Genomic DNA, 111097 nt, shown 5'->3' with positions numbered 1-111097 from the left:
TCAGCCTGGCGGTGCGCCAGGGTGAGGTGACCTGCATCCTGGGTGACAATGGGGCCGGCAAGTCGACGCTCATCAGCATCATCGCCGGGCTGATCGGGCACGATCAGGGAACCTATGCGGTGGACGGAAAGTCCATGCATTTCTCCTCGCCGCGCCAGGCGCTGGATCTCGGCATTTCCGCCGTCTACCAGACGCTGGCCCTGGTGCCGCTGCTGTCGGTCTGGCGCAATTTCTATCTCGGCTCCGAAATCCTCAAGGGCGCCGGCCCGTTCCGGCGGCTTGACGTGAAGACGATGCAGGAGACAGCAGGGCGCGAGCTTCAACGCATGGGCATCAATATTCCTGATCTGGACCAGCCGGTCGGCACACTGTCAGGCGGGCAGCGGCAGGTTGTCGCCATTGCCCGCGCGGTCCATTTCGGTGCCCGCGTGCTCATTCTGGATGAGCCGACGGCCGCCCTCGGCGTCACCCAATCCGGCCTCGTGCTGCGCTATATCGCGACCGCCGCGCGCGAGCAGGGCATCGGCGTCATCTTCATCACCCATAATCCGCATCACGCCTATATGGTCGGCGACCATTTCATGGTGCTGGCGCGCGGGGAGGTGGAGCTGGATACGCCACGCTCCGACCTCAGCCTGGAAGATCTCATGTTCCACATGGCGGGCGGCGCCGGCCTCAACGCCTTGCAGCACGAACTGCACCGCGGCGAACCCAAGGCAGCATAATGAAAATCGGTGTCGTTTCAGATTCTCTCGGCCATCTGCCCTTCGAGCAGATGCTGGATACTGCGGCCTCGCTCGGCATCGCGGGGGTTGAAATCAATGCGGCGAACTGGACGGCCGCGCCGCATCTGGATCTCGCGGCCACCCTTGCGAGTGGCGAGAAGCAGAAGACGTTGCGCCAAGCCGTCTCCTCACGCGGGCTGGAGCTGATCGCGCTGAACGCCAATGGCAATCAGCTGCATCCGACCGAGGGGGAGCGGCAGTCGGCTGCTCTGCACGATACGATCCGCCTGGCCGGCGCTCTCGGCCTGGATAAGGTCGTGCTGATGTCGGGCCTGCCGGCCGGCGGACCCGGCGACCAGACGCCCAATTGGATCATCTCCTCCTGGCCGCTGGAGACGCAGCAGATCCTGACATGGCAGTGGGAAGAGAAGCTGCTGCCCTATTGGCATGATCTGGCGCGCTTCGCGCAGGCCGAAGGCGTGACCAAGCTCTGCGTCGAAATCCACGGCAATCAGCTGGTCTATAACGTGCCGGGGCTGCTGCGGCTGCGCCGGGAGATTGGCCCCGTCGTCGGCGCCAATCTGGACCCCAGCCATTTGATGTGGATGGGGGCCGATCCGCTGGCAGCGGTCGATGCGCTGGGTGAGGCGATCTATCACTGCCACGCCAAGGACACCTATCTCAACAAGCCTCGCCAGGCGTTAACGAGCCTTCTGGAAAACGGCTCGCTGACCGATATCGCAGCCCGCTCCTGGAGCTATATCACCTTGGGCTATGGCCACCCGGAAGGCTGGTGGCGGGATTTCTGCTACCGGCTGCGTCTGGCGGGCTATGACGGCTGGCTGTCGATCGAGCATGAGGATCTCATCCTCTCCCGCGTCGAAGGCCTGCGCCGCTCGGTCGATCTGCTGCGCGCCGCCGCACCGGAAGAGAAAAGCGATTACACGCTGCAGGATTTCTGACGCGTAAGCCTCTGATTTGCCGATCGTGCGATGGCCGGATTAACGTCCAGTCCGACCACGTATCGATTGCCTTTCCGGCACGGATCAGGGGCCACGTCTTTAATGAAACACCTCTCTTTCAACCTTGTGCTGGAACTCGCCGTGAATATCCTCGCCCCCTGGGCGGTTTATTCGTGGCTCGCGCCGCATTATGGGGATACGACCGCGCTGATCGGCTCGGCTGTGCCGCCGCTGCTGTGGAGCCTGGTCGAACTCATCCGCGTCCGCCGGCTGGACGCGGTCAGCATGGTGGTTCTGGCCGGCATTCTGCTCACTGTGGCGGCCACCGCCTTCGGCGGCAGCCCGAAACTGCTGCAACTGCGTGAAAATGCGGTGACGGGTCTGGTGGGCCTGGTCTTTCTCGCCTCTCTCGGGCTGCGCCGGCCGCTCATCTATCATCTGGCTGCTGCGACCTTCGCGCGCCAGGGTGCGGAGTCCTCCGACAAGCTTGCGGCCTTTGTGGCCACGCCCCGGGGCGAAAGCTTTTTCCGGCACCTCACCATCCTCTGGGGTGCGGGCCTGGTTGTGCAGACGGCGGTGATGATCTGGCTGGTCTACGTCTGGCCGATCGGCCTCTACCTGCTGCTGTCACCCTTCATCGGCTACGGCATCCTCGGCCTTCTGTTCGCCGGCACCTTCTGGTACCGCCGCAGCATAAGGACGATCTAGCGCAATCAGAGCCTGCGGCTTGTCCAGGCACCCCAGAACAGGCTGCTGAAGAAGCGCAAGGGCGGCGCGAACCCGGCATCCTGCAGCAGGCCGGCCACCGCCTGTTCGGAATCCGGCGGATCGGCGCCCTGCAGAATGCGGCCCAGTTTGGCCTGAACCTCCGCGGGGCTCGCGCCCTGCATGCGCCAGCGTTCGCCCCAGGCGGCCAGCAGCAGAGGCTGGCTGGCATAGGAATAGTGGTTGCAGGCCAGGATGAAGGGCGCGCCGGCCGGCAGGTGCGCGGCGATATCGGCCAGAATGGCGCGCTTGGCGGCGTCCCCCGGCAGATGGTGCAGGACGCCGATGAGCGTTGCCGCATCAAAGATTTCGTTCTGTGGCAAATCGCCGATGGTGCCAAGAACCGGCGTTGTCCGGCCTGACAATCCTGCACGCGCAACGCGGTCCATGGCGAGGTCCAGCATCGCCGGCGCGGGGTCTACGGCCGTGAAGTGCCAGACGGGCTCGAGCGCGCCGGCGGTAAGGATTTCATTCGCTGTGCCGCCGGCGCCCGCCACCAGAATGCGTGCAGACCGGCCGCTGCCGAGGGACGCCGCAAGCAGGCAGGCGGCCAGTTCGTGACAGGCTTCGTAACCCGCCAGCGCGATGCGGCTCTGGCGTTCGTATTCCTCGGCCCGGCTGCCATCGAATTTGGCCGCTGCCTGCGCTGCTGTCGTCATGGTGATGGTCTCGTGCCTGATGCCGGGGCTGGGCCGCCGATTGCGATACGGCCACGTTATGCCATCATCCCGATCACCTTTGGGGGCGCTGGCATGATTGAGAATCCGCAGATCGCTCAGAAATATGATCGGCTGACCGCCTTTCTGCACGCCTATGAGCTGCGGGTTGCGGTGTTGGACGCGACCGCGACCGATGCAGAGCTTGTCATCGCCTATGACGCGGCCACGGATGTCGCCTGCCATCTCACGCTCTCGATGCAGGGCGCCGAAGCTTTGGGTGGTGCGCAGACCATTGCTGCCCGGGTGAGTTTCGGCGGTGCGGTCAACCCGCTGCTGGCGGCTTTGCCGGATCGGCTCTCCCTCCCGCTCGACGACGAACCCGCGTTGCGCGCCGTGGCCGAGCTGTTTGTCGCGGAAGCCCGTCAGCCCTCTTGCGGCGGGATGACGGTGCAATCCCGCCTGGGCGAGGTCATCGTCGTGCTGGCCATTCGCCGTGCCATTGCGCGGGGCGGCGTCGGGCCCGGACTGCTGGCGGGGCTCGCGCATCCGACGCTGCATCGCAGTCTTGTTGCCATGCATGACGATCCCCGCCGGGCCTGGACAGTGGCGGAACTGGCGGCTCTGGCCGGGATGTCGCGCGGACATTTCATCACGCGGTTCCGCGCGGTCGTAGGGCAGACACCGACCGCCTATCTGACCGGCTGGCGCCTGACCCTGGGGCAGCAGGCTTTGCGGTCGGAGGCCAGCGTCAAGGCTGTCGCCTTTCGTACCGGCTTCGGCAGTGCGGCCGCCTTCTCCCGCGCCTTTTCCCGCCAGTTCGGCTATGCGCCGAAGACGGTACGGGAGCGGGCTTTATAGATTCTCCTTCGCCATCATCATGTGGACGCCCTTGTTGCCGTCCACCGTCTGCGTCACGCGCAGATCGCCGATCAGGGAACACAGCATATAGGCCTGGTTGCGGGAGAGGTTGCTGCGGCGACAGATATGATCGACCATTTCCCGCACGGCCTGCTTGGCGGCGTCGTCCAGATCCTCGTCGAGGCCGATCGAAATAAGATGCGTCGCGCTTTCCGCGAAGGGGCGTTCGATCTTCATGTCGCGGCGGACCGTCAGACGGAATTTGCCCGTAAGCGCGGTTTCCAGCGCAGTGATGCAAACCTCGCCGTCTCCCTGCACGCCATGGCCGTCACCCGCCATGAAAAGCGCGCCTTCGTTGAAGACCGGCAGATAGAGAGTCGTGCCGGGTTTCAGCTCCTTATTGTCCATATTGCCGCCGAAGGCGCGGGGCTGGATGGTGCTGACCTCTCCCCAGGCGGCGGGCGGCGCGACTGCCATGATGCCGAAGAAGGGATCGAGCGGCAGCTCCTTGCCCCAGGGCAGGGTCATGACCTGCCGCTCATGGTCGATCCTGGGATGGATCGTCTCATAGTCGAATTCCTCCGGCAGGGTGCCGAGCAGCGGCAGGATGCTGACGAAGCCAAAATCGATGCAGGGCTTGGCCTCTAGAATGTCGATCTGCAGCGTGTCGCCCGGCATGGCGCCACGCACGAAGACGGGTCCTGTGAGGAAATGCCCGCTTTCGCGCGGGTGGGCGGCGACGCCCTGGCGCCAGATCTCCGGCACATCGGCGGCCACGGGCGGAAAGGCGGAGGCGCCCCCCGCAGGGAGCGATGAGAGGCGGACGGTATCGCCGGACTCAATCGTCACAATGGGTGGAAAGGCTGCCGACATGACGCTGCGGATCATCGTCTCCGGCGTGAAGGGGATTTCGTGATGCTGCGCCATGGCGTGACTGTCCCAAATGTACGGATGCCATCGAACCGTCTCAAAGCCCGGTCACGCAACCCAGAAAGACGCTGTGCGAGAGAAATATATCGCCCAGCCTCGGGATCGCGGAGATGTGGCGTGAAGAAATCCGCACTTTTGAAACGACTCTGTTATGGTGGCAGATCGCCACCTGAAATCGGGACGAAGAGGCCCGAAGGTGGTTAAGCCTACATCAAGACAGGAGGAAAACCATGTCGATAGAAAGGATTCTTAGAGGAAAGGGCCGTGAGGTCGCGACGGCCAAGGGCACGCATAGCCTGGAAGAGGTGAGCAAGCTGCTGGCGGAGTGGCGGGTCGGCGCCCTGCCGGTCATGGATGGGCAGACGCTGGCCGGCATTGTCAGCGAGCGCGATGTGGTGCGGGCGCTGTCGGTGCATGGCGCCGCCGCGCTGACCCTGCCGGTCTCCTCGGTCATGACGCGTGCGGTGCGCACCATCACGCGTCAGACCTTGGTCGAGGAGGCCATGGCCATCATGACCCAAGGGCGCTTTCGCCACCTGCCCGTGATAGAGGACGACCGGCTGGTCGGCATCATCAGCATCGGCGACGTCGTGAAGGCCAGGCTGGATGCGCAGCAGATGGAAGTCGAGGAGCTGAAATCCTACGTCGCCGGCGCGGTCTGACAAGACTCCGCCGACGCCGTGACACGCGTTAGAAAGCCGCGATGCCGGTAATGGCGCGGCCAAGGATCAGGGCATGCACGTCATGCGTGCCCTCATAGGTATTCACGCTCTCCAGATTGGCGGCGTGACGCATGATATGGAATTCCGCGGAAATGCCGTTTCCGCCGTGCATATCGCGCGCGGTGCGGGCGATTTCCAGCGCCTTGCCGCAATTGTTGCGCTTGACGATGGAAATGGCTTCGGGGGCCAGGCGGCCTTCGTCGAACAGCCGGCCGACGCGGAGGGCGGCCTGCAGGCCGAGGGCGATTTCGGTCTCCATATCCGCGAGCTTCTTCTGCACCAACTGGGTCGCGGCGAGGGGACGGCCGAACTGCTTGCGGTCCAGCGTATATTGGCGCGCCGCATGGAAGCAGAACTCGGCAGCCCCCATGGTGCCCCAGGCGATGCCATAGCGCGCGCGGTTGAGGCAGCCGAAGGGGCCCTTGATGCCCGAAACGCCGGGCAGCAGGTTCTCCTCCGGCACGATCACCTCATCCATGACGATCTCGCCGGTCACGGAAGCCCGCAGGCTGAGCTTGTTCTCGATCTTGGGGGTGGTCAGCCCCTTCATGCCACGCTCCAGAATGAAGCCGCGGATGGCGCCGTCATGGGCGTCGGACTTGGCCCAGACCACCATGACATCGGCGATCGGACTATTGCTGATCCACATCTTGGCGCCGGAGAGGCTGTAGCCATCGGCCACCTTCACGGCGCGCGTGCGCATGCCGCTGGGGTCGGACCCCGCATCCGGTTCGGTGAGGCCGAAGCAGCCTATTAACGTCCCGGTCGCCAAACCGGGCAGATACTTCCGGCGTTGCGCCTCGGAGCCATAGGCATGGATCGGATACATCACCAGCGAGGACTGCACGCTCATGGCCGAGCGATAGCCGCTGTCCACGCGCTCAACCTCCCGCGCGACGAGGCCGTAGGAGACGTAGCCGAGGCCGGCGCCGCCATATTCCTCCGGGATGGTGGGGCCGAGCAGGCCGAGCGCCCCCATCTCCTCCATCAGCCTGCGGTCGAAATTTTCCGTCATATAGGCATCCGTGATGCCGGGCTGGAGCCGGCTTTGCGCGAAGTCGCGCGCCGTGTCGCGGACCATGCGCTCCTCCTCGGTCAGCTGGTCGTCGAGACGGAAAGGGTCGGCCCAGTCAAAATCCGGCTTGGCAGTGCGCTCATGCGCCATGGTCGCGTCCTCGGTCAGTATCGCCCCCTGATACCGGGGGATCGGTCATGAAATCGTAGTGGCGATGGGGCGCGCGGGCAACGATGCGAGCATTCCATCGGCGCGCGTTCGTGTTAGAGTGTTTTTTGCACCTGCGAAGGGATACATAGCGCGTGTTGGCATATGACTTCCTCGTCATCGGCAGCGGCCCATCCGGCCGCCGTGCCGCCATTCAGGCTGCCAAACTGGGCTATTCGGTCCTGGTCATCGAAAAGGGCCGGCGGGTGGGGGGCGTGTCTGTCCATACCGGCACCATTCCGTCCAAAACCATGCGTGAGACCGTCCTCAACCTGACCGGCTACCGGGAGCGCGGCTTTTACGGCCGCGCCTACCGGGTAAAAAAGGATATCGAGGCTGAGGACCTGATGTCGCGTCTGCATAAGACGCTGGACCACGAGGTCGATATTCTGGAGCATCAGTTCGCCCGCAACTCGGTCAAGACCATGGCCGGCAAGGCGCGCTTCGTCGATCCGCATACGGTGGAAGTGACGGCCGAGCATGGCGAGATCAATCTCGTCCGCGGCGAAAAGATCCTCATCGCGGTCGGCACCCGGCCTTACCGGCCGCCGGAAATCCCCTTCGACGGGGAGCATATCGTCGACAGTGACGAGATCGTCGACCTGAAAAAACTGCCGCGCAGCCTGACGGTTGTCGGCGCCGGCGTGATCGGTGTCGAATACGCGACGATCTTCAGCGCGCTCGACGTCGCCGTGACCCTGGTCGAGAGCCGCAGCACCTTTCTGGACTTCATCGACCACGAGATCATCGAGGATTTCATCCATCAGTTGCGTGACCGCAACATGGCGATCCGCTTCGGCTCCAAGGTCGCCTCCATCACCATGGAAGACGGCTGGCCGACGACGATTCTGGAAAGCGGACGGCGGGTGCGCAGCCAGATGCTGCTCTATTGCGCGGGCCGGGTGGGCGCGACCGACAGTATCAATATCGCGGCAGCCGGTCTGACGGCAGATGATCGCGGACGTTTGCTTGTCAATCCGCAGACCCTGCAGACGGAGGTGCCGCATATCTATGCGGCGGGTGATGCGATCGGTTTCCCGAGCCTCGCCTCGACGTCAATGGAACAGGGGCGCATCGCCGCATGCCATGCCTTCCACATGCCGCTGCCGCCGGCACCCGAATTCTTCCCCTATGGCATTTATGCCGTGCCGGAGATTTCGACCGTCGGCATGAGCGAGGAGGAGGTGCAGCGCCGTGCCATTCCCTATGAATGCGGCATCGCCCGCTTCCGCGAGACGTCGCGCGGTCATATCATGGGTCTGGAGACGGGGATCTTGAAGATGATCTTCTCCATCCGTACCCATCGCCTGCTCGGCGTGCATATCGTGGGTGAGGGCGCGACCGAGCTGATCCATATCGGTCAGGCGGTACTGAACCTGAAGGGCAAGCTCGAATATTTCATCGAAAATACCTTCAACTATCCGACGCTGGCCGAGGCCTACAAGATCGCCGCCCTCGACGCCTATAACCGGCTGTCCAAGGGTATCACGGCCGCGGCCCCGGTGGCGTCCGACGCCGAGACCAGCAAGGCGGCCGAATAGTCTAGACGGGGGCCTCCCCCGTCGCCAGAAACGCAAGGATAGCGTCCGCGCCGCGTTCACCGGCGGGTGTCGCGGTCATCGAAAAGGTCAGATCCCGCCGGGCAAGCTGTGCAGCCCTGAACGTGTCGGGTGCCGCCTGTGCGCGGTCGAGTGCCGCGGGCAAGGCGTCCAGGCTGCGAATAACCTCCCCCAGCGACCAATGGCCGAAATCGGGGGAGGCGGCGCGGTCTTCCCCGCCCGTATTGAAGAAGATCGCCGGGCGTGGTTGCGCGATCCACTCATAGATCTGGCTTGATACATCACCCAGATAGATGTCTGCGGCGCGGATATAGCTCATGTCGACGGAACGTCGGCTGCCGGTATCGATGCGGATGCGCGGATGCTGGCGCAGGGCTTTCGGCAGCCGGCCAGGCCAGCCCAGGCGTTTATGAATCGGCGTGATATGAACGGCCCTTTTGAACAGCATTGTATGCGGCGCGAAGATGAGATTGAAGCGGTCCTGAGCCGCAAACCAATTCAGCACATCGCGTCCGAACGGATACCAGGAGGAGATATGCGGATTGAAATGTGGGTTGTAGACGATGGTCGGCAGGTCATTGGCAAAAAAGCGCTCAACCGGCTGAGCGAGCGCGATATCGAATTTCGGATAGCCGATGATGATGTAACGGTCCTCGGCAATCAGTCCGCTGGCCAGCATGCGGTCGCGCACCTTCTCTCCCGATAGCAAGACCAAATCGAAATGACGCGTCGTGCGGCGAAAGCCGGCGGCGCCGTCACCTGCGCCATGCGGGATATAGATCAGTTTCGGTGTGGTGACCCCGAAGCGCGTGCGTAGCAGCGTGGTCGTCGTTTCCGGTACCACGATCGCGTCGAAACTGCTCAGAAAAGCTGCGTGTTCGCGCAGGATGGCGATGCGCTTGAACGGCGCAATCGGCCGCAACAGGCTGTCCGCCATGCGGCTTGGCCAGCGCAGCGTAAGGTCGTGGAACGTGACTGGGCGACCGGGGCTGATCAGGCTTGCGGCCGTCTCCCGCTGGTCTGGGCTGGTGGTCAGGATATGCACGTCCATACCCCGCGCGGCGAGAGCGGAGGCCACCGGGATTGTATGCGGGATCTGGTGGACAGCGTCGTGATTGTAGAGAAACGCGATCTTCATGCGGCGGGGGCGAGCCTGTGTCTGACGATATGATAAAGTCGCGACGTTTTGGCGGAGAGCGAAGCATCCAGCCGTTTCACGTCCAGCAGCGTCATTTCGCCGATCGCCGACAGCGTGTGCAGACCGTCCGTCATGGGGGACATCCAGGACGGCGCCCGCAAGCCGTCGCGGTCTGTGGCGGAGAAGCGGCCTTCATCGAGGCGGGAAATATCGAGCAGGCGGATGGCGGCGCCATAGGTATTTCTGCAATCCTGTACCGGTAAGATGATTGATCCACCCTGGAGTATCGGCGTGCCGCCCGGCCGGGCGCTTGCAATGTCAATACGAACCGGGTTGCGGGGATGCAGATGCCATGGTCCGGTCAGCCGGTCCGCGAAGGCGACATGCAGATGGCTCTGCTTTGCCCGCTTGGCATGAGACGGCGCATAGAACAGCCACCAGCGCCCCTGCCAGAAGCAAGGCGTCGCATCGATGGCCGCACCGTCAAGCGGGATGTGGCACACGGCTTCCCATTGGTCAGGGAATTGCTTCGCCCGGTAGAGCGTCAGCGTGCCGGACTGAAAGGCTTCCGGCAGCATCCAGGTTTCACCCTCCGCCTCGAAGACGAAAGGATAGGAGAGGTGCCAGGGCTCCCGCAGCACCGTGCGGCTGTCGAGCAGCGTCAGTCGTTCATCATAGATCAGAAGATCGATATAGCCGTGACGGTCGCGATAGTCGAAAGCCTCGGCGAAGACATACAGCCTGTTGTCGCGCCACAGGCCGAAGGGATCGGCACGGAAGGATTGCCCCGGCATCGCCGGCGCCCAGGTGACGCGCGCCTCATCCAGCCCCTGCGCCAGGATCGTCGGCAGCGGCTGATCGATGATCGCGATACGCCAAAGATCCATGGGCCGCAGCATTCAGTCCGGCATCCTTCCTTTTGGCCCGTCATCCTGGCGGCAAACGGCGGATCAGCGTGATCGGCGGCGGCCCATGGCTGGGGTGGGGCCTGCGCATGCGCCGCTCGATGCGAATGATTGACATTCGTGATAGAGCACGTCCAGAAAATCGATAGGGCTTTCCGTGCCATGCAAATGGCGCAGAGGCCTTTTGCAATGGAGGCAAGATCTTGTCGAGCGAAGAGGACGTGATTGCGACGATCGTCGCGGTGATTCGGACCCAGGAGGGCGTGACCGCCGAAATGGCGGACGCCGTAACGCCACAGACGAATATTCTGCGCGATCTCAACCTTGATTCCATCGCGGTGATGGATTTCATCATGGAGCTTGAGACCGCCTTCGATACCGTCATTCCCCTTGATACCGTCGCCGAAATCGCGACGGTCGGCGATCTCGCGCGCGCGATTACGGTCGAGCAGGCGCGGGCCGCCGCCTGAGATGCTTGGAAAATACGCGCATCTCGCGCAGTCCCTCTCGGGCCTGCGTGACGCTGGGATCAACCCCTTTGCGGTCGCCTTCGATGAGATCCTGTCCCCGACCTCGGCCCGCCTGAACGGCCAGACGGTCGTACTGCTGGGCACCAACAATTATCTCGGCCTGACCTTCGACGAGAGCTGCATCGCAAGCGCGGTCGCCGCGCTCGAAACCGAGGGCACGGGCACCACCGGTTCGCGCATCGCCAATGGCACCTATGGCGCTCATGTCACGCTGGAAAAGCGGGTGGCGTCCTTCCTTGGCCGGCGCGATGCGATGGTTTTCACAACCGGCTACCAGGCCAATCTCGGCATTATGGCGGCGCTGGCGGGGCGGGATGACCACCTGCTACTGGATGCCGACAGCCATGCCAGCATCTATGACGGCTCGCGCCTGGCGGAGGCGCAGGTGACGCGCTTCCGGCATAACGACCCGGATGATCTCTATCGCCGCCTGCGCTATCTGGCCGACAAGCCCGGCGACAAGCTGATCGTCGTCGAAGGCATCTACAGCATGCTGGGCGATGTGGCGCCGCTGAAGGAATTCGCCGCGGTGAAGCGCGAGACCGGGGCCTATCTTCTGGTCGATGAGGCACATTCGCTGGGCGTGCTCGGCGAAAACGGCCGCGGACTGCAGGAAGTGGCGGGGGTCGAGGCCGATGTCGATTTCGTCGTCGGCACCTTCAGCAAAAGCCTGGGCAGCATCGGCGGCTTCTGTGCCTCTGATATGGAGGGATTCGATGTGCTGCGCGTCGCCTCCCGCGCCTATATGTTCACGGCCTCGATGCCGCCCTCTATCGCGGCGAGCGTGACCCAGGCTTTCGACGTGATGGCGGCCCGGCCGGAGCTGCGCCAGGCGCTGACGCGCAATGCGGACGCGCTCTATGGCGGTCTGAGCAAGGCGGGCTTCCGTCTTGGGCCTACGCCAAGCCCGATCGTCTCCGTCCGGCTGAGCAAGCCCGAAATCGCCGTCGCCTTCTGGAATAAGCTTCTGGCGCGCGGGCTTTACGTCAATCTGGCGCTGCCGCCGGCAACGCCGGCGCGCGAATCGCTGCTGCGCACCAGTGTCAGCGCCGCTCATAGTGCGGCCGATATCCGTTTCGCGGTGGAGGCCATCACCGCCGTCGGCGAGGAGCTTGGCATCATCGGGGAGGCGGTCGCGGCAGCGGCTTCCGCCGCCGATTAGACCCTAAACCTTAGCGCAGCGCGCCCATTCGCCGCAGCCGCGACAGGATCAAGGGTGCGGCCAGGATCGGGTGGCGGCGCTGCCAGGGCGAGAGGTCCAGCCGGATGCCGCTGTGGCGCTGGAGCTTCCAGAGCAGATAATCGGCGCCGCCGGCGAAGGTGAAAGCCGCTTTCGTGAGCCGCAGCAGGTTGAGCGGCTTGCCGCAAAGCCGACGGAGAGCCCAGCCGCCCAGGGGTGGCGCCGTCTTTGCCACGTCCGATCCGGCCGCGAACAGGGCGTCAAACCAGATGGCATTGGTCTCATACAGCACGTGCGGCTGGTTCGCGCTTTCCGGTCGCAGCTCTGCCCGATAGGTCTGGGCGAATAATCCTTCCCAGAGCGCCGCGGGGCGATCGGCCGCGGGGGTCAGCCAGCGTCCCCAGGCGAGCGCGGTATCGGCCGCCTGAACCAGCAGGGTGACGACCCGGCGGCGTGCCGCCGCATCCCGCGTATAGAGCAGCGACGCAGGCTGCGAGAAGCGGGTCCAGATCGTGGTGTCGAGCGAGCCCGCCCGCACGCGCCGGGCGAATTGCCGGACCGAGAGCATGGCGACCTTGGCGCGCAATCCGTCCTGACCGATGGCAGGCGCCATCAGCATGACATTGGGCGGCAGGGCGGCATTCAAAGCCGCGGTCAGCGCCCGGCCATGAAAGGCGCGGTGACGGTCATAGAGCACGTAGAGATCAATGAGACCGGAGAGATCGCCGGTGCGGCGGCAGGAGCCATAGAACAGAATGGCGGAGACGGCGGCCCCGTGACGGGCGAGTATCTGCCGCACCAGCCCGCCCAGTGCGGCCGGGGCCGGACGGTCCAGCTCCGCCGCGATCAGTCTTTCCAGCGTCGGCACGGGGCCGGCTGTCACGGGGCGACGATCGTGATGCTGGCGGCGGTCGATAACAGCACGCCACCGGGGCGCGGCTCAAAAGCCTCACCATCCAGAATGAACGGCTGAGTGAGCCGCAGGCGCAGGCTGTTGCCGCGGCCGGAGCGATAGCCGCTGCGCAGCATCCAGGGCTTCGGCCGCCGCATCAGCATATTGGTGAGGGCAGCGGTGAGGCGGCGGGGCGAGGCGTCGATATCCAGCCAGCGGATGCCGCCCTGTCCCTTGCCCCAGAAGGGCCAGAGACCGAGCATGAGACTGTCGAGCGTCGTCGCCATGACCAGCATGCGCTTGCCATCGACGGCCGGGCGATCGCCTATCGTGACGGTCATCGGCCAGCCCTGCTTGATGGCAGGGTTGCGGCCCGTGATAGCGCGCAGCATCGTCAGCAGAACGGTGACGGCAACCTCGGCGCCATGGCGCAGGCCGCTGCGATGGACGGCGGCGTTGGCGACGCGTTTGACCTCGGTGAAGGCCGCCGCACCGAACAGGAAGCCGAAGACCGGAGCGCGGGAGGGTTCCTCCGGCCAGGAGACTTTGAGAAGCGGGCAGGTTTTGCGGTGCAATTGGTTTGTAGCCGCCGCGGCGAGGAGCTTTTCGAGTGCTGCGCTGTCGCTGCCCGCACTGCCCAGCACGCGCGCGGCAAGATTGGTGTTGCCGGCGGACAGAATAGCGATGTCCGGCATCGCGCCGCGATAGGATTGGGGCATGGCGCTGACGACGTCCCGCAAGGTGCCGTCGCCACCGCTGACGATCAGCAGCGTCACGCCGTCATCTGCGAAGCGGGTGAGCGTTTCCTGCAGTTCCGCCAGGCCGTCCGGCGAGGCGGCTTGAACCGCGGGGTAGCGTGCCAGGACCGCAGCAAAATCAGCGGGCTTCGTCTTGTTGGCGTGGCTGCGCGGGTTGATAATCAACCCAATCCGCTTGGGTGCCGGCGTGGAAGAGGTTATCTGACCCAATGCAATTCAGCCTTGCCCACCTGTCCGATCTGCATCTGCCGCCCCCGGTGGAGGCGATGTCGATGCGGGATCGAAACCTGAAAAGCCTTCTTGCCAAACTGTCCTGGCACAGAAAGCGCAAACGCATTCACACATGGCGCCCATCCGCGGCTTTGCTGGCCGACATCGCGGAGCAGGCGCCTGATCATATTGCCCTGACAGGAGACATCACGAATTTCGGCCATGTTTCCGAATTCGTAGCGGCGAGACGCTATCTCCAACAGATGGGAGAACCGCGTGATCTGTCGGTTATTCCCGGCAATCATGATCGGACAGTTCCGTTGCCATGGCAAGACAGTCTTGGTCAATGGCAGGACTGGATGCGCAGTGATGCGAAGCCCGCCGCCAGGGGCGAAGGGGAGTTTCCTTTTCTGAGACGCCGCGGTGACGTGGCGATTATTGGCGTCAGCTCGGCTATTGCCACGCCCATCTTTCAGGCCTGGGGCGAAATCGGCACGGCGCAGATGCAAAAACTGGCCGATCTGCTGGCGGAGACCGGCCGCGAGGGTCTGTTTCGCGTGGTGCTTATTCATCATCCGCCGACCCTGGGGCATGGCGGCGAGCGCAAGGCGCTGCGTGACCGGGCAGCGTTCGGCGCGGTGCTGGCGCAGTACGGCGCCGAACTGGTACTCTCCGGCCATCATCACGTCACGCGGCTGGACGGATTGCCGGGGCCGGCGGGGCCTATTCCGTCCTTCGGCGTGCCGGCGGCCTTGGCCAGCCAGGCGCGGCCGGAATGGGCGGCCTGGCATCTGCATCGCATCGAGACGGCAGAGAAGGGCTGGCAGCTCACAACCCTGCTGCGCCGTTACAATTCGGCACATAATCTATTCGAACCGGCTGGTGAATGGCGCTTTGCGCTCGCCCGTCAGGAATGCAGCGCGATGGTAATGTGAGTATCGCCTGGTCCCGCCGCGAAGGACGCGGCATGCAGGCCGGGCGGGGCGAGGATGATGCGCGGGTTGTCCGAAAACCCGTAATCCTCTGCCGGCAGGCCGACCATGGTTCTGTCAAAGCGGTGGTTGTTGTTGGCGTCGTCGTAGATGGCGACGGCATAGGTGCCGGGTGCTGAGAGGGCGAAGCAGCCGGTGACGGTATTGGCGGTCACCGGCACCCGGATGAGGCCGATTTTGCCCTTATGCGCCAGGAACTTGGTGGGATCGTCGCCATAGAGCGTGAAGGTGATATTGCCGCCGCCATGGCGAATATTGGTGACAGTCATGAGAAGCCGCGTCGCCGATTGAGAGACGCCCGCCGCGGTGCAAGGAGCGCCCGACTGCGTGGCCGCGAAAGCTGGAAAAGCGCCGGAAAACCCCAGCGTCAGCAGGGCAAATCCGGCCAAGAGCCAGCATTTGGGCAGAACGGTCATCGGTATCGGGCCAGTGCGCGCAGACTCATGGCAGAGATCAGTCGGCCTCATGATATTGCGAAGCAATAGCGCCGTGGCTCATAACTGTCAGCCTGTCCGTGCATGATCGCGGGCGGGCTCGCGGCTGAGGCTTTTTTCTGCAAGAACACGAGGATCATCGCACAGGCGCCCCGAGGCTGCCTGGTGGCGCCTGACGAACGAAACGGTAGAGATCTTTGGGTTTTTCTGTCCGCACGGTTTTTGCGCGGCCTCCCCGCACGCTGGAACGCTATCTTCTGTCGCTCTGCGCCCGCCCTTTCGCGGCGACGCTACTTGTGGTGCTGCCCGCCCTTCTGCTGGAACGCCTGCTGAGGCTGTTCGATCTTCTGGCCGATCAGGACGTCCCTGCCCAGTTTGTCGGCCGGATGCTGCTGGACCTGGTGCCGCAATATCTGGGTCTGGCACTGCCGGCCGCCCTTTTCCTTGGCATCTACTTCGTCATCGCCCGAATGAGTGCGGATAACGAGCTGGAGGCGATGCAGAATGCCGGCCTCTCCATGGCCTGGATCAGCCGCCCCTTCTTCATCCTGGGGCTCATCCTCGCGGTCGGCGCCTATGGACTCTACGGCTATGCTCAGCCCCTGGCGCGCTATGCCTATCGCGCGGCCTTCTGGGCTGCGACCGAAAGCGGCTGGAATGCCACGATCCCGCCCGGACAGATTATCCATGTCTCGAAAAACCTGATTGTCACGGCGGACGAGGTCGATCGCAGCACCGGTGAACTCCGCCATGTGCTCGCTTTCCAGCGCAAGGCGGACGGCACGGAAGAGGTCACCACCGGCACGTCGGGCACGGTCTCTCTGGCCGACCGCGGCGCCGATATTCTGCTGACCCTGGACAATGGCCGGCGGCTGGACCTTAAGCCCAATGGCACGGTCGCGACCGAGACGTCGGATACCTCCGCCATGGAGCGGCCCTTCGTCCTGCCGCTGCGGGCCTTTCGCGGACGCGGCAGCGATGAGCGCGAGATGACGACGGGTGAGCTGTGGTCGGCGCGCTTCCAGGCGCATCCGCCACAGCCGCTGCGCCGCCTCAATGGTGAACTCTACAGCCGCATCATCCGCTCCATCTCCATGGCCGTGCTGCCCCTGATGGCGGTCTCCATCGGCATCTCCGCCAAGCGTGCAAAGCGCCAATACGGCATTCTGGTGGGGTTCCTGATCCTCATCCTCTACGATCACGCGATTCAGCTGACGGCGGCGCTGGGCACGGCGGGGCTGATCGATCCGCGCGCGCCGCTCGGCGCGGTTTTCGCGGCTTTCACGGCCTTCTGCGGCTGGATGTTCTATCGCGCCTCCCGCCATACCAGCGAAGGGCCGCTCGACCCGCTGTTTGCCGCAATCGAAGACCTTTCCGATCGCCTGCGCCGCGGGCTCAGTCGCCTGGCGGCCGGCGTGCGGCGGAAGCAGCTCACGCCATGATCCGCGTCTATCTGACAAAGCAGCTGCTGGGCCGCATGGGTGCAGCCCTGATCGGCCTGACCGCGCTGATGCAGATACTGGATCTGCTGGAGAATGCCGGCACCATCTTCGCGCATGGCGGCTTTCTGGACATTCTGCATTTCATCGTGCTGCGGCTGCCGGCGATCGTCACCGAGATGCTGCCGCTCTCCGTGCTCATCGGCGCGCTGCTGACCTTCCGGCGGTTGGCCGCTGATCTGGAGGTCACGACGTTGCGTGGTGCGGGCATGAGCCTGTGGCAGATGGTGGGCGCGCTGATGCCCGCCTGCCTGGTCATCTGCCTGATACAGTTTGGGTTGCAGAACGAGCTGGCGCCGCGGGCTGACCGGGCTTTCGCGACCTGGTGGGCCGCGACCATGCCGCCCAGCACCGGCACCCCGCCGCCGCGCCTGTGGCTGCGCGCGGGCAGCGACGTGGCGGCGGTCGACAGCGTCGCGACCGACGGGCGCAGCCTGCAGGGTGTCATGGTCCTGGAGCGCGACCCGGATGGCCTGATCCGGGCACGGCTGGACGCGCCGCTGGCGACCTATGGGCAGGACGGCTGGGTATTGCATGATGTGCGCGTCACCCGGCCCGGAGCGGCCGGCGTGCACAGCGCGGCGACGGCGCCCTGGCACCTGGGACCCACGCCCGCCAATATGCAGGCGCTGGCCTGGCCGACCGCCAGCGTCAGTCTGGACCGGATTGTCGCGGTCCTGCACGGACGCTGGTCGGGATCGCAGGGGCTTGGCTATTACCGCACAGAATTGCAGGCGGCCTTCGCCTCGTTGCTCGGCCCGATCATCATGCTGCTGCTGGCGGCCCCGGTGCTGCTCGCGCCGCCGCGCGCGGGCGGCAATGGCAGGGTGACCGCCATCAGCCTGACCCTTGGCCTGGGCTATGTCGCCTGCGCCGGGCTTTTGAACGCCTTCGGGCAATCCGGCACGCTGCCGCCCTGGCTGGCCGGCTGGATGGCGGCCGTCTTCTTTCTCACCTTCGCGTGCCTGCGCCTGGCCCAGTCCGATGACAGCGAAGCATGACATTTATTCTAAACGCCGCATCCAATATCCTTGACAGCCTCGTGGTTCAGGCTGTCTTGCGATGCTGGAGGAGAGATTGACCATGCCGCCTACACGCTTTGGTGATATCGACATCCTGCCCGTCACCGGGCCGGCTCTCCTCAAGCGTTTTATCCGCCTGGCCGACCGCATCATGGCGGACGATCCTAACTACATCCCGCCGCTCCATTCCGAACGGCAGGCGGCGCTGACGCCGAAAGGCAATCCCTTCTTCGGCCATGCCGATGCGGCCTTCTGGCTCGCCCGCCGGAATGGCGAGGATGTCGGCCGCATATCGGCTCAGATCGACCATTTGGCGACGCCCGACCCCGAAGCACCGGTCGGCAATTTCGGCATGCTGGTCGCGATCGACGATGCGGCGGTCTTTACGGCCCTGCTGGCGACCGCCGAAGCCTGGCTGGCGGAACGCGGCATCAAGCGCGCACAAGGCCCGTTCAATCTCTCGATCAATGAGGAAACGGGCCTGCTGATCGATGGGTTCGATACACCGCCGATGCTGATGATGCCGCATGACGCGCCCTATGCCGCAACCCATCTCGATGCCGCCGGCTATGGCAAGATCCGCGATCTTTACGCCTATCTCTGCGATACGACGGCCGCGCTGCCGCCGCGCGCGGCGGCCATGGTGGCGCGGGGATTGCCCCGCAATGTTACCTTGCGTCCCATGCGGTTCAAGACATTGAAGCAGGATATCGCGTCCCTCGTTGCGATCTACAACGATGCCTGGGCGACGCATTGGGGGTTTGTGCCCATCACCGAGGCCGAGGTCGATCACATGGCGAAAGCCATGAAGCCCTTGCTGCACGAGCGGCTGATCTGGTTTGCCGATGTGGACGGGGAGCCGGCGGCTTTCGGATTGTGCCTGCCGGACCTCAATGCTGCGATCCGCGACCTGGCCGGCAGTCTGATGCCGCTGGGCTGGGCCAAGCTGCTGTGGCGGCTCAAGGTTTCTGGCGTGCCGACGGCGCGCGTGCCTCTGATGGGCGTGCGCAAGCGCTATGCCGACGGCCTGCTGGGCCGGCTGCTGGCGCTGCATGTCGTCGAATCCCTGCGCCGGGAGGCGCTGGCGCGGGGCATCAAGGCGGTCGAAATGTCCTGGATTCTGGAAGACAATCTGCCGATGCGCCATCTGGCGGAGGCGGTCGGCGGACGCGTGTACAAGACCTATCGGGTCTATGAGAAAACATTGGCGGCATGACGGGCACGGCCAAACTCACGGCCCTGATCCTGGCCGGCAGCCGCGATGGTGCGGCCGATCCGCTGGCGATCGCGGGTCACGTCTCACACAAGGCGCTGCTGCCTGTGGACGGCACGCCCATGGTGCTGCGGGTGATCCGCGCGCTGCAGCAGAGCCCGGCCATCGGCCGGATTGTCGTGATCTGCGAGCGGATCGATCTGCTAGACGATGTGCCCGAGACGGCTGGCGTCGCGATGCGGCGGGCCGCGGCGTCGCCCAGTGCGAGCGTGGCCCAGGCGCTCGCCGAATTCGGCACGCCGCTGCTGGTGACGACGGCCGATCATGCGCTGCTGACGCCCGCCATTATCTCTTCCTTCCTGTCCCTGGCGCCGTCCGGGGCCGATGCTGTGGCCGCCGTGGCCCGGTCAGAGATTGTTTGCGCGGATTACCCCGATACGCGCCGGACATGGCTGCGCCTGCGCGACGGTCTGTACAGCGGATGCAATCTCTTTCTTCTGCAGCACGAAAAAGCCCGTCTTGCTGTCATTTTTTGGCGCAAGCTGGAGGCGCATCGCAAACATCCATGGACCATGGCCCGGCTCATCGGCCTGGCCGCGCTCGTCGGTTATGCGTTCAAAACCTTGACATTGGATAAGGCAACTAGGCTTCTTAGCCGGCGTTGCGGTGCCGAACTTGCCGTGATTACTCTTCCTTTCGCGGATGCGGCGGTCGACGTCGACAAGCCCGCGGACCTCTATCTTGTCGAGAGGACTTTGGCCGCGCGCCGCGCAGCCTGAGTTTTTTTATGTCAAACTTAGCTTAGTCCTGGATCACCGAATTTGGATCTCCATCTTTCGACTGGACCGACTCCCACGCGCAGCGGCCTCGCTTTGCGTGCTGGTGATTTCAGGACTTTGCCCGAAGCGCTGGATTATGCGGCCGAAGGCCTGACGGGCCTGAACTTCTATTCCGCGCACGGTGAACTCAGCGAGGCTTTGAGTTATCGCAGCCTGCGTCATGATGCGCTGGATCTCGCCTATCGGCTGACCGGACTTGGCCTAGTGCGTGGCGACAGTGTTGCGATCATTGCCGAAACAAGTGCAAATTTCGTGCGCGCCTTTTTCGCCTGCCAATATGCGGGACTGGTGCCTGTCCCGATGCCGCTGCCCTTCGCCTTCGGTGGGCGCGAGACCTATATCACCCATATCGAGCGGCTGGCGGATGAGGCCGAGGTGCGTGCCCTTTTTGCCCCCGAAGCGCTGATTTCCTGGCTGGCACCGATGGCCGCGGCGCGGGGCATGCGCCTGTGCGGCACCGTCGCCGACCTCGCGTCCATGCCTATCCGGGATGCCGCACTGCCCGAAATTACGCCCGAGGATACCGCCTATCTGCAGTTCTCCTCCGGCAGCACGCGCTTTCCGAAAGGCGTCGTCATCCAGCAGAAGGCGCTGATGGCCAATGCCGCCGGCATTCTGACCCAGGGCATGGAAATCGGCCCGCATGACCGCGCCGTATCCTGGCTGCCGCTGTATCACGATATGGGACTGGTCGGCTTTCTGCTCAGCCCCCTGGCGGGGCAGGTGACGGTCGACCTGCTCGCGACCCAGGATTTCGCGCGCCGGCCGCGCCTGTGGCTGTCACTGATGTCCCGCAACCGGGCGACCATCTCCTACGCCCCGAGCTTCGGCTACGATCTTTGCACGCGCCGCCAGCGCACCATCGACCGCGACAATCTCGACCTGTCGACCTGGCGTATCGCGGGGATCGGCGGCGACATGATCCGCCCGGCTGTGCTCTCCCAATTCGCGGAGACCTTCGCCGGTTGCGGTTTCCAGCCGCAGGCCTTTCTGCCCAGCTACGGCATGGCGGAAGCGACGCTCGCGATTAGCTTTGCCCCCGTCGGCCAAGGCATTGTGACCGAGACCATCGACCTTGACCGGCTGGAGCAGGACGGGCTGGCCATGCCGCCGCAGCAGCCCGGTTGCCGGTCGCGCAGCGTGGTCCATTGTGGCCTGCCGCTGCAGGGCCATGCCGTGGAAGTGCGCGGCCGTGACGGCGCCGTGCTGGGCGACCGCCACATCGGGCGCGTCTTCGCGCGTGGCCCGAGCATCATGCAGGAATATAAGGGCCGCCCGGTGGAAACGCTGGAGAGCCTGAGCGCTGACGGTTGGCTGGAGACGGGCGATCTTGGCTACCGCATCGGGGAGACGCTGGTGATTACCGGCCGTGCCAAGGACCTGATCATCATCAATGGCCGCAATATCTGGCCGCAGGATCTGGAATGGACGGTGGAACGCGCCGTGCCACAGGTCCGCACCGGTGACTGCGCCGCTTTCTCGATCGAAGAGAATGGCGGCGAGGTTCTGGTAGTGGCGGTGGAGGCGCGGGGTCTGGCGGATGCCACCGCCGGTACGCGGCTGATCGAGGATGTGCGCGGCGCACTCGTCACCCATCATGGCGTCGATAGCCGCGTCGTGCTGGTACCGCCGGGCAGCCTGCCCTATACGTCCTCGGGCAAGCTCAGCCGGGCCAGGACCCGGCAGAGCTATCTGACCTCGGCCCTGCCGACCGTCGCCGCGATGGCGGCATGACGCTTCCGGTCGCGGCCCTGACGGGCGGGACCGGTTTCCTTGGCCGCTACATCGCCCAGGCCTTCGCCGCTGCCGGCTGGCGCATTCGCCTGCTGACGCGGGGCGCCCCCGTCCATCCCATGCTCGACCCCCTGCCGCTGGACCTCGTCCTCGGCAATCTCAATGACAGCCGGTCACTGGCCCGTCTGGTGGCTGGCGCCGATGTCGTCATTCACGCCGCGGGCCTCGTCAAAGCCCGCAACCGGGCCGAGTTTCTGGCCGTCAACCGCGATGGCGCGGCCCGTGTTGCGGCAGTCGTGGCCCAGGCACCGCAATCCCCCCGGCTGGTCATGATCTCCTCGCTTGCCGCCCGCGCGCCGGCGCTGTCGCTTTATGCCGAGAGCAAGCGGGCAGGGGAGGAGGCAGCGCGCGGCCTGTTGGATGCGGGCCGCTGCATCATCCTGCGCCCCTCCGCCATTTACGGTCCCTGGGACCCCGAGGGGCTTGCTATGCGGCGACTGGCCGCTGGCCACTTTGCGCCCGCCATTGCCGCCCCGGAGCCGCGGATTGCGATGATTCATGCCCGCGATGCGGCGGCGGCGGTCCTCGCGGTCGCGACAGCGGCCGAGGCGCGGGGCTGCTACGACATCTCGGATGCGCGGCAGGACGGCTACGGCTGGCGGGAGCTGCTGGCGGTCATTGGCGCATCGCTCGGCCGCACACCACGCCCGGTGACGGTGCCGGACGCGGTCCTGCTGGCGGCGGGCGCTGTCGGCGACGGGGTGGCGGCTTTGTCTGGCCAGCCCGCGATCTTCGGCCGCGGCAAGGTACGGGAAATTCTGCAGCGGGATTGGCGCATCGATCCCGCGCTGCGGATTCCGCCGGATATTTGGCAGCCGCGGATCGATCTTGCGGGCGGCATGCGGGAAACCGCCGCCTGGTGGCTCAGCGCCGCATGAAATCCAGGATGGCGTCGGCGGCGCGGATGGTCGCGCCCTGACGCTGGCCGAGAGAGGCCGCGGCCAGTTCTTCCTGCTTCGCGCGGTAGAGTGGATGGCGGGCTGGGGCGGCGCGGATGGCGGCCATCAGGTCCCGCGGATCATCCACGACATCGCCCAGCTGCCAATGGGCGAAATTGGGGTCGCCCTGCCAATCCACGCCATGGGCATTGAGAAAAATACAGGGGCGGGGCCTTGCGAGGAATTCATAGACCTGGCTGCTGACATCGCCGACATAGATATCGGCGGCATTCGTATAGGTCATATCGAGCAGCCGGTCGGAACCGGTATCGATCAGGAGATGATCGGTACTGCGTGATTCCCAGGACGCGCGGCGCCGGGCGTCCTGACGGCGGAACATCTTCACATGCGGCGCCACGATGAGATTGAACGCATCCTGTGCCGCGAAATCCTCCAGCATAGGGACGATGAATTTCGGCCATGAGGTGAGCTTCGGCGCCTTATGCGCGTTGTAGAGCACGACCGGCCGCGCATCCTTGAAGAGCGGCACATGCATCTTCTGCAATTTTGCGCAGACATCGAATTTGACCGCGCCGACCATGGCATAACCGTCGCCCGATATCAGCCTGTCATCCAGCATGCGCTTGGCGATCTTCGGCCCCGCGACGAGAACAAAATCGAATGCCGTGGTGTGGTAGGTGAAGCCGCGTGCGCGATCCCCGAAACCATGCGGCAGCAGGATGAGCTTCGGGTGCGTGATGCCCAGGCGCCGCGCGAAACAGACCGTATCTTCAACGGCGAAGATTGCGTCAAAGGAATCAAGGTCTGCGCGATTGTCCCACATGACCAGCATCTTGAACATGCCGAAGCGGCGCAGCGCGCTTTGCAGCAGGCGCGTCAGCCAGGAGCGGCGCAGCCGCCGGGTGGGCATTGGCGTTGCACCATAGGCCTGCCTGATGCGCTCAAGGTGACGGGACGATTGCGGATCGTTGTAGTAGCTCACGACCTGAACGCCCGGGCGTCCTGCCAGCTCCAGCGCGATGGACGCGCCGTGATAGCATTGATAAGCCTCGGCAATGTAGAGGAAGGCGATGTTCATCTTGGGTTCTGTCTACAAACTCGCCGGCCTGCCTGGCAACGGACGCTGATGGCGCAGCAGTGGCGCGAGGGCTCGCTGGGCAAGGTTTTCGCCAATCTCGGCTGGCTGCTGGCTGGCAAAGGGGTGGGCGCCGTTCTCAGCCTCGTCTACCTGGCACTCGCTGCCCGCACGCTGGGGCCGCGCGGCTTCGGTGAGTTCACGCTCGTCGTGGGCGGCGCGCAGGCGGTTTCGTCCTTCGTAAGCTTCCAGACCTGGCAGATCGTGGTGCGTTATGGCCTGCCGCATCTGAAAGCGGAACGCGCCCAGGCGGTGGCGCGCCTGGCCAGCTTCTGCCTCGTGCTTGACCTGGGTGGCGCCGCGGTGGGCTGCGTCGTCGCCTGCATTGCGGTCTGGCTGCTGGGGGACTGGCTGGGCTGGCCCGCGGGACTGTCCTGGGCCGGGCTGGGCTTTACCTTCGTCATTTTGCTGACGGTCCGCTCCACCGCCGTCGGTATCCTGCGTCTGCATGACCGGTTCGGCGTCGGTGCGAGCGCGGATGCCGTGACGCCCATCACTCGCTTCGTGGGCGCCTTGGCGGTGGTCGCGATCGGTGCCTCTATCATGGGCTTCCTCGCGGTCTGGACGGCGGGTGAAATCCTGACTGCCGCGGCCTATTGGATCGCCGTTGCACGCACGACGCCGGGGGCGATCGCCAGGCCCAGCCGGCGCCGGCTGCGCCTGGCCGTTCTGGAGAATGCTGGCATCTGGCGATTTTCCTGGGCGACCAATCTCAACACCACGCTCGATGCCGGGGCGAAGCAGGCGGTCGTTCTGCTGGTAGGTCTGGCGGCCGGGCCGGTGGGCGCCGGGCAATATCGCCTGGCCTCGCAGCTGACCCAGGCGCTGGCGCGGATTTCCGACATGGCATCGCGTGCCATCTTCTCCGAACTTGCCCGCAGCCATGCGGCCGGCGGGCATGAGGATTTTCGCCGGCTGCTGTGGCGGTCAGTTGGACTGGCCGCGGCCGCGGGCGCCGTCATCATGCTTATTCTGGTGATCGCGGGAAAACCTATCCTGAGTCTCATTGGCGGACCCGGCTACCGCGATGTCTATCCGCTGCTGGTCGTGCTGGGGCTCGCGGCTGCCTGCGACCTCGCGAGCGCCATTTTCGAGCCGGCGCTGATCGCGATGGGGAGGCCAGCGCTGGTGCTTGGCGCTCGCATTCTTGCCTGTATCAGCCTGTTTGCGCTGCTTGCGGTCTTCCTGCCGCGCTGGGGCACGGGCGGCGCGGCAGAGGCCGTGCTTGCCTCATCCGCCTTCGCGCTGGTGCTGTTCGGCGGTGCCGCCTGGCGCGCGATCCGGGCTGTCCGCTAGCCGCGGATGGCGCTGATCGTGAAGCTGCAGGTGGTCTCGTTATTGTCATAGGCGCTCCCGAGCTTCTTTGGCGATTGTGCCGCGGTTTCGGTCGCCGTCAGATTATTCCCGGCAATGTGGCCGGTGATCTGCACCCGCCCACTGCCATCCTGCATGGCCAGATTGCCGCTGCCATCGACCTGGCCCGACAGGTGATGGTGATGCGTCCAGGCCTGGCCATGTTTCACGTGAATGATGATGCTCTTTTGGCTGTGGCTACAGCCTGCAATGGCCATCTCAGGCGCGCCGACACCTGAATAGACGCCGTCATAGGCGCCTATGCTGTCGGCCAGAGCGGGACGCGGGCGTGCGGCCGGGACAGTCACCGCGGCAGCGATGGCCAGGGTCAGCAGCGCACGGTACAGAGGATGATGGGTCATGGCTTGTCCCTATTCTCAAAAGCGGCCTTTGAAGCGGCGGGGGATCGGCAGCAGGCTGCGGCCGTGGATGCCGAGGTCGATCTTGTAACTGTCTTGCTCGCGGCCCTGCTGACTGTCGATCGTCTTCTGCAGCAGCGCGCTGAGTGGCGGCGTGGCCGTATCAAGATCGGCGCCATCGGCCTTGGGCAGATTGGCGACATCGCGGACCAGGCGCAGCCAGGACTGGTCGGGCTGGCGCTGATGCTGCCCGGCATCCGCATTCGCCCAGGGCATGGCGCGGGTGCGGGCCAGGCGCGCGAGACCGCGCGCCTCGTCGAAATAGCGCAGGTGAAACAGATAGAGCCGATCGAGCGCGAGCGGCGCGTCGACACTGTGGAAACCCGGGACCCAGCGCACCGGCTCGCGAATGAAAACGGGTTTGCAGAGCGCCGAATTGAACCAGGTCCAGCTGCGCTGCTCGCTGATGGGGCGCGCGATGTCGATCGCTGGTTCCTCTGCCGCCAGATGCCAGACCTCCAGCCCGATCGCATGCATCACGGGTCCGCGCATGGCGCGCGCGGCATCCGTCAGATGGCGGTGGTAGCGCGGGTCCGCCACCAGAATTTCGTCCACATCGGTGTAGACCACGCAATCATAACGGGTCAGAAGCTCTGACGCGAAATCTGACACGAGCTTTGATCGCCAGTCATCATCCTGCGGACTGCGAGGCAGCCGGACGATATTGACGGCACCGAGGTTTTCCGTTGTTCCATCATCAGACCCGTGATCGATGACGTAGCAGTTCTCAGCCCCGACCTGCGCGCCATAGTGGCGGCACCACAGACCCATGTAATCGGGCTCGTTATAGACCATCGTCACTGCGGCGAGCTTCACCGGCATTGGTCTCCGTCTGTTGGGGACAGGCGTTCAGGCCAGGTCAGGGAAACTTTGCGACAAGCGGCCGCCCTGGCGCAGCGGGGCGATGCGGCGGGCGAGGCCGGTTGCGTCATCCGTTTCCAGATAGACGCCGCAGATGGTGGCGGGACCATCCGCCGGCTGCAACCGCTCCCCCGGCATCTTGCGCCAGAAGCGCTCGGCGGCACCTGCCTTTGCCATGCCGATGACGCTGTCGTAGGAGCCGCACATGCCGGCATCCGTCATATAGCCGGTGCCCTTCTCCAGGATCTGGTGATCGGCGGTCGGCACATGGGTATGTGTGCCGACGACGAGGGAGAGGCGGCCATCGAAACTATGGGCGAAGGCCTCCTTCTCGCTGGTCGCCTCGCCATGAAAATCGACCACGGCGGCCTGCAGGCTGGCGCCGAGCTTGTGGCGGCTGAGCAATTCCTCGGTCGCGCGGAAGGGGCAGTCGAGCGCCTCCATGAACAGCCGGCCCATGGCATTGACGATCAGCGCGCGGCGGCCATCGGCGAGCGTCAGAATGACGCTGCCGGCGCCGGGGGTGCCGGCGGGAAAGTTGAGCGGCCGGATGACCCGCTTTTCGGTCGCGAAGAAGGGGATGATTTCGCGCCGGTCCCAGGCATGGTTGCCGAGCGTCACGACGTCCGCCCCGGCATCGAACAGCGCGCGCGCCATTTCGGGCGCCAGGCCAAAGCCGTGGGACGCATTCTCGCCATTGACGATGACGAGGTCGAGCTGCAGCCGCGCCCGAAAGTCCGGCAGGGCGGCGGCCACCGCATCACGTCCGCCGCGGCCGACGATGTCACCCAGAAACAGAATACGCATGAAGCCCCTTCTACAGCCCGACCGCAGGCGGCAAAGCAAAGTCCCGAAAGCCGGTCTCGGTCACGATGGCATGGAGCTTCTGGTCGAAGGGGCCGGTCGGCACAAGCGGCATCTCCTGTGCGGCAAAGGCGCAGCCGATGCGGAGCGCGCCGGGGAGGCCTGCCAGACTGCGATCATAGAAGCCGCCGCCATAGCCCAGGCGGTTGCCGTATGGGTCGAAAGCGAGCAGCGGCATCAGCAGAATGGCGGGCTGCACCTCCGGCCCTTCGGGATGGCTGGTGCCGAAACGTCCCTGGACGAGCGCCTGTCCCGGCTGCCAGCGGCGGAAAACGAGCGCCTCACCGCGCCGGCCGGTGACGGGAAGGCCGATGGGGTGACCCATTTCGGCGAGGGTGATGAGCAGCGGCCGAATGTCGATCTCATCGCCCATGGGCCAGAAGCCTGTCACGACGGCGCCGGCCGGCAGAGTGAGATGGGCCAGGAAATGCTGGGTGAGCTGGGCGCCCGCGGCGGGGTCGAGCCCGGCGCGGCGCAAAACGGCTGCTTTCCGCGCCGCCGCCTTGGCGGCAGTCAGCGCGTCATCCTCAGCCGGCGTGAGGGGAATGTGCGGAGCCGCCATGGCCGGTGGCGTGTTCATCCTCCTAGAGCCTGCTTGTGCAGGTGGGCACCAGATACCATGACCACGATCATGACAGCGCCAGTTCCCAAGGAGAATGCTTATCGGCCCCAGGGATGATTTACCTATCGAACCCAGCAGCCCCGCAACTCATACTTAGGCGCGTTCGAGAGCGTCTGCAATCTCTTCCGCCTGGGCGGCCAAGCGCTGCACCCTTGCGTCGAAGTCAGGGTCGATCACGTTTACATAGACGACCTCGGGTTCCGGGGCAGGACGTGCGGCGGCGGCAGAACTAGCGGGGGCTGCGGCCGGGGCCGGCACGGCCGCCATCTGCGCGCGGGCCTGGGCGGTGGCGAGTGCCGCTTCCTTGTCATGCAGGTCGTCGGCGAGGAGCAGGGAGGCGAGCAGCAGCAGGCGCGCCTCACCATGCTGGCCGATGGCCTTGACGCTGTCGATGCGGCGCTGGATCGTTTCCGCCATCGCTTCGAGATGGCTTTCCTGACCATCCTCGCAGCCGACGAGATAGTTGTAGCCGTTAACGCGTAGAGTCACCTGTGCCATGACGGCCTCCGTCCTGCTTGCTGTGGCCTGTCAGCCGGGATCAGGAATGGCGCTCGATGCCGAGGGCATTCCGCAAGCCGCCGATCAGATCGTCGAGCTTCGCGGCAATCTCCTGGCGGGGCGTGTCATCGACCGCGGCAAGGACGGGCGCGCCGTCATGACGATGGCCGTCGAGGGCCAAGGATTGGGCGTCTGCGGACGGGTCAGGGGCAGGAAGGGGACGAGGTTTGCCAACCTGTGCAGCTATTCTGTTCAGTGCTGCTTCCAGCCGGCCGAGCGCCGCGCTGGTGTCCTCGAATTCTGCCATGGGCCTCTAGTCTACCGTGTCTGAACCGTGCTTCGTCGCATCAGCACAGGTCAGGCGAATAACGTCAAGGATTTCGCGCATGCAGGCGGGTGCGCCGGCGGTCACTATTCACAGTCTTGACGAGGGCGACAGGGTGCTCCGCTGCCGACGACCTGTGACAATACTATCGGCGCCGGGAGCGGCCCTTTATGCGGGCGCAGGGTGGTGGCGCGCGGTAGTGGCAGAGCTTCAGGCGCGGCATCCGCAGGCGCCCTTCCTCGAGGTTCTGGACTGTGCCGATGCGCCGGGCCGGGCGGCGGAGGCGCTGCGTGCCGGCCAGCGGCGGATTCTGTTCCGCCCCGAAAGCGCTGCGCTTTTCGCCTCCGTCTCTGCCATGGCCGAGGCCTATGGCGCGGAAATCTGGACCGAGCGGCCGCCGTCACTTGACATGGCCATGCGCGGGGCGGAGCGGCAGCTGGCCGCCTGGCTTGCCGGACCCCGCACGTCGGGGTGACAAGAGAGGGGGTTTTCGCTAACTCCTGGGCCCGCTACGCCAGTGCCGGCTGAGTGCGCGGCCCGGCTGGGCGCGCGCTTCACGATGACTTCACCCCGCGGCGATCCTATCGATCCTCGCCTCACTTCGGGCCGCCCGATCATGTCCGGTGACATTCCCTGCCGCCTTTACCTCATCACGCCGGCGGCGCTTGATCCGATCGCCTTCCGCGATCTGCTGGCCTCGGCGCTGGATGCCGGCGATGTCGGCGCCGTGCAGCTGCGGCTGAAGGAGGCGAGCGACGACGACGTGCGCCGCGCAATCGACCTGCTGCGCCCCGTGGCGCAAAGCCGCGACGTCGCCTTTTTGCTGAATGACCGCCCCGATCTGGCGGTCGCCACCGGCTGCGACGGTGCCCATGTCGGCCAGGATGACACCAAGGCGCGGGACGCACGGCGCATCCTGGGGCCGGATCTGACACTCGGCGTCTCCTGCCATGGCAGCCGGGAGCTGGCCATGGCGGCGGGCGAAGACGGCGCGGATTACGTGGCTTTCGGTGCCTTCTATCCGACCGGGTCGAAGGCCGATGCGCCGGTCGAAGCCGAGATCGACGTGCTGGAATGGTGGCACGAGATCATGGAACTGCCCTCGGTCGCGATTGGCGGCATCACGGCCGCGAATTGCGCGCCGCTGGTGACCGCCGGGGCCGATTTCCTGGCCGTGATCAGTGCCGTCTGGTCGCATCCCGACGGCCCGGCGGCGGGAGTCCGCCAGATGAATGCGGCGATCGCAGCGGCGCCTCCTGCTCAGATATAAACACATCGTTATGGATTGCCGCTCATGGCCCCGCTGACCGCGCTGGCACTGCCCCTTCTGCGCCGCATGGAGGCGGAACGCGCCCACCGGCTGGCGATCCTGGCCATGCGGCTTGGCCTGGCGGCCGAGAACCGCAAGGCCGATCCAGCGCGGCTGATGACGAAGGTCGCGGGCATGAGCTTCACCAATCCGGTGGGGCTGGCGGCCGGCTTCGACAAGGATGCGGTGGCGCTGCGCTCGCTCATGCGCATGGGCTTCGGCTTTGTGGAGGTGGGGACGGTGACGCCCCGGAGGCAGGCGGGCAATCCGCAGCCGCGCCTGTTCCGCCTGACTGAGGATCAGGCGATCATCAATCGCATGGGCTTCAACAATAGCGGCATCGCGCCGTTCGAGCGGCAATTGGCCCGCCATCGCCGCATCGTCCCCGTCGGCGCCAATATCGGCGTCAACAAGGACGGCGCCGACCCCGAACGCGACTATCCTGACCTGCTGCGGCAGGTGGCCCCGATTTGCGATTATGTCGTGGTCAATGTCTCCTCGCCCAATACGCCGGGCCTGCGCGACCTGCAGGGCGAGGACCGGCTGGCCGGCATTCTGGCCGCCATGCGTGCGGCCGTGCCCGATGCCCCGCCGATCTTCGTCAAACTCGCCCCCGATCTGTCGGTGGACGGGCTGGAGGCGGTGATTGAGGTTGCGGTCAATGCTGGCATTGCGGGCCTGATTTTGACCAATACGACCATCGACCGGCCGGACAGCCTGCGCAGCCCGAATGCCGGCGAGACCGGCGGATTGTCCGGCCGGCCGCTATTGGCCCGCTCGACCGCCATGCTGGCCCGCGCCTCGCTCGCCGCGCGCGGAAGGCTGGCGCTGATCGGCGTGGGCGGCGTCGCGTCAGGCGCCGATGCGCTGGCCAAGATCCATGCCGGCGCCGATCTGGTGCAGGTCTATACCGCCTTCATCTACCAGGGGCCGAAGCTGATTGCGCGCATCAAGGCGGATCTGGACGTGGCGGTGAAATCGGCTGGTGTCAGAAGCATCGCCGAGCTGAAGGGGCTGCGCGCGGACGCGCTGGCGAAAGGGATTTGATGATGCGTCACCTGGAACACCTCGCCCCCCTCGCCGGTGATTATGACGGCTTCATTCTGGACCTGTGGGGCGTCATTCATGACGGGCAGAAGCTGCTGCCCCATTCCAAGGCGACGCTGGAGGCGTTGCGGGCACGGGGAAAGCGCATCGTCATGCTGTCCAATGCGCCGCGCCGGGCGGAGCTGGCGGTGAAGGGCCTGACCCGCCTGGGCATTCCGCCCGAGCTGTATGATGGCGTGATGACGAGCGGCGAAAGCGTGTGGCAGGCGCTGCATGATCGCGATGACCCCTGGTTCGCGCGGCTGGGCCGCCGCGTTTTCTTTCTTGGGCCGGCGCGGGATCTGCCGCTGATCGAAGGGCTGGACCTGGAACTGGCACTGACCCCGGCCGAGGCCGATTTCGTGCTCAATGTTGGCGCCGACGAGGCGATTACCGATCGCGCGCTGGAGCCGCATATACCGGCGCTGCAAGACTGCCGGGCGGCCGGGCTACCCATGGTCTGCGCCAATCCCGATCTGGTCATCGTGCGGGACGGCGAGCAGATTCTGTGCGCCGGCGTGCTGGCTGAGGAATATGCCCGCATGGGCGGCGAATTCCGCTGGCGCGGCAAGCCGAGCCCGGAAGTCTATGGCCCGGCGCTGGCGATACTGGGTGTGGCGCCCGGCCGCGTGCTGGCCGTGGGGGATGCGCTGCGCACTGATATTGCAGGCGCAACCGCCGTTGGCCTCGATTCCTGCTGGGTGCTGGACGGCATTCATGATCTGGCGGGGAAGCTGCCCGAGGCCGAGCAGGAAGCGGCGATGGCGGGTCTTGCACCGGTCGCGACCCTTCCTAGCTTCCGGTGGTGATGACATATTCCTTTCGCCTCACCCTTCTCGCCGCGGGGGTGCTGACCCCCATCCTCAGCCATCAGGCGCTGGCGCGCGCACCTGAGCCCCAGCCCCCTTCGGTGGTGTTCGGCGACCTGTACCGCGCCGTTGAACTGGCGCAAATCTTCCCGGATCAGAAAACCTTCGCGGATGCCATTCCGACCGAGGCGCCGGACAAGATCATGGCGGATTATGCGGCGGCGAAAGGAAAGCCCGGCTTCAAACTTTCCGATTTCGTGCATGCCCATTTCCGCGAACCGGTGCTGAAAACCGTCACCTATCAGCGCCGCCCCGGCGAGACCGTGTCCGACTATATCGGCGATCTGTGGACAGTGCTGCGGCGGGAGCCGGATGAGGTGGAATCCTATTCCTCCCTGCTGGCCCTGCCCGCGCCCTATATCGTGCCGGGCGGACGGTTCAGTGAAATCTATTACTGGGACACCTACTTCACCATGCTGGGGCTGGAGCAGGACGGGCAGGACAGACTGGCGCAGGACATGGTGCGCAATATCGCGTCCCTGATTACCCGCTACGGCCATATGCCCAACGGCAACCGGACCTATTATCTCGGCCGGTCGCAGCCGCCTTTCTTCTCGGCCATGGTCGATCTGCTGGCGCAGAAGGATGGCAACAGCGTCTACACAACCTATCTGCCCGCCATGCGCGCCGAATATGACTACTGGATGCAGGGCGCGGACAGTCTGAAGCCCGGCCAGGCGCAGGGTCATGCCGTGAAACTGGCCGATGGCACCGTGCTCAACCGCTTCTGGTCGGCCGCCGACACGCCGCGCGACGAGAGTTTTCGCGAAGATATCGAGACCGCCAAGACGTCCAAGGAACCGCGGGCAATATTGTATCGCAATCTGCGCGCGGGCGCGGAATCGGGCTGGGATTACAGCTCGCGCTGGTTCGCGGATGGCAAGACAATCGGCACCATCGATACGACCGACCTTCTGCCGGTCGATCTGAATGCCGAGCTGTTCCATCTCGAAAGCGATCTCGCCTATGCCTATCAGCTGGCGGGCAATACGGCGGAAGCAAAACTGTTTGCGGCGCGTGCGGCCCGGCGCGCGGCCGCCATTCAGACCCTGCTGTGGGATGCGAAGGCAGGCGACTTCTCAGACTATAACTGGCGCCGCCATCAGCTGACGCATGTGCTGTCGGCCGCGACCGTGGTGCCCCTGTTCTTCCATGTCGCGACGGACGCGGAAGGCAGGAGTGTGGCCAAAGTGGTGGAAGCGAAGCTGCTGGCGCCGGGCGGCATTCTGACCACGACCGACGCCACCGGTCAGCAATGGGATGCGCCGAACGGCTGGGCGCCGCTGCAATGGATGGCGGTGCAGGGTTTCCGGCGTTACGGCGATCCTGATCTCGCCAGGACCATCGCTGAGCGCTGGGAGAGCCGCGTCAACCAGGGTTTCGCCCGCGACGGCGTTCTGGTGGAGAAATACAACGTCGCCGCACCTGACGGCAGCAATGCGGGCGGCCATGGTGGCGAATACGCGCTGCAGGTGGGCTTCGGCTGGACCAACGGCGTGCAGGCGGCGCTGATGGCGGAATATCCGCTGGGCGAGACGAAGGCCGGGACGGGGAAGTAGCGGCGAGGGGGATGGGGAAGCGATCCTGAAATTGACTGATGTTGTCAAACAGAACGCCGATGCGCAGTGTTTATCGTGTCGGTATAATGGCAACCTGATGCGTTTGATACTGAAATGGCCGAACAGTATCGTGTCTCGACAACGCCATAGCAAAGAGAAACTTTTCTGGCTGTTTCATACCCTCTTGATACCGCTTCTAATTAACTCCAACTGTCCGACAGCATAGCGTTCGACAACAGCAACTGTCTCCTTACAGGCCAGCACCAGATCATCCGGTGGCGGTGTTTCCTCGTAATAGGTGCCGTGACATAGCGAGTTGATAAGAATACTTTTCAGAATCATGTTCTCTTCGCCTGCAAGGTGTTTCAAGAAGTCGGTCAGGCTGTCGGATTTATCCGGTCTGCAGAATCGGCCGACCGCTTCCAACACGGCGCGCACAGAATTGCCCGTCCGGTGACTCGGGTCTTTACCGTTCGCTACGTCATGAACATCGATCAGCTGCTCCTGGAAGGGAGCAATGTAATTGTTGAGCCTTACGAGACTATGCTTCGTTCCATCAGTATATAGCGCGAAGGCTGCGCTCTTCTCGACAACTCGATTTGTCAGGCAGATATTAAAGAAATAGCTGCTGTGGGTCAGCAGCAGCAATTCCGGCCTCCAGAAGTTTCTGCCATCGATCTTGCTTGGATTAACTGAAATTTCGCCTTGTTTGGACAGGCTCAAATGTTTAAGGACTTGCGCTATTGAAAATACAAAATCATACGACATCGACGTGACGGGATCATCAAAGACAAGAAACAGTTTCTTATAATCGCTCTGAGTTCGGATCTTCTTATGGATACAAGCTATGAAGTAGCAGAATCCAATCGCCGTTTTTTCACCGTCACTTAGGGTCCGATGCGGCCCGCGGGACATCTCTCGCCCTCCTCGCTTCAGTACGAAGGCCACCTTGTCAAAAATATATTTTTCAGCGAAAAATTCTTTTATTAAAATTTCGAAGGTCTCGGCAACGCGATTCCTTGCGTGTGTCGTAGGGTTCGATTTTTCAAGCTCTTTGGCTTCGCTCCGCCTCGCGGTAACTTCAGCCTGAAGCGCTCGAAGATTTTCGATGTCAGGCCAGTTTGTAATTGCGAACTCGCGTTCGAAAGCCGCGCACGCCTTACGCTGTGACGTCTTGCGCTCTTCATCGGCCTTCTCGATTGAACTAGTAAGCTCAGTAGATTTCCGGTTGTTTTGATCGACAATACTATTTAATGCATCAATGCGAGCTGCTAGCTCACTGGAAGGAAGCATATGCTTTGATGCAAGAGAAGCAGCCTTCTGCTCGATGACCGCTTTCAGTGCTTTTATCGCCTCACGAACGTTTTCCAGCTCACCTGCGCCATCGCTCACTTCTGTTTTCTTCTTCGATGGCACGTGCCGCTTCAATTCGTCGTAGCGAGATCTTTGCCGTGCGAGCGTAGTCTCTGTTTGGTCCAGTATTATCTCCTTTTGTCTGAGCTTCTTGAAAAAATCTCTTAACGATGATTTGTGCTTTTCTTCTTCATCGTCGAAATACTCGATGTAGAGATCTATTATGGCTTTCGGGCTATTGTCTGTAATCCCTTGTTCGCAGAATGGGCACTCGGTCAGATGATCGTCGCGTACGATCTTTACGCCTTCTTTATAGAAGCCGTGATGAGCGTCGATTTTCTTTTTGATTTCTGCTGAGACACTCGACGGGGAAGTTACTCGTTCAAGGAGCGCAGTTAGAGTTTGAAGATCAATGTCATCAATCGTAACAGACTCAACACTTCCTGGGTAAACAGGTTCCGCAGGAATCGCTCTCAGACTGTCCAGGTCCCTGATAATATCGGCAAGGTTCTGGCTTAGCGCTTCGGGACTGTCATAATAGTTCTCGAGAATTTTTTTGAGCGAGAGTGCTTTGTAATCCCTCAGCTGCTTGTTGATACTCGCTTTATCGTGTAACTCAGTCGTCTTTGCTGTATCAAATTTTATTTCGATTGTGGTGTAATTTTCATCTGCTTGTTTGCTTGCTTCCTCTATTGCTTTGTAAGCATCGCTAAGCATAATATTTTCTCTATCGAGAGCGATCTCGTTCTCGATCTGTCCGTTTAGTTCGTACTTGCGCTCCCGAAGCTCTTCCTGGACAAAGTCTTCTGAAAAAACGTGAAATATTGTGCTGCCGATCGTTGCGTTAACTTGATGATTCGCTTTTTGCAAGTCGAGCGAACCCATGATCGCTGTTCCGCGGGAGAAAGTGAATGAGCCTGCATCATTGCCGGACTCATCCGACACCAGACTGAAGGCAGCGTCCGAAATATCATACTGTTGGGCATATAGATCGAGATAGCGAAATGCACGGCACAGAAATGATTTGCCGGTGCCGTTTCTAGCAAACACTACGTTTTGATCGTGCTTTGTGAGTTCGCCCTCCAGATGAAATACGGGGCCCAGGTGTCGTGCTGAAAGCGTGAAGTTGGCCTTGGGAGAGGCATTCATTCTAAGTGATCCAGATCAAAGCGCTGCAGCAGCGATAATTCTCGTGATTATGCGCTTCTATGGCAGTGCAAATCACCTATTGAACTATATGAGGCAGGCTATCGTCCCGCAATAGCATGGAGTGGAGAAAACCCTGGCGGACATGGCTGCGTAAGCGAACGGGATTTCATGGGCTACCGACTTACTCTGAGTCGTTCTCGAGCTGTTGCTCAGGTTGCAACAAACGATTGTTTACTGAGGCAGATCGAAAGCGAGCACATGTCGCAGTTGGGCGCAAACCTCTTACACACAGCGGCGCAGAATGTTAGGTCCTGAGGTTGCTTTCTCAGCCGGCCTATGCCTCGGGTGGCTCCAAAGCCGCCTTGCCCTCCCCCCAACCCTCACGCATAAAACCCAGGGCGCTCGGGCTGGTCGACCGCGACGCGGGTGCCGCTGCGCCAGGCGGCGAGTGCGGCCTCCGTCACCAGCATGGTCCGATACCCGTCCCAGGCGCTGGCGCCCTCATTTGGCCGGTCAGTGAGGATGGAGATCACCCAGCGCTCAAACTGAATGCGATAGGCATCGGCGAAACGGGCGCGCCAATCACCCGGCACGACGATGCCGTCCCGCGCCGCCTGGCGGCGCGATGTGGGCGGCCCCGGCCGCAAGGACACCGTGCCGTCCTCGCAGACAAGCTCGGCCCGCACGTCATAGCCGTAGCGCGCATCGGTATAGACTTCGATATCGACAACGGCGCCCGAGGCGCTTTGCAGCACGATGAATTGCGGCTGCCGCCCCGGCGCGTGACGCGGCTCAGGCGGGCTGATCACCGTTGCCGAGACAATCTCCTCCCCCAGCACGAAGCGGGCGGCATCGAATTCATGGCCCGCGGAATTCGCGATGATGAGGTCCGAGGTGAGATAGCTGACCGAGCTTTCATTGCGATGCTGGCAGTGCATAAACAGTGCCGCACCGAGTGTCCCGGAGGTCAGTGTCTGCCGCATCTCGGCATAGCCCGGATCGAAGCGGCGCATATAGCCGACCTGCACCAGCCGGCGCCCGGCCGCTATTTCGGCACGGAGCAGGGCCTCACCCTCTGCCCGTTCGGCGGCCAGCGGCTTTTCGATCAGCACCGGCTTGCCGGCGGCAATCGCTTTCAGGCCAAGCGCTGCATGGGTGCCGTCCGGCGCGCAGACCAGAACCGCATCGACCTCGGGGTGACCGATCAAGGCATCAGCTTCGGCGACTGCGATGACATCGAGTTCGCGGGCGAGGCTGGCTGCCCGCGCGCCGTCAAAATCCTGCAGCGCCGTAAGCCTGGCGCCGGGGATGCCGCCCGCCAGTTTGCGCGCATGATCCGTGCCCATGACACCGGTGCCGATGACACCTATTCTGACCTCTCGCATCGGGGTCACGCCGAAAGGGTCATGGCGGCATCCGGCACCGGCATGGCACCCGCAACGGCACCCCAGACGGACTGGTCGTAATTGATGACAGCACCCGTCATCAGCCCTGCATCATCGGAGACCATGAAATTGACCGCCCGCGCCGCCTCGGCTGGGTCGATCAGACGGCCGAAGGGCATGTCGGCTGCGACACTCTGCAGCCAATCGGCGTCGCCACGCGCGGCGGCCTGCAGCGCAATCTCATGATCTGAGGCCATCCAGCCGAGATTGAGCTGATTGACGCGGATGCGGTTCTTCATCACCGCGAAGGCGGTATTGGCCGTGAGCGTGGCAAGCCCGCCCTTGGACGCGCAATAGGCGCTGATGAAGGGCTGGCCGGACAGCGCCGAGATGGAGCCGATATTGCAGATGGCCCCGGCAATGCCCTGGCGGATCATCTGGCGGATGGCGCTTTGCATGAGGAAAAAGGGGCCGCGCAGATTGGTCGCCATCATGCGGTCGAACAGTTCGGGAGAGGTATCCAGGATCGTGCCGCGATCGGTCAGCGCGCCGGCATTGACCAGCACATGCAGGGCGCCAAATTTCCTTTCCGTCTCCTCCACCGCGCCGCGGCAATCCTCGACGGACGCGAGATTCGCGCGCAGGAAGTGGGTGGGGCAGCCGGTTTCAGCCGCGATGCGCTGGGCCACGGCCTCACCCTTGTCGGCCGAGCGGCCGGTAATGACGAGGCCGGCGGCCCCGGCCGCGGCCAGGCGCTGGGCGATGGCTGCCCCCAATCCCTGCGTCGCTCCGGCGACGAGGCAGATCTTGCCGTCCATTTTGTTCATATCTTGGTCTTCGGGCGTTGCGCGGCGCCCGTTTATCCGGGCGCGTCTTGGTTTCCTGGGGCTTCGAGCATAGGCGGCCGTGGCGCGCGAGAAAGCTCAGAAATCCATCAAAAATCCATCAGAAACGGTGCAGGGGCCGCAGTGGTCTTGCGCGGTGAAACCGCCTAGAACCTCGCGCGTCTTTTGACCTTCGTCTTTCAAGCTGGAATGGCCGAGCCTGCATGATGCCTCTCCTTGCCGGCCCGCGGCGCCTGGCCCAGAAAATCCCCGTGGCGCTGTGGCTGGTGACGGCCGTCTGCTCGGCGCAGCTGGCCTCCTCGCTTTCCGTGCCGGTCATCCACCGCATCGGCAGCCCGGCGGCGACCTCGCTGCGTCTCATCTTCGGCGCGGTCTTTTTCCTCTCGGTTGCCCGACCGAAACTTTGGGCGATGGGCCGTGCGCGGTTGGGGGCTGCCGTCGTGCTGGGCCTCATCACCTGCGGCATGTCCTTCTTCTTTTTCGCGGCCGTGGGCCGGATTCCTATCGGCATGACGGTGTCGATCGAATTTCTGGGGCCGCTTGCGGTCGCACTCGCGGGCTCGCGCCGGCTGCTGGATCTGGTCTGGGTCGTCATGGCCGGGCTGGGCGTCTGGCTGCTGACGATGCAGGATCATGGCAGCGCCGATACCATCGGCCTGCTGTTTGCCGGGGCTTCGGCCGCCTGCTGGGGCGGTTATATTCTGATGACGCGGCGCGTCGGTAAGGTCTTCTCCGGCCTGCAGGGTTTGGCGCTGTCCATGGGCGTGGCCGCGCTCGCCGGCCTGCCCATCGGCGTCATCCCGCATTTTCAGGCGCTGAGTGTGACGGCGGTGGTGATCATGGGTCTCATCTCGCTGCTGTCGCCGATCCTCACCTTCGGGCTGGAAATGGCGTCGCTGCGGCGCATGGAGCCGCGGCATTTCGGCATCCTCATGAGTCTGGAGCCGGTGATGGCCGCGGTGATGGGGTTTCTCGTTCTCGGTCAGCGCTTGAGCATCGCCCAGCTGGCCGGCATGGCTTGCGTGACGCTGGCCAGTATCGGCACCATCGCGGCCCGTGCGAAAGAGGCGCCGCCCATCGCAGAAGGAGAGGCATGATGCCCGTAACCGGCCTGGACCCCTATGACCCGCAGAATATCTTCGCGAAGATCCTGCGCGGGGAGATTCCCAATAAGACGGTTTTTGAGGACGAGCATGTGCTCGCCTTCCATGACATCGCGCCCCAGGCACCGGTGCATGTGCTGGTGATCCCGAAGGGCGCTTACGTCTCAGCGCGGGATTTCGCGGCGCGTGCGTCAGACGCCGAGATGGCGGGCTTCTGGCGCGCGGTCGGGCGCGTGGCGGCCGAGCTGGGGTTGGAGCAGGCGGGCTACCGCCTGCTCACCAATCACGGCGTCAATGCCGGACAGGAAGTGCCGCATTTCCATGTCCATCTGTTCGGCGGCGGTCCGCTCGGCCGCATGATCCAGGCGGCCTGAACGGCAGGAGTGGGAGCGCCCTACGGCGCTTCCCAGGTCCCTTTATCGCCGGCCCGGAAGACGGCCTCGATCACCCGCATATTGGCGATCGCGTCTTCCAGCGGGAATTCGAGCGGGGTTCCGTCCAGAATGGCGCGGGAAACGGCGTCACCCTGCAGCGTGTATTGATCGGCAGGCCCGAAGGACTCGGTGACCGCCTCGACGCCGCCCAGCGCGCGGCCCTGATCGATCAGAATCTGCACCGGCTCATCGGGTGGCGCGTTGAAGGGGATCAGCACTTCGATCCGCGCCTTGGTGCCCAGCACCGTGACGCGCTGATGCGGCACCAGCTGGGTGGAGCAGGTGAAGGTGAGGTGGCCTTCGGGGAAGTGCAGCAGGGCGCTGGTCAGCCGGTCTGTGCCCATCGCGGGGTCGCGCTCGATGAGGGCGGCGACGCGCGTCGGTTCCGACCCCCAGATATAGCGGGCGGTGGCGATGGCGTAGCAGCCGATATCCATCAGGCCGCCGCCGCCGATGTCCGGCATGTTGCGGATATTGGTGGGGTCATCCAGGTAATAGCTGAAGGCGGTTTGGATGGCGGAGACGCGGCCCAGCCGGCCGTCCTGTACCAGCGCCAGCACGCGCTGCCACCAGGGCGCATAGCGGACCATGAAGGCTTCCGCGACGACCAGGCCCGTGCGGTCACGCGCGGCCAGCAGCGTCTCCGCTTCCCGCGTATCGAGGGCGATCGGCTTTTCACACAGAACATGCTTGCCGGCTTCAAGGGCCTTGATGCTCCAGGGCACATGCAGGTGATTGGGCAGCGGATTGTAGATCGCGTCGATCTCAGGGTCCGCGAGCAGCGCTTCGTAGCTGCCATAGGCGCGGGGGATGCCCAGCGCCGCCGCGGTCTGCTGCGCTGACGCCTGATCGCGCGACGCGATGCCGAGCACGCGGCTGACCTCACCCTTCTGCATCGCGGGGATGACTTTCTCCCGGCCGATCTTCGCCGTGCTCAGGATTCCCCAATTGACTGTCCGTGCCATCTTTCTCTCCCCGTGGCTGACCAGAGTGTGTCCGCCGGACTATCGGCCGAGAGGGCCGGGAAGGCCAGGGCTGGGATGGCCTGTAAGTACGATTTTATTTAGTGTATTACTGGTCAACCGCTCAAAAGCGCATTTATAATTCCTATTAAAGCACTCGACATTCGTGTTTACTTGAATATACGCTAGGTTCTGGCGTAATTGTGCTGGTCCTTGGGAGACGTGCTTCATGGCTGCACCCGGCGAATTCGAGATTGAGACCCATCCCGGCCTTGGCCGCCGCATGGCAGTGGCTGCTGGAATCGCCGTTGCTCTGCTGGTCGCCGGTCTCATCGCCTCGGCCTGCGCCCGTGCGGCCGAGCCGCTGTCGATCGCCGTGACCCCCGGTCCGCTCTCCGATATCGTCAGCCACGCCGCCACACTGTCGGAGCAGCAGGGCCGACCGGTGAAGGTCGTGGTCTTTTCCGACTGGGTCACGCCCAATGTCGCGGTCAATGAAGGCTCGGTCGAGGCTAATTTCTACGAGCACAAGCCTTTCCTGGCGGTCGCCATCAAGCAGCGTGGCTTCAATCTGGTGGCCGTCGCCCCCGGCGTGGTGACGCCGATCGGCCTGTTCTCCCATAAGGTGACCAGCATCGCGGCCGTACCCGATGGCGGGCGTGCGGCGGTCGCGAATGACCCTGTCAACCGTGCGCGCGGCTTGCAGCTTTTTGCCAAGGCCGGGCTCATCACCCTCAAGCCCGGTGTCGGCGATGCAGCGACCGTCCATGACATCATCGCCAATCCGAAGCACCTGCGCTTCATCGAGCTGCCGGCGCCGCAGCTGGTCCGCGCGCTGGACGATGTCGATATCGCCCAGGTGAGCTATACCTTTCTGATCGCCTCGCATGGCGACCCGAAGACCGCGCTGATCACCGATGGCGCCGGCAATGATCATTACGCCCTGCAATTCGTGACCCGCCCGCAGGACGCGCAGGACCCGAAGCTCCTCGCCTTCATCAAGGTTTTTCAATCGGATGAAGAGCGCGCCTATATCGCCCGCAAATATGGCGATGCCTTTCTGCCCGCCTGGTAAGCGGTGGCGTGATGGATCAATGGGTGACCTATAGCCCAGCCAATGGGACTCAAAAGAGGCCGGCTGAACCCTTCCTGAAGGTCTCGGGCCTGTCCCGCCGCTTCGGCCAGACCCCGGCGATTGACGATATCTCCTTCACGCTCGGCCGGGGCGAGGTGCTGGGCATCATCGGCCGCTCCGGCGCTGGCAAATCCACGCTCATTCGCTGCCTCAACGGCCTGGAAAAGCCGGATGCCGGCTCGGTCGAAATCGACGGGCGCGACATCACACCGCTGCCTGAGACCGCGCTCCAGGTCGAGCGCCGCCGCATCGGCATGATTTTCCAGCATTTCAATCTGCTGTCCTCGCGTACCGTGCTGGATAACGTGGCGCTGCCTTTGAAACTTGCGGGCCTGTCGAAGCGCGAGCGGCGGGGCCGAGCGGCGGCCTTGCTAGAGCGTGTGGGCTTGGCCGGGAAAGAGAAGGAATACCCGGCGCAGCTGTCCGGCGGCCAAAAGCAGCGCGTCGGCATTGCCCGCGCGCTCGCCTCCGACCCTGTGCTGCTGCTGTGCGACGAGGCGACCTCGGCGCTGGACCCTGAGACGACGGTATCGATTCTGGCACTGCTGCGCGATATCAACCGCGAATTCGGCCTCACCATCGTCATCATCACGCATGAGATGAATGTCGCGCGCCGTATCGCGGACCATGTTCTGGTTCTCGCGAAAGGCCGTGTCGTGGAACAGGGACCGGTGCGCCAGGTGCTGACCCATCCGCAGGCCGAGGAAACCCGCCTGCTGCTGCATGCGGCCTCGCTCGGCTTTGAAGACGGGGAAGGGATATGATCGCCGATCTGCCGATTTCGGGCGACGATCTGTGGACGGCGCTGTGGCAGACGGTGGAGATGGTCGCGGTGTCGGGCCTGATCGGCTTTGTCGCGGGCCTGCCTCTGGCGCTGCTGCTGGTGGCGACTGCCCCCAATGGCATCTGGCCGCTTCGCACCGTGAACCGCGTGCTGGGATTGCTGGTCAATGGCGTGCGGTCGGTGCCCTTCATCATTCTGCTGGTGGCGCTTATTCCGCTGACCCGCCTTATCACCGGCAGTTCCATCGGCACGGAAGCGGCGATCGTGCCGCTGGCGATTGGTGCAACGCCCTATTTCGCGCGGATCGCCGAAGTCTCCCTGCGTGAGGTCGACCCTGGTTTGGTCGAGGCGGTGCGCGCCATGGGCGGCAGCCGCTTCGCCGTGATGTGGGAAGTGCTGATCCCCGAGGCCTTGCCCGGCCTCATCGCCGGCTTCGTGGTGACGCTCGTCACCCTGATCGGTTCCTCGGCCATGGCGGGAGCGGTCGGCGCCGGGGGCTTGGGCGATCTTGGCATCCGCTTCGGCTATGACGAGTTCAGCACCCCGGTGATCGTCATCGTGGTCGCGATTTTGATTGTGCTTGTCTGCGGTGTGCAGTTCCTGGGAGACAGGCTCGCCGCACGCTTCGACCATCGCTGACGATGAGGGATATCATGACCGAGACACTGACTTCTTCGGCGGGTACAAGCCCGGGGTCTCTGGTACCGCAGCAGGCGCCCTTCGCGGCCGCCGCCGCCCTTCCGCCGCCCGACCGCCGTCCGCCGCTGATCACGACCTCGGCCGAGGCCATTGCCATCGCCCATGATTTTGCCGCCTCCATCAAGGACGGAGCTGCTGCGCGCGACCGCGACCGCGTTCTGCCGATTGCCGAGATCGAGCGCTATTCCGCGACCGGCCTGTGGGGCATTACCGTGCCGCGCGCCTATGGCGGGCCGGAACTGCCGATTGCGACGGTCTCCGAGATTATCAGCATCGTCTCAGCCGCGGACCCTTCCATCGGCCAGATTCCGCAAAATCACTGGGCTTTCCTCAACCTTTTGCGCGCCGAGCGTGACGAGGCGCGCAAAGCCTATTTCTTTGGCAAGGTTCTGGACGGCTACCGGTTCGGCAATGCGCTGGTGGAAATGGGCACCAAGACGGCGGCCGACTGGAAGACCACCTTCACCCAGGAAGGCGACGACTTCATCATCCACGGCACCAAATTCTACTGCACCGGCGCGCTGTTCTCGCATTTCATCCCGACCGTCGGCCGCACCGAAAGCGGCGCCGTGCTGCGCGCCATCGTGCCGCGCACGACGCCGGGCGTGACCATCATCGATGACTGGTCCGGCTTCGGCCAGCGCACCACGGCCAGTGGCACGGTGCAGTTCGACCAGGTGCGCGTTCCGGCCTCCCACATCATCGGCCTCGGCGGGTTGCGCGAGCAGCCGCTGATCTATGGCGCCATTTCGCAGATCTTTCAGGCCGCGATCGACGCTGGCATCGCGCACGGGGCCTATGCCGATACGCTGGCATTCGTGCGCCATCGCGCGCGTCCCTGGATCGACAGCGGCAAGGACCGCGCGGCGGAAGATCCGCTGACGATCGCGGCGATCGGCGCGACCCGCATCAAGCTGCGGGCGGCCGACCTGGTTCTGGCCTATGCCGGTCAGGTGATCGACGAGGAGCTGAAGCAGGAGAGCGTGGACGGCATCGCCCGCGCATCGCTGGCGGTGGCGGAAGCCAAGGTGCTGACGACGGAAGTGGCGCTGCATGCCGCGAGCCAGCTGTTTGAACTTGCAGGCACCAGCTCGACCCTCGCGAAGGATAATTTTGACCGGCATTGGCGGAATGCCCGCGTCCATACGCTGCATGACCCGGTGCGCTGGAAATACTATGCGCTGGGCGACTATGAGCTGAACGGCACCGTGCCCCCGATCCATTCCTGGATCTGACCCGATGCCGCGCGAGATTCGCCTCAACGCCTTCGCCATGAACACGCCGGTGCATCAGTCGCCGGGCCTGTGGCGCCATCCGCGGGACCGGTCGGTCGATTTCAACAGCATCGGCCACTGGCTTGATCTGGCAAAGATCCTGGAAGGCGGGCTGTTCGACGGCATTTTTCTGGCCGATGTGCTGGGACCCTATGACGTCTATGGCGGCAATGCGCGCGCCGCCATCGCCCATGCGGCGCAGTTGCCGACCAATGACCCGATGCTGCTGATCCCCGCCATGGCCGCGGTGACGCAGAACTTAGGCTTCGGCGTCACGGTGTCGCTGACTTATGACCATCCCTATCCGCTGGCGCGGCGCTTCTCGACGCTGGATCACCTGACGGCCGGGCGCGTCGGCTGGAATATCGTGACCAGCTATCTGGACAGTGCCGCCCGTGCCATGGGAGCCAGCCGCCAGCGCGCCCATGATGACCGCTACGCTGTGGCGGAGGATTTCATGACCGCCATCTACAAGCTGTGGGAAAGCAGCTGGGAGGAAGGCGCGGTTCGGGCCGACAAGGCCAGCGGCCTCTATGCCGACCCGGACCGGGTTCATGTCATTCGCCATGAAAGCCCGCATATCCTGATGGAGGCGCTGCATCTGGCCGAGCCTTCGCCCCAGCGCACGCCCGTTCTGTATCAGGCGGGCAGTTCCCCGGCCGGATTGGGCTTCGCCGGGCGGCATGCCGAATGTGTCTTCGTCTCCGGTCCGTCGGCCGCCGTGATCGGCCCGCGTGTCGCGCGGCTGCGCCAGGCGGTGGCGGCGGCCGGCCGCGCGCCCGATAGCGTGAAGGTCTTCGCACTCGCGACGGCGGTCACCGCGCGGACCGAGGCCGAGGCTGCCGATAAGCTGGCTGATTACCGCTCCTATATCGACCCGGTGGGCGCGCTCACGCTGATGGGCGGCTGGTTAGGCGTCGATTTCTCCTCCTACGGGCTCGACCAGAAGATCCGCTATATCGACAATGATGCCGGCCGGGCGGCGATGGAGAATTTCACCCGTGCTGACCCGAGCCGGGATTGGACGGTGCGGGAAGCGGCCGAGCATGTGGCGATCGGCGGCGCCGGACCGGTGTTCACGGGTGCGGCCGGACAGGTTGCGGAAGATATGGCGGCCTGGGCGGAGGAGACCGATATCGACGGTTTCAACCTCGCCTATGCCGTGATCCCGGAAAGCTTCACCGATGCAGCGGCGCTGCTGGTGCCCGAGTGGCAGGCGCGGGGCCTGTTCAAAACCGCCTATGCCGAAGGCACGCTGCGCGAAAAGCTGTTTGGCCAGGGCAGGCTGCTGGCCGCCCCGCATCCGGCGGGCCTTGCCCGGATGTCGCAATCGGCCATCTGAGCGGTCGGCTCCAGGCCAGTTTTCGGCGCGCCCTCCCGGCACCTATGCCGGGAGCGGGCCTGGGCGCGATATTTGCACCCTTCGCCGCGCGGCTATAAAAATCCCCCCGTGAGCGGCTTGGCCGTGTTCCTTGAGCAGGTTGTGGAGGCTTGATGAAGATCCTGGTGCCGGTGAAACGGGTCGTTGATTACAACGTCCGCGTGCGCGTGAAGGCCGATGGTTCGGGCGTCGAGCTGGCCAATGTCAAAATGTCGATGAATCCCTTCGACGAAATTGCGGTCGAGGAAGCGCTGCGCCTGCGCGAAGCCGGCAAGGCGACCGAGGTTGTAGCCGTGTCCATCGGGCCTGCCCAGGCGCAGGAGACGGTGCGTACCGCGCTTGCCATGGGCGCGGACCGTGGCATCGTCGTCGAAGTGGCGGACATCGTAGAGCCGCTGGCGGTCGCGAAGATCCTGAAAGCGGTGGTCGCGGAAGAGAAGCCGGATCTGGTCATTCTCGGCAAGCAGGCGATTGACGATGATTGCGGCCAGACCGGCCAGATGCTGGCGGCGCTGCTGGGCTGGGCCCAGGGCACCTTCGCGTCCAAGGTTAACGTGGGCGACGGCCAGCTGACCGTGACCCGCGAAGTGGATGGCGGGTTGCAGACCGTCTCGCTGAAACTGCCGGCGATCATCACGACCGACCTGCGCCTGAATGAGCCGCGCTATGCGAGCCTGCCGAACATCATGAAGGCGAAGAAGAAGCCGATCGCCATCAAGCCGGTGGCGGACTACGGCATCGATCCGGCGCCGCGCCTGAAAGTGCTGAAGACGACTGAGCCGGCAGGCCGCAAGGCGGGCGTGAAGGTTGGTTCCGTCGCCGAGCTTGTTGCCAAGCTGCGCGACGAAGCCGGCGTTATCTGAGACGCGAGACGAGAGGGGATAGAAAGATGAAGACGCTCGTTCTGGCTGATCATGACAATGCGGCGCTGAAGGATGCGACGGCGCGCACCGTCTCGGCCGTGTCCGCGCTCGGTGGTGAAGTGGATGTGCTGGTAGCGGGCCAGGGTGCCCGCGGCGTGGCGGAAGCCGCCGCCAAGCTCGCCGGTGTGTCGAAAGTTCTGCTGGCCGATGATGCGGCGCTGGCCCATCAGCTGGCTGAGCCGCTGACCGCGCTGCTCGTGCACCTCGCCGCGCAGTATGACGTGATCGCGGCCCCGGCCTCGGCCACCGGCAAGAATGTATTGCCGCGAGTGGCGGCGCTGCTGGATGTGATGCAGGTCTCGGACGTCATCAAGATCGTCTCGGCCGATACCTTCGAGCGGCCGATCTATGCCGGCAATGCTATCCAGACGGTGCAGGCGACGGACGCGAAGAAGGTGCTGACCATCCGCACGGCGGGCTTCCCGCCGGCAGAGGAGACGGGCGCGGCCGTGATCGAGACCATCGGTGCGGCGGCGGACCCGGCGCTGTCCAGCTTCGTGGGCGAGAGCCTTTCCAAGTCCGAGCGGCCGGAACTGCCTTCGGCGAAGATCATCGTCTCAGGCGGACGGGCCCTGGGTTCGGCCGAGAAATTCCAGGAATTCATCCTGCCTGTCGCCGACAAGCTGGGGGCGGCCATCGGCGCTTCCCGTGCGGCAGTCGATGCCGGCTACGCGCCGAACGACCAGCAGGTCGGCCAGACCGGCAAGGTGGTCGCACCCGATCTGTATATCGCGGTGGGCATTTCTGGCGCCATTCAGCATCTGGCGGGGATGAAGGACAGCAAGATCATCGTTGCCATCAACAAGGACGAGGAAGCCCCGATCTTCCAGGTGGCGGATTACGGACTGGTCGGTGACCTGTTCACCATCCTGCCGGAGCTTGAGAAGGCGCTGTAATCGCCTGACCAATCTCGCTTACCTAAAAAGCCGCCCCGCAACGGGCGGCTTTTTTATTGAGCGGCCGGCGACCCGGCGGCGGTATACCCCGCTTCCAGCCGCGCCCGTACCAATCTGATCCGTTCGGCGAGAGTCGCTTCGTCCAAAAGGCCGCGGCTCATCATGATATGGGCCAGGCAAAGGAGCTGCTGCTCCGGTCCGGCAGTCGCGGGGAACACCGCCGGGCCCAGACGATCCTCTTCGTGCCGCCGCTCCAGCGGATCGACCACCTGGCCAACTGACAGGCATTCCAGGGTGGCGTAGAGGCTCACCTTCCAGGGCGGGTCGGGATTGGTGACGCCGTAGCGCGGCGCGATGCTGGCCCAGCTGTGGTCTTCCAGCTCCAGCTCGTCCAGCACCAAAAAGTGGCGGTCTCCGCTCACGGCCGCGCCTCATGCCTGTCCTGCGGCACGGGCCGGCTCGCCTTATGCGTGTGACGCGCATCATCCGCCGTGCGCCCGGCGCGGGGAAGGGCCACGCCGATCATCGTGTCGCGCGTGACGATTTCGGCAAGCTGTTCCTCGCTCCAATCGTCGGTGCCTTCAGGGCGCATGGGCAGCACCATGAAGCGGCATTTCTGATTCGAATCCTCGACGCGGATTTCAATCTCCGGCGGCACAACGAGGCCGAATTCGGTCAGCACCTGGCGCGGCCAGCGGACGATGCGGCGCCGGTAGTTGGGCGAGCGGTACCAATAGGGGGAATGGCCGAGTAGCGGGCGGGGATAGCAAGAGCAAAGGGTGCAGACGATGACGTGATGCAGCGCTGGCGTATTTTCGAGGACTCGCAGATTCATGTAATCGCTGGGCGTGCCGACGCCGGTGGGTTCCGTCCAGTCAATGCCGATCTCCCGGCAGGCGCCGACCGGATCGCTCAGCACCCGCGCCTTGTAGGCGGGATCGCGCCAGGCCTTGGCGACCAGTCGGGACCCGCCGGCGGGCCCGATCTGCTCTGCCCATTCGGTGAATTTGCGATGATCGTCGGCGGTGAACAGACCTTTCTCGATGGCAAGTTCGCGCACCGCGATTTCCAGCACCTCGAAATCGGTTATTTCCTCGACCATTGGCGCGGCCGGGTGCACATCATGGTCATGGTCATGGTCATGGTCATGGTCATGGTCATGGTCATGGTCATGGTCATGGTCATGGTCATGGTCATGCTGCATGGCGTGCCTCTGCTTCCGAATGCTGGGATCAGGTCGTGACCGGCTCGAGCCAGCCGTCCGGCAGCTCGGTCTGCAATGTGTCGGCTGCGAAAGGGTATTCGTCCCAAAGGTCTGTCTGCCGGAAGCGCACAATGTAATATTGCTCGCGCTGGGCGTCTTCGCGTCCCCAGGCCTCGTCCTCTGGAATTAAATCCTCGTAAGTGCGCTCCGCGATGGTGCCGACCGCCCCGCGCACATACATCTGCGTCCGTGTGTAGAAGAGGTTAGGGAGATCGCGCACGCGAACGCGGTCCCCCACCTTGAAGCGCGCCGGCACGGCGGTTCCCTGGTCACTGGCCATGGCGCGCCTTAACCTCCGCGATCTTGCCGAGAAGTTCCGTCAGCGTGATGTGCTGCTTGTCAACCAGCATGCGCGCCGCCGCCCAGATCCAGCGCCCGTAATAGGGAAAGCCGTAATAGAGCGAGGCCCCAAGGTCGTTATTGCCGATGCGGCGGCGTTCCTCGGCGTTCCACACGCCGCGCCAGCCCAGCACCTCGCAGGTAACGTATGTGTTCAGCTCCCAATACTCTTCTTCTTTTTCTTCGTAGGGGACGGGAACATCGGCCTGTCCGCCGACGTCATGAGGCGGCACCAGATAAGCGGCGAATTCTCTCGCGCCGATCTCATAGGGCCAACTCTCAACATAATGGTGGATCGGGGCATAGTTCGCCCCGGCTTCGTAATAGGTCTTCAAGTCGTTCTTTGACGGCATCGCTCGCACTCTCAACGTCGAGATGTCAGCATTGGGCACGTCAGTCGCTTTTCATTACGCTAGGCGATGATCCATCATTGTCAGGTCCTGGACCTGACTGCAAGCGGTTCGACTAAAGCAAGGCGCGCGCTGCCCGTCACCGGTGCAGGCGCAGGCTCGCGGGTTGGCGGCGGTGTTCCCAGCCTTCGCGTTCCAGCTCCGGCACCTCATGTTCTTCCCGCGGGTAGCCAAGACAGAAGTAGCCGATGAACTGCCAGTCCGCCGGCACGTCGAGCGTCGCCGCGACCGCGATGGGGTCGAGAATGGAAACCCAGCCGAGGCCCAGCCCCTCGGCCCGGGCCGCAAGCCAGATGGTGAAGACGGCCATGACGGCGGAATAGGCGACCGTCTCGGGCATGGTCCGCCGGCCCAGGCCATGACCCTGTTCGGGGTCGGGTTCCACAAACACCGCGAGATGGCAGGGCGCCTGATCCAGCCCCGCGAGTTTCAGCCGCGCGTAATGGGCGGCGTGATCATCCGCCTGGCCGGCGAGTGCGGCGGCATTGCAGCGCTCAAAATTATCTCGCACGGACGCGCGGCGCCCGGCATCCGCCACGGTTACGAAACGCCAGGGCTGGCTGAGGCCGACAGAAGGGGCGAGGCAGGCGGTTTCCAGCAGCCGGTCCAGCAAGGCCGGATCGACCGGGTCTGGGCGGAAATGCCGCACATCGCGCCGCCAGCGGAACAGGTCCAGCAGCCGCGCGCGGAAGGGCGCGTCGAAGACCGGACAGGGTGGTGTGTCGTCTCCCGCCATCGCTTTCTCTGCTCACTCCATCAGAGTCTTCTTCAGGCGGAGGAAGCACGGGCGGCACGGCTTGTCACGGGCTTTGGCTGGAGGGCTGATGCCCCCGACCCCTCAGCCGAGCAGGGTGGCCAGATGGTCGTTCAGGAAGCGGCCCTGCGGGTCCAGGCTGCGGCGGAGCGCGCGGAAGTCTGCGGCGCGTGGATAGAGGTCGGTCACGTCGTCACGGTCGAGGAAATGCATCTTTCCCCAATGCGGGCGGGACCGGTACCGGCGCAGAACCTGGTCGGTGTCGCGCAGGAAGGACCAGTAGTCGATGCCAGGGCCGCCGGAGACCGAGAGGGTGATGCTGTCCTGTTTGTGAAAGGGGCTGATCCAGCCGCCATCCCCTGCCGTGAAACGGTATTCGATCGGGTAGATGCAATTGGTGTGTTTCGTCAGCATCAGCTCGCGCACCGCGCGGATGGCGTCCTTGCCGTGTTCCAGCGGTACGGCATATTCCAGCTCGACGAAGTTCGGCACGTATTCGATCGGGTAGACGTCGGAACTGTAGGCGACCTTCTCGAATGCTGCCTCCATCGGCGGGGCATCCGTGATGTCCATCACCTTCATTTCGCAAACATCCGCGATTTTGCGGGTAGTGGTGAGGGGGGCGCCAGCGGTATCGGGCAGGCAATAGAGGTGGCGGCTGTCCGGCACCGGACACCAGAAGAAGCCGAAATGGCGGTGCTTTGCCGCCAGCTCGTCATGCCGCTCCATGCAGGTTTCAAAATCATCCCGCCATAGCCGCTCATGCAAATGATAGGCGGGCATCACCTTCAGCGTCAGCGCCGAAATGACGCCAAGCGTGCCGACCGAAACGCGTGCCGCGTCCAGAAGCTCCGTCTGATCCTCGGTGACGTCCAGCACCTCGCCGTCAGCCTTGACGATGCGCATTCCTGCGATGGCGGAGGCGAGATTGCCGAGGGTGATGCCGGTGCCGTGGGTGCCGGTGGTCAAAGCGCCCGCCACCGCCTGACTGTCGATATCGCCCTGATTGATCAGCGACAGCCCCGCCTGCTTCAGCGTGCGGCCGATTTCATTGATGCGCGTGCCACCTGCGACCGTGATGCGCTGGCCAGGGTGATCCACCGTCTGCACGCCACGCAGATTTTCGAGCGAGAGCAGAAGCCCTGACGTGCCGACCACGGGGGTGAAGGAGTGGCCGGACCCCGCGACTCGCAGCTTGAGGTCGCGCCTATGGGCCTCGCGCACGAAATCGGCCAGCTCGGCCTCCGTGCGCGGGGCGCCCTTATGGGCCGGCACGCAATATTGGTTGCCGACCCAGTTGCGCCACAGCCCGCCCTTTTCCAGTTCCATGCGCGCTACTCTCCCTCAGACGGCGGTGAAGCAGTTATCGACGTAGAGATGCGTCCCGTTGACGAAGCTGGATTCGGGGCTCGCCAGGAACAGGGCGGCCCGCGCGACCTCGATCGGCTCGCACATGCGGCCCTGCTGCGCGGCGAGCGCCGCTTCCGAGACATCGACACCATATTTCGTCAGCAGATCGACTTCACGCAAGCCATGGGCGGTGCGGATAAAGCCGGGGCAGACGGCATTGCAGCGGATGCCGCGGTCGCGGAATTCTACCGCGATGGCGCGGGAGAACATATGCACCGCACCCTTGGTGAGGCCGTAGAGCACCTCCATCGGCGTCGCGGCGATGGCCGAGATGGAGGAGGTATTGACGATGGTGCCGCCGCCCGCTGCCAGCATGCCGGGCAGCACTGCCTGGGTCATGATGAACATCGAGCGGACGTTCACATCCATCAGCCAGTCGTATTCCTCCATCGTCGTTTCCAGGAAGGGTTTCACGACGATGGAACCGGCATGATTGAAGAGCACGCTGGGCGCCCCGAAGGCCGCCGTCGCGGCGGCGACCGCGGCGCCGACCTCCGTCACTTTGGAGACATCGGCCTGCGCAAACAGGGCCTCATGCCCGGCCGCGCGCAGTTCAGCGGCCAGCGCCTCCCCCGCTTCGGCCTGCCGGTCCACGATGGTGACGCGCGCGCCTTCCTGGGCGAAGAGGCGCGAGGCTTCCGCCCCGCATCCCCCCGCTCCGCCTGAAATCAGCGCGCTTTTGCCCGCCAGTCTGCCATTCGACATCACGTCTCTCCTTAGTCCGCAGTTTCACCGATGGCGGCTTCGGCGGCCGCAATCTCGGCCCGGCGGCGGGCGATTTCATCGCCGATCGGCGGACCCTTGAAGCGGCGCCGCTCAACCCCGAACCAGACCACGGCCGTCAGCACGAGGAAGGCGAGGGTGATCCAGAGTGCGTTCTCATTTGGCGGCTGCACGCCGATGAAGAAGATCAGCACCATGCTGACGATGGAGAGCAGAGCGAAAACCCGGTACCAGGCGCCGATATTCCACGGCCCCATCTCGCGCCATTTCTTACCATAGGCGACAAGGCCGAGCGCGATCGGCACGGTGAAGCAGAGAAACAGGAAGATGACGGTGACGGAGACGATGGTGGTGTAGAGCGAGGTATAGGCGGTGAAGGCGACGGAGAGGACCGAGCCTGTCCAGATCGCGGCGACCGGCGTACGGAATTTGGGGCTGACGCGCTTGAGGAACGAGGAGCCGGGCAGGCCGCCATCGCGCGAGAAGGCGAAGATCATGCGCGAGACGGAGGTGACGGTCGCCAGCCCGCAGAGGAACTGGGCGGCGAGGATGATGATATAGAGCGCGATCTTGATCGGGGCCGGGATGACCTGGTCCATCATCCAGAAGAAGACGTTCCAGCCCTGGGCCGCTGCCTTGTTCATATCCGGGATCGCGATGACGATGGCGATCAGGAACAGCCAGCCGATGAGGGCCGACCAGATGACGGCGCTGATCATGGCACGCGGCACGCTGCGGGCGGCGTTGCGTGTCTCTTCCGAGGTATGGGCGGAAGCGTCGTAGCCGGTGATGGTATAGATGGGCAGCAAAAGTCCGAGCAGGAAGAGCATGGAGGTGTGGCTGCTCTTAGGCCAGACCCCGCCGCCCGGATCGCCGCTATAATCATGGAAGGTCCAAAGGCGCGAAAAGTCGTAATGCGGCGCGAAGGCGAAGCAGGCGACGGCCAAGGCGATCGAGCCGAAGAAGATGAGATAGCCGCTGAAATCGGTGAGCAGGCTGGTGAGCCTGATGCCGCGATGGTTGATGATCGCCTGCACGGCGGTGATCAGGATCACGAAGATCAGCTGCTGCATATAGGTGCCGGAGAGATGCAGGGCAGGACCGAAGGCACCGAGGAAGAAGCCCCAGGTGCCGACATTGATGGCGCCGAGCACGGTGACGAGGCCGATCAGGTTGAGCCAGGCGGTCAGCCAGCCCGAGCCGCGATTGCCGAGGATCGAACCCCAGTGATAGAGGCCGCCCGCAGTCGGATAAGCCGAGGCGATCTGGGCCATGGCGACCGCGAAGACGCCTGAAATGATGCAGCCGAGCGGCCAGCCGATACCGATGGAGGCGCCGCCGACGCCGCTGATGCCCTGGGCCAGCGAATTGATGCCGCCCGACAGGATACAGATGATGGAAAAGCTGATCGCGAAATTCGAGAAGCGGCTCATCCGCCGTTCGAGTTCCTGCGCATAGCCCATGCCGTGAAGGATCTTCACGTCATCATGCTTGTCGGCATCCGTATAGTCTGGATGGTCCGCGGGTGGTCGTGTCGAAGACATGGGCCGCTCCTGCATATGCCATTTTGAAGCAAAAAAGGAATGCTGGCGGCGCGGCCGGGAGATGAGCAATATCCCTAAAGGGACAGAGCCTGTTTCCGGTTCGGAACTTGCATCCATCCTGGCGGCGTCGGGCAGTCTGGGGAGAGGGCATGCGGAGCGAGGTTGCGGTGCAGCATGGTAGGGAAGCTGGCAGCGAGGCAGCCGGGATGATGGCGCAACTCGCCACCTGGCCCCAGCATACCGCCGATATCATGGCCGGCATCGGCGGCACCGAATTGCCACGCGCACTCGACCGCAGCCTCGCGCAGCTGGTTCCCTTCGATATGACCGTCATCTTCGCCTATCCAGATGGCGACCAGCCGATTTATCTCCATGACGGCTTCTATGGCCATGTTCCGGGCCAGGCCTTGGGCCGCTACCTGGCCGGCGCCTATCTGCTTGATCCTTTCTATACCGCCTGTGCCCGGCGGGTGCCGCCGGGGCTGTACCGGATGCGCGAATTGGCGCCGGATGCGTTCTTTTCAGGCGTTTACGTCAACTCGCCGGAGGTTCATCCGTGCATTTCCCTGGAAAGCGGGTCGCTTGCCGAGGAGATCGGCTTCATGGTGCCGCTGGCGGCGGGCTGCATGGCTTCCTATTCCCTGATGCGCCGCAATGGCCGGCCGCCTTTCAGCGAGGCCGAGCTATGGCTGCTGCGGCATGTGGAACCAGTCGTGCGCCAGGCGATCCATCTCCATTGGAAGGACCTGCGCGCCGCCAGGCCGCCGCGCGACATGCCGCGCGGCGCCGCGATGGAACATGCCTTCGAGAGTTTCGCCGATACGCTGCTTTCGATGCGGGAGCAGCGCATCGTGCAGATGATTCTGCGCGGCCATTCCAGCCATTCGATCGCAGCCCGGCTTGGCATCGCCGAAGGTACGGTGAAGAATCATCGCAAAAGCATCTATGCCAAGCTGGAAATTTCAAGCCAGCAGGAGCTGTTCGCGCTTTTCATCCGCCATTTGTTCGGCTGATGCAGCCGCCGATGGCACTATCGAGCGGGGTATGCGGCTCCGCGCCCAGCAGGGCCACGAGCCTCGCATTGTCGAGGCGGATGTCTTCCCGCCACAGGTAGCGCATCTCGATCAGCTCCCGCATCATGGTCATGAAAGGGGCGGCGGCATAGACCAGCGCCCAGGGAAAGGGGCGGACCGGCAGAGCGCCGCCCACGGCCCGGCTGACCGCTGCAGCCATCTGGCGGCCTTCCAGCACATGGCCGGCGAAATGGACGGTCTCGGCCGGCTCCAACTCAGCCTCCCGGTCCGCGAGCTGGGCGATGGTCTCAGCCAGGTCCGGCAGATAGGCCCAGGCATGCCGCACGCCCGGACGTTCCGGCGTGCGGATCACGCGGAGCGTCTTGCCGCCCGCTAGCATGACCGCGGCGACCCAGGAACTCGGCGCATGAGGGCCGAAGAAGTCACCGGCCCGCACGGTGAGGTAGCGCAGGCCGCGTTGCGATTCGGCGGCCAGCATTTCCTCCATCTCCACGCGGATGGCGCCCTTGCGCGTGCGCGGATGGCGGGGCGCAGTCTCAGCCGCGAGTGGCCAGGCGTCCGGCCCATAGACATAGACCGAGCCCGGGTAAATCAGCCGCGCACCGCTGGCCTTGGCGGCAGCGATGGCGTTCTGCAGCATGGGTATCGCCAGTCCACGCCAGTTGCGATAGCCGGGCGGATTGGCGGCATGAATGATGATATCCACGCCTGAGGCGGCCCGCGCCACATCCGCAGTGACCATCGCATCGCCTACGATCCATGTAATGGGCCCCCCACCTTCCATTCTGCGGCGGGTCAATGCCGTCACCGTCCAGCCATGGCGCAGCAGTGCTTGCGCCGTCTCATGGCCGATACCGCCTGTCGCCCCCAGAATTAACGCCTTCATTTACAGTCCCTCCTGTGTATGGAGGGCAGGATGGGCGCCGGCCAATCAAACGGAAATTGTGGAAGTCTCTATCGCTGCTATAGAAATATGTATGACCAATCCCGATTGGACCCTGTGGCGATCCTTTCTCGCGGTGTTGCAGACCGGCAGCCTGTCCCAGGCGGCGCGACGGCTGCGGCTGACCCAGCCCACGCTCGGCCGCCACATCGCCCTTTTGGAAGCGGCCCTGGGTGCGATGCTCTTCACCCGCTCCAACGACGGGTTAAAGCCAACCGGGCTCGCACTGTCCCTGCGTGCCCAGGCGGAGGTGATGGCGGCGGCGGCGGCCAGTCTCGGCCGCATCGCCACGGGGGAGGCGACGGCGGAGGCAGGCCTTGTCCGGCTGACGGCCAGCGAATTCATGGGTCAGACGGTGCTGCCGCCGATGCTCGCGGAGTTTGCGCGCGATCATCCCGCGATCGATATCGACCTGGTGCTGACGGACCAGAATCTCGACCTGCTGCGTGGGGACGCCGATCTTGCGGTCCGCAACGTCGAGCCGGCGCAGAGCCAGCTTGTGGTGCGCAAAATGGGTGAGGTACCGGTGCGGCTTTATGCCCATCGCCGCTATGCCGAGCGGCATGGCCTGCCGATGACCCTGGATGAGTTGCAGACCCATGCCCTGATCGGCCGGGCGGAATATGCCGCAGGCATCCCCGCCCTACTGGGCCGGTCCTGGCGATTCGCGTTCAGTTCATCGAGCGATGTCGCCCTGCTCGGCGCTGTGCGCGCCGGCCTGGGTATCGGCGCCTGCCAGACCGGCGTGGCGCGGGCCGAGCCCGACCTTTTGCCGGTTATGCCGGATACGGACCTGGTGACGGTGCCGATCTGGCTTGCCATGCATGAGGACCGGCGCGTGCTGCGCCGCGTGCGGCTTTTGTTCGACCACCTGGCCGTGCAGCTGAAAGCCTATGTGGACGGCGCGCCGCGATAGGGTGCGAACCAGCCGAGCCCTTCCACGGTGCCGGCGCGCGGGCGGTATTCACAACCAATGAAGCCCGCGTAACCGAGCCGGTCCAGCTCGGCGAAAATGACCGAGTCTTTCAGCTCGCCCGACTCGGGCTCATGCCGCTCTGGCACGCCCGCGATCTGCACATGGCCGATGATCGGCATCATGTCCCGCAGGCCCATGATCACATCACCATGCAGGATCTGTCGGTGATAGATGTCGAACTGCAAGCCCAGATTGGGCAGCGCCAGATCATGGATCAGCGCGGCGGCATAGTTGAAATCATTCAGGAAATAACCCGGCATGTCGCGGCCGTTGATGGGTTCCAGCACCAATGTGATGCCGAGCCCGGCCATCCGTTCCGCCGTGCGGATGACCGCTGCCCGATAGGCTGCCTGGGCCGCTGGGTCGGAGCGCTCGGCGAGGCCTGCCATAAGATGCAGCGTCCGGCAGCCGGTAGCCGCCGCATAGGGCAGGGCGGTTTCGACCGCGGCGGCCAATTCCTCGGCACGGGCCGGAAAGGCCGCCATGCCGCGTTCCCCCGCCGCCCAATTGCCGGGCGGCAGGTTGAACAGCGCCTGGGTGAGGCCGGCGCGGCTGAGCGCGCCACCCACCTCATCCGGCGTGTGATCATACGGAAACAGATATTCGACGCTGGTGAAGCCGGCGTCGCGGGCAGCGGCGAAGCGGTCCAGAAAGGACCACTCGCCGAACATCATGGTCAGGTTGGCAGCGAAACGGGGCATTCTGCAGTCTCTCCCCAAATGTCAGGCGGCCAACCCGCCTACATCAGACCTTTTCGACCTGGCTGTATTCCAGATCGACCGGGGTGGAACGGCCGAAGATGGAGACGGAAACCTTCACGCGGCCCTTCTCCTCGTCGACTTCTTCCACGGTGCCGTTGAAGCTGGTGAAGGGGCCGTCGGAGACGCGCACCTGCTCGCCCACTTCGTAAACCACGGAGGGACGCGGACGATCCACGCCTTCCTGGCTCTGCTTCATGATGCGATCGGCTTCGGCCTCGGTAATCGGGCTCGGCTTATTGCGGTTACCCAGGAAGCCGGTGACTTTCGGCGTGTCCTTGACCAGATGCCAGGCCTCGTCCGTCAGCTCCATCTTCACCAGCACATAGCCGGGGAAAAACTTGCGTTCAGTGCTGATCTTCTGGCCGCGACGAACTTCCGTCACTTCCTCGGACGGCACCAGAATTTCGTCGAAATGGTCTGCAAGACCCTTTTGACCGGCCTGCTCGCGGATCTGCTGGGCGATTTTCTTCTCGAAGCCCGAGTAGACGTGAACGACATACCATCTTTTCGCCATGACCCGCTCTCCTCAGCTGCCGCTGCTGAACAAGGTGCGCACACCAAGCCCAATGAGCTGATCGGCGGCGAAGAAGAAGAAGGATGCGATGACAGCCATGCCGATCACCATTGCTGTGGTGATCAGCGTCTCCTTGCGGGAAGGCCAGGTGACCTTGGAAACTTCACTCCGCACGTCACGGAGAAATCCAGCGGGATCGAAGCTCACTGTCACCACGCCTGCCCGAAAATCGTCTTCAACGCGCACACCTATCTTGAACTATCTTGAAACAGCGGCGCCGGCCGGATGGTTCAGGGTCCGGCCGGTGCAAAAATGCCCGATGGCAGGGGTGGAGGGTCTCGAACTCTCAACCTCCGGTTTTGGAGACCGGCGCTCTAGCCAATTGAGCTACACCCCTGCAAGCTCGGTAAGTGACGCTACACACATTTTCGCGCCACGTCTGTCAAGCCCCGCCATTCATAACGGTTCCGAACGGGACGGTGACGAAACCTCCATGTGACGCTCTGTTCACGATCTCGAATGCAGACGGAACGGTGAGGGGTCCTATGTAACGCACAACAGGATGTCATCCAGGCGCTGAGCATCAGCGTCGCATCCGCGTCTTGAGCATAGGAGTTACGCATCATGACCCGTCGCCTCCGCTTGCGATCCGCTTTGGCTGTTGCCCTGCTGGCCGGCAGTGCCCTGGGCGGCTACGCCCTGTCGTCCCCCAGCTTCGCCGACGCGACCGCCGCTGCCCCGGCCGGGACCGCCCCCGCCGGCGATGTCAGCCTTCTGCCGCCGGGAACGACGGCCCAGGTGCTGCCGGACTTCACGGAGCTTGCCTCCCGCGTCAAGCCGGCCGTGGTGACGATCCTGTCCGACCTCAATCCGGGTGCGGCAGCCGATGACGGTTCCGGCGGTGATCAGGGTGATGCCCAGGGCGACAATGGTTCCGGTGACAACGGTCCTGGCGACAATGGCCCGCAAGCGCAGAACGGGCCGCAGAATGGCATGCCTTTCGCGCTGCCCTTCCCCTTCAACATGATGCCTGGCGCCCCCGGCATGATGGCGCCGCAGCGCCCGCAGGCCATTGAAGCCGCGGGCTCGGGCTTCATCATCAACGGCAACGGCACCATCGTCACCAACAACCACGTGGTGCAGGGTGCGAAGACTATCACCGTCACCCTCTCGGACGGCACGCGCCTGCCGGCGAAGCTGATCGGGCGTGATCCGAGCACCGATATCGCCGTGCTGAAGGTTCAGGCCAACCATCCGCTGCCCTATCTGGACCTCGGCAGCTCGGCCAAGGTGCAGACCGGCCAGTGGGTGATTGCCATGGGCAATCCCTTTGGTCTGGGCGGCACAGTGACGGCGGGGATCGTCTCGGCCGAGGGCCGCGATATCGGCGACGGTCCCTATGACAGCTTCCTGCAGATCGATGCCCCCATCAACAAGGGCAATTCCGGCGGTCCGCTGTTCGACCAGAAGGGCGATGTGATCGGCATGAACACCGCCATCCTCTCCCCCTCCGGCGGCAGCATCGGCATCGGCTTTGCGATCCCGGCCGATACGATCAAGGCGATCGTGGCGCAGATCGTCAAGGACGGCCATGTCACCCGCGGCTTCCTGGGTGTTGAGGCGCAGTCCATCGATGCCGGCATGGCCCAGGCGCTGCATCTGCCCGGCAGCGGCCAGGGCGCCCTGAATGGCGCGCTGATCGCGCAGGTTGAGCCGAGCAGCCCGGCCGACAAGGCGGGTCTGAAGCCCGGTGACGTGATCCAGACGGTGAATGGTGCCGTCATCCATACCCCGCGCGATCTGGCAGTCTCCATCGCCAGCATCAACCCTGGCGCGGACGCGACGCTTGCAATCATTCGCGACGGAAAGGCCCAGGACGTCTCGGTGCAGATCGCACAGCTGAAAAGCAAGGTCGCCGCGAACAAGCCCGGCTCGCCGTCGACCAGCCAGGGTGGTGTCGGCCTGGCACTGGCGCCGCTGACGCCAGATCTGCGCGGTCAGCTCGGCGTGCCGGACGGGACCGATGGTGCCGTGGTGGCACAGGTGCGGCCCAACTCCCCGGCGGATCAGGCTGGGATTCAGCAGGGCGATATCGTGCTGGGCGTGAACAGTGCGGCGGTCGGTTCGCCCAATCAGGCGGCGAGCGCCATCCGCAGTGCCTTGCATAACGGCGGCGGAGCCGTGGCGCTGCGCATTCTGCGCCAGGGGCAGCCCATCTTCGTGGCGATCACGCCGGATAAAACCGCCGGCTGATCCGCATTGCAGCCATGACAAACGAACCCGGTTGGAACATTAGTTCTGGCCGGGTTCTTTTTTGCCAAGAACCGTGCTCAGCTTATGATGCGCACGAAGAGCGGCCGGCAGAGCTACCGGACCGCACAGTCCAAAGGGAGAGACGTGATGAAAGCCATGGTTCTAGAAGAAATCCGGCGCATTCAGTTGCGCGAGATCGCGGTGCCGACCGAAACCGGCCCCGGCGAGGTGAAGATCGCGATGAAGGCGGTCGGTATCTGTGGCAGCGACCTGCATTTCTATCTGCACGGCCATATCGGGCCCTTCTGGGTGAAGGAACCGATGATCCTGGGCCATGAAGGCGCGGGCGAGATCATCGCGGTGGGCGACGGCGTGACCAATCTGAAGGTCGGCGACCGTGTCGCGATGGAGCCGGGCATTCCCGACTGGACGTCGCGCGCGTCTCAGCTCGGCCTTTATAACCTTGACCCGGCCGTACGCTTCTGGGCGACCCCGCCGGTGCATGGCTGTCTGGTGCCGGAAATCGTGCATCCCGCGAACCTCACCTTCAAGCTGCCGGACGGGGTCAGCTATCAGGAAGGCGCCTTTGTGGAGCCGCTGGCGGTTGGTATGCAGGCCGTTTCCAAGGCTCATATCCTGCCCGGCCAGACGGCCGTGGTTCTGGGCGCCGGCACGATCGGCATGATGGTCGCGCTGGCCGCGCTGGCCGCGGGTGTCTCGAAGGTCATCATGACCGACGTGCAGAAGGAAAAGCTCGCCATCGCCGCGGGCTACGAGAACATCATCCCGGTCAATGTCTCTGAGGTGAAAGCTGCCGACCGGGTGAAGGAACTGACCAACGGCTGGGGTGCGAATGTGGTCTTTGAGGCTTCGGGCAGCCCGCATGCCTTCAAGGGCCTGTTCGACCTCGTATGCCCCGGCGGCTGCGTCGTGCTCGTCGGCATGCCGCCGGCGGAAGTGGCGCTGGACGTGGTGGCCGCGCAGATCAAGGAAGCGCGCATCGAGACCGTCTTCCGCTATGCGAACCTCTATCCCAACACCATCGCCCTGCTCGGCTCGGGCAAGATCGACGTCAAGCCGCTGATCTCTCGCACCTTTCCGTTCGAGCAGTCGGTCGAAGCCTTTGAATTCGCGGCACAGGGCTCGCCTGATGTCGTGAAGACGCAGATCGTCTTCTGAGGCAGCCCCATGAGCGTGACCGAGCGGTTTTCGCTAAAGGGCAAGAAAGCTTTGGTGACCGGTGCCTCCAAAGGCATCGGCACGGAGCTGTGTTCCGTTCTGGCTGAAGCAGGCGCCGATATCGTCGCCGTGGCCCGCGATGCGGCAGGCCTGGCTGAGGTTAAGACGGCCGTGGAAGCGCGCGGCCGCCGCTGCCTGGTGATCCCGGCCGATCTGGGGACGGAAGAGGCGCCCGAGCGCGCGGCACGGGAAGCGCTGGCCGCCTGGGGGACGATCGACATCCTGGTCAATAATGCCGGGGTCAGCTTTCCGAAATCGCTGGTCGATCAGACGATTGCGGAATGGGACCTGATTCAGGCGGTCAATCTGCGGGCGCCCTGGCTGATCGCCCGCACCTTGGCGCCTGCGATGATCGCCCAGAAGGCGGGCAAGATCGTCAATGTCAGCAGCCAGACCAGCGCGGTCGCGCTGGTCGAGCACGGGGCCTATGCCGCGTCCAAGAACGGGCTGAATGGCCTGACCAAGGTGATGACGGCGGAATGGGCGGCCTTCAACATCCAGTGCAATACCGTCTGCCCGACGGTGACGATGACGCCGATGGGCCAGCAGGTTTGGGGTGACCCGGCCAAGCTTGGCCCCATGGTCGCGAAAATTCCGGCGGCCCGCGTCGCCCAGACGGTGGAAGTCTGCGACGTGATCCTGTTCCTCTGCTCCCAGGCATCGGACATGATCAACGGCCAGGATATCTTCGTCGACGGCGGCTACACCGCACTTTGAGTGAGGCCTGCACCGGCCCTCTAGGTGAGGGTCGGTGCAGGTTCAGCCGAAACTCAGGCTTTGCGGCCGAGTTCGTAGAGTGACACCGCTGCGGCGGCAGAGACGTTGAGGCTCTCCATCGCGCCCGGCATCGGCAATTTGGCGAGTTCGTCGCAGGATTCGCGCGTCAGCCGGCGCAGCCCTTCGCCCTCACCACCGAGCACGAGGGCCACGCGACGTTCTGCGAAGGACGGCCCATGCAGCGCCTGGGTGGCTTCCGCATCCAGCCCCACCACCCAGCAATCGGCGGCCTTGAGCATGACAAGCGTGCGCGCCAGGTTGACGGCGCGCAGCAGCGGCACCGTCTCCAGCGCACCCGAGGCGGCTTTGGCGAGAGACCCCGTCTCCTCCGGCGCGTGGCGTTCCTGCACGATCACGCCGGCGACCCCGAAGGCCGCGGCCGAGCGCAGGATGGCGCCGACATTGCGCGGGTCGGTGACCTGATCCAGCACCAGAACCGGGCCCGGACGCTCCAGCACTTCGCCGATCGTCAGCTGCGGCAGGAGGTCGGCGAGAACCGCGAGGCCCTGATGCACGGAATCGCGGCCGAGCATCTGGTCCAGGCGGGCGCGCTCGACCGGTTCGGCCTGCACGGCCCAGGGCTGCGGCAGGCGCGCGCTGAGATTGGCCAGGCCTTCCTCCGTCGCCAGCAGCCGGCGCAGGCGCCGGGCCGGATTGGCAAGCGCTGCCTGCACGGCATGCGTGCCATAGAGCCAGACCGTGCCGCGCGGCGTATCGGCGGCATTGGGCCGCGGCTGGCGCGGTGCGATGGTTTGATCGTGCTCGCGGTCGAGCCCTTCGCGGGCGCGGTCCTGCACGCGGACGGGGGTCACTGCCAGCGGCGGGCGTTCACGGCTTTCCGCGCGCGGGGGCCGGTCAGCGCCATAGCTACGCGGCCTTTCGGCCTGGGTGGAACGCGGGCGCTCGGCTTGGGCCGGTCGGCGGTCCTGCCGGTCATCCCGGACCGGCTTTTCCGTGCGATCAGGGCGCTCGCTGCGCTCAGGGCGGTCGCTGCGCGTGGGCGGGTCGCTGCGCGCCGGGCGCTCGGAGCGGAAGCCCGGCTTGGCACCACGCTCAAAGCGTGGCTCGGCGGACGCGACGCGGGGTGTGGCCGGGCGCGGACCATGGGAATTGCGCATTCCCGGCTTGGCGGTGCTAGGGCCGGCTTTACGCAGACCGGATGTGCGCGGCGCGCCCTCATCGGGACGAGATCCATCTCGGCTGCGGGGGTTTCCTGCACTGGATGCATAGCTCGACGCGCCTTGCGGCTTGCCGGGACGCCGATCGTCGCTGCGTCCGGCATTCCCGGACGAAGACTGATGGGGCTTGGAATAAGGTTTGCCGCTGGCCGGCTGGCCGCGAGGACGGTCTGAACGGGGCGGTTTCATGAGGAGCGTCCTTGCTTGGGCAGTGTGATCGGCTGTTTCGGCCGCAGGTCAGATGATCGGCCGCCGCACCCATAGCCTTCGTTGACAAGAACGAGCAAATGAGGGATTTGCACGTCCGACGCCGGAGGGGTGCCCGAGTGGCTAAAGGGGACGGACTGTAAATCCGTTGGCGCACGCCTACGTTGGTTCAAATCCAACCCCCTCCACCATCTTTTCCAGACAATCAGAATGTTCGAGACAAGCAGCGCGCGCCGCGGCATCAAGTCTGGCTGTCCGGCCACCGCGCCGGCAGCGATGATGCGGGAGCCGCTGCCCGATCCGCGTGGTCAGGCTGGAAGGCCGGTGGCACGCCGTTGCGATCCCTGCATTTTGACCGGATGACGCTGGCATTGCCGCGTGGGACCGCGCCATAATCGCGTTGATAGCACGGACTGGCGGATATATTTCCTGACGCAAACAGAATATTACGATCCTGGGGCTATGATCTGGCGGGGTTCAGCGGCGACGGAGTGCTTTCCGCGCTGAGGGACGCGCCGATGCGGTCTGGGCCCGATCGTGCGAGGACGATTATGCGCGCTTCTGAACGCTCACCGGTGCGTGGCCGGCGGTGTGGAGCCGGTTCAGCCATTCCTGCGCTGCGGGTGGTCTAGGGTGGCGCAGGACGCCGTGATCGAGGTCGCCAACCTTCACGAATTGCTGGTGCGCGAGGTTGTTGACTACGCGATCTTCATGCTGAGCCCAGACGGCCACGTTATCAGTTGGAACGTGGGGGCCGAGCGGATCAAGGGTTACACGGAAGCCGAAATCCTGGGCGCTCATTTTTCGCTTTTCTATACGGACGAAGACCGCGACGCCGGTGTGCCCGACCGCGCCCTGCATACCGCTGCCACGACTGGCCGCCTTGCGACCGAAGGCTGGCGGGTACGCCAGGATGGCAGCTGCTTCTGGGCGATGGTGGTGATCGACGCAGTCTATCAGGACGGCAAGATTGTCGGCTTCGCCAAGGTGACGCGCGATATGACCGAGCAACGTGCCGCGCAGCTGGAGCTGGAGGCATCGCGTCAGCAGCTGTTCCAGGCGCAGAAGATGGAGGCGGTCGGTCAGCTGACGGGAGGCCTGGCGCATGACTTCAACAACTTGCTGACCGGCATCATCGGCAGCCTGACGCTGATCGAAACACGCCTGCAGTCCGGCCGGCGTGATGGGCTGGATCGCTATATTGCGGCCGCCCAGGGGGCGGCGGCCCGTGCGGCGGCGCTGACCCACCGGCTTCTGGCTTTTGCGCGCCGCCAGACGCTTGACGCGCGGGTGACAGAGGTCAACGCCCTGATCCTCGATATGGCGGAGCTTGTGCAGCGCACGGTGGGGTTGGGCGTCTCGATCCATACCGAGCTGGCGCATGACGTGTGGATGCTGCATTGCGACCAGAATCAGCTTGAGAGTGCCATCCTCAATCTGTGTCTCAATGCGCGTGACGCGATGCCCGCCGGAGGCATCATCACCATCCATACCGAGAATCGCCGGATGGACGATCGCATGGCGACCGATCTTCGTCTGACGCCGGGCGAGTATGTCGCGGTTGGCGTCAGCGACACCGGAACCGGCATGACGGCCGAAGTTATCGCCCGCGCCTTCGATCCGTTCTTCACCACCAAGCCCATCGGCCGCGGTACCGGCTTAGGCCTGTCCATGATCCACGGTTTCGCCGAGCAATCCGGCGGGCGTGCCAGCATCACGTCGGAGATCGGGGTGGGCACGACCGTGATGCTGTATCTGCCGCGTTATCGTGGCGAGGCGGTGGGAGAACCATCCGGTGCCCAGGCTTTCAACCTCTCTCTTAAAATGGGGCGGGCGGCGACTGTTCTGGTGGTGGACGACGAAGCCGCGATTCGCACGCTGATCGTCGACGTCCTGCGCGACCTTGGCTACGTCTGCCTGGAAGCGGCCGGCGGCCCCTCGGCCATGGCGGCGATCCACGCCCATGCCAAGATTGACCTGCTGATCACCGATGTCGGCCTTCCGGGCGGCATGAACGGAGTCCAGCTCGCCGATGCTGGACGAGGCGTGCTGCCGGACCTGAAGGTTCTGTTCATCACGGACTACGTCGACAATGCCGTGATCCGCGAGACATTCGGTCCTGGGACCCCGGTTTTGGCAAAACCATTCTCAATCGATGTGTTGACAAGCTGTGTGGGCGACCTGTGCAGCTGACCTGACAGCATGAGGGGCCGCCGGCTACCACCGCCGCCGGTCGCGCGCTCGGGCGAGCACGAACATCCCCCCAAGAAGGACCAGGACGAGCAGCACGGCCTGACCCGTCGTCACATGGCGCAGCAATCTGAAGACGGTGCTGTAAATGAGCGCATGCACCACGGCAGAGATGACGGTATGGCTCAGCCAGTCCGTCCAGCCATAGCCATAGCCATACCCGTAGCGTGCAGAGAGCAGATCGGACAGGAAAAGTGACACCGGACAGAGAGCCGGGGTCATTCGGGAAAGAGTTCCGAATTGACCTTGAAGGCGGCTCGGCAGGCCGATGAATTGCGCACCGCATTATAGTGGTCTTCACAATAGATCAGCTCTTTGATGAAGGCTTTGTGGTCCTGCCGGTAGGTGGTGACATGCTCATCCGTGCAGGCCCCCAGGCATGCAGGAATTGTAAAAAGCATCCACGCCTGCACAGCGCGCCGCAAAAATTGCCAAGTCAACGGTATATCTCCCGTTCTGTCGAAGTCCGGGCGATACCGCAGAACCGGCTGCCGCATGGCCCGCTATTTTAATAGCAGCGCGGTCGCGTAAAGGCCAAAGCCAAAAACTGTATGGGCGATCAGACCCATGATGCGCGTGCGGTTCGGATTGGGGGTGCGCGACGCGGCCCAACCGAGTCCGAGCCCAGGCACAAGCAGGAACCAGCCTGCCGCAATGGTGACGATGCCCCAAATCCAGGCCGGCCAGAAGGTCGGATGGGCGAGCCAGGCCGGACCGGTGATGAGCACCAGGATGACACCGTACAGAATCCCGACGAGGTAGTGAAAGGACCAGCCCATCGTGTTTTCAAGCGCGAAGGGAGCGGCCGCGGCGATATCATCATGAAAGACCGTGCCACGTCCGAGATGGCCGACCCAGCGGCCGACCGGCGCCCAATTGGGGGATGACTGGCCGGGAAAGCGGGACAGGATCAGCGCCCAGATATCCATCAGTACAGTGGCGCCGAGGCCGATCACGAAACCGCGCCACAGAAGATCAAACATGAAACTGCCTCGACTGGAGATCAATGGAAACGGAAGGAGCGGAGGGATCGGTCAACAGATGGAGTCCGGGTGTGTCCTGGACCTGACCGGCCTGCGCGATGGCCATGTCCTGGCGCGTGATTGTGTTTGTTGTCATCGCTCAAGATCAGGTCATGGGTGCGTGATTAGACTCAAAATCCCCGCCGAAAACAAGCAGGTCCCTGAGCGGCCGCGGGGCACCCGAAACCTGGCCGTCAGGCCGATAGCAGCCGGAGGAATTTACGCAGTTTGATGCGCAACTCCTCGGTGGGTTGCGGACCGGGCGCCTCGTCGGTCGCCATGTCGCGCGCGATGGCCGCCTGGCTGCGATGGGCGAGATCTTCCAATCCGGCCGCAAGGGCCGGGGCGGCGGCGATGGCGGCGGCGATCGCCGCCTTGTCCATGCGGTAGACCCGCACCGGCGTGATGGCGGTTGCAGTCGCCGCGTAGGGTGTATTGGTAATGAGGCCGATCGCACCCAGGCTTTCCCCCGGGCTCATGCGGCGCAGCAGACGCGGCCCCCCGGCGGGCGTATGGCGGGTGACTTCCACCACGCCGCTCGCGATGAGGAACAGATGGGCCGGTGTGCCGCCTTCCTCGAGAAGCTTTTCGCCCGGCTCCAGCGAGGTTTCGGTGAAGCCTTCCGCCATGAGCGTGCGGTCTGCGGCCGGAAGCATGCCGAAAAGGTCGGATTGGCCGAGCAGTTCCGCCAGGCTCATCGTGCCGCGGGAGACGGGTTTATCGGCCGCGGGAGCCACGGCGAAGGCGATATTCGCATGCCGCAGGTGGCGATGGATCTGGCTCCAGATCTCGGTGCGGGCGGCCCCCAGCATGCTGCTGGTCGGCACCGAATAGCTGATGGCGTAGCTCACGCTGTCGGGATGCAGGCCGGTGCAAGCGACGCTTGGCACCGGCACCGCGAGCGGCAGCATGGCGGCCTGGACGGCGGCCTGCAATATCCCCAGCGCCTGCTCCGGGGGCACCGAGGGGTCCAGCTTGATATCCAGCGTGTCGCCGCGGGTGGGAACTGGCAGGCTGCGATTGATCAGCCGCGCTTTGGCAATGACGCTATTGGGGACGATGGCAACATTGCCGTGGCCGGTCGCGATTTGCGTGGATCGCCAGTTGACCTGGGTGACATGGCCTTCAATGCCGCCTTCGATCCACAGCAGGTCGCCCGCCTTGTAGGGCCGCTCCAGCCCGACGGCGATGCCGGAAAAGACATCGGCGAGCGTATTCTGGGAGGCAAGGCCGAGCACGATCGCGATGACACCGGAGGTCGCGAGCAGACCGGCAATGGGCACGCCGAAGACGAAATTCACGATAGCGAGAATGGTCGCGACGGTGATGGCGCCGGCGATGAGATCGGAGACCATCTGCGTCTCACGCGGGCGGTGTTCCAGCACGACGACAATGCGCACGATGCTGATGGCCACGCCCGCGACCAGGAACCACCAGCCGGTTTCGATGACATGGTCCCAGAAGCTAGTACCCGAATAGATGTCGCTGAAGCGCGGATGGAGCGGCGATCCCATCAGGCGTTGCACGATGATCGTCAGCACCGCAAAAAGGCCATACCGCCAGAGCAGTTTGAACCAGACCGGCCAGGATGGCCGCAAACGCCCGACGACCACTGCGGCCACAAGCAGCAGGGTCGCCAAAATATGCAGGGAAAATCCTATTTCCGTCGGTCCCGCGGTCGCCATGTCCAAGAGTGTCGCCCTGTTCAGTCTGGAAGGGGTAGTTGTAAAAGTGCCGCTCGCGCGATTTAACGATGAGCCTTTTTTTAGCAATGCCCAAGGAGCGCTTCGCATGACGGTGTCAAGACGCAAGCTAATGGCGATGAGCCTGCCGCTCGTGATGGCCGCGGGTAGTGGCCGGGCCTTTGCCCAGGCGGACTCTGGTGCGCCGGCCACAATCAGCCATTTCTACGTGGTTTTGCTGCAGATCATGAAGGAAGGCCGCGATACGCCGTTCCAGCAGCGCTATCAGACCCTGGCCCCCGCCGTGGATCAGGCCTTCGATCTGGAAGGCATCCTCCGCGTATCCGTCGGCAGCTACTGGCCAAGCCTGCCGCCGGCGCAGCAGCAATCGCTGCTAGCGGTCTTCCGCGCCTTCACGATCGCGAATTACGTGGCGAATTTCCATTCCTACAAGGGCCGCGTGATCCATGTTTCCCCCACGACGCGGCCGGTGGGCGCGTCGCAGGTGGTCTCGAGCACCATCACCAAACCCGGCCGCGATGGGCTGCGCATCGATTACGTGCTGCGACAGGAGAGCGCGGGCTGGAAGGTGGTGGATGTGCTGCTGGACGGCACGATCAGCCGTGTTGCCGTGCAGCGCTCGGATTTCGCCTCACTGGTCACGAAGGGCGATGCCAGCCAATTGATTTCGACCCTGAAGTCCAAGGTATCGACGCTGTCAGACGGCGCCATCAGCGCCTGACGGTCGGAGGAGGCCGAGCAGATGCTCGGCAGCCTGGGCCCAGCCGTCACTGTCATTATCGGCGACGATGAGATGGGCGGCCGCCCTGACGGCGGCTGAGGCATTGCCCATGGCAATGGCGAAGCCACTGGCCGCGAACATCGGCAGATCGTTCGGCATATCGCCGATGGCGGCCATGGCCGCCGGGTCGATGCCCAGCAGGTCAGCGATGACCTGCGCGGCTTCGCCCTTATTGGCGCGGGGATGGGTCACGTCGACGTAATAGTCCTGGGAGCGCAGCACAGCGGCACGGTCCCCAAGTATGGCGGCAAGATCCAGCGCCGACCGGGCGCAGCGGGCGACATCCGTGCTTGATCCCATGACTTTATGAACCGCGCCCAGGAAGGGCGTGAAATCCTCCACCACTGCCCAGTCCATGCTGATGGAGAGCTGTTCGCGGCCGATATAGGCGGCATCCGGGTTTTTGAGCAGCCAGGCGCCCCCCGCGAAAACCCAGACATCCAGCCCATCCTGCTCCAGCCGCGCCACGGCCTCGCGGCAGGCATCCGCGGGGATGGTGTGTTCGGCGACGATGCGTCCCGCGGCATCCTGCACCAGCGCGCCATTGAACCCGGCGCAGGGCGTATCGAGGCTGAGCGGCGTGACGAGCCCGGCGAGCCCTGCCGGCGGGCGGCTGCTGATCAGCGCGAGGCGGATACCCGCCTCGCGTAGCCGCGCGGCCGCCGCGATGGTGCTGGGAGCGAGGTTTCGGTCATGGCGCACGATCGTGCCGTCGACATCGGAGACGAGGAGCTGAGGATTCAGGGTCATTTGCCACCGGCGAAAGCATGCAGGCCCGAGAGTAGCGAGCGATGGAAGATGATGGCGATCAGCACCGTGGGCAGCGACAGCAGCAGGCCCGCCGCTGCCATATGGCCGTATTCCGGGTTCATGCCATTGGCGAGAAAGCCCGCGACCTGAACGGGAAAGGTGATGTTGCTGGAGGTGATGACGAAGGCGATGAAGAATTCGTTCCAGGTCAGGATCGTCACGAGCAGGCCTGCGGCGGCGATGGAGGATTTCGTCATCGGCAGCACGACGTGGAAGAAGGCCCCCCACCGTGAGCAGCCGTCGATGCGCGCCGCCTCTTCCGCGTCTTCGGGCAGAGAGCGCAGATAGGCGAGCATGATCCAGCTCGTGAGCGGCAGGTTGATGGCGATGTAGAGCAGCGTGAGGCCAAGCTCGGTATTGAGAAGATGGACGCGCAGGAACAGGAAATAGAAGGGCATGATGAGGGCGGCCGGCGGCATCATGCGCGTGGAGATGATCCAGTTCTCAAGCTGGCGGTTGTAGCGGCTTGGGAAGCGCGACAGCGCATAGGCCATCAGCGGCCCGAAGATGACCGAGAAAATGACCGATAGGGAGACCACATGCAGGCTGCGCTGCAGGGCCGCGGGATCGAGATTGTGGATAACCCAATCGATATTGATCATGGTCGGCGGATTGGGCAGCCAGACCGGCATATCGGACTGGATCTGCGCCTTGAACTTGAAGGTTGTATTGATCAGCCAGTAGAGCGGCACCATCCAGACGGCGAGGAAAAGGGTGAGGCAGAGCCGGCCGAGCCAGGTGCCGAGGCCAGGGCGGCGGCGGCGCGGGCGACGCGTGGGGGTCAGGGCGATGCTCATCGGTAGATCTTCTCATCCCATTTGGCGATGCGCAGCCAAACCGTGGTGCTGATGAGGCCGAGGACCAGGGTGATGACGCCGGCGGCGGCAGCGACCGACACCTGCGAACTCTCGGAAATGCCGACTTTGTAGATATAGAGCGACAGATCGACGGTCGCGTTGCCGGGGCCGCCATTGGTGAGCAGCTCCGTCGCGGCGAAGACCTGGCTGCAGAGGATGAATTCAAAAATGGCGGCGACTGCGATGAGCGGACGCAGCAATGGCAGGTGAATATGCCAGAAGGTCGCGAACGCCCTGGCGCCGTCGATCTTGGCGGCTTCCACGGGCTCGACCGGCAGGCTTTTGATGCCGCCGAGGAGAAGAATGACCGCAAGCGGCGACCATTGCCAGGTCTGCACGAAGACGATGGTGACAAGCGCGCCGAGCGAGGTGCCGGTGGGTGACAGCAGCACGCCCGTGATCAGCGCGATGACCTGCGGCACGGGGCCGTAAAGCGGGTCAAGCATGAGGCTGAAGACCAGCGCCATGGCCACCGGCGAGACGGCGAGCGGGATCAGCACCAGAATGGTGACGAAGCCGGATAGGCGGCCTGCGTAGAGATGGATCAGATAGGCGATGAGAAGCCCGACGGAGATGGCCGCGAGCGTGGAGCCAAAGGAGACGATGAGGGTCACGAGCAGCGCATGCAGGCCGTTGGCGCTGCCGAGCACGGCGGCATAGTTCTGGAACCAGACGAAACGCAGCGGCGTATTCGGTAGCGACACATCGATGTTCACGAAGGACAGATAGACCGCATAAAGGAAGGGCGGCAGCGAGAGCAGGGCCAGGAGAATGAAGCCCGGCAGCGGCACCAGCCAGGGGCTGCGCCACCAGCCCCGCTTTGCGGCGGGCGCTGGGCGGGCAGGTTTGAGGGAGGATGCGGTCGTCGCAGACATGATGATCCTTCAGGCGCGGAGAGGACGTGCCCGGCAGCGATGCCGCCGGGCGCCTTGTGCCGGCCTTACTGCTCGGGGAAAAGTTCCTGATAGGGACGGTCGGAACCCAGAACGCCCTGGGCCTTGAAGCGGTCGGAGACCTCATGCGCGGCGGCCGTCAAGGCGGGTTGGGCCTGCTGGCCGCCGGTGAAGACGGGCTCGATATGGGCACCGACGATATCGCCCATTTCACGCCATTGCGGAATCATCGGCCGGTAGTTCTTCTGGGTGATCTTCTGGCCTTCGGAGACCGCTTCGATATAGCCGGGGTCGAGCTTGCTGCGCAGCAGCGCCGACTGATTGACCGATTTGCGGTCCTCATTGCCGATGCCCTGCGCCGTGCGCGCGAATTCCATTTCCTGTGAGGTCGCCCATTGCAGGAAGTCGCTCGCTGCCTGGAAATTTTTGCTGGTCGGATCGACGGAGGAGGCGACGGCCAGGCCGATGGCGTAGTTCGCCGGGAACGCGCCTTTGGGTCCAGCCGGCACTACCGCATAGCCGATCTTGCCCGCGACATTGGATTGCTGCGGATCGTTAAAGGTCGGGTAGAAGGCCGTGCTTTCCACGATCATCGCCACGCGGCCGGCGGCGAAGGAGGAGGAGACCTGCGGCCAGCCCCAGGTGCCCGAGCCCGGCGGGCCGGATTCCTGGATCAGCTTGGCATAATGCTGGGTGCCTTCAACGCCCGCAGCGCTGTCGAAAATCGGCTCCATCTTGGGGCCGAGGAAATCCCCGCCATAGGAGCGCAGCCATTCGGTCCAGGTATAGACATTCATGCCTTCGCCGCGCAGGCCGCGTAGCGCGATGCCGAAGACGCGCGGCGGCTTGTTCAGCGTCTTGGCATCCGCCTCCAGCTCATCCAGTGTCTTGGGTGCGGTGAGGCCGGCCTTGTCGAACAGATCCTTGCGGTAATAGAGGATCGTCACCTCGGAATAGATGGAGAGGCCATAAAGGTGGTCGCCCCAGCTATAGGTTTTGCGGAGATTGTCGAAGACGTCGTCGAGCTTGTAGGCGGGCTTGATGGCGGCATCCAGCGGCAGCACCCATTTATTGGATGCAAAGAGAGGGATATAGTTGTTGTCCAGGCAATAGAGCTGGAAGCCGCCGGCCTTGTTGGCCGCATCCGCCACGATATGGCTGCGCAGATCGTTTTCGGGATAGTCGGTGAAGTTGATCTTGGCGCCGGTATATTGCTCGAATAGCGCCTTATGCGCTTCGATGAAATCCATCGCCGGCAGATGACGGCAGGCGACATTGACGGTGATGCCGCTATAGGCGTTCTGCGTGGTGAAGCTGGGCAGCGCATTCTTGACGCCCGCTTCGTAGTCCTGCGCATAAGCCAGCACGGGAAGGCTGACTAAGGCCGAGGCCATGAGAGCCATTTTTAGTCTTCTCATCGACATTTCCTTTTTGTTTTTATTTGGTCAAGTCGAAGCGAGGCAGCAGGATCTTCTTTGTCTTATCAATACTCCTGCCGCGTCGGCGTCACGCAGATTTCCTGCATGAGGACATTCTGCGGCATCTGGTAGGCAAAGAGAATCATCTCGGCGACATGCTCGGCCGCGATCCCGCCGCCAATACGGGCTTTATTGGCGCGATAATTCGCGAGCGTCGTCTCATCGCGCACATGGTCCAGCACCTCGGTCTCGACGACGCCGGGAGAGATCACCATCACCCGCACATCGTAGGGGGAGAGCTGCCCGCGCAGGCTTTCCGAGACCGCATGCACGAAGTATTTGGTGCCGCAATAGACCGTATGATCGGGATAGACTTTGCGGCCGGCGATGGAACTCATGTTGATGATGGTGCCGTGGCGCCGCTCCATCATCCCGCCCATCACGGCGTGGACGCCGTTCATCACGCCCATGGTGTTGATGTCGATCATCTCCTGCCAGTCGGCAGGGTCCTGCTTCGAGACATCGCCTAGCCGCGCGATGCCGGCATTGTTGAACAGGCAATCGACCGGACCGTGCTCGGCCTCGGCGCGGGAAACGGCCGCTTCGATCGCCGCGCGGTCCCGCACATCGACGGCGGCGCAGACGGTATTCGGCAGACCCAAGGCCTCCATCCGCTCGATGCGGCGGGCCATGAGCAGCAGCGGGTAGCCGGCAGCCGCGAAGGCGCGCGCCGTCGCCTCCCCAATGCCGGAGCTGGCGCCCGTTATCGCGACCAGGGGACGCGTCATGGCTGTCTCCTCAGTGCTTGATCGGCAGGGTGTTCATGGCGATCTCGGTCTGCGCGAAATCGACGATGCCGGCATCCGAGCCAAGCCCGCCCGCGACCAGTGCGCCGCAGGCGCCGGCGAAGCGGGCCGCTTTCTCGATATCCCAGCCACGATGCAGGGCGGCGATCAGGCCGCCGGTGAAGGCGTCGCCGCAACCGGTCGTATCAACCACCTGGATGTCATGGGCGGGCAGATAGAACTGCGTGTCACCGGTCGAGATGAAGGAGCCGTCACCGCCCATGGTCAGCACGCAGGTGCCGACACCAAGGTCATGAAAATACTTGGCGGCGTCTTCCGGCTTTTCATGGCCGCAAAGGGCGGAGGCTTCCTCGATGCTGGGCACGAAATAATCGACATATTCCATCGCCGGCTTGATCTTTGCCATCAGCTCGGCCTGGGCGAAGATGAGGTCGAAGGTCGTGATGCGGCCGGCGGCTTTCGCGGCGGCGAGGAGCGCGCGCGTGGGCTCACCATCCATTTTGCCGAGCAACCCGTTGCCGCCCATATGAACGAAGCGCGCATCGAGCACACGGGGATACTCGGCCTCGGTGATCAGCAGCGCGTCAGACGAGCCGCGCACGTGCAGGCAGGGCCGCTCCCCATTGGGACGCACGGCGAGGATGGAGGCCGCCGTATGCACCCCCTTGTAGCGCTGCATGGCGCTAGTATCGATGCCGAAGCTTTCCAGCGTGGAGCGGACGAAGAAGCCTTTCTCATCCTCCCCCACCGCACCGACCGCGAGCGCCTTGAGGCCGAGCTTGGCGCAATCGACGATGGTGCCGCCGGCCGTGCCCGCGACCGTCATGCGGATTTCATCGATGAAATCCGCGTTGCCGCCGTCGGGGATGCGGCGCACGGGGCGCCCCAGGATATCGATGCAGTAAAGTCCTACAACGCTGACGTCATAGGTCGGCTCGGTTTTCTCGGACATGTTCCCGTTCTCTCACCGTGAATTCTTCGATCCATCGGATAGGCACGTCTGGTTCAGGCGCAGGCGGCACCCCGTGGACTAGCGCAGCATGGCCGCGACATTGCCGCCGTCGACCGTGACGATATTGCCGGTGGTCTTGGTCAGCAGCGCCGAGGTGACGAAGGCATCCGCCACATCCTCGGCCGTGACTTCCTCACCCAGCAGATTGCCGGCCATATAGTCTTCCGCGGTGACGCCGCGGGCGGCCGCGCGCGCTTCGATCAGCTCTGGATTGAGCAGGCCGGAGCGGATGCGGTCAGCATTGATGCCATTGGCACGGATGCCGTCGCGGCCATGTTCCAGCGCATATTGCCGGACCAAGGCGAGCAGAGCGGCTTTGGCTGTGCCATAGGCGCCGAAATTGGCGCCCGGATTGACCGCCTGTTTGGAGACGTTGAAGAGCAGCACGCCGCCAAAGCCCTGCGCCTTCATGACCGCGACGGCGGCCTGTGCCATGGCCTGATGGCCGTAGAAATTGAGCGCGAAACTCTCCTGCAGCGTGCTGACCGGCATATCCGCGATCATGCCGGTCAGTGCGGAGCCCGCATTCGACACCAGGATGTCGAGCCCGCCGAAATGCGCGAGCACCGCATCCATGGCGCGACGGACAGAAGCGGGGTCGGTGACGTCACAGCCAATGGCCAGCGCCCGGCCGCCGACCAGCTTTGCTGTCGCTTGCGCCTTGCCGAGGTCGAGATCGAGCACTGCGACTTCCGCGCCGGCGGACGCGAAGGCGCGCGCCGTTGCCTGGCCAATGGCGCCGCCGCCGCCCGTCACGGCGACGACCCGCCGGGCGAGCGGCTTCTCGGCGCCTTTTCCGAGCTTTGCCTGTTCCAGCGACCAGTATTCCATGTCGAAATGGTCTGCTTCGCTGATGGATTCGAAGTGGCCGACAGCTTCCGCGTCCAGCACGGCGTCGATCCAGGCTTCCGCGACGTCCGCGGAAATGCTGGCCTCGGCCGCGGTCTTGCCGATGCCGACGATGCCGAAGCCCGGGATCGCGAGCACGCGGGGCAGCGGATCGAGCGGTTTTTTGATACCGCCGACGCGGGCATTGTGGCGGCGGAAATAGTCCTCGTATTCGGCGATGAAGCGCGCGATGGCGATGTCAGCCGCTGCCCCCCAGGCGGCGAGATCACCGTGCGGGGCGGCGGGGAGGACGGCAGGGCCGGCCTTGATGCGGATGACCTGTTCCGGTGTCGCGACACCGCGCTTGGCGTAATCGGCCAGATCGCGGCTGTTGACGAAGCGCCGGATGCGATCACTGACGCGGTGATGGAGAAGCCAGCGGGCCGGGGTGCCGGCGGGTGCCAGCTTGGCCAGAATGCCGCGCAGCAGCGGGAAGATGGCGCTGGCGGGCGCTGCCTCGGCCGTGAGCGCCACCGGATGCAGGCCCGGTGCGTCAATCCCGTTTTCGGCGACGTAGCGCTCCATCAGCGTGACCATTTCGATCATCAGCTCATAGGCTTCGCGCGCCGTCTGCCCCATGGTGAAAATGCCGTGCTTGGCGAGCAGAAGGCCCTGGACGCCCGGGTTGCGGTCGAAGACGGCGCCTGCGGTTTTCGCGAGCTGAAAGCCCGGCATGATATAGGGCACAAAGGCGACGCGGCCGCCGAAAATGCGCTGGCAGACGGCTTCCGCGTCCGGCAGGCAGGCGATGGCGGTGGAAACCACCGAATGGGTATGGTCGATGAACTTATGTGGCAGATAGGCGTGGAGCAGCGTCTCTACCGAGGGATTGGGCGCGGTGGTATCCAGCAAGTTCTGCCGCTGGGCATTGACCATATCCTCATCCGACATGGCGTCCAGGCTGCGCAGCCGGTCCAGCGGCGCGCGGCGGACGGCGGGGTGGCCGTCCGGCTCGATCACCGCAAGGTCACGGCCGCTGCCCTTGATGCAGAGCACATCCACCGGTTCGCCGAACAGGTCGGGCAGGCGCGTCTTGACCGATGTATTGCCGCCGCCATGCATGACAAGCCAGGGCACGCTGCCCAGAAGCCGCGACGTATAGGTGCGCAGCGCCAGATCCTCGCCCACGCCGCGCGCTGCATAATGGGCCACGCAAGCGCGGGCATCGTCATCCGACCAAAGGCTTTTCATCGTTCTCGGCGCCGTGTTGTGGACTGGTGTGTATGACTGTGTACCGACTGCTCTATGGGCAGCCTTGTGGACTGGCAAGGACTGTAGAAGCAGCTCTGGACAGATGTCAATCAAGTCTGACAAAGTTATAAATAGAGGATGGAGCGCGTCAGCATGGGTCAAGCGAAAGCAGGGACGATGAAGCCGGATGCGCCGTCCCGCATGCGGCGTGACGCGCTGACCCCGCCCGCCGAATTCGCGAGTGACGCAACCGTCTGGGCCGCCTGGCTTTATTACGAGGAAGGGCTGACGCAGGAGGAAATCTCCCGCACGCTGGGCATATCACGCGGCAGCGTCGTCGCCATGCTGCAGGAAGCTCGCGAGAACGGCACCGTCTCCATCTCCATCGCGACGGACCATCTGCAAAGCGTGACGCTGGCGCGCGCCATCATGGCGCGGTTCGGCATCGCGGAATGTTTGGTGGTGCCGGGCGATGACGGGCGGCTGCAGGATCACGAGCGGGTCGGCCGTGCGGCCGCGCGGCTGCTGTCGGAGCGGCTGCAGCCGGAGGACGTGCTCGGCGTCTCCTGGGGGCGGACGGTGCTGGCGCTGTCGCAGTCGATGCCGCCGCGGGTCCTGCCGGGTGTCTCGATCGTGCAGATCACCGGCAGCGCCATCGGCACCTATCGCTTTTCCGCCGAGGCTTGCGCATCCAACATCGCCAATCGGATCGGCGCACGCTGCGTCTATCTGCATGCGCCGGGCATCGTCTCCAGCGCCGAGATGAAGCGCATGCTGATGCAGGAGCCGACGCTGGTTGAGCAGTTCCGCATCATGAGCACCTGCACCAAGATCATCTACGGCGTCGGCAGTGTGGAAGCGTCCAGCACCGCCTTCGAGACCGGCTTTCTGTCGCCAGAGGAAGGGCAGCCGTATCGTGACAGGGGCGCGGTCGGCGTGCTGGCCGGGCGGTTCATCGATGCGGAGGGGCGGGTCGTCAGCGGCGAGCTGGACGACAGGCTGATCGGCATGACGATTCCCGAGATTGCGCAGATCCCCGAGCGGATCTGCGTCGCGGCCGGACCGGATAAGGCCGCACCTATCCGGGCCTTGCTGGTCGGAGGTTACGTGACGGTGCTGGTGACGGATGCGGCAACGGCCCAAGCGCTGCTGACGCTGCCCTTGACCCGTCAATCCTGAGCGTCAGGCAGGACGGGTACGGCGGCATTGTCCTGCCAGCCGAGACGGACAGGATCGCCTTCCCGGGGCAGGTTGCCCGCGCCGCGCAAGGCAAGGCTGACTTCCAGCGCCGGGTGGCACGCTGTCTCCACCACCAGCTGCAGGACGGTGCCGGCATAGAGTGCTGCGGTGATCCGGCCGGGGACTGCGTTGGCAGCCGTCTCATCGGGGCCGAGCAGGATGATCTTGTTCGGCCGCAAGGCGAGTAGCGTCGCCTCACCCACTGCCGGCGACCATTCTTGCGGCCGCGCCTGACTCAGGGTGACGCCCTGGCAGATCAGGCTGACCTCGCCTTCGGAGACGGCGGTCACCGTGGCGTCGAGAAAATTGCTGCGGCCGAGGAAGCCCGCGACGAAGCGGGTGGACGGATGCTCGAACAACGCATGCGGCGTGCCGAGCTGCGCCAGCTTGCCGCCGCGCATGATGGCGATGCGATCGGACATGGTGATCGCCTCTTCCTGGTCATGCGTCACATTGACGAAGGTGGTGCCGATGCGGCTGTGCAGGCGCTTCAATTCGATCTGCAGATCCGTGCGCAGGCTTTTGTCGAGTGCGGAGAGCGGCTCGTCGAGCAGCAAAAGCTTGGGCCGGAAGACGAGCGCACGCGCCAGCGCCACGCGCTGCTGCTGGCCGCCGGAGAGCTGTGCTGGCTTGCGGTCAGCGAGATGCGCGAGCTGGACGAGGGCAAGCGTCTCGCGCACGCGCGCCTCACGCTCCGCCCGGCCGATACGGCGTACCCGCAGCGGATAGGCGACGTTTTCGGCAACCGTCATATGCGGGAACAGCGCATAGCCCTGGAAGACGACGCCGAAATCCCGCGCCTCTGGCGGCAGGCGGGTGATGGGCGCGCCGTCGAGCAGGATTTCGCCGGCCGTCGGCTCCACAAAGCCTGCGATTGCCATCAGAACGGTCGTCTTGCCCGAGCCCGAGGGGCCAAGCAGGGTCAGGAACTCCCCGGCCGCGATATCAAGGGTGAGATCGTCGATCGCGACCGTCTGGTGATAGCGCTTGGTGAGGCCGCGGAGTGCCAGTGCATGGGCGGGTTCGGTCATGGCATATCCTGGAAGGCGCGGTCACGCTTGAGGTCACGCAGCAGCAGAACCGCGGCAATGGCGAGCGTGACCAGGATCATCAGGGAGGAGACCGCCGCCATCGCGGGGTCGAGATTGTCGTGGATGTCCTGGAAGATCTTGCGCGGCAAGGTGAAGACATGGCGCGACGTCACGAACATGGTGACGACGATCTCGTCCCAGGAGGTGATGAAGGCGAAGACGGCGCCCGCCATGATGCCGGGGCGCGCCGCGGGCACGAGAATGGACCAGGCCGTGCGCAAGGCGCCGGCACCCAGCGTGCGGCTCGCCTGCTCGATGCGGCGGTCAATATGGGCGAGGGCGGCCGAGACCGTCAGGAAGACGAAGGGCGTGGCCAGGATAGTATGGGCGATGACAGTACCGGGCAGCGTGTCAAACAGGCCGAAATCGACCCAGACCTGATACATGCCGAGCGCCGAGACGACGGCCGGGACGATGATGGGCATGAGGATGACGATGCGGATCGGCCCGATCGCCCAATGGCCGGCCAGCCGCCAGGCGGCGATGGCGGCCGCGGTGCCGATGGCGGTCGCGCAGATCATGGTCAGCGTCGCGATGATGAGGCTCTGGCCGATGGCGTTGAGCCAGTCGGCGGAAGCGAAGACCGCCGCGTAATGGCTGAAGGACATCCCGCCCGAGGGCAGGGAGAGCCAGCGGTTGGGCGTGACCGAGACGGGAAAGACCACCAGCATGGGTGCGATGAGAAAGACCAGCACCAGCCAGCCGAGGGCGCGGAAGGGGAGCGTCGTCCAGTCCGGCCCGGATCGCAGGCGCCTCATGACGGCAGTATCCGCTTGCTGCCGAGCAGCTTGCCGGCGATGCCCAGAACCACAAGGGTTAGGACCAGCAGCACCACGGCCTGGGCGGCGGCGAAGCCCCAGCGCAGCATTTCCAGAACCGTCACGCTGACATATTCGGCGAGCATGACGACCCGTCCGCCGCCGAGGATGGAGGGGGTGATGAAGAAGCCGAGTGAAAAGACGAAGACGATGACGCCGGCTGCGGCGACGCCGGGCAGGCTGAGCGGCATGAAGACGGAGAGGAAGGTGCGCACGCGCCCCGCGCCCAGGCTGTAGCTCGCGCGCATCAAAGCCGGGTCGATCGACTGCATGGCGGCGAGCAGCGGCAGCACGGCATAGGGCAGCAGGTAATGCACCATGCCGATGACGACGCCGGTCTCATTCCGCACCAAAGCGAGCGGCGCATGGATAAGGCCGAGCGCCATCAGCGTATTGTTCACAACGCCATGATCATCGAGAAGGATAAGCCAGGAGAAGGCGCGGACGAGGACGGAGATCCACAGCGTCAGCAGCACGATCGCCATCATCACCCGCCGCCGCTGCCGTGGTGCATGCACCATGACGGTGGCGAGAAGATAGGCGATGGCGACGGCGATGACGGTTGTCAGCGCACAGATGCGGAAGGTGTTGAACATCACCTTCCGCGGTCCGTGAGACAGAACCAGATGCGTGAAATTCTCGATCCCCGGATGCGGGTCGGTCACGCTGAGCAGCAGCACCCGCACCAGCGGATAGACGTAGAAGACGCCAAGCAACACCAGGACCGGTACCAGTAGAAGCCAGTACCGATCGAAGGGCCGTCTATGGCCTGGGCCGCGGAGGGTGGCGTTAACGGACGGCACGCTGTCAGCCAGACATCGCATCCAGCCAGGTGCCGACGGCATCGTCGTAATGCTTGGCGTACCATTCCTCATCGCGGTTGATCTGCAGGGACAGATTGGCGGGGCTTGACGGGTCCTTGGCCGCAAGATCGCCGGTCGCCATTTTGGAGGCTGCCGGGTTGGCAGGGCCGTTGCCCATCAGCTTGAGCAGCAGGAGCTGGCTTTGCGGGTCCTGCGCGGTCGCGATGAAGGTGTTGGACGCCTTCGGGTCTTTGACACCTTTGGGGATGGTCATGGCGCCGGATGTACGAATGCCCTGGTTGAAGGTGTAGTCAACGCGGCCCTTGGTATCGCGCTTCAGCACGCTGGCGCGCGTGTTCCAGATGCAGGCCATGGTGACTTCGCTGTCCATGAACATCTGCTGCGAGGATGCGCCCGAATCCCAAAGGATGAGATTGTCGCCGAGCGTCTTGGCCTTGGCGATGACACGGTCCATGTCCATCGGATAGAGCTTGTCGGGTGCGACACCATCGGCGAGCAGGATCGGCTCACCCGTGCCCATGAAATATTTCCACAGGCTGCGCTTGCCGGGATATTTCTGGAGGTCGAAGAAATCCTGCCAGGTCGGCACGCCCTTCACCTTGGTGGTGTCATAGGCCAGCACATAGGAATAGACATAGTCACAAACGCCGTAGGGCCAGATGAATTCCGGCCAGACCTTAGACTTGTCAACGATCGTGTAGTCGATCGGGTCCAGGAAGCCGGCATCGCCGAGCTGGATGCCGTAATAGCCGTCGCCGTCCGAGACATCCCAGATGACGTTATGGGCTTGGACCTGCTGCTTGATATTGCCGGGCAGCGGGCCGGACCCGTCGAAATGCACCTTGATGCCGGTCTTCTGGGTGAAGGGCGCGCCCCAGGCCTGGGCCCAGGCGGCCAGCGCATCACCGCCGAAATTCGCGACCGTGATTTCCGACGTGGCCGCCTGAGCCTTGGCAACCCCGCCGAAGGCCGTGGCGCCGAGGCCGATGGCCGCCATCAGGCGCGCGAAATCGCGCCGGGTGATATGGCCGCGGTCCATTTCCTGTTCGGCCAGTTCTCTGAGATCCTGGCCGAAGCTGGGACGTTGCAGGCTCATGCAGGGGAGTCCTCCGGGGTTAGAGACGATCGACGAGCAAGGCAGCAAAGGGTCGAAGGCAGGCGCGATCAGGCGGCGGTTTCGCTGTCCAATTGCCGCCAGATGCGGCGGACATGATCCTTCAGGATCAGCGCCTCCGCCCAGCGATCGGACAGTTCCAGGCCATCGGCGCCGGTCATGGCGTATTCATGCGGTCCAAGTTCACAGAGAAAATTCAGCGGCCCGCTGCCGCCGGATCGCCGCCAATGGCGAAAACCGTCTTCCCACCAGGCAAGAAACAGGCCGAGCCACTTCTGATACTGCGGAAAGCCGAACGGCACCTGGATCTGCTGCCGTGAGGCGATGCGTCCCTGGAAAGAACCGGAGCGTTGCAGGATGCGGCTCACATGGCTTTGCGTGCGCGCGTCGGGGGGAAAATCGAATTCGCGGCCGACCACGTAATGCGAGAGATCGGCACAGAGCACCATTTCGGGCACGGCGTCGATCAGCTGCAGGGTCGCGAACATATCGTTGGTGATGCTGTTGCGATGGGTTTCGAACTGAAGTTCGATTCCGGCCGCATCGGCCATCTCGATCCAGCGGCGGGCGACCGGGACGGTCGCGTCCACACCGAGCGGCATGACCTGGCCGATGAGATTGACGTGGCGTGCATTCAGACGCTTGGCGAGATCGAGAACGGGTGTCATCCCGTCGATGCTTTTGACAAAAGCGGTGATCAGGCAGCCGAGATTATGGCGCGCGAAGAGCGGCTCCAGGGCAGCCGCCTGATCGAGCGGGGTCACGCCAAGGTCGATCCCCATGCCGTCGTAACCGGCTGCCGCCACCAGGGCGAAACTCTCCTCGACCGGCCGTTCGGCCTGCCCTGGAATGCGCATCTGCATGGCCCAGAGAGCCTGGAAAACTTCCAGTCGCGGTAGAGCCGTCACGCGACGATTTCCATGCGGTCGCCGTCGCGCAGCAAGGTGGTCGCGATCTCAACCTGCGCGCCGATATAGGTGGCACCCGGTAGCGGCTCACCCAGGCGGGTCTGGATTTCGCGGTTCAGCTCCGGCAGAGCGAAGAAGGGTATCCCGGGGAAGGTGTGGTGCGCGGTATGATAGGACATGTTCCACACCAGCCAGCGCACCAGCCACGGCCCGCGCAGCGTGCGGGTATTGCGCAGCGTATCCTGCTCATGCGTCAGGCAGGTGTGCTCACCCGTGTTCTGCATGTTGTGCACCCATTTGAAGAGCATCATGGGGGCAAGCCAGAAGATCACTGCGGCCCATGTGTGGAGCGCCAGCGAGACGGCGAGGATCGCGGCATAGCCCGCCAGGTGCCAGCGTGCTTCCAGCATGACCTCGCGGCGCTGGGGCTCCGTCAGATAGGTCGCATAGGCGGGCAGACGACCGGTCGCGATCCGCACCGTGTTGCGGGCCCGCGCCCACCAATAGGTGATGCCGATGATGTAGAAAAAGTAGGAGCTGGGCGTGTAAGGGCCGCGCGACAGCAATTCGGGGTCACGGGCCGGGTCCTGAGTATGGCGGTGATGGGCGAAATGGAAATACCGGTCCCAGCGCGCCGGATAGATCGACAGAAAGCCGATCGCCGCCCCCACCCAATCATTGAGCCAGCGTGCCCGGAAGGCGGTGCGGTGGCTGGTCTCATGCTGGCCGGCATAGAGGCAGTTGAGCACGATGCCGAGGGCGGCGAAGGGCAGCACCGCCCAGAGGCTGGGCCACAGCCACCATGTGAGGGCGATGGACATGCTGATCGCCGCAAGCTGGCTGCCGAGCTGCAGCAATCCGCGCGCATCGGACCGCGTGCTGAGCGATTTGAGCACCTGCGGCGGCACCACTTTGGCGCCACGCGCCGAAATCCAGTCCTGCATCCCGGCCTCCCAAGGCTGATTATCGCCCTATAGGCGCTTGGTCTGCCGTGGTGGTTATGAATCGAGCGAACTGAACTTCGGCAGTGGCGACACTGCCTATATTACGCTCTGTTTGCTTATATTATCATCATAGGATGCGATCAGCATGCTGCGGAACCGCTCCGCAATCAGTCCAGGCGGCGTTCCGCGCTTGGTCATGAGATAGAAGGTATTGCCGAGCGCAAGCCGGTCAGGGGCCAAAGCACGCATGCGGCGCTCCCGCACCCAGGGTTCGGCATAGTCGGGCGGCAGGAAGCCGAGATATTCGCCCGTCAGCAGCAGGACAGCGCGTGCGTCGATACTGCCGGCGCGGGCCGAAAAGCGCAGCTTCTCCCGCCAGACCGGCCAAAAGGGTCCCGTCGCACCGGCCGAGACCTCAACCACGCGATGATCGGCCATCGTGTCAGGCGTGATTGCCGCGTCGGCCACCGCAAACAGCGGGTGGCGGTCGCCGCAATAGAGATGCAGCCGCTCCTCGAACAAGGGCAGCAGATCAAGCGTGGGCACCAGCCGGGGCAGAACCGAAACGCCGAGGCTGGCGCGGCCGTCCAGTACTGCCTGCTCCACGGCATCGGGGGGTGCCGAGACAAGGTTGAGGAAAACCTCCGGGTGCTGACGGCTGAAGGCGGCCAGAACCCTGACCAGCGGGCTGTCGCCGTAGGTGACGATATTGTCGGTGACATGGAGCGAGAGCGTGCCGGAGAGGCGCCCGCGCGCTTGGTTAACGCGATCCCGGAACTGCCCGAGATCAGCGAGCAACTGGCCGATGGCGTCGCGCACCTGCATGCCCTCCGCGGTGAGCGCGAAGCCGGCGCGGCCACGCTGGCACAGAACAAGGCCGAGGCGCGTTTCAAGCGCCGAGACATCGGCGCTGATCGCGGATTTGCTTTTGCCGAGCGAGGTTTCGGCCGCCGTGAACCCACCCTTGTCTGCCACCGTCCAGAAGACGCGCAGAAGCCTGAGATCGGTTTCGGCCAGTTGCCCTTGAAACGTCCCGGACAAAAAAATCTCCCCAAGCTGCAGTCAGCAAGGGGAGATTAAGCCACGCTTCGTGGGCGTCGTCATCGCTGCCCGAAGCGCCGTGGCGCCTCAGGCAGCGGGATTGGTTAGCTCAAAACCTTCGACTTGCTGTCAATCGCTTCCATCAGCTCGTGCCAGGACTTCACGAAGCCCTTGGCGCCGGCGGCCTGCAGCTCGGTCGAGAGTGCCGTCAGATCGACGCCGGCATCCTGATGCGCCTTCAGGACCTTGGAGAAATCGCCGCCGTGGCGCGGAATGACCTTATCCACCGCGCCATGGTCGGCGAAAGCGAGCAGGGTGCCTTCCGGCATGGTGTTGACGGTGTTCGGCGCCGCAAGGCCGGTGATGTAGAGGGTGTCGGACGCGTTCTTGTCCTTCGTGCCGGTGCTGGCGAACAGCAGGCGCTGCGGGCGGGCACCGAGGTTTTCCAGGCGCTGCCAGCGGTCGCTTTCGAGCACGTCACGATAGGCGGCATAGGCCTGCTGGCCGACGGCGAGGCCGAGCGTGTTCTTGACGTCAGCCGGCACTTTGTCGGCGACCGCGCTATCCCAGCGGCTGATGAAAAGCGACGCGACCGACCGCACGTCCGGGGACTTGCCTTCGGCAACCCGGCGCTCCAGCCCGCGCATATAGGCTTCAGCGCAGGCGAGGTAGTGGTCGGTGGAGAACAGCAGGGTGACGTTGATCGGCACGCCCGCATAAATCGCGTCTTCGATCGCCGGCAGGCCTTCCGGCGTGCCCGGGATCTTGATGAAGAGGTTCGGCTTGGCGGCCTGGGCATGCAGCGCCGCGGCCTGCTTCACGGTCGCGTCAGTGTCATAGGCGAAGAGCGGGGAGACTTCGAGGGAGACGAAGCCATCGACCGTGCCGGTGCGCTCATAGATCGGCAGAAAAAGATCGGCCGCGCGCGACAGATCCTGGATCGCCATGTTGAAGAACAGCGCCTCGCCCTTGTGGCCGGCGTCGAGCTGGCGATGGATTTCGGCGTCGTACCAGCTGCTTTTGGAGATCGCGTTGTCGAAGATGGTCGGGTTGGAGGTCAGGCCCGTGACCGACTTCGTCTCGATGTAGCTTTTCAGCGTGCCGCTATCGAGAAGGTCGCGGGTGATATTGTCCAGCCACAGGCTCTGGCCGAGCTTGTTGAGATCATGAGGTGCGGTCGAAGCCATGATAAGGGTCCTTTATCGCTTGCCGATGACGCGTGTCGTTGTGATCTGGTCCGGCACGTCGCAACGCTGGGATTTATAACTATAGCACAGGGGCGCCTTATTGCGCCGCCGCCTGTTCCAGTCCGTAAATCGCGGCGCCCAGAAGAGCTGCGTTCATCATGATGACATGGACCGGAATATTGCGCAGCATATTGGCGAACCGGCCCTTGGCGCAGAAAGCCTGCATGAAGGCACCGTCCTGAAGCTGCGGCACCAGACGCGGCGGCATGCCGCCTGCCAGATAGATGCCCCCCGTGGCCATGACTTTCAATGCCAGATTGCCGGCCTCGGCGCCCCAGACGTCGATGACAATGCGCAGCGTCTCGGCAGCCAGCGGATTGTTGTCGGGTTCGGTCAGCGCCGCCTCCACGATAAGCGGCGTGCGATCATGCTCCGCGTGCAGTTTGGCGGCGAAGGCGGGCGCTTCGGAGGCCGGATCGCGTGAGCGCACATAGTCATAGACATTGGGCAGGCCGGAGCCGGCGCAGACGCGCTCATAGGCCGCATGACGGAAGCGGTCTGTGAGGTAGGACCAGAGACCGTCCTGGATATGGTTGGTGGGCGCGAAATCCGCATGCCCACCCTCGGATTCGCAGGCGATATAGCTCTGGCCGCTCCAGATTAGAAAAGCTTCGCCCAGGCCGGTGCCCGGAGCCATGACGCCGATCGCCGCGTTCTGCACGGCGCGCCCGGCATTGATGACTTCCGTCTCCTCCGGCAGCAGATGCGGCACGGCATGCGCGATGGCCTTGAGATCATTCAGGAGACTGACGCGATCGAGCTTCAACTCGCGGGCGAGAACCTTCTCATCCAGGTTCCAGGGCAGATTGGTCAGATGGGCATGGCCATCGATCACCGGTCCCGCGACATCGAAGCTGGCGGAGGTCACCGTCACGCCTTTGTCGGCGAGGAATTTCCGAATGATCGGTTCAAGGCCTGGATAATCCTGGCTGGGATATTCCTCCTCGGCGAGGAACTTGCGCGGCCCCTGTTCAGGGGAGACGAGCGCCAGGCGGGTTTTAGTGCCACCAACATCACCGGCAATGAGCATCAGGCAAGCCCCTTCCAGATCGGCGATCTGTATTCGTGAGCAAGCTTACGACTCAGGCACCGCATCATTCGTCCGCAACCGATCAGGCGGGTACCATAGCGCGTCGGGAGAGGAGGTCAAACCGGTGGCCGGGGCCGTTCAGGATGCGCCGGAGCGGCGGCCTTTCGGGGGATTTGCGAGTTTTTCGGCCCCGCTCATGATGACGGAGGCACGCTGCAGCATGGCGGCGAGAGAGGCCTGCGAGGTTGTGCCCGTCTGGACAAGAAGCTTCTTCAGCCGCGTGCGCACCGTGCCGATCGGCAGGTTATGGAGCGCCGCGAAATCCGCGAGGCTGTGCCCGAGAGCCAGGCTTTCGGCGAGGGCCGCATGCGGGGCGGAAAAGCCGAAGGCCGCCGTGGACCAGCCGTGCGCCAGCAGCATGGGGGCGCGCAGTTCGGCAATGGCGACGATGACCAGCGGCTTGCGGGGGACTGCGTGGAGACGCATCAGAGCGCTCGCTTCCTCCTGGCGGGTAAGAAAGCGCAGCAATTCCCCCGTGCCACGCGCTACGACGCGGCCGACCGCCTCCAGCAGGGCATGGGTATCGCTTGCGCGGCGCACGGTCAGACGGCCCTGATGGGCATAGAAGGCCCTGGAATTCTCCAGCAGTGCCGGCCCGGTGCTGCTGGAGGCGACAATTTCGCAATTCGGCCGGATCAGGAATGTCGGCACCGAAAACATGTTCAAGGCGAGCCCCGCGATATAGGCGGCCTCGCCGTGCTCCATTGTGCCGTCAAGCGCATGGGACGACATCAGGGTCGCGACCGGACCGGTTTCCGGGGGGATGACGCTGACCGCCCTGACCGATGCCGGGGGCGCCGTCTGGACACGATCTGACAATACCATGACTCTTATGACCCTAACCTGCGCCCGTCGGCCGTAACCAATTGTTAGAAAAGCCGAACTAGTCACGCTCCACAAGCATAACCGAGAGGAAAGATCAGCATCCCCGCGTCTGGGGTTTGCCTTTATATGGATCTCCGCGCCGAAGTTCGGCGCTTGGCTTGACGCAATCGCACGTGCCGCGAGCCCATTATGGGCACAGCAACGACGTAACGCGTCCTTTTTGGTCCAGCCGGTCCCAAGTCTGACCGGTGTCCTGAAGGGAAACGATATGTTTTCTGTTACGCACGCTGCGATGCATCTTCATCGCAATCTCGTCTGAGGACCGTGCCGGCTAGACCGGCCTGATCCCAGCCTCACCGTGCCCCTGCGGCCCCGCGCCGCCGGTGACGGTTTCCTGCGTTTCATCCTTGTTCAAGACGTCACATTCGCAGGCAACTGCGGGTGTTAGGAGGGTTGCCCGATGAGCCATATCCGTCCCCGTAACACGACTGTCACCGCCCTGCGCCGCACCGGTCCGGCTTCGGTCTATCAGCTGTCGGTGGATGAGGTCGTGTTCGCCGGCCGGCCCGAGGAGGCGATTCACTGCCTGCGTCCGGCCGTGCTGCAGGCGACGGCCGCGCGCTTCGTCGCGGAGTTTCGCGGCGACGTGCTTTATGCCGTGAAGTGCAACCCGGACGCCGATGTGCTGGCGGCCCTGTGGGATGGCGGCGTGCGCCATTTCGACTGCGCATCGGCGGCTGAAGTCGCCCTCGTGCGCGGGCTTTTCCCCGAAGCCGTCATCCATTTTATGCACCCGGTGAAAGCCCGCTCGGCGATCCGCGAGGCCTATTTCCGTCATGACGTGCGTGACTTCGTGCTGGACAGCGCAGCGGAGCTTGCGAAGATCATGGCCGAGACCGGGCATGCCCAGGATCTCGGCCTGGTCGTACGTCTGGGTCTGCCGAAGGGCAATGCGCTTTATGACCTGTCGGGCAAGTTCGGTGCGTCGCTCGAGGAGGCGGTCGCACTGCTGCGCGCTGCGCGTCCGCTTGCCATCCGGCTTGGCGTCTCGTTCCATGTCGGTTCGCAATGCATGGAACCGCTCGCCTATCGGCGTGCGCTGGCGCTGGCCGGTGAAGTGATCCGCGCGGCGGGTGTCGCGATTGATATCATCGACGTCGGCGGCGGTTTTCCGGTGAGCTATCCCGATCTGGAGCCGCCACCGCTCGGCGCCTATTTTGCCGAAATCGAGGGCGCCTTCGACGATCTGGACGTGGCAGGCGCGCGCCTGTGGGCGGAACCCGGCCGTGCGCTGGTGGCCGCCGGCAGCTCCGTCGTCGTGCAGGTGCAGGCTCGCCGCGGTGACACGCTCTTCGTCAATGACGGGGTCTATGGCAGCCTGTCTGACGCGGGTGCCCCGGGCTTTCGTTTTCCGGTGCGCATGATCCGCGACGGGGGTGCGCCCGCATCGGCAGCGCTGGAGGCTTTCGCCTTCTTCGGCCCGACCTGCGACAGCGCCGACTATATGAAGGGCCCCTTCTACCTGCCAGCGGATATCGCGGAAGGGGATTGGATCGAAGTCGGCCAGCTCGGGGCCTATGGCGCCTGTCTCGCGACCGAGTTCAATGGTTTCGGCTGTGCCGAGACGGTGGCCGTGCGAGACCAGCCCATGCTGCAGACACCCGGCCATCCGGGAGACGACATGCTTGATCTGGCGGCCTGACCTGTCGGCTTGACCGGGCGGCCGCCCTCTTCAGCGGGGCGGCCATTCTTCTCTGACCGTCTTCTCACTCGGGAGCTTTCATCCGTGCAGCACGTTTCTTTTTCTGGCCGCCTCGTCATGGTCGGCTGCGGCAGCATCGGTCAGGGGGTTCTGCCTCTGCTGCTGCGGCATATCGGCATGGCGCCGGCCCAGGTGACGATCGTGAATTCCGATGAGCGCGGCCGTGCCGTGGCCGAAGCCATGGGCGTGACCTATCTGGTCTCCCCGCTGACGCGCGAGAATTTCCGCGTGATCCTGACCCCGATGCTGGGCGAAGGCGATTTCCTGCTCAACCTGTCGGTGGACGTCTCCTCGGTGGCGCTGATCGCCTTCTGCCGCGAGGTCGGCGCCCTGTATCTTGATACCTGCGTTGAGCCCTGGGCCGGCGGCTATACCGACACCTCGCTTTCGGCCAGCGCGCGCTCCAATTACGGTCTGCGGGAATCGGCGCTTGCTTTGCGCGAGGGCGGCAATGACGGTCCGACCGCGCTCATCACCCATGGCGCGAACCCTGGCCTCGTTTCCCATTTCGTGAAGCAGGCGCTGCTGAACCTGGCCCAGGATACGGGTCTGGTGACGACGGTGCCGACGACCAAGGCGGAATGGGCGGCGCTCGCCCAGACCCTGTCGGTCAAGGTCATCCACATCGCCGAGCGGGACACCCAGGTCGCGAATATCCCGAAAGAGCGCGACGAATTCGTCAATACCTGGTCGGTCGATGGTTTCGTGGGCGAGGGCTGCCAGCCGGCGGAACTGGGCTGGGGCACGCATGAGACGGTCTGGCCTGCGGATGCGCGCCGGCACGATTTCGGCTCGGGCGCCGCGATCTATCTGGAGCGCCCGGGGGCGTCCACCCGCGTGCGCACCTGGACGCCGCTGGAAGGCCCGTTCCATGGCTTCCTGATCACCCATAACGAATCCATTTCGATCGCCGACTACTACACCGTCAAGAATGGCGAGGACGTCACCTATCGCCCGACGGTGCATTACGCCTATCACCCGGCGGATGACGCCGTGCTGTCCGTGCATGAACTCGCCGGCAAGAACTGGGAGATGCAAAGCCGCACGCGCCTGATGATGGACGAGATCATTTCGGGCACCGACGAACTGGGCGTGCTGCTGATGGGCCATGCCAAAGGCGCCTATTGGTATGGCTCGCGCCTCACCATCGACGAGGCCCGCAGCTTGGTTCCCTATAACAATGCGACCAGCCTGCAGGTGACGGCGGCGGTGCTGGCCGGCGTGATCTGGGCGATGGAAAATCCGCGCGCCGGCATCATCGAGCCGGACGGTATCGACCATGAGCGCGTGCTCGAGATTACGAAGCCCTATCTGGGTGAAGTGGTCGGCGTCTATTCCGACTGGACGCCCCTGCAGGACCGCGGTCGGCTGTTCCCCGAGTCTGTCGATACGAACGAGCCCTGGCTGTTCGGCAATTTCCGCGTCGTCTGAAGTGGCTGCCGCAGGGCTTGCGATACCCGCCCCAGGGCGGGTATCAAGGGCTTATCTGGGCGGGCGTAGCATAGTGGTAATGCTCTAGCCTTCCAAGCTAGCTAGGAGGGTTCGATTCCCTTCGCCCGCTCCAGTTTCATTCCCTCAGAACCGCGTTGGCCCGGACCCAGAGGGTGAAATCCACGTCTGCAATGTCGTGGGCCGCCATGTTCAGCATGGTGATGACGGCATCAGCGTCGCTTGCTACGAAGGCAAAGCCATTCAGGTCCAGGAAAAGTTCCATGGCGACATAGGCCGTGCGCTTGTTGCCGTCGATGAAGGGATGGTTGCGCGCGATGGCGATGGCATAGATGGCCGCGAGCTCTGCCGTATCAGGCTCGCTGTAGCCGGCCCGGTTAATCGGGCGGGCGAGGGCGCTCTCCAAAAGGCCCTCATCCCTGATGCCGGAGGCGCCCCCATGTTCGCGAAGCTGCTCGTCATGGACGGCGAGAACGATCTGCCGGCTGAGCCAGACCGTCATTTCGCAAGCTCGCGCAAGACGGCCCGGCGTTCCTTCATGATCCGGCGCGCAACGGCCATTTGTTCCTCGAAGGTAGGGTCGCTTGGAGAAAGCCGCAGCCCCTCCGCGGTTTCGACCGCATAGAGTGTGTCACCCTTGGTGACGCCCAGTTTGGCGAGCTGCTCCTTCGGGATGACGACACCGACCGAGTTGCCGATATTCACCAGCTTGAGCGCGACCATGGCGACCTCCTGTTTGCACAGGCGTTATAACATCATTGCCTTCGGCTGGTGGAGTCTTTTTGCGGCATGTCGCCGTGCATAGTGTGCCGGCTAAATCGGGCGGGCTTTGTCTGCTGCATACGGGAAGGGAGGGTCGGCATGGCAATTCCATCCGACCAGGATTTGCTCAGTGCGCGGCAAGGCTCCGCTGCAGCCGCGCGATAGCGCCGGGCAGGCCGCGCACCTTCAGCACCCGGCCGGTTTCGTCATACTCTTCGGACAAGACCCGCGCGCTTTCATAGACCTCGCCGATCAGTCCTTGTTTCGCATAGGGCAAAACCAGCACATCCTCCACCATCGCCGCCTCAAAGAACGCGATGATGGTGTCCCGCAATGCACTCACATCTTCAGGCGCGTGAGCTGAGAGCAGGATCGCGTCGGGGTGCTTCTCCATCAGGGCCGCGCGCCCAGCAGCATCCACCCGGTCAAGCTTGTTGAGCACGAGGCGGGACGGCACCGCATCCGCCCCGATGTCACGCAGGACTTTGCGGCTCACGTCCAGCTGCGCCTCATAGGTCGGGTCCGATGCATCGACCACGAACAGCAGTAGCGAGGCTTCCAGCGCTTCTGCCAAGGTGGAGCGGAACGAAGCGACCAGGTCATGCGGCAATTGTTTGATGAATCCGACCGTGTCGGAGACAAGCACGCGGGGACGCGTCTCCGGCTGCAGGATGCGCACGGTCGTGTCGAGGGTGGCGAACAATTTGTCCTCGACCAAAGCCTGGCTCCCGGTCAGCGCCCGCATCAACGAGGATTTGCCCGCATTGGTGTAGCCGACCAGTGCGACCCGCAGCTGGTCGCGGCGCGCGGAGCGGCGCTGGTCGCTATCGCGTTGCACCGCTTCCAGCTGGTCCTTCAGCTCAGAGAGGCGGTCCCGGATCTTGCGGCGATCGAGGTCCAAGGCGCTTTCGCCGGCGCCCGGGCCTTGCTGCCGCCCGCCTCCCGACGAAGATTCCCGCATGCGGGGGGCCACGTATTTCAGACGCGCCAGCTCCACCTGTAGCTTTGCCTCGCGGGTATTGGCGTGGCGGTGGAAGATCTCGACGATGACGCCGGTGCGGTCCAGCACCTGGGCGCCGGTCGCGCGCTCCAGATTGCGGATCTGGCTGGGCGAGAGTTCCTGATCGACGATGACGAACTCGGGCTTGCGGACGGCGTCCAAGCCTGGCTCAGAAGACTCGGGTTCGTCTGCCTGAACCGCCGCTTCGACGCCTTCAAACCGTCGCCGGGCCTTGGATTTCGGTTGCAGCAACGCCATCGAGCTGACCACGCCCGTGCCACCGGTCAGCGCTGCCAGTTCCGCAAGCTTGCCGCTGCCTAGCAGCGACCCGGCGCCGGTACCCTCGCGCTTTTGCGAGACTGTGCCGACAACCTCGTAGCCCAGTGTCTTCACCAGGCGCCCTAACTCCTCAAGGCTGGCTTCGTGTGCGACGTCATCGACGTCGGACGTCTGGATGCCGACGAGGACGGCAAGCGGGATCGGTGGTTTGGTCTCCATGGATGGTCAAATAGCACGGATAGGTCCGAAGCGTGGAAGTCACGCCTCTCGACCCAAGATCGGCGCGTGATTACGGCCATGGAACCTTTTGGAAAATCCCGACCCCGCGTGAACCTCTTACGGCGTGCCGCCCTTTCGGCCTGCAGCGGCGCCGAGGCGGAGACGCAGCGCCTGCAACTTGATGAAGCCCTGCGCATCGACCTGATTATAGGCGCCCTGGTCATCCTCGAAGGTCACGACCTTCATGGAATAGAGGCTGTTCGGGCTTTCGCGGCCGATCACCGTCGCATTGCCCTTGTAGAGCTTTAGCGTCACGCGGCCGGTGACGGAGGCCTGGCTGGTGTCGATCAGCGCCTGCAGCATCCGCCGCTCGGGGCTGAACCAGAAGCCGTTATAGATCAGCTCGGCATAGCGCGGCATCAGGCTGTCCTTGAGATGGGCGGCCTCCCGGTCCAGCGTGATGCTTTCGATGCCGCGATGGGCCGCGAGCAGGATGGTGCCGCCCGGCGTCTCATAGATGCCGCGGGACTTCATGCCGACGAAGCGGTTTTCGACGAGGTCAAGCCGGCCGATACCGTTGGCTTTTCCGAGCGCGTTCAGCTCGGTCAGCAGCGTGGCGGGCGACAGCGCCACGCCATTGATCGCGACCGCATCGCCCTGATGGAAGTCGATGGTGATGGTGGTCGCCACATCGGGTGCCGCTTCCGGGCTGATGGTGCGCTGATAGACGATCTCGTCCGCCTCGACTGCGGGGTCTTCGAGAATTTTTCCTTCCGAAGAGGAATGGAGAAGGTTGGCATCGACCGAGAAGGGCGCCTCGCCGCGCTTGTCCTTCGTCACTTGAATCTGGTTCGCCTCGGCGAATTCGATGAGCTTGGTGCGGCTGGTGAGGTCCCATTCGCGCCAGGGTGCGATGACGGTCACATCCGGCTTGAGCGCGTAATAGGCGAGTTCAAAGCGGACCTGGTCATTGCCCTTGCCGGTGGCGCCATGGGCGACCGCATCGGCGCCGACTTCCTCGGCGATTTCGATCTGGCGCTGGGCGATGAGCGGGCGGGCGATGGAGGTGCCCAGCAGATACTGGCCCTCATACAGCGCATTGGCCCGGAACATCGGAAAGACGAAGTCCTTCACGAAAGTTTCGCGCAGGTCGTCCACGAAAATCTGCTTTACGCCGGCCAGCTCGGCCTTACGGCGGGCAGGCTCCAGCTCCTCGCCCTGGCCCAGATCGGCCGTGAAGGTCACGACCTCGCAGCCGTAGGTCTGCTGCAGCCATTTGAGGATGACGCTGGTGTCGAGCCCGCCCGAATAGGCGAGCACCACTTTCTTCACGGATTTCGCGGCCATGTGATGTCTCCGGTCACTATCGATTGTGCAGAGGCATAAGCGTGGGCCGGGGTGGCGACAAGCGTCTCCATCGCGATATGGATACGCATGAGCAAACGGCGTCGCTTCCGAAGGTTTTTCGCGGTTCTGATACTGCTGCTTCTGGTCCTGGCCGGGGGCTGGACCGCCATCTGGTATCTGGTCGCAGGCCAGCTGGCGGATCGGCTGGCGAGTTGGGAGCGATCGGCCACGGCCGCAGGTATCACCATCCGCCATGATCCGCCTGTGCGCACGGGCTGGCCGATGGCCGCCGGCATCCGGCTGACGCATGTCTCCGTCCAGGGCGGCGAAGCTTATCTTCCAGGCGGCGGCTCGTGGCAGGCCGATCAGGTGGTGCTCGCCCAGGATATCCGTCATGTCCATGACCTTTTCATCGGCATCGACGGCCGGCAGTCCGTGACGATCGGCCACAGGCCCCCGATCGCCTTTCAGGCACAGAAAATGGCGGCGCTCGGGGCTTTGCTGCCGGGGGGCGGGCTCGGTCTGGTCCAAGGGAGCGCCTTAGCGATCCTCGCCGCCTGGCCGGCGGGTGGGGGCGCGGTTCAGCCGGTTTCAATCGCGTCTGTTGCGGCGGCGGTGAACGCCGATGATGCGTCGCTGACCGTGGCGGCGCAGCTGCATGGCGTCGGCCTGCCGCGGTCGCATATGGCCGCGCTCGGCAATCCGGCGCTGCTGTCCTTTGACGCGGTGGTGGCCGGGACAGCCGCTGACCCCCGGCTGACGCTGCGTGCCTTGACACTCGAAGACGGGCCGCTGGTGGTGAAGGCGACCGGCCGGTTCGACCGCGCCGTTGATCGCAGGCCGCGCGGGAACCTCGCGGTGACCGCCACGGGGCTGGAACAGGGGTTGCAGCGGCTGGCGGCGGGCAAGGTGATGACGATGGCCGAGGCGCGCGCCTTGGGCGGGGTCGCGGCCCTGGTGATGGCGCCGAACCGGCCTGCGTCACTCACGCTGGATGACGGTCTCGTCAGGCTGGGGCCCATTCCCTTGTTCCGCTGGCCGCAGTAAAGGCGGAATTGCCCCGATTGGCAGGGTTCAATGCACAATCACGGATAGCGAAACCGACACCGGCGCCTTAAGTGAGTGGGCATGAACGATCTTCCCGCCTTTCTGGACAGTGGCCGCCCCAATATCCCGGATATCGTCGTCCCGCACGGCGTGACGCCGTTCTTTCTGCCCGACCGGCCCGTGCGCGGCCGCTTGGTGCGGCTTGGCCCCCTGGCCGACGCTCTGCTCAGCCGGCACGCCCATAACCCGCATGCCGTGACCCGGCTGGCGGGTAAGGCTCTGGCGCTGACGGCGGCACTGGCGACGGCACTGAAATATTCCGGCACCTTCAGCCTGCAGGCCAAGGGCGACGGTCCGGTCGACCTGCTGCTGACCGATTGCACCGAACAGGGCACGCTGCGCGGCTATGCCCGCGGCGACGCTGACCGTCTTGCGGCGCTTGGGGATGCTGACGCCGCCACCGATGCCGATTTGCTGGGCAAGGGTTATCTGGCCTTCACGGTTGATCAGGGGCCCGAGACCGAGCGCCACCAGGGCATTATCGCGATCGAAGGCCCGGACCTCGCGGACATGGCGCTGCACTACTTCACCACCAGCGAGCAGTTTCAATGCGCCATCCATCTGGCCTGCGCCCAGACGGCGCACGGCTGGCGGGCAAGCGCGCTGATCCTGGAGCGTATCGCGGCGGGCGGCGAGGCCAATCTGCCGCTTTCGATGGAAGCGCAGGACGAAAGCTGGAATACGGCCGTGACCCTCGCGTCCACCATTACCGAGGCCGAACTTCTGGATGACAGCCTGGCGCCGGAACGCTTGCTGTACCGTCTGTTCCATACCGAAGGCGTCGCCGTCGATCTTGCCCGCGCCTTGGGCTACGGCTGCCGCTGCTCGCGCGCCAAGCTGACGGGCATTTTGGAGCAATTCACGCCCGATGAGCTGGACGAAATGGCCTTGGGCGACGACATCACCATGACCTGCGAATTCTGCAACATGGATTTCCGCTTTCCCCGTGCCGATCTCAGCGGCCAGCCGGCCGCGCGCCCGCAATAGGAGAAGACCTTCGTGAGACGCTCGATGTTCCGCCATCTGCTGCTCGGTGCCGCGCTGACGACGCCACTTCTGCTCGCCGGCTGCGGCGGGGATGAAGGCGTGCCGCAAAGCTTTCCGCCGCTGCGCTACAACTATCTGGCGCCGATCTCGCTCAATGTCGCCGCCATCCAGACGCGGGTGAATTTTGCACCGATTCAGAACGGCGCCGATCTTGACCCGATGAGCCCCGAGGCCCCCCTGCAGGCCGTGCAGCAGATGATCCAGGATCGCCTGGTGGCAGGTGGCAGCGGCGGCACGGCGGTGATCACCGTCAACAGCGCCTCCATCAATCAGGTCACCGATACGGCAGTCGGCAATATCTCGCTTCGCCTGGAGGTGATTTCGGCTGATGGCCGGTCGCGCGGCTATACGGATGCGAGCGTTAGCCGCACGCGCACCATGCCGTCCGATACCAGCCAGGCGGCGCTGCGCGCTTTCCTTTATGCGATGACGCAGGATCTGGTGAATGCCGAGAATGTCGAGCTTGAGTATCAGATCCGGCAGAACCTGCCGCGCTGGATTCTAGGCGGCGGTTCCGCCGTGATCGGCGGTCCGTCCGGTCCGACGCCGGTGCAGGCAGTGCCGCTGAGTGGTCCTGGCGCGCCTGTGACGGGGGCTGCCGTGCCGCTGACAGCGCCGCTGCCGCTGGGCGCGGCTCAGCCGGCGCCTGCCATGCCGTCCATGCCGGGCATGGTGATGCCGGCGCCGGCTGCAACGCCGGCCATGCCGGATGCCGATACGATGCCAGGTGGCGATCTTGGCATGCCGCAGGGCAATCCGGTGCCCACCGACCAGGATCTGTCGGCGCCGGCTCTACCCGGTGCGCCGACCTCGCTGACGCCGGCAGTGCCCGCCGCTTCGGGGACGATGCCGCAGTTGGTGCCGGTGCAGCCGAATGGCACCATGACCGCCGCTCCGGCAGCAGTCGCTCCGACGACGGCTGCTCCGGCACCGGCGACGTCCGCGGCCACGCCTGCCCCGAGCACCACATCCGCCTCGGGTAGTTCGTCCGGCACGCTGCCGCCGCTGCCGCCGACCATCACGCCGTAGCTTAACTCACTGACTTTTAACGTCTGACTGCATCCCGTCATGTCCGCTTGGCGGCCATGACGGGTGTGCCGGACGCCTCTCAGCGCGCGGTGCCGCCGATGGTGAGCCCCGCCATTTTGAGATGCGGCTGGCCGACGCCCACCGGCACGCCCTGGCCCTGCTTGCCGCAGGTGCCGATCCCGGGATCAAGGGCCAGATCATTGCCGATCATGGTGACTTTGGTCAGCGCATCAGGACCATTGCCGATGATGGTCGCACCCTTCACCGGGGCGCCGAGCTTGCCGTCCTCGATCATATAGGCCTCGGAGGCCGAGAAGACGAACTTGCCCGAGGTGATATCGACCTGCCCGCCGCCGAAATTGACGGCGTAAAGGCCGCGCTTGACAGAGCGGATCATCTCCTCTGGCGTGTGCTGCCCATTGAGCATGATCGTATTGGTCATGCGCGGCATTGGCGCATGGGCATAGGACTGGCGGCGGCCATTGCCGGTCGCGCGCATATTCATCAGCCGCGCATTGAGCCGGTCCTGGATATAGCCCACGAGGATGCCGTCCTCGATCATGACCGTGCGGCTGGTGGGCGTGCCCTCGTCATCTACCGTCAGGCTGCCGCGGCGGTCGGGCAGGGTGCCGTCATCCACCACTGTGACGCCGGGACTGGCCACCCGCTGGCCGAGCAGGCCGGCGAAGGCCGAGGTTTTCTTGCGGTTGAAATCGCCTTCCAGCCCGTGGCCAATCGCCTCATGCAGCAGAATGCCGGGCCAGCCGGAACCGAGCACGACCTCCATCTCTCCAGCGGGCGCCGGCACGCTGTCGAGATTGAGCAGAGCCTGACGCAGCGCCTCATCGGCGGACGCGCGCCAGACGGCGCTGTCCATGATTTGAGCATAGGAGAAGCGGCCGCCGGTGCCGTGACCGCCGGTCTCCCGCCGTCCGTTCTGCTCCACCACCACCGAGACATTGAGGCGCACGAGCGGCCGGAGATCGGCCACCCGGGTGCCATCGGCGCGCAGGATCTGCACGGCCTGCCACTCGCCATAGAGCGAGGCCATGACCTGTGTCACCCGCGGATCGAGCGCGCGGGCATAGGCGTCAATTTCTGAGAGAAGAGCGGCGCGAACCGCGAATTCGGTGGTGCGGAGCGGATTGTCGCCGCTGTAGAGGCGCTGGTTGGTCGCCTGCGGGGCCGCCATGAACTCGCCCGAATGGCCGGAGCGGACGGCGCGGACGCTGTCGGCGGCGCGGTCCAAGGCAGCCTCGGAAATCTCCCCGGCATGGGCATAGCCGGTGGCCTCGCCCGAGACAGCGCGCAAACCGAAGCCCAACGCAGTGTCGGAGCTTGCGGTGCGGATGCGCCCGTCTTCCAGCGCCAGAGCCTCGCTCTCCCGGTATTCCAGGAAAAGCTCGCCGTCATCGGCGCCGGTCAACGTGTCCTGCACCAGCCGTTCGGCGGCGCTGCGGTCAAGCGCGCTGCCGTCCTGGCCGAAGAACAGGCCGTCGGTGGTTTCCAGTGGGTTCGCGGAGGGCAGCATGATCGGGGAACCTTTTAACTGACGGGCGCAAAGCCCCTGACCGCCAGATGTGGCGATGCCAGGGGCCTATTGCACCATCTCAGTCCCCAAGCCCGCAAGCATTCACTCATGCGGCGCTTGCGCGGCAGGATCAGTGCAGGGTGAGATCGACGTCGATATGGCGGAAGCGGGCGGGGGCGATGAGGCTGCCGGCGTGGCAGACGCGGACGGAATGGAGACCGCCCTCCAACTCGCGCGTCCAGAAATCCAGAAACCGCCGGAGTGTCGGGTATTGCGGGGCCAAGTCCATCTCCTGCCAAATATAGGTCTGCAGCACGCAGGGATGGTCAGGGAGACGATAGAGGATTTCCGCAGTCGTCAGGCGAAAGTCACGCAGCTGGAGAGCCAGGCTCATTCTGTCATCCTTGCGGTTGGAAATGGGGCTGTCGATCACCAATGTCACGCTGAGGGTGTCCGGGTGGCGGGCCGGCTTGGCACGCGATCACCGCAAACAGGCCGAGGATGGCAAATTCATCAATCTGCCACAAGAAAAAACGCAATAAGATCAGTGCATTAGCACTCAACACGGGAGAGTGCTGCCGAAATCATTGACACTGGGGAGGGGAGCGTCTAGATCGCTGGCACTCTCATGCAGAGAGTGCCAAGACCCGCAGGCCGGTGCCGCTTTTGGGCCGCCCGCGTGTTCAAAGCTCAACACCCATTCAGGAGCGATCCGAATGAAGTTCCGTCCGCTACACGACCGCGTTGTTGTCCGCCGCCTTACCGCGGAAGAGAAGACTGCCGGCGGTATCATCATCCCCGACACCGCTAAGGAAAAGCCGATGGAAGGCGAAGTCATCGCCGTCGGCGCGGGCGCCCGCAACGAGCAGGGCGCGGTTGTCGCGCTCGACGTGAAGGCCGGTGACCGCATTCTGTTCGGCAAGTGGTCGGGCACCGAGGTCAAGATCGATGGTGAAGAACTCCTGATCATGAAGGAGTCCGACATCATGGGTGTGATCGCCTAATCACGCAGAGGCGGCCTGATGGGCGCCTCGCCTAAAACGATCCTGTCTCTTTTTTAGAAGGACGAAGTCCAATGGCAGCGAAAGACGTTCGCTTTTCCACCGATGCCCGCGCCCGCTTGCTGCGCGGCGTCGACATCCTGGCCGATGCCGTGAAGGTGACCCTGGGTCCCAAGGGCCGCAATGTCGTCATCGACAAGAGCTTCGGCGCTCCGCGCATCACCAAGGACGGTGTGACGGTCGCGAAGGAAATCGAGCTGGCCGACAAGTTCGAGAACATGGGCGCCCAGATGGTGCGCGAAGTGGCCTCGAAGACCAACGACCTCGCCGGTGACGGCACCACGACGGCGACCGTGCTGGCCCAGGCCATTGTGCGCGAAGGCCTCAAGGCCGTTGCCGCCGGCATGAACCCGATGGATCTGAAGCGCGGCATCGACAAGGCCGTTGGCTTGGTCGTCACCGAGATCAAGACCCGTTCGAAGAAGATCAACTCCCCGTCCGAGACCGCCCAGGTTGGCACCATCTCCGCCAACGGCGAGGCCGATATCGGCGAGAAGATCTCTGAAGCGATGCAGAAGGTCGGCAACGAGGGTGTCATCACCGTCGAAGAGAGCAAGGGCATTGAGACCGAGCTTGATGTCGTCGAGGGCATGCAGTTCGACCGCGGCTATGTCTCGCCGTATTTCATCACCAATCCAGACAAGATGGTTGCCGATCTCGACAACCCCTACATCCTGATCCACGAGAAGAAGCTCTCCGGCCTGCAGCCGATCCTGCCGCTGCTGGAAGCCGTCGTGCAGTCCGGCAAGCCGTTGCTGATCATCGCGGAAGACGTGGAAGGTGAAGCTCTCGCCACCCTCGTCGTCAACAAGCTGCGTGGCGGCCTGAAGATCGCGGCCGTGAAGGCTCCGGGCTTCGGCGATCGCCGCAAGGCCATGCTGGAAGACATCGCCATCCTCACCGGTGGTCAGGTCATCAGCGAAGATCTCGGCATCAAGCTTGAGACCGTGACGCTGAACATGCTCGGCCGCGCCAAGAAGGTGCTGATCGAGAAAGAAAACACCACGATCGTCGAAGGCGTGGGCAAGAAGGAAGACATCGCCGGCCGTTGCGCGCAGATCCGCGCTCAGGTCGAAGAGACGACGTCTGACTATGATCGCGAGAAGCTGCAGGAGCGTCTGGCGAAGCTCGCCGGTGGCGTCGCCGTGATCCGCGTTGGCGGTTCGACCGAAGTCGAGGTGAAGGAGCGCAAGGATCGCGTTGATGACGCGCTGCATGCGACCCGAGCCGCGGTTGAGGAAGGCATCGTGCCAGGCGGCGGCGTGGCGCTGACGCGCGCGTCCACGATCCTGATCGGTGTGAAGGGCGACAATGCCGACCAGACCTTCGGCGTCGACATCATCCGCAAGGCCATTCAGGCACCGCTGCGCCAGATCGCTGAGAATGCCGGTGCCGATGGCGCCGTCATCGCCGGCAAGATCCTGGAGAAGGACGAGTACAACTGGGGCTACGACGCGCAGACCGGGGAGTTCAAGGACCTGGTGGCCGCCGGCATCATCGACCCCGCGAAGGTCGTGCGCACGGCGCTGCAGGATGCGGCGTCCGTTGCCGGTCTGCTCGTGACGACCGAGGCGATGGTTGCTGAGCGTCCCGAGAAGAAGTCCCCGGCTGGTCCGGGCGGCGCGCCCGGCATGGGCGGCATGGGCGACATGGACTTCTAAGACTGCAATATCGCCGGGGCGGGATCATCCGTTCCGGCGATTTTTCCGTTTTAGTTCGGGAACAAGGGGCAGGCCCAGTCTGCCCCTTTTTCTATGGCCGGACTGGGAATTCCATAGTGATTGACAAGCCCTGCCGTTTTCTGCATGGCTAATGCGCATTCAAATTCTGGCCTCCCTTGTTGCGCCTCTGTCTGGCGGCGTCGTCAAGTCTATAAGGCCCGATTGTTGCGGCGCGCGGTTTATCGAAGACGGAGATGGGTACAGCTATGGCGATCGGCACTGTGAAGTGGTTCAACACCACCAAGGGCTTTGGTTTCATTATGCCCCAGGATGGTGGCAAGGACGTATTCGTCCATATTACAGCGGTTCAGGCCGCTGGCCTTCGCGGCCTGAACGAGGGCCAGAAGGTTAGCTACGAAGTCGCCATGGAGCGCGGCAAGGCCGCCGCGACCAACCTGAAAGCGATCTGATAGGCCTGAGGTTCCGGTTCCTGCCGGGAGCCTGACAGGACCGTGCACGAATGAAAGGGCGCGCCTTGCGGCGCGCCCTTTTGTGCGGCGTGGTGAAGGGCCCGATTAGCCCAAAGGTTCGGTCAGCGTACCAGGCGCAGACGCGGGCGGCGGGCGGCGGTGAGGTCGCGGTAAATGGCGAGGTAGTCCTCTGCCATGCGGCGCGCCGTGAACCGTGTGTCGAAGGTAGCCCGTACCACATCCCGGGAGATTTCGGGCAGGTGGCGCAGTGCCGCGATAGCGCTTTTCTCGTCTTCGACGATGAAGCCTGTGACGCCGTCATCGATGATTTCCGGCACCGAGCCGTGATTATAGGCGATGACGGGCGTGCCGCAGGCCATGGCCTCGATCATGACCAGGCCGAAGGGCTCCGGCCAGTCGATCGGCATCAGCAGAGCCTTGGCACCGCTGAGGAAGGCTGGCTTCTGCGCCTCGTTGATCTCCCCGACCAATTCTACGCCGCCGCCTTCGGCGATCAGCGGTTCGATCACGGTCTCAAAATATTCCAGATCGACCTTATCAATCTTGGCGGCGATCTTCAGCGGAATGCCGGCGGCGCGCGCGATGCGGATGGCGCGGTCAGGGCGCTTTTCCGGGCAGATGCGGCCGAGGAAGGCAAGATAGGTCGGCTCAATCGCCTGCGGTGTCAGCAGATCTGCGGGCAAGCCATGCAGCACGGTCCCGACGTAATTCGCCTCCTTGAGCGGGCGACGCTGCGATTCCGAGATCGAAATCACATTCATCGGCGGCAGCTCGGCATAGACCGGCTTGAGTTCCGGCAGGTCGAGGCGACCATGCAGCGTCGTCACATAGGGAATATTGTGGCGGGCAAACAAGGAGGCCGGCCAATAGTCGAGATGGAAGTGCAGCACATCGAATTCGTCCGCCCGCTGGCGCACCCGTTCCAGAAGCATGGCAAGCGGCGCCAGGCTGTCGCGGATGGTCGGGTCAAGCCGGAGCGCCTGGGGCCAAACCGCATCAAGCTCGGCGCGGGTGACGCTGTCACCACTGGCAAACAGGGTCACTTCATGGCCGAGGTTGACGAGTTCCTCGGTCAGGTAGGAGACAACGCGCTCCGTCCCGCCATAGAATTTGGGAGGGACGGCTTCCGCGAGGGGCGCGATCTGGGCAATTCGCATGCTACTCTCTCCTGCGTCGCTTGGGCATCAGCCTTGCTCGGACAACAGATAAGAAGAGTTTCTGGCCATGCTGAGGCAAAGACCTGCCACACTTGCCGCAATTGACGATTGTGCCGCGGTAACACACGGAAATGCTTTGAAAATTATAAACGATCACAAGATGGTGCGACGCAGCAAGCAACAAAAAACCCGCCGGCAAGGGCGGGTTTTTTGCTATTGGTCACAGAAGGGCGAGGCTTAGAAGCCTTCACGCTCCAGACGCTTGCGCTCCATCTTGCGAGCGCGGCGGACGGCTTCAGCGGCTTCACGCGCGCGACGCTCCGACGGTTTCTCGAAATGACGACGCAGCTTCATTTCGCGAAAAATTCCTTCGCGCTGCATCTTCTTTTTAAGCGCCTTCAGCGCCTGATCGACATTGTTATCACGAACGAGAACCTGCACCTGGCCGCCTGCTCCATCTCATGGAATTGCTATAAAAGGTCGGGACCGCAAAAGCGTCTGCGCATCCCGGATCAGGCGGGCGCTATACCATGATCACTCGCCTGCTCCAAACGCTTTCCGTTTCACCTTCGCTGGAGCTGACATTGGCTATTCTTAAAATTGCCCGCATGGGCCACCCGGTCCTGCTGCAGATGGCACAGCCGGTCGAGGATATGACGGCGCCTGATATTCAGCGCCTGATCGATGATATGATCGAGACCATGCTCGATGCCGGCGGGGTGGGACTTGCTGCTCCGCAAGTCCATGTTCCGCTTCGTCTTTTCGTCTTTCAGGTGCCCCCCGGACGGGCCCAGGCCGACGAGGGAGAGGCGCCTGCCGATGCGCTGCCGCCGCAGGCGCTGATCAACCCCGTGGTCCGGCCCCGGGGCACGGAGCAGCGCCTGGGCTGGGAGGGCTGCCTGTCGATTCCCGGGCTGCGTGCGGCCGTCCCCCGCTTCGCGCAGATCACCTATTCCGGGTTTGATCGTGATGGCAGCCCGCTGGAACGTGAAGCAAGCGGACTCCACGCAGTGGTCATACAACATGAATATGACCACCTCGACGGTCTCCTCTATCCTATGCGTATGAACGATTTCTCCCTCATGGGCTTTAATGAGGAACTGGCACGCTTCCAGCCGGTTCTTCCCCAATAAGAAGGCCTGACCGATGACCGAGACCGCCGATCCCAGTGCGAATGGCGAGCAGCTGGCCGCGCTCGAAACGATGCTGCCGCTGGTGCCCATGCATGGTTGGACCAAGCGCGCCCTGGCGGAGGGGTTGCGCGATGCCGGCCGGGACAGCAGCGAGGCGGAGTGGCGCTTTCCCGGTGGCGCGCCGGAGATGATCGCGCTGTTCTTCGACCAGGCATTGTCCCGCGCAACGGCGGTTGCCGCATCGCAGGTGGCGAGCGAGATACGTCAGTCCAAAAGGGTGCGGGCCCTGGTCTCCAGTCTTCTGAGCGAACTCGGGCCGCATAAGGATGCCGTCCGCCGTGCCCTGGCCTGGCTGATCCTGCCGATCAATGCCCGGCGTTCGGCTCTCATTCTCGCTCGGTTGGTGGATGGCATCTGGGACGCGGCCGGCGATCAGTCCGAGGACGCCAGCCGCTATACCAAACGGGCGACGCTGGCCGCCATTTTGCTGCCGACGCTGCTGTTCTGGCTGTCGGACTTCGATTTTGACAGCGAGGCGACCCTCGCCTTCTTTGACAGGCGCCTGCAAGGGGTGGCCCGTATCGGCCGGTTTCGCGCCAGGATGCAGAGCGGCTGCCGCAGTATGATGGGCAGGCCGATGCGGCCTTCAGCCAGGGCCGCGGCATGACCGGGTCCTGTCGCCGATACCCTTTGACCCAAGGCTAGGATCGCACCATGCCCCGGGTCCGTATCGTTCACACGACCGAGTATTGCTACCGCAAGCCCGTGCAGCTCACGGAGCATCGGCTGATGATGCGCCCGCGCGACAGCCACGATCTGCGTCTGCTGGAGGCGACCCTCGGCATCATCCCGCCCGGGGCCAGCACGCGCTGGGCCCATGATGTTTTCAATAATTCCGTCTGCCTGCTCGACTGGCAGCAGGTGTCCACCCGCAAGCTGCGCATCGTCTCTCGGCTCGATCTCCAGCATTATCCGGTGGCGACCGAACTGCCGCTTGATCCCGCGGCCGAAATTTACCCCTTCCGCTATGCCGGCAATGAGTATCCCGACCTCAGCCGCCTGATCGAGCCGCATTACCCGGACCCGGATCGCTATGTTGAGGCCTGGGCCAGGAGCTTTTTGCGGAAAGAGGGCAATACGCCCACCTGGGAGTTGCTGATCGCCATGACCAAGGCGATCAAGGCCGAGTTCACCTATGAAGGGCGCGATGCCAAAGGCACCTATGGACCCTTGCAGACCCTGGCTGAGAAACGGGGGGCCTGCCGGGACTTTGCAGTGCTGATGATGGAAGCTGCGCGCTCGCTCGGCTTCGCAGCGCGTTTCGTCTCCGGCTATCTGTATGATGAGGCGCTGGTCGATAGCGTCGACCCCATGGTGGGCGGCGGCGCCACCCATGCCTGGTGCAGCATCTATCTGCCCGGCGCGGGCTGGGTGGAGTTTGACCCGACCAATGGACTGGTCGCGGGCCGCAATCTCATCCGGGTTTGCAGCGCGCGTGAGCCCTATCAGGCGACACCTCTATCGGGCGGTTATATCGGTGAGCCTGAGGATTTCGAGTCCATGACGGTCAATGTCGAGGTCACGGTAGGAGAGCCACAGCCCGCCTCTGGCAAGCCGGCTTCAGGGCCGGTCCCGGCCATGGGACAGCGCGAAACGCCGGTGCCGACCGCGCCCGCCGATGCGCCGGTCGCAGGCGAGACTGCGAAGGACCGACCCCCTGCCGCCGCGCGCGCGGCGGGGCGTGAGCATGACGAGAATTCTTTCGACGATCTCGACCTCACGACCCCTTGAGGTGGCGCAAAGCGCTCCCTACCTTCCTAACGTATGGTGGATCTGTCGCCTGTTGAGGGGCAGTTTTCACTCGTCGCCTGATTGAAGGGACATAGAGATCATGGACATCGAAAAATTCACCGAGCGGTCGCGTGGCTTTCTGCAGGCCGCCCAGACCATTGCTATCCGCGAATTCCACCAGAGGATTACGCCGGACCATCTGCTGAAAGCCTTGCTGGATGACCCCGAAGGCGCGGCCTCAGGCCTGATCCGCGCTGCCGGCGGCGATCCGACGGTCGCGCAGCGCGCCGTCGAGGTCGAGATTGCCCGGCAGCCCAAGGTGCAGGGTGGTGGCGCAGGTCAGCCGCAAATTACGCCTGATCTGGTCCGCGTGCTGGATGCGGCGCAGACCGCGGCCCAAAAAGCGGGCGATGATTATGTGGCGCAGGACCGGCTGCTGGTGGCGCTGGCCGCCAGTGACGGACCGGCGGCGCGCGCCTTGCGGGACGCGGGCGCTCCGGCCCAGGCGCTCGACCGTGCCGTGACCGATATGCGCAAAGGCCGCAAGGTCACCAGCCAGGCGGCGGAATCGACCTTCGACGCGCTCAAGAAATATGCCCGCGACGTGACCGAGCTGGCCCGCAACGGCAAGCTGGACCCGGTGATCGGCCGCGATGAGGAAATCCGCCGCACCATCCAGGTGCTGGCGCGGCGCACCAAGAATAATCCGGTTCTGATCGGCGAGCCTGGCGTGGGCAAGACCGCCATCGTCGAAGGCCTGGCCACGCGCATCATCAATGGCGACGTGCCGGAGGCGCTGAAGAATAAGAAGCTGCTGGCGCTCGATCTCGGCGCCATGGTGGCCGGCGCCAAATATCGCGGCGAATTCGAGGAGCGGCTGAAGGCCGTGCTGCAGGAGATTGAGGCGGCGGCCGGCGAGGTCGTTCTCTTCATCGACGAGATGCACACGCTGGTCGGTGCCGGCAAGGCGGATGGCGCCATGGATGCGTCGAACCTCATCAAGCCGGAGCTGGCCCGCGGCGCGCTGCATTGCATCGGCGCCACGACGCTCGACGAATACCGCAAGCATGTCGAGAAGGATGCGGCGCTGGCCCGGCGTTTCCAGCCGGTGTTCGTGGGTGAGCCTTCGGTCGAGGATACGATTTCGATCCTCCGCGGCATCAAGGAGAAATACGAGCTGCATCACGGCGTGCGCATCACCGATGGCGCGCTGGTGGCGGCCGCGACGCTCTCCAACCGCTATATTGCCGACCGCTTCCTGCCGGATAAGGCGATCGACCTGATGGATGAGGCGGCGAGCCGGCTGCGCATGCAGGTCGACAGCAAGCCGGAGGAGCTGGATGAGCTGGACCGCCGCCTGCTGCAGCTCAAGATCGAGCGCGAGGCGCTGAGGCGCGAGGAGGATGCCGCGTCGCGGGATCGGCTGGAGAAGCTCGAGCGCGAAATCTCCGATCTGCAGGAGCGGTCTGATGCCATGACCACCGCCTGGCGGAACGAAAAGGATCGTCTGCAGGATTCGCAGAAACTGAAGGAAAAGCTCGATCAGGCGCGCAGCGAGGTGGAAGTGGCGCAGCGCCGCGGCGATCTCGGCCGGGCTTCCGAACTGCTCTACGGCGTCATCCCGCAATTGGAGCAGCAGATTGCCGCCGGCCAGTCCGGCGAGGGGCGTCTGGTCAATGAGGCGGTGACGGAGGAGCAGATTGCCTCCGTCGTCAGCCGCTGGACCGGCGTGCCGATGGAACGGATGCTCGAGGGCGAGCGCTCCAAGCTGCTGCGCATGGAGGATGAGCTGCGCCATCGCGTGGTCGGGCAGGAGGATGCGCTGCGGGCGGTGTCCGATGCCGTGCGGCGGGCGCGGGCCGGCTTGCAGGACCCGAACCGGCCGATCGGCAGCTTCTTGTTCCTGGGGCCGACCGGTGTCGGCAAGACCGAGCTGACCAAGGCGCTGGCGGGCTTTCTGTTCGATGATGAGAAGGCGCTGCTGCGCGTCGATATGAGCGAGTTCATGGAGAAGCACGCGGTGTCGCGTCTCATCGGCGCGCCGCCGGGCTATGTGGGGTATGACGAGGGCGGCGTGCTGACGGAAGCGGTGCGGCGCAGGCCCTATCAGGTCATCCTCTTCGACGAGGTCGAGAAGGCGCATGAGGATGTCTTCAACATCCTGCTGCAGGTGCTCGATGACGGGCGTCTGACGGACGGACAGGGCCGGACGGTCGATTTCCGCAACACCATCATCGTGCTGACCAGCAACCTCGGCAGCGAGATTCTGGCGGCGCAGCCGGATGGGGAAGCGGCGGCCATGGTCCAGGGCCAGGTGATGAACATCGTGCGCAGCCATTTCCGGCCGGAATTCCTCAACCGGCTGGATGAGGTGATCCTGTTCCGACGCCTGCAGCGGGTGGATATGGCCTCGATCGTCGATATCCAGCTGCAGCGGCTGCGGTCCTTGCTTGCCGATCGCAAGATCATGCTGAGCCTGGATCAGCCGGCGCGGGATTGGCTGGCGGAGGAGGGCTATGACCCGGTCTATGGGGCGCGGCCGCTGAAGCGCGTCATCCAGCGGCAGTTGCAGAACCCGCTGGCCGGATTGCTGCTGGAAGGCGCCATTCATGACGGCGAGCCGGTCGCCGTCACGGCGGGCCGGGACGGTTTGATCATCAATGGCCGGCTGGCAGAGGCCGCGTAAGAAATGGCTAATCCCAGGCGGTTTGGCCTGGGATTAGCGCTTTCTGCATATCGAAAAGCTGACTACCAATAATTTTGCATAGGTCGCATTCCCGTCAGCAAGTGGCGATTTCCACCCCTGTTCGGCGCCTCCTGTGGCCTAGTAATCTGATATTGCTCAGGTTTTACGGTTTGTTCAGCCCATCATAGATTTGTCATGGAGGGTTGACGGGTTTGGGGTGTGGGGGTAGAAGCCGGGTCAGCGACGGGGTGCGGGGTTGAACGAGGCTTCTGGTTCTGCTAGAAGCTTTGCCCCTGCATCGGGTTGGTATCTTGGGTTGGTTTGGGTTTATCCGGGCTGGCGGTGAGATGTGTTCTTTGACAATTACATCTGGTTTGGAAGGGATATGTTGGTGGCGCCTGTTGGTGTTGCTGTCTGCTTCGGTGGGGAGTGATACTGGTTTGGGTTAGGTTTTTAGGTTGGTTTATATTTGGAGCCAATTTGAGAGCTTAGGCTTGAGCAGGCGTATGCTGATGTATCTTTAACATGATTCATTACGCAATACGCTGTGCGAGGCT

The 111097-nt window shown here is 64.2% G+C and carries 111 protein-coding genes, 3 tRNA genes and 1 other RNA gene (1 of these 115 running past the window's edge); 52 read left to right on the top strand and 63 right to left on the bottom strand.

Going from position 1 to position 111097, the window contains the following annotated elements:
• The 3 genes from AC3G7M_RS02780 to AC3G7M_RS02770 all read left to right on the top strand — a co-directional run.
• Positions 1-725 carry the 3' portion of an ATP-binding cassette domain-containing protein gene (locus AC3G7M_RS02780; RefSeq protein ID WP_489214196.1) on the top strand. The gene continues 82 nt to the left of window position 1, outside the view, so the window shows 725 of its 807 coding nt (coding positions 83-807); the start codon falls outside the window, past its left edge; its stop codon occupies positions 723-725.
• On the top strand, positions 725-1687 hold the full coding sequence (locus AC3G7M_RS02775) for a sugar phosphate isomerase/epimerase family protein (protein ID WP_489214195.1): 963 nt from the start codon (positions 725-727) through the stop codon (positions 1685-1687). The genes AC3G7M_RS02780 and AC3G7M_RS02775 overlap by 1 nt, the downstream gene beginning before the upstream one ends.
• A 102-nt stretch (positions 1688-1789) precedes the next feature.
• Positions 1790-2395: a VC0807 family protein gene (locus AC3G7M_RS02770; protein ID WP_489214194.1), complete on the top strand. Its 606-nt coding sequence runs from the start codon at positions 1790-1792 to the stop codon at positions 2393-2395.
• Between the two features lie 5 nt (positions 2396-2400).
• Here AC3G7M_RS02770 and AC3G7M_RS02765 read toward each other — a convergent pair whose 3' ends face one another.
• Complete coding sequence (locus tag AC3G7M_RS02765; RefSeq protein WP_489214193.1) at positions 2401-3111, bottom strand: class I SAM-dependent methyltransferase; 711 nt, start codon at positions 3109-3111, stop codon at positions 2401-2403.
• 93 nt (positions 3112-3204) lie between these two features.
• On the opposite strand from AC3G7M_RS02765, the gene AC3G7M_RS02760 reads away from it, so the two are divergent.
• Entirely contained in the window at positions 3205-3969 is a 765-nt protein-coding gene (locus AC3G7M_RS02760) for a helix-turn-helix domain-containing protein (protein ID WP_489214192.1), read from the top strand.
• Here the strand turns inward: AC3G7M_RS02760 and AC3G7M_RS02755 are convergent.
• Positions 3964-4896 carry an acetamidase/formamidase family protein gene (locus AC3G7M_RS02755; protein ID WP_489214191.1) on the bottom strand — a complete coding sequence of 311 codons (933 nt, stop codon included), beginning with the start codon at positions 4894-4896 and terminating at the stop codon, positions 3964-3966. The two genes, AC3G7M_RS02760 and AC3G7M_RS02755, sit on opposite strands and share 6 nt — an antisense overlap.
• A 233-nt stretch (positions 4897-5129) precedes the next feature.
• Here AC3G7M_RS02755 and AC3G7M_RS02750 point away from each other — a divergent pair, with 233 nt between their 5' ends.
• Entirely contained in the window at positions 5130-5561 is a 432-nt protein-coding gene (locus tag AC3G7M_RS02750; RefSeq protein WP_489214190.1) for a CBS domain-containing protein, read from the top strand.
• A gap of 28 nt (positions 5562-5589) precedes the next feature.
• Here the strand turns inward: AC3G7M_RS02750 and AC3G7M_RS02745 are convergent, their stop codons facing one another.
• Positions 5590-6786 (bottom strand): acyl-CoA dehydrogenase, encoded by a 1197-nt coding sequence (locus AC3G7M_RS02745; RefSeq protein WP_489214189.1) that lies wholly within the window; start codon positions 6784-6786, stop codon positions 5590-5592.
• Positions 6787-6938: 152 nt separating this feature from the next.
• Here AC3G7M_RS02745 and sthA point away from each other — a divergent pair, with 152 nt between their 5' ends.
• Entirely contained in the window at positions 6939-8384 is a 1446-nt protein-coding gene (gene sthA / locus AC3G7M_RS02740; RefSeq protein ID WP_489214188.1) for a Si-specific NAD(P)(+) transhydrogenase, read from the top strand.
• 1 nt (position 8385) lies between these two features.
• On the opposite strand, the gene AC3G7M_RS02735 is transcribed toward sthA, so the two are convergent.
• Both AC3G7M_RS02735 and AC3G7M_RS02730 read right to left on the bottom strand, forming a co-directional pair.
• Positions 8386-9540, bottom strand: a complete 1155-nt coding sequence (locus AC3G7M_RS02735; protein WP_489214187.1) for a hypothetical protein — start codon at positions 9538-9540, stop codon at positions 8386-8388.
• Positions 9537-10439 carry a glucosamine inositolphosphorylceramide transferase family protein gene (locus AC3G7M_RS02730; protein ID WP_489214186.1) on the bottom strand — a complete coding sequence of 301 codons (903 nt, stop codon included), beginning with the start codon at positions 10437-10439 and terminating at the stop codon, positions 9537-9539. The genes AC3G7M_RS02735 and AC3G7M_RS02730 overlap by 4 nt, the downstream gene beginning before the upstream one ends.
• Before the next feature lie 209 nt (positions 10440-10648).
• On the opposite strand from AC3G7M_RS02730, the gene AC3G7M_RS02725 reads away from it, so the two are divergent.
• Together AC3G7M_RS02725 and spt are read left to right on the top strand one after the other, a co-directional pair.
• Positions 10649-10915, top strand: a complete 267-nt coding sequence (locus AC3G7M_RS02725) for an acyl carrier protein (protein ID WP_489214185.1) — start codon at positions 10649-10651, stop codon at positions 10913-10915.
• Between the two features lies 1 nt (position 10916).
• Positions 10917-12137: a serine palmitoyltransferase gene (gene spt, locus AC3G7M_RS02720; RefSeq protein WP_489214184.1), complete on the top strand. Its 1221-nt coding sequence runs from the start codon at positions 10917-10919 to the stop codon at positions 12135-12137.
• A gap of 10 nt (positions 12138-12147) precedes the next feature.
• Here the strand turns inward: spt and AC3G7M_RS02715 are convergent, their stop codons facing one another.
• Together AC3G7M_RS02715 and AC3G7M_RS02710 are read right to left on the bottom strand one after the other, a co-directional pair.
• Positions 12148-13038, bottom strand: a complete 891-nt coding sequence (locus AC3G7M_RS02715; RefSeq protein ID WP_489214183.1) for a hypothetical protein — start codon at positions 13036-13038, stop codon at positions 12148-12150.
• Entirely contained in the window at positions 13035-14015 is a 981-nt protein-coding gene (locus tag AC3G7M_RS02710) for a diacylglycerol/lipid kinase family protein (RefSeq protein WP_489214182.1), read from the bottom strand. Before AC3G7M_RS02710 ends, AC3G7M_RS02715 begins: the two co-directional genes overlap by 4 nt.
• Here AC3G7M_RS02710 and AC3G7M_RS02705 point away from each other — a divergent pair.
• On the top strand, positions 14015-14950 hold the full coding sequence (locus AC3G7M_RS02705; RefSeq protein ID WP_489214181.1) for a metallophosphoesterase family protein: 936 nt from the start codon (positions 14015-14017) through the stop codon (positions 14948-14950). The genes AC3G7M_RS02710 and AC3G7M_RS02705 overlap by 1 nt on opposite strands.
• On the opposite strand, the gene AC3G7M_RS02700 is transcribed toward AC3G7M_RS02705, so the two are convergent.
• Positions 14923-15423 (bottom strand): DUF2141 domain-containing protein, encoded by a 501-nt coding sequence (locus AC3G7M_RS02700; protein ID WP_489214180.1) that lies wholly within the window; start codon positions 15421-15423, stop codon positions 14923-14925. The two genes, AC3G7M_RS02705 and AC3G7M_RS02700, sit on opposite strands and share 28 nt — an antisense overlap.
• 215 nt (positions 15424-15638) lie before the next feature.
• Between AC3G7M_RS02700 and AC3G7M_RS02695 the strand changes: the two genes are divergently transcribed.
• The 6 genes from AC3G7M_RS02695 (at position 15639) to AC3G7M_RS02670 (ending at position 22686) form a co-directional block, all read left to right on the top strand.
• Positions 15639-16883, top strand: a complete 1245-nt coding sequence (locus AC3G7M_RS02695) for an LptF/LptG family permease (protein ID WP_489214179.1) — start codon at positions 15639-15641, stop codon at positions 16881-16883.
• A complete protein-coding gene (locus tag AC3G7M_RS02690; RefSeq protein WP_489214178.1) occupies positions 16880-17941 on the top strand; it encodes an LptF/LptG family permease in 1062 nt (353 codons plus the stop codon). Before AC3G7M_RS02695 ends, AC3G7M_RS02690 begins: the two co-directional genes overlap by 4 nt.
• Before the next feature lie 82 nt (positions 17942-18023).
• The gene (locus AC3G7M_RS02685; protein ID WP_489214177.1) at positions 18024-19178 is read left to right on the top strand and encodes a GNAT family N-acetyltransferase; all 1155 of its coding nucleotides are present in this window, start codon (positions 18024-18026) and stop codon (positions 19176-19178) included.
• Positions 19175-19954: an NTP transferase domain-containing protein gene (locus AC3G7M_RS02680; protein WP_489214176.1), complete on the top strand. Its 780-nt coding sequence runs from the start codon at positions 19175-19177 to the stop codon at positions 19952-19954. The genes AC3G7M_RS02685 and AC3G7M_RS02680 overlap by 4 nt, the downstream gene beginning before the upstream one ends.
• Positions 19955-19996: 42 nt before the next feature.
• On the top strand, positions 19997-21748 hold the full coding sequence (locus AC3G7M_RS02675; protein WP_489214175.1) for a fatty acyl-AMP ligase: 1752 nt from the start codon (positions 19997-19999) through the stop codon (positions 21746-21748).
• Positions 21745-22686 carry an NAD-dependent epimerase/dehydratase family protein gene (locus tag AC3G7M_RS02670; RefSeq protein WP_489214174.1) on the top strand — a complete coding sequence of 314 codons (942 nt, stop codon included), beginning with the start codon at positions 21745-21747 and terminating at the stop codon, positions 22684-22686. The genes AC3G7M_RS02675 and AC3G7M_RS02670 overlap by 4 nt, the downstream gene beginning before the upstream one ends.
• Here AC3G7M_RS02670 and AC3G7M_RS02665 read toward each other — a convergent pair.
• Positions 22673-23785 carry a hypothetical protein gene (locus AC3G7M_RS02665; protein ID WP_489214173.1) on the bottom strand — a complete coding sequence of 371 codons (1113 nt, stop codon included), beginning with the start codon at positions 23783-23785 and terminating at the stop codon, positions 22673-22675. The two genes, AC3G7M_RS02670 and AC3G7M_RS02665, sit on opposite strands and share 14 nt — an antisense overlap.
• Before the next feature lie 48 nt (positions 23786-23833).
• Here AC3G7M_RS02665 and AC3G7M_RS02660 point away from each other — a divergent pair, with 48 nt between their 5' ends.
• Positions 23834-25138 (top strand): lipopolysaccharide biosynthesis protein, encoded by a 1305-nt coding sequence (locus AC3G7M_RS02660; RefSeq protein ID WP_489214172.1) that lies wholly within the window; start codon positions 23834-23836, stop codon positions 25136-25138.
• Here the strand turns inward: AC3G7M_RS02660 and AC3G7M_RS02655 are convergent.
• The 7 genes from AC3G7M_RS02655 to AC3G7M_RS02625 form a co-directional block, all read right to left on the bottom strand.
• Positions 25135-25557, bottom strand: a complete 423-nt coding sequence (locus tag AC3G7M_RS02655) for a hypothetical protein (RefSeq protein ID WP_489214171.1) — start codon at positions 25555-25557, stop codon at positions 25135-25137. The genes AC3G7M_RS02660 and AC3G7M_RS02655 overlap by 4 nt on opposite strands.
• A 15-nt stretch (positions 25558-25572) precedes the next feature.
• A complete protein-coding gene (locus tag AC3G7M_RS02650) occupies positions 25573-26436 on the bottom strand; it encodes a glycosyltransferase family 2 protein (RefSeq protein ID WP_489214170.1) in 864 nt (287 codons plus the stop codon).
• Between the two features lie 27 nt (positions 26437-26463).
• The gene (locus tag AC3G7M_RS02645) at positions 26464-27282 is read right to left on the bottom strand and encodes a TIGR00282 family metallophosphoesterase (protein WP_489214169.1); all 819 of its coding nucleotides are present in this window, start codon (positions 27280-27282) and stop codon (positions 26464-26466) included.
• A gap of 10 nt (positions 27283-27292) precedes the next feature.
• On the bottom strand, positions 27293-27901 hold the full coding sequence (locus AC3G7M_RS02640) for a 5-formyltetrahydrofolate cyclo-ligase (protein ID WP_489214168.1): 609 nt from the start codon (positions 27899-27901) through the stop codon (positions 27293-27295).
• Positions 27888-28045: non-coding RNA, 6S RNA (gene ssrS / locus AC3G7M_RS02635), on the bottom strand. The genes AC3G7M_RS02640 and ssrS overlap by 14 nt, the downstream gene beginning before the upstream one ends.
• A gap of 9 nt (positions 28046-28054) precedes the next feature.
• The gene (gene zapA, locus AC3G7M_RS02630) at positions 28055-28459 is read right to left on the bottom strand and encodes a cell division protein ZapA (RefSeq protein WP_489214167.1); all 405 of its coding nucleotides are present in this window, start codon (positions 28457-28459) and stop codon (positions 28055-28057) included.
• Positions 28460-28499: 40 nt separating this feature from the next.
• The gene (locus tag AC3G7M_RS02625; RefSeq protein ID WP_489214166.1) at positions 28500-28766 is read right to left on the bottom strand and encodes a hypothetical protein; all 267 of its coding nucleotides are present in this window, start codon (positions 28764-28766) and stop codon (positions 28500-28502) included.
• A 217-nt stretch (positions 28767-28983) separates the two neighbouring features.
• Between AC3G7M_RS02625 and AC3G7M_RS02620 the strand changes: the two genes are divergently transcribed.
• The 5 genes from AC3G7M_RS02620 to treF all read left to right on the top strand — a co-directional run bounded on the left by AC3G7M_RS02620 (position 28984) and on the right by treF (position 33607).
• Positions 28984-29259, top strand: coding sequence for a hypothetical protein (locus AC3G7M_RS02620; protein ID WP_489214165.1), 276 nt, complete (start codon positions 28984-28986; stop codon positions 29257-29259).
• A gap of 141 nt (positions 29260-29400) precedes the next feature.
• A complete protein-coding gene (gene thiE, locus AC3G7M_RS02615; protein WP_489214164.1) occupies positions 29401-30054 on the top strand; it encodes a thiamine phosphate synthase in 654 nt (217 codons plus the stop codon).
• A gap of 24 nt (positions 30055-30078) precedes the next feature.
• Positions 30079-31140, top strand: a complete 1062-nt coding sequence (locus tag AC3G7M_RS02610) for a quinone-dependent dihydroorotate dehydrogenase (protein ID WP_489214163.1) — start codon at positions 30079-30081, stop codon at positions 31138-31140.
• On the top strand, positions 31140-31988 hold the full coding sequence (locus AC3G7M_RS02605) for a TIGR01459 family HAD-type hydrolase (RefSeq protein ID WP_489214162.1): 849 nt from the start codon (positions 31140-31142) through the stop codon (positions 31986-31988). The genes AC3G7M_RS02610 and AC3G7M_RS02605 overlap by 1 nt, the downstream gene beginning before the upstream one ends.
• Complete coding sequence (gene treF, locus AC3G7M_RS02600) at positions 31988-33607, top strand: alpha,alpha-trehalase TreF (protein ID WP_489214161.1); 1620 nt, start codon at positions 31988-31990, stop codon at positions 33605-33607. Before AC3G7M_RS02605 ends, treF begins: the two co-directional genes overlap by 1 nt.
• A gap of 174 nt (positions 33608-33781) precedes the next feature.
• On the opposite strand, the gene AC3G7M_RS02595 is transcribed toward treF, so the two are convergent.
• From AC3G7M_RS02595 to AC3G7M_RS02585, 3 genes are all read right to left on the bottom strand, one after another.
• Positions 33782-36109 carry an AAA family ATPase gene (locus AC3G7M_RS02595; RefSeq protein WP_489214160.1) on the bottom strand — a complete coding sequence of 776 codons (2328 nt, stop codon included), beginning with the start codon at positions 36107-36109 and terminating at the stop codon, positions 33782-33784.
• A gap of 380 nt (positions 36110-36489) precedes the next feature.
• On the bottom strand, positions 36490-37494 hold the full coding sequence (locus tag AC3G7M_RS02590; RefSeq protein WP_489215930.1) for a Gfo/Idh/MocA family oxidoreductase: 1005 nt from the start codon (positions 37492-37494) through the stop codon (positions 36490-36492).
• Positions 37495-37499: 5 nt separating this feature from the next.
• Positions 37500-38321, bottom strand: coding sequence for an SDR family oxidoreductase (locus tag AC3G7M_RS02585; protein WP_489214159.1), 822 nt, complete (start codon positions 38319-38321; stop codon positions 37500-37502).
• Positions 38322-38542: 221 nt separating this feature from the next.
• On the opposite strand from AC3G7M_RS02585, the gene AC3G7M_RS02580 reads away from it, so the two are divergent.
• Complete coding sequence (locus tag AC3G7M_RS02580; RefSeq protein WP_489214158.1) at positions 38543-39436, top strand: EamA family transporter; 894 nt, start codon at positions 38543-38545, stop codon at positions 39434-39436.
• A complete protein-coding gene (locus tag AC3G7M_RS02575; protein WP_489215928.1) occupies positions 39436-39816 on the top strand; it encodes a histidine triad nucleotide-binding protein in 381 nt (126 codons plus the stop codon). Before AC3G7M_RS02580 ends, AC3G7M_RS02575 begins: the two co-directional genes overlap by 1 nt.
• Before the next feature lie 20 nt (positions 39817-39836).
• Here the strand turns inward: AC3G7M_RS02575 and AC3G7M_RS02570 are convergent, their stop codons facing one another.
• On the bottom strand, positions 39837-40841 hold the full coding sequence (locus AC3G7M_RS02570; protein WP_489214157.1) for a Gfo/Idh/MocA family protein: 1005 nt from the start codon (positions 40839-40841) through the stop codon (positions 39837-39839).
• A gap of 226 nt (positions 40842-41067) precedes the next feature.
• On the opposite strand from AC3G7M_RS02570, the gene AC3G7M_RS02565 reads away from it, so the two are divergent.
• From AC3G7M_RS02565 to AC3G7M_RS02535, 7 genes are all read left to right on the top strand, one after another.
• Positions 41068-41913, top strand: a complete 846-nt coding sequence (locus tag AC3G7M_RS02565) for a MetQ/NlpA family ABC transporter substrate-binding protein (protein ID WP_489214156.1) — start codon at positions 41068-41070, stop codon at positions 41911-41913.
• A 23-nt stretch (positions 41914-41936) separates the two neighbouring features.
• The gene (locus tag AC3G7M_RS02560) at positions 41937-42737 is read left to right on the top strand and encodes a methionine ABC transporter ATP-binding protein (RefSeq protein ID WP_489214155.1); all 801 of its coding nucleotides are present in this window, start codon (positions 41937-41939) and stop codon (positions 42735-42737) included.
• Positions 42734-43396, top strand: a complete 663-nt coding sequence (locus AC3G7M_RS02555; RefSeq protein ID WP_489214154.1) for a methionine ABC transporter permease — start codon at positions 42734-42736, stop codon at positions 43394-43396. The genes AC3G7M_RS02560 and AC3G7M_RS02555 overlap by 4 nt, the downstream gene beginning before the upstream one ends.
• A gap of 14 nt (positions 43397-43410) precedes the next feature.
• The gene (locus AC3G7M_RS02550) at positions 43411-44691 is read left to right on the top strand and encodes an SfnB family sulfur acquisition oxidoreductase (RefSeq protein ID WP_489214153.1); all 1281 of its coding nucleotides are present in this window, start codon (positions 43411-43413) and stop codon (positions 44689-44691) included.
• Between the two features lie 4 nt (positions 44692-44695).
• Entirely contained in the window at positions 44696-46072 is a 1377-nt protein-coding gene (locus AC3G7M_RS02545; RefSeq protein ID WP_489214152.1) for an LLM class flavin-dependent oxidoreductase, read from the top strand.
• A 152-nt stretch (positions 46073-46224) separates the two neighbouring features.
• Entirely contained in the window at positions 46225-46974 is a 750-nt protein-coding gene (locus tag AC3G7M_RS02540; protein WP_489214151.1) for an electron transfer flavoprotein subunit beta/FixA family protein, read from the top strand.
• A 26-nt stretch (positions 46975-47000) separates the two neighbouring features.
• The gene (locus AC3G7M_RS02535; RefSeq protein WP_489214150.1) at positions 47001-47930 is read left to right on the top strand and encodes an electron transfer flavoprotein subunit alpha/FixB family protein; all 930 of its coding nucleotides are present in this window, start codon (positions 47001-47003) and stop codon (positions 47928-47930) included.
• Positions 47931-47983: 53 nt separating this feature from the next.
• On the opposite strand, the gene AC3G7M_RS02530 is transcribed toward AC3G7M_RS02535, so the two are convergent.
• The 8 genes from AC3G7M_RS02530 to AC3G7M_RS02495 all read right to left on the bottom strand — a co-directional run bounded on the left by AC3G7M_RS02530 (position 47984) and on the right by AC3G7M_RS02495 (position 54374).
• Positions 47984-48352, bottom strand: coding sequence for a hypothetical protein (locus AC3G7M_RS02530; RefSeq protein WP_489214149.1), 369 nt, complete (start codon positions 48350-48352; stop codon positions 47984-47986).
• Complete coding sequence (gene scnC, locus AC3G7M_RS02525) at positions 48349-49134, bottom strand: thiocyanate hydrolase subunit gamma (protein ID WP_489214148.1); 786 nt, start codon at positions 49132-49134, stop codon at positions 48349-48351. Before scnC ends, AC3G7M_RS02530 begins: the two co-directional genes overlap by 4 nt.
• A gap of 28 nt (positions 49135-49162) precedes the next feature.
• Positions 49163-49474 carry an SH3-like domain-containing protein gene (locus tag AC3G7M_RS02520; protein WP_489214147.1) on the bottom strand — a complete coding sequence of 104 codons (312 nt, stop codon included), beginning with the start codon at positions 49472-49474 and terminating at the stop codon, positions 49163-49165.
• On the bottom strand, positions 49464-49925 hold the full coding sequence (locus AC3G7M_RS02515; RefSeq protein WP_489214146.1) for a hypothetical protein: 462 nt from the start codon (positions 49923-49925) through the stop codon (positions 49464-49466). Before AC3G7M_RS02515 ends, AC3G7M_RS02520 begins: the two co-directional genes overlap by 11 nt.
• A 97-nt stretch (positions 49926-50022) precedes the next feature.
• Complete coding sequence (bluB, locus tag AC3G7M_RS02510) at positions 50023-50679, bottom strand: 5,6-dimethylbenzimidazole synthase (protein ID WP_489214145.1); 657 nt, start codon at positions 50677-50679, stop codon at positions 50023-50025.
• A 102-nt stretch (positions 50680-50781) separates the two neighbouring features.
• A complete protein-coding gene (locus AC3G7M_RS02505) occupies positions 50782-52026 on the bottom strand; it encodes a D-arabinono-1,4-lactone oxidase (protein ID WP_489214144.1) in 1245 nt (414 codons plus the stop codon).
• A 15-nt stretch (positions 52027-52041) separates the two neighbouring features.
• On the bottom strand, positions 52042-52812 hold the full coding sequence (locus AC3G7M_RS02500; protein ID WP_489214143.1) for an SDR family NAD(P)-dependent oxidoreductase: 771 nt from the start codon (positions 52810-52812) through the stop codon (positions 52042-52044).
• Positions 52813-52823: 11 nt separating this feature from the next.
• Positions 52824-54374 (bottom strand): amino acid permease, encoded by a 1551-nt coding sequence (locus AC3G7M_RS02495; RefSeq protein WP_489214142.1) that lies wholly within the window; start codon positions 54372-54374, stop codon positions 52824-52826.
• Positions 54375-54523: 149 nt separating this feature from the next.
• On the opposite strand from AC3G7M_RS02495, the gene AC3G7M_RS02490 reads away from it, so the two are divergent.
• A complete protein-coding gene (locus AC3G7M_RS02490; RefSeq protein ID WP_489214141.1) occupies positions 54524-55387 on the top strand; it encodes a helix-turn-helix transcriptional regulator in 864 nt (287 codons plus the stop codon).
• On the opposite strand, the gene AC3G7M_RS02485 is transcribed toward AC3G7M_RS02490, so the two are convergent.
• Complete coding sequence (locus AC3G7M_RS02485; RefSeq protein ID WP_489214140.1) at positions 55365-56294, bottom strand: NAD-dependent epimerase/dehydratase family protein; 930 nt, start codon at positions 56292-56294, stop codon at positions 55365-55367. The genes AC3G7M_RS02490 and AC3G7M_RS02485 overlap by 23 nt on opposite strands.
• Before the next feature lie 91 nt (positions 56295-56385).
• Between AC3G7M_RS02485 and AC3G7M_RS02480 the strand changes: the two genes are divergently transcribed.
• On the top strand, positions 56386-57267 hold the full coding sequence (locus AC3G7M_RS02480; RefSeq protein ID WP_489214139.1) for a LysR family transcriptional regulator: 882 nt from the start codon (positions 56386-56388) through the stop codon (positions 57265-57267).
• Here the strand turns inward: AC3G7M_RS02480 and otnI are convergent.
• From otnI to AC3G7M_RS02460, 4 genes are all read right to left on the bottom strand, one after another.
• Positions 57243-58028 carry a 2-oxo-tetronate isomerase gene (gene otnI / locus AC3G7M_RS02475; protein ID WP_489214138.1) on the bottom strand — a complete coding sequence of 262 codons (786 nt, stop codon included), beginning with the start codon at positions 58026-58028 and terminating at the stop codon, positions 57243-57245. The genes AC3G7M_RS02480 and otnI overlap by 25 nt on opposite strands.
• A gap of 43 nt (positions 58029-58071) precedes the next feature.
• On the bottom strand, positions 58072-58602 hold the full coding sequence (gene nusG, locus AC3G7M_RS02470; protein ID WP_489214137.1) for a transcription termination/antitermination protein NusG: 531 nt from the start codon (positions 58600-58602) through the stop codon (positions 58072-58074).
• Positions 58603-58614: 12 nt separating this feature from the next.
• A complete protein-coding gene (secE, locus tag AC3G7M_RS02465) occupies positions 58615-58809 on the bottom strand; it encodes a preprotein translocase subunit SecE (RefSeq protein WP_227309148.1) in 195 nt (64 codons plus the stop codon).
• A 113-nt stretch (positions 58810-58922) separates the two neighbouring features.
• A tRNA-Trp gene (locus AC3G7M_RS02460) sits at positions 58923-58999 on the bottom strand.
• Positions 59000-59226: 227 nt separating this feature from the next.
• On the opposite strand from AC3G7M_RS02460, the gene AC3G7M_RS02455 reads away from it, so the two are divergent.
• The 3 genes from AC3G7M_RS02455 (at position 59227) to AC3G7M_RS02445 (ending at position 62811) form a co-directional block, all read left to right on the top strand.
• The gene (locus AC3G7M_RS02455; RefSeq protein ID WP_489214136.1) at positions 59227-60855 is read left to right on the top strand and encodes a Do family serine endopeptidase; all 1629 of its coding nucleotides are present in this window, start codon (positions 59227-59229) and stop codon (positions 60853-60855) included.
• A 147-nt stretch (positions 60856-61002) separates the two neighbouring features.
• Positions 61003-62034, top strand: a complete 1032-nt coding sequence (locus tag AC3G7M_RS02450; protein ID WP_489214135.1) for an NAD(P)-dependent alcohol dehydrogenase — start codon at positions 61003-61005, stop codon at positions 62032-62034.
• Between the two features lie 9 nt (positions 62035-62043).
• The gene (locus AC3G7M_RS02445; protein ID WP_489214134.1) at positions 62044-62811 is read left to right on the top strand and encodes an SDR family NAD(P)-dependent oxidoreductase; all 768 of its coding nucleotides are present in this window, start codon (positions 62044-62046) and stop codon (positions 62809-62811) included.
• A 53-nt stretch (positions 62812-62864) separates the two neighbouring features.
• Here AC3G7M_RS02445 and rlmB read toward each other — a convergent pair whose 3' ends face one another.
• Positions 62865-63668 (bottom strand): 23S rRNA (guanosine(2251)-2'-O)-methyltransferase RlmB, encoded by an 804-nt coding sequence (gene rlmB, locus AC3G7M_RS02440; RefSeq protein ID WP_489215926.1) that lies wholly within the window; start codon positions 63666-63668, stop codon positions 62865-62867.
• A 693-nt stretch (positions 63669-64361) separates the two neighbouring features.
• Between rlmB and AC3G7M_RS02435 the strand changes: the two genes are divergently transcribed.
• Both AC3G7M_RS02435 and AC3G7M_RS02430 read left to right on the top strand, forming a co-directional pair.
• A tRNA-Tyr gene (locus tag AC3G7M_RS02435) sits at positions 64362-64447 on the top strand.
• Between the two features lie 442 nt (positions 64448-64889).
• The gene (locus AC3G7M_RS02430; protein ID WP_489214133.1) at positions 64890-66449 is read left to right on the top strand and encodes an ATP-binding protein; all 1560 of its coding nucleotides are present in this window, start codon (positions 64890-64892) and stop codon (positions 66447-66449) included.
• A gap of 24 nt (positions 66450-66473) precedes the next feature.
• Here AC3G7M_RS02430 and AC3G7M_RS02425 read toward each other — a convergent pair whose 3' ends face one another.
• The 4 genes from AC3G7M_RS02425 to AC3G7M_RS02410 all read right to left on the bottom strand — a co-directional run bounded on the left by AC3G7M_RS02425 (position 66474) and on the right by AC3G7M_RS02410 (position 69213).
• On the bottom strand, positions 66474-66728 hold the full coding sequence (locus tag AC3G7M_RS02425; RefSeq protein ID WP_489214132.1) for a hypothetical protein: 255 nt from the start codon (positions 66726-66728) through the stop codon (positions 66474-66476).
• A complete protein-coding gene (locus tag AC3G7M_RS02420; RefSeq protein WP_489214131.1) occupies positions 66725-67003 on the bottom strand; it encodes a hypothetical protein in 279 nt (92 codons plus the stop codon). Before AC3G7M_RS02420 ends, AC3G7M_RS02425 begins: the two co-directional genes overlap by 4 nt.
• Positions 67004-67009: 6 nt before the next feature.
• Entirely contained in the window at positions 67010-67489 is a 480-nt protein-coding gene (locus AC3G7M_RS02415) for a DUF2938 domain-containing protein (protein ID WP_489214130.1), read from the bottom strand.
• A gap of 233 nt (positions 67490-67722) precedes the next feature.
• Complete coding sequence (locus AC3G7M_RS02410; RefSeq protein ID WP_489215925.1) at positions 67723-69213, bottom strand: mechanosensitive ion channel family protein; 1491 nt, start codon at positions 69211-69213, stop codon at positions 67723-67725.
• A gap of 106 nt (positions 69214-69319) precedes the next feature.
• Between AC3G7M_RS02410 and AC3G7M_RS02405 the strand changes: the two genes are divergently transcribed.
• Positions 69320-69952 carry an ABC transporter substrate-binding protein gene (locus AC3G7M_RS02405; protein ID WP_489214129.1) on the top strand — a complete coding sequence of 211 codons (633 nt, stop codon included), beginning with the start codon at positions 69320-69322 and terminating at the stop codon, positions 69950-69952.
• On the opposite strand, the gene AC3G7M_RS02400 is transcribed toward AC3G7M_RS02405, so the two are convergent.
• The 7 genes from AC3G7M_RS02400 to AC3G7M_RS02370 form a co-directional block, all read right to left on the bottom strand.
• Positions 69929-70762 (bottom strand): Cof-type HAD-IIB family hydrolase, encoded by an 834-nt coding sequence (locus AC3G7M_RS02400; RefSeq protein WP_489214128.1) that lies wholly within the window; start codon positions 70760-70762, stop codon positions 69929-69931. The two genes, AC3G7M_RS02405 and AC3G7M_RS02400, sit on opposite strands and share 24 nt — an antisense overlap.
• Positions 70759-71619 (bottom strand): carbohydrate ABC transporter permease, encoded by an 861-nt coding sequence (locus AC3G7M_RS02395; RefSeq protein WP_489214127.1) that lies wholly within the window; start codon positions 71617-71619, stop codon positions 70759-70761. The genes AC3G7M_RS02400 and AC3G7M_RS02395 overlap by 4 nt, the downstream gene beginning before the upstream one ends.
• A complete protein-coding gene (locus tag AC3G7M_RS02390; RefSeq protein ID WP_489214126.1) occupies positions 71616-72554 on the bottom strand; it encodes a carbohydrate ABC transporter permease in 939 nt (312 codons plus the stop codon). The genes AC3G7M_RS02395 and AC3G7M_RS02390 overlap by 4 nt, the downstream gene beginning before the upstream one ends.
• A 65-nt stretch (positions 72555-72619) precedes the next feature.
• Positions 72620-73990, bottom strand: a complete 1371-nt coding sequence (locus AC3G7M_RS02385; protein WP_489214125.1) for an ABC transporter substrate-binding protein — start codon at positions 73988-73990, stop codon at positions 72620-72622.
• Positions 73991-74055: 65 nt separating this feature from the next.
• Positions 74056-74778, bottom strand: coding sequence for an SDR family oxidoreductase (locus AC3G7M_RS02380; RefSeq protein ID WP_489214124.1), 723 nt, complete (start codon positions 74776-74778; stop codon positions 74056-74058).
• Positions 74779-74788: 10 nt separating this feature from the next.
• Positions 74789-75748 carry a carbohydrate kinase family protein gene (locus tag AC3G7M_RS02375; protein ID WP_489214123.1) on the bottom strand — a complete coding sequence of 320 codons (960 nt, stop codon included), beginning with the start codon at positions 75746-75748 and terminating at the stop codon, positions 74789-74791.
• A gap of 78 nt (positions 75749-75826) precedes the next feature.
• Positions 75827-77887: a bifunctional aldolase/short-chain dehydrogenase gene (locus AC3G7M_RS02370; protein ID WP_489214122.1), complete on the bottom strand. Its 2061-nt coding sequence runs from the start codon at positions 77885-77887 to the stop codon at positions 75827-75829.
• 153 nt (positions 77888-78040) lie between these two features.
• Between AC3G7M_RS02370 and AC3G7M_RS02365 the strand changes: the two genes are divergently transcribed.
• Positions 78041-79066: a sugar-binding transcriptional regulator gene (locus AC3G7M_RS02365; RefSeq protein WP_489214121.1), complete on the top strand. Its 1026-nt coding sequence runs from the start codon at positions 78041-78043 to the stop codon at positions 79064-79066.
• Here AC3G7M_RS02365 and AC3G7M_RS02360 read toward each other — a convergent pair.
• The 10 genes from AC3G7M_RS02360 to AC3G7M_RS02315 form a co-directional block, all read right to left on the bottom strand.
• Positions 79057-80157 carry an ABC transporter ATP-binding protein gene (locus tag AC3G7M_RS02360; protein WP_489214120.1) on the bottom strand — a complete coding sequence of 367 codons (1101 nt, stop codon included), beginning with the start codon at positions 80155-80157 and terminating at the stop codon, positions 79057-79059. The two genes, AC3G7M_RS02365 and AC3G7M_RS02360, sit on opposite strands and share 10 nt — an antisense overlap.
• Entirely contained in the window at positions 80154-80975 is an 822-nt protein-coding gene (locus AC3G7M_RS02355) for an ABC transporter permease (protein WP_489214119.1), read from the bottom strand. Before AC3G7M_RS02355 ends, AC3G7M_RS02360 begins: the two co-directional genes overlap by 4 nt.
• Complete coding sequence (locus AC3G7M_RS02350) at positions 80972-81754, bottom strand: ABC transporter permease (protein WP_489214118.1); 783 nt, start codon at positions 81752-81754, stop codon at positions 80972-80974. The genes AC3G7M_RS02355 and AC3G7M_RS02350 overlap by 4 nt, the downstream gene beginning before the upstream one ends.
• An 88-nt stretch (positions 81755-81842) precedes the next feature.
• Entirely contained in the window at positions 81843-82955 is a 1113-nt protein-coding gene (locus AC3G7M_RS02345) for an ABC transporter substrate-binding protein (RefSeq protein WP_489214117.1), read from the bottom strand.
• Between the two features lie 68 nt (positions 82956-83023).
• Positions 83024-83881 carry a sugar phosphate isomerase/epimerase family protein gene (locus AC3G7M_RS02340; RefSeq protein WP_489214116.1) on the bottom strand — a complete coding sequence of 286 codons (858 nt, stop codon included), beginning with the start codon at positions 83879-83881 and terminating at the stop codon, positions 83024-83026.
• Positions 83878-84825: a fatty acid desaturase gene (locus AC3G7M_RS02335; RefSeq protein WP_489214115.1), complete on the bottom strand. Its 948-nt coding sequence runs from the start codon at positions 84823-84825 to the stop codon at positions 83878-83880. The genes AC3G7M_RS02340 and AC3G7M_RS02335 overlap by 4 nt, the downstream gene beginning before the upstream one ends.
• 96 nt (positions 84826-84921) lie before the next feature.
• Positions 84922-85866 carry a LysR family transcriptional regulator gene (locus AC3G7M_RS02330; RefSeq protein WP_489214114.1) on the bottom strand — a complete coding sequence of 315 codons (945 nt, stop codon included), beginning with the start codon at positions 85864-85866 and terminating at the stop codon, positions 84922-84924.
• 104 nt (positions 85867-85970) lie between these two features.
• Positions 85971-87053 (bottom strand): transaldolase, encoded by a 1083-nt coding sequence (tal, locus tag AC3G7M_RS02325; RefSeq protein ID WP_489214113.1) that lies wholly within the window; start codon positions 87051-87053, stop codon positions 85971-85973.
• Positions 87054-87150: 97 nt separating this feature from the next.
• Positions 87151-88143 (bottom strand): glucokinase, encoded by a 993-nt coding sequence (gene glk, locus AC3G7M_RS02320; protein WP_489214112.1) that lies wholly within the window; start codon positions 88141-88143, stop codon positions 87151-87153.
• 138 nt (positions 88144-88281) lie between these two features.
• On the bottom strand, positions 88282-89022 hold the full coding sequence (locus AC3G7M_RS02315) for a helix-turn-helix transcriptional regulator (RefSeq protein WP_489214111.1): 741 nt from the start codon (positions 89020-89022) through the stop codon (positions 88282-88284).
• Positions 89023-89488: 466 nt separating this feature from the next.
• Here AC3G7M_RS02315 and AC3G7M_RS02310 point away from each other — a divergent pair, with 466 nt between their 5' ends.
• The 3 genes from AC3G7M_RS02310 (at position 89489) to AC3G7M_RS02300 (ending at position 92354) form a co-directional block, all read left to right on the top strand.
• Entirely contained in the window at positions 89489-90730 is a 1242-nt protein-coding gene (locus AC3G7M_RS02310; RefSeq protein ID WP_489214110.1) for a type III PLP-dependent enzyme, read from the top strand.
• An 84-nt stretch (positions 90731-90814) separates the two neighbouring features.
• Complete coding sequence (locus tag AC3G7M_RS02305) at positions 90815-92221, top strand: homospermidine synthase (RefSeq protein ID WP_489214109.1); 1407 nt, start codon at positions 90815-90817, stop codon at positions 92219-92221.
• A 59-nt stretch (positions 92222-92280) separates the two neighbouring features.
• Positions 92281-92354, top strand: a tRNA-Gly gene (locus AC3G7M_RS02300).
• Positions 92355-92357: 3 nt separating this feature from the next.
• On the opposite strand, the gene AC3G7M_RS02295 is transcribed toward AC3G7M_RS02300, so the two are convergent.
• The 4 genes from AC3G7M_RS02295 to AC3G7M_RS02280 all read right to left on the bottom strand — a co-directional run bounded on the left by AC3G7M_RS02295 (position 92358) and on the right by AC3G7M_RS02280 (position 95846).
• Complete coding sequence (locus AC3G7M_RS02295) at positions 92358-92741, bottom strand: type II toxin-antitoxin system death-on-curing family toxin (RefSeq protein ID WP_489214108.1); 384 nt, start codon at positions 92739-92741, stop codon at positions 92358-92360.
• Positions 92738-92962: an AbrB/MazE/SpoVT family DNA-binding domain-containing protein gene (locus AC3G7M_RS02290; protein WP_489214107.1), complete on the bottom strand. Its 225-nt coding sequence runs from the start codon at positions 92960-92962 to the stop codon at positions 92738-92740. Before AC3G7M_RS02290 ends, AC3G7M_RS02295 begins: the two co-directional genes overlap by 4 nt.
• A 166-nt stretch (positions 92963-93128) precedes the next feature.
• Positions 93129-94499, bottom strand: a complete 1371-nt coding sequence (hflX, locus tag AC3G7M_RS02285) for a GTPase HflX (protein WP_489214106.1) — start codon at positions 94497-94499, stop codon at positions 93129-93131.
• A 117-nt stretch (positions 94500-94616) separates the two neighbouring features.
• Complete coding sequence (locus AC3G7M_RS02280; RefSeq protein ID WP_489214105.1) at positions 94617-95846, bottom strand: argininosuccinate synthase; 1230 nt, start codon at positions 95844-95846, stop codon at positions 94617-94619.
• An 87-nt stretch (positions 95847-95933) separates the two neighbouring features.
• Here AC3G7M_RS02280 and AC3G7M_RS02275 point away from each other — a divergent pair, with 87 nt between their 5' ends.
• The 3 genes from AC3G7M_RS02275 to AC3G7M_RS02265 all read left to right on the top strand — a co-directional run bounded on the left by AC3G7M_RS02275 (position 95934) and on the right by AC3G7M_RS02265 (position 99029).
• Entirely contained in the window at positions 95934-96893 is a 960-nt protein-coding gene (locus AC3G7M_RS02275; RefSeq protein ID WP_489214104.1) for a DUF2125 domain-containing protein, read from the top strand.
• 81 nt (positions 96894-96974) lie between these two features.
• Positions 96975-97940, top strand: coding sequence for an Hsp33 family molecular chaperone HslO (hslO, locus tag AC3G7M_RS02270; protein ID WP_489214103.1), 966 nt, complete (start codon positions 96975-96977; stop codon positions 97938-97940).
• Positions 97941-97952: 12 nt separating this feature from the next.
• Positions 97953-99029: an LPS-assembly lipoprotein LptE gene (locus AC3G7M_RS02265; RefSeq protein WP_489214102.1), complete on the top strand. Its 1077-nt coding sequence runs from the start codon at positions 97953-97955 to the stop codon at positions 99027-99029.
• A gap of 79 nt (positions 99030-99108) precedes the next feature.
• On the opposite strand, the gene tldD is transcribed toward AC3G7M_RS02265, so the two are convergent.
• Together tldD and AC3G7M_RS02255 are read right to left on the bottom strand one after the other, a co-directional pair.
• Complete coding sequence (gene tldD / locus AC3G7M_RS02260) at positions 99109-100560, bottom strand: metalloprotease TldD (protein ID WP_489214101.1); 1452 nt, start codon at positions 100558-100560, stop codon at positions 99109-99111.
• A gap of 130 nt (positions 100561-100690) precedes the next feature.
• Entirely contained in the window at positions 100691-100954 is a 264-nt protein-coding gene (locus AC3G7M_RS02255; protein ID WP_489214100.1) for an usg protein, read from the bottom strand.
• 322 nt (positions 100955-101276) lie between these two features.
• Between AC3G7M_RS02255 and groES the strand changes: the two genes are divergently transcribed.
• The 3 genes from groES to AC3G7M_RS02240 all read left to right on the top strand — a co-directional run bounded on the left by groES (position 101277) and on the right by AC3G7M_RS02240 (position 103752).
• Positions 101277-101564 carry a co-chaperone GroES gene (gene groES, locus AC3G7M_RS02250; RefSeq protein ID WP_489214099.1) on the top strand — a complete coding sequence of 96 codons (288 nt, stop codon included), beginning with the start codon at positions 101277-101279 and terminating at the stop codon, positions 101562-101564.
• A gap of 71 nt (positions 101565-101635) precedes the next feature.
• Positions 101636-103282: a chaperonin GroEL gene (gene groL, locus AC3G7M_RS02245; protein ID WP_489214098.1), complete on the top strand. Its 1647-nt coding sequence runs from the start codon at positions 101636-101638 to the stop codon at positions 103280-103282.
• Between the two features lie 266 nt (positions 103283-103548).
• Positions 103549-103752: a cold-shock protein gene (locus tag AC3G7M_RS02240; protein WP_227309180.1), complete on the top strand. Its 204-nt coding sequence runs from the start codon at positions 103549-103551 to the stop codon at positions 103750-103752.
• Positions 103753-103874: 122 nt separating this feature from the next.
• Here AC3G7M_RS02240 and AC3G7M_RS02235 read toward each other — a convergent pair whose 3' ends face one another.
• Both AC3G7M_RS02235 and rpsU read right to left on the bottom strand, forming a co-directional pair.
• Positions 103875-104930 carry a glycosyltransferase family 4 protein gene (locus tag AC3G7M_RS02235; protein WP_489214097.1) on the bottom strand — a complete coding sequence of 352 codons (1056 nt, stop codon included), beginning with the start codon at positions 104928-104930 and terminating at the stop codon, positions 103875-103877.
• Positions 104931-105167: 237 nt separating this feature from the next.
• On the bottom strand, positions 105168-105371 hold the full coding sequence (gene rpsU / locus AC3G7M_RS02230) for a 30S ribosomal protein S21 (protein ID WP_141459012.1): 204 nt from the start codon (positions 105369-105371) through the stop codon (positions 105168-105170).
• A 143-nt stretch (positions 105372-105514) separates the two neighbouring features.
• Between rpsU and def the strand changes: the two genes are divergently transcribed.
• From def to clpB, 4 genes are all read left to right on the top strand, one after another.
• Entirely contained in the window at positions 105515-106063 is a 549-nt protein-coding gene (gene def, locus AC3G7M_RS02225) for a peptide deformylase (protein ID WP_489215923.1), read from the top strand.
• A 13-nt stretch (positions 106064-106076) separates the two neighbouring features.
• On the top strand, positions 106077-106730 hold the full coding sequence (locus AC3G7M_RS02220) for a COQ9 family protein (RefSeq protein WP_489214096.1): 654 nt from the start codon (positions 106077-106079) through the stop codon (positions 106728-106730).
• 47 nt (positions 106731-106777) lie between these two features.
• Positions 106778-107854: a transglutaminase family protein gene (locus AC3G7M_RS02215; protein ID WP_489214095.1), complete on the top strand. Its 1077-nt coding sequence runs from the start codon at positions 106778-106780 to the stop codon at positions 107852-107854.
• A 100-nt stretch (positions 107855-107954) separates the two neighbouring features.
• Positions 107955-110540, top strand: coding sequence for an ATP-dependent chaperone ClpB (gene clpB, locus AC3G7M_RS02210; protein ID WP_489214094.1), 2586 nt, complete (start codon positions 107955-107957; stop codon positions 110538-110540).
• The last annotated feature ends 557 nt before the right edge of the window (positions 110541-111097 follow it).

The organism is Acidisoma sibiricum (assembly GCF_057837225.1).
The sequence above is the reverse complement of the archived record's forward strand: the minus strand, read 5'-3'. Positions and strand labels throughout refer to the sequence as shown.

Bases quoted from the DNA above. Each gene is read 5' to 3' on its own strand.
- AC3G7M_RS02775 (WP_489214195.1), top strand. From the start codon at position 725: ATGAAAATCGGTGTCGTTTCAGATTCTCTCGGCCATCTGCCCTTCGAG.
- AC3G7M_RS02770 (WP_489214194.1), top strand. From the start codon at position 1,790: ATGAAACACCTCTCTTTCAACCTTGTGCTGGAACTCGCCGTGAATATC.
- AC3G7M_RS02765 (WP_489214193.1), bottom strand. From the start codon at position 3,111: ATGACGACAGCAGCGCAGGCAGCGGCCAAATTCGATGGCAGCCGGGCC.
- AC3G7M_RS02760 (WP_489214192.1), top strand. From the start codon at position 3,205: ATGATTGAGAATCCGCAGATCGCTCAGAAATATGATCGGCTGACCGCC.
- AC3G7M_RS02755 (WP_489214191.1), bottom strand. From the start codon at position 4,896: ATGGCGCAGCATCACGAAATCCCCTTCACGCCGGAGACGATGATCCGC.
- AC3G7M_RS02750 (WP_489214190.1), top strand. From the start codon at position 5,130: ATGTCGATAGAAAGGATTCTTAGAGGAAAGGGCCGTGAGGTCGCGACG.
- AC3G7M_RS02745 (WP_489214189.1), bottom strand. From the start codon at position 6,786: ATGGCGCATGAGCGCACTGCCAAGCCGGATTTTGACTGGGCCGACCCT.
- AC3G7M_RS02735 (WP_489214187.1), bottom strand. From the start codon at position 9,540: ATGAAGATCGCGTTTCTCTACAATCACGACGCTGTCCACCAGATCCCG.
- AC3G7M_RS02730 (WP_489214186.1), bottom strand. From the start codon at position 10,439: ATGCTGCGGCCCATGGATCTTTGGCGTATCGCGATCATCGATCAGCCG.
- spt (WP_489214184.1), top strand. From the start codon at position 10,917: ATGCTTGGAAAATACGCGCATCTCGCGCAGTCCCTCTCGGGCCTGCGT.
- AC3G7M_RS02705 (WP_489214181.1), top strand. From the start codon at position 14,015: ATGCAATTCAGCCTTGCCCACCTGTCCGATCTGCATCTGCCGCCCCCG.
- AC3G7M_RS02700 (WP_489214180.1), bottom strand. From the start codon at position 15,423: ATGACCGTTCTGCCCAAATGCTGGCTCTTGGCCGGATTTGCCCTGCTG.
- AC3G7M_RS02690 (WP_489214178.1), top strand. From the start codon at position 16,880: ATGATCCGCGTCTATCTGACAAAGCAGCTGCTGGGCCGCATGGGTGCA.
- AC3G7M_RS02685 (WP_489214177.1), top strand. From the start codon at position 18,024: ATGCCGCCTACACGCTTTGGTGATATCGACATCCTGCCCGTCACCGGG.
- AC3G7M_RS02680 (WP_489214176.1), top strand. From the start codon at position 19,175: ATGACGGGCACGGCCAAACTCACGGCCCTGATCCTGGCCGGCAGCCGC.
- AC3G7M_RS02670 (WP_489214174.1), top strand. From the start codon at position 21,745: ATGACGCTTCCGGTCGCGGCCCTGACGGGCGGGACCGGTTTCCTTGGC.
- AC3G7M_RS02665 (WP_489214173.1), bottom strand. From the start codon at position 23,785: ATGAACATCGCCTTCCTCTACATTGCCGAGGCTTATCAATGCTATCAC.
- AC3G7M_RS02660 (WP_489214172.1), top strand. From the start codon at position 23,834: ATGGCGCAGCAGTGGCGCGAGGGCTCGCTGGGCAAGGTTTTCGCCAAT.
- AC3G7M_RS02655 (WP_489214171.1), bottom strand. From the start codon at position 25,557: ATGACCCATCATCCTCTGTACCGTGCGCTGCTGACCCTGGCCATCGCT.
- AC3G7M_RS02650 (WP_489214170.1), bottom strand. From the start codon at position 26,436: ATGCCGGTGAAGCTCGCCGCAGTGACGATGGTCTATAACGAGCCCGAT.
- AC3G7M_RS02645 (WP_489214169.1), bottom strand. From the start codon at position 27,282: ATGCGTATTCTGTTTCTGGGTGACATCGTCGGCCGCGGCGGACGTGAT.
- AC3G7M_RS02640 (WP_489214168.1), bottom strand. From the start codon at position 27,901: ATGGCGGCTCCGCACATTCCCCTCACGCCGGCTGAGGATGACGCGCTG.
- zapA (WP_489214167.1), bottom strand. From the start codon at position 28,459: ATGGCACAGGTGACTCTACGCGTTAACGGCTACAACTATCTCGTCGGC.
- AC3G7M_RS02625 (WP_489214166.1), bottom strand. From the start codon at position 28,766: ATGGCAGAATTCGAGGACACCAGCGCGGCGCTCGGCCGGCTGGAAGCA.
- thiE (WP_489214164.1), top strand. From the start codon at position 29,401: ATGTCCGGTGACATTCCCTGCCGCCTTTACCTCATCACGCCGGCGGCG.
- AC3G7M_RS02610 (WP_489214163.1), top strand. From the start codon at position 30,079: ATGGCCCCGCTGACCGCGCTGGCACTGCCCCTTCTGCGCCGCATGGAG.
- AC3G7M_RS02605 (WP_489214162.1), top strand. From the start codon at position 31,140: ATGATGCGTCACCTGGAACACCTCGCCCCCCTCGCCGGTGATTATGAC.
- treF (WP_489214161.1), top strand. From the start codon at position 31,988: ATGACATATTCCTTTCGCCTCACCCTTCTCGCCGCGGGGGTGCTGACC.
- AC3G7M_RS02595 (WP_489214160.1), bottom strand. From the start codon at position 36,109: ATGAATGCCTCTCCCAAGGCCAACTTCACGCTTTCAGCACGACACCTG.
- AC3G7M_RS02590 (WP_489215930.1), bottom strand. From the start codon at position 37,494: ATGCGAGAGGTCAGAATAGGTGTCATCGGCACCGGTGTCATGGGCACG.
- AC3G7M_RS02585 (WP_489214159.1), bottom strand. From the start codon at position 38,321: ATGAACAAAATGGACGGCAAGATCTGCCTCGTCGCCGGAGCGACGCAG.
- AC3G7M_RS02580 (WP_489214158.1), top strand. From the start codon at position 38,543: ATGATGCCTCTCCTTGCCGGCCCGCGGCGCCTGGCCCAGAAAATCCCC.
- AC3G7M_RS02575 (WP_489215928.1), top strand. From the start codon at position 39,436: ATGCCCGTAACCGGCCTGGACCCCTATGACCCGCAGAATATCTTCGCG.
- AC3G7M_RS02570 (WP_489214157.1), bottom strand. From the start codon at position 40,841: ATGGCACGGACAGTCAATTGGGGAATCCTGAGCACGGCGAAGATCGGC.
- AC3G7M_RS02565 (WP_489214156.1), top strand. From the start codon at position 41,068: ATGGCTGCACCCGGCGAATTCGAGATTGAGACCCATCCCGGCCTTGGC.
- AC3G7M_RS02555 (WP_489214154.1), top strand. From the start codon at position 42,734: ATGATCGCCGATCTGCCGATTTCGGGCGACGATCTGTGGACGGCGCTG.
- AC3G7M_RS02550 (WP_489214153.1), top strand. From the start codon at position 43,411: ATGACCGAGACACTGACTTCTTCGGCGGGTACAAGCCCGGGGTCTCTG.
- AC3G7M_RS02545 (WP_489214152.1), top strand. From the start codon at position 44,696: ATGCCGCGCGAGATTCGCCTCAACGCCTTCGCCATGAACACGCCGGTG.
- AC3G7M_RS02540 (WP_489214151.1), top strand. From the start codon at position 46,225: ATGAAGATCCTGGTGCCGGTGAAACGGGTCGTTGATTACAACGTCCGC.
- AC3G7M_RS02535 (WP_489214150.1), top strand. From the start codon at position 47,001: ATGAAGACGCTCGTTCTGGCTGATCATGACAATGCGGCGCTGAAGGAT.
- scnC (WP_489214148.1), bottom strand. From the start codon at position 49,134: ATGCAGCATGACCATGACCATGACCATGACCATGACCATGACCATGAC.
- AC3G7M_RS02520 (WP_489214147.1), bottom strand. From the start codon at position 49,474: ATGGCCAGTGACCAGGGAACCGCCGTGCCGGCGCGCTTCAAGGTGGGG.
- bluB (WP_489214145.1), bottom strand. From the start codon at position 50,679: ATGGCGGGAGACGACACACCACCCTGTCCGGTCTTCGACGCGCCCTTC.
- AC3G7M_RS02505 (WP_489214144.1), bottom strand. From the start codon at position 52,026: ATGGAACTGGAAAAGGGCGGGCTGTGGCGCAACTGGGTCGGCAACCAA.
- AC3G7M_RS02500 (WP_489214143.1), bottom strand. From the start codon at position 52,812: ATGTCGAATGGCAGACTGGCGGGCAAAAGCGCGCTGATTTCAGGCGGA.
- AC3G7M_RS02495 (WP_489214142.1), bottom strand. From the start codon at position 54,374: ATGTCTTCGACACGACCACCCGCGGACCATCCAGACTATACGGATGCC.
- AC3G7M_RS02490 (WP_489214141.1), top strand. From the start codon at position 54,524: ATGCGGAGCGAGGTTGCGGTGCAGCATGGTAGGGAAGCTGGCAGCGAG.
- AC3G7M_RS02485 (WP_489214140.1), bottom strand. From the start codon at position 56,294: ATGAAGGCGTTAATTCTGGGGGCGACAGGCGGTATCGGCCATGAGACG.
- AC3G7M_RS02480 (WP_489214139.1), top strand. From the start codon at position 56,386: ATGACCAATCCCGATTGGACCCTGTGGCGATCCTTTCTCGCGGTGTTG.
- otnI (WP_489214138.1), bottom strand. From the start codon at position 58,028: ATGCCCCGTTTCGCTGCCAACCTGACCATGATGTTCGGCGAGTGGTCC.
- nusG (WP_489214137.1), bottom strand. From the start codon at position 58,602: ATGGCGAAAAGATGGTATGTCGTTCACGTCTACTCGGGCTTCGAGAAG.
- AC3G7M_RS02455 (WP_489214136.1), top strand. From the start codon at position 59,227: ATGACCCGTCGCCTCCGCTTGCGATCCGCTTTGGCTGTTGCCCTGCTG.
- AC3G7M_RS02450 (WP_489214135.1), top strand. From the start codon at position 61,003: ATGAAAGCCATGGTTCTAGAAGAAATCCGGCGCATTCAGTTGCGCGAG.
- AC3G7M_RS02445 (WP_489214134.1), top strand. From the start codon at position 62,044: ATGAGCGTGACCGAGCGGTTTTCGCTAAAGGGCAAGAAAGCTTTGGTG.
- AC3G7M_RS02425 (WP_489214132.1), bottom strand. From the start codon at position 66,728: ATGACCCCGGCTCTCTGTCCGGTGTCACTTTTCCTGTCCGATCTGCTC.
- AC3G7M_RS02420 (WP_489214131.1), bottom strand. From the start codon at position 67,003: ATGCGGCAGCCGGTTCTGCGGTATCGCCCGGACTTCGACAGAACGGGA.
- AC3G7M_RS02415 (WP_489214130.1), bottom strand. From the start codon at position 67,489: ATGTTTGATCTTCTGTGGCGCGGTTTCGTGATCGGCCTCGGCGCCACT.
- AC3G7M_RS02410 (WP_489215925.1), bottom strand. From the start codon at position 69,213: ATGGCGACCGCGGGACCGACGGAAATAGGATTTTCCCTGCATATTTTG.
- AC3G7M_RS02405 (WP_489214129.1), top strand. From the start codon at position 69,320: ATGACGGTGTCAAGACGCAAGCTAATGGCGATGAGCCTGCCGCTCGTG.
- AC3G7M_RS02400 (WP_489214128.1), bottom strand. From the start codon at position 70,762: ATGACCCTGAATCCTCAGCTCCTCGTCTCCGATGTCGACGGCACGATC.
- AC3G7M_RS02395 (WP_489214127.1), bottom strand. From the start codon at position 71,619: ATGAGCATCGCCCTGACCCCCACGCGTCGCCCGCGCCGCCGCCGCCCT.
- AC3G7M_RS02390 (WP_489214126.1), bottom strand. From the start codon at position 72,554: ATGTCTGCGACGACCGCATCCTCCCTCAAACCTGCCCGCCCAGCGCCC.
- AC3G7M_RS02385 (WP_489214125.1), bottom strand. From the start codon at position 73,990: ATGAGAAGACTAAAAATGGCTCTCATGGCCTCGGCCTTAGTCAGCCTT.
- AC3G7M_RS02380 (WP_489214124.1), bottom strand. From the start codon at position 74,778: ATGACGCGTCCCCTGGTCGCGATAACGGGCGCCAGCTCCGGCATTGGG.
- AC3G7M_RS02375 (WP_489214123.1), bottom strand. From the start codon at position 75,748: ATGTCCGAGAAAACCGAGCCGACCTATGACGTCAGCGTTGTAGGACTT.
- AC3G7M_RS02370 (WP_489214122.1), bottom strand. From the start codon at position 77,887: ATGAAAAGCCTTTGGTCGGATGACGATGCCCGCGCTTGCGTGGCCCAT.
- AC3G7M_RS02365 (WP_489214121.1), top strand. From the start codon at position 78,041: ATGGGTCAAGCGAAAGCAGGGACGATGAAGCCGGATGCGCCGTCCCGC.
- AC3G7M_RS02360 (WP_489214120.1), bottom strand. From the start codon at position 80,157: ATGACCGAACCCGCCCATGCACTGGCACTCCGCGGCCTCACCAAGCGC.
- AC3G7M_RS02355 (WP_489214119.1), bottom strand. From the start codon at position 80,975: ATGAGGCGCCTGCGATCCGGGCCGGACTGGACGACGCTCCCCTTCCGC.
- AC3G7M_RS02345 (WP_489214117.1), bottom strand. From the start codon at position 82,955: ATGAGCCTGCAACGTCCCAGCTTCGGCCAGGATCTCAGAGAACTGGCC.
- AC3G7M_RS02335 (WP_489214115.1), bottom strand. From the start codon at position 84,825: ATGCAGGACTGGATTTCGGCGCGTGGCGCCAAAGTGGTGCCGCCGCAG.
- tal (WP_489214113.1), bottom strand. From the start codon at position 87,053: ATGGCTTCGACCGCACCTCATGATCTCAACAAGCTCGGCCAGAGCCTG.
- glk (WP_489214112.1), bottom strand. From the start codon at position 88,143: ATGCTCATTGCCGGTGATGTTGGTGGCACTAAAACCCGCCTGGCGCTC.
- AC3G7M_RS02310 (WP_489214110.1), top strand. From the start codon at position 89,489: ATGAGCCATATCCGTCCCCGTAACACGACTGTCACCGCCCTGCGCCGC.
- AC3G7M_RS02295 (WP_489214108.1), bottom strand. From the start codon at position 92,741: ATGACGGTCTGGCTCAGCCGGCAGATCGTTCTCGCCGTCCATGACGAG.
- AC3G7M_RS02290 (WP_489214107.1), bottom strand. From the start codon at position 92,962: ATGGTCGCGCTCAAGCTGGTGAATATCGGCAACTCGGTCGGTGTCGTC.
- hflX (WP_489214106.1), bottom strand. From the start codon at position 94,499: ATGGAGACCAAACCACCGATCCCGCTTGCCGTCCTCGTCGGCATCCAG.
- AC3G7M_RS02280 (WP_489214105.1), bottom strand. From the start codon at position 95,846: ATGGCCGCGAAATCCGTGAAGAAAGTGGTGCTCGCCTATTCGGGCGGG.
- AC3G7M_RS02275 (WP_489214104.1), top strand. From the start codon at position 95,934: ATGAGCAAACGGCGTCGCTTCCGAAGGTTTTTCGCGGTTCTGATACTG.
- hslO (WP_489214103.1), top strand. From the start codon at position 96,975: ATGAACGATCTTCCCGCCTTTCTGGACAGTGGCCGCCCCAATATCCCG.
- tldD (WP_489214101.1), bottom strand. From the start codon at position 100,560: ATGCTGCCCTCCGCGAACCCACTGGAAACCACCGACGGCCTGTTCTTC.
- AC3G7M_RS02255 (WP_489214100.1), bottom strand. From the start codon at position 100,954: ATGAGCCTGGCTCTCCAGCTGCGTGACTTTCGCCTGACGACTGCGGAA.
- groES (WP_489214099.1), top strand. From the start codon at position 101,277: ATGAAGTTCCGTCCGCTACACGACCGCGTTGTTGTCCGCCGCCTTACC.
- groL (WP_489214098.1), top strand. From the start codon at position 101,636: ATGGCAGCGAAAGACGTTCGCTTTTCCACCGATGCCCGCGCCCGCTTG.
- AC3G7M_RS02240 (WP_227309180.1), top strand. From the start codon at position 103,549: ATGGCGATCGGCACTGTGAAGTGGTTCAACACCACCAAGGGCTTTGGT.
- AC3G7M_RS02235 (WP_489214097.1), bottom strand. From the start codon at position 104,930: ATGCGAATTGCCCAGATCGCGCCCCTCGCGGAAGCCGTCCCTCCCAAA.
- AC3G7M_RS02220 (WP_489214096.1), top strand. From the start codon at position 106,077: ATGACCGAGACCGCCGATCCCAGTGCGAATGGCGAGCAGCTGGCCGCG.
- AC3G7M_RS02215 (WP_489214095.1), top strand. From the start codon at position 106,778: ATGCCCCGGGTCCGTATCGTTCACACGACCGAGTATTGCTACCGCAAG.
- clpB (WP_489214094.1), top strand. From the start codon at position 107,955: ATGGACATCGAAAAATTCACCGAGCGGTCGCGTGGCTTTCTGCAGGCC.